Origin of the sequence: Paramesorhizobium leguminum (genome assembly GCF_003217235.1) — a bacterium.
Taxonomy (GTDB): Bacteria; Pseudomonadota; Alphaproteobacteria; order Rhizobiales; family Rhizobiaceae; genus Paramesorhizobium; species Paramesorhizobium leguminum.
This window is the reverse complement of the sequence record NZ_QJTF01000008.1, coordinates 1-115343: the sequence shown is the minus strand read 5'-3', so window position 1 is coordinate 115343 and position 115343 is coordinate 1. Positions and strand designations below refer to the sequence as shown.

The 115343-nt window shown below is 59.0% G+C and carries 111 protein-coding genes and 2 tRNA genes (1 of these 113 running past the window's edge); 64 read left to right on the top strand and 49 right to left on the bottom strand.

The annotated features are described in order from the left end of the window. The 4 genes in view from C7477_RS08920 to C7477_RS08905 are tightly spaced (at most 34 nt apart) and all read left to right on the top strand, a layout consistent with a single transcriptional unit that may run on beyond the window. Nucleotides 1-157, top strand: the final stretch of a protein-coding gene (locus C7477_RS08920) for an ABC transporter ATP-binding protein (protein WP_110751222.1). Its footprint begins 1394 nt before the window's first position; 157 of the gene's 1551 nt are visible here — the last part of the coding sequence; its start codon lies beyond the left edge, outside the window; the stop codon is at nt 155-157. Then, nucleotides 157-1251, top strand: a complete 1095-nt coding sequence (locus C7477_RS08915) for an ABC transporter permease (RefSeq protein WP_110751220.1) — start codon at nt 157-159, stop codon at nt 1249-1251. Before C7477_RS08920 ends, C7477_RS08915 begins: the two co-directional genes overlap by 1 nt. Then, the gene (locus tag C7477_RS08910; protein WP_110751218.1) at nt 1251-2171 is read left to right on the top strand and encodes an ABC transporter permease; all 921 of its coding nucleotides are present in this window, start codon (nt 1251-1253) and stop codon (nt 2169-2171) included. Before C7477_RS08915 ends, C7477_RS08910 begins: the two co-directional genes overlap by 1 nt. Nucleotides 2172-2205: 34 nt before the next feature. Continuing rightward, a complete protein-coding gene (locus C7477_RS08905) occupies nt 2206-3273 on the top strand; it encodes a BMP family ABC transporter substrate-binding protein (RefSeq protein WP_110751216.1) in 1068 nt (355 codons plus the stop codon). Between the two features lie 70 nt (nt 3274-3343). On the opposite strand, the gene C7477_RS08900 is transcribed toward C7477_RS08905, so the two are convergent. Continuing rightward, nucleotides 3344-4234, bottom strand: a complete 891-nt coding sequence (locus tag C7477_RS08900) for a LysR family transcriptional regulator (protein WP_110751214.1) — start codon at nt 4232-4234, stop codon at nt 3344-3346. 108 nt (nt 4235-4342) lie between these two features. On the opposite strand from C7477_RS08900, the gene C7477_RS08895 reads away from it, so the two are divergent. Continuing rightward, nucleotides 4343-5212: an SDR family oxidoreductase gene (locus tag C7477_RS08895; protein WP_110751212.1), complete on the top strand. Its 870-nt coding sequence runs from the start codon at nt 4343-4345 to the stop codon at nt 5210-5212. A 66-nt stretch (nt 5213-5278) separates the two neighbouring features. Here the strand turns inward: C7477_RS08895 and C7477_RS08890 are convergent, their stop codons facing one another. The 8 genes from C7477_RS08890 to C7477_RS08855 all read right to left on the bottom strand — a co-directional run bounded on the left by C7477_RS08890 (nt 5279) and on the right by C7477_RS08855 (nt 11472). Beyond that, nucleotides 5279-5683, bottom strand: coding sequence for a type II toxin-antitoxin system VapC family toxin (locus C7477_RS08890; RefSeq protein ID WP_110751210.1), 405 nt, complete (start codon nt 5681-5683; stop codon nt 5279-5281). Continuing rightward, the gene (locus C7477_RS08885; protein ID WP_110751208.1) at nt 5680-5940 is read right to left on the bottom strand and encodes an antitoxin; all 261 of its coding nucleotides are present in this window, start codon (nt 5938-5940) and stop codon (nt 5680-5682) included. The genes C7477_RS08890 and C7477_RS08885 overlap by 4 nt, the downstream gene beginning before the upstream one ends. A 66-nt stretch (nt 5941-6006) precedes the next feature. After that, entirely contained in the window at nt 6007-6576 is a 570-nt protein-coding gene (gene aat / locus C7477_RS08880) for a leucyl/phenylalanyl-tRNA--protein transferase (protein ID WP_281032531.1), read from the bottom strand. A 50-nt stretch (nt 6577-6626) separates the two neighbouring features. Beyond that, the gene (accC, locus tag C7477_RS08875) at nt 6627-7991 is read right to left on the bottom strand and encodes an acetyl-CoA carboxylase biotin carboxylase subunit (RefSeq protein ID WP_110751204.1); all 1365 of its coding nucleotides are present in this window, start codon (nt 7989-7991) and stop codon (nt 6627-6629) included. 16 nt (nt 7992-8007) lie between these two features. Further along, nucleotides 8008-8472, bottom strand: a complete 465-nt coding sequence (gene accB / locus C7477_RS08870) for an acetyl-CoA carboxylase biotin carboxyl carrier protein (protein ID WP_110751202.1) — start codon at nt 8470-8472, stop codon at nt 8008-8010. Nucleotides 8473-8579: 107 nt separating this feature from the next. Then, complete coding sequence (gene aroQ / locus C7477_RS08865) at nt 8580-9029, bottom strand: type II 3-dehydroquinate dehydratase (protein ID WP_110751200.1); 450 nt, start codon at nt 9027-9029, stop codon at nt 8580-8582. Nucleotides 9030-9208: 179 nt separating this feature from the next. After that, nucleotides 9209-10009: a DsbA family protein gene (locus tag C7477_RS08860; protein WP_110751198.1), complete on the bottom strand. Its 801-nt coding sequence runs from the start codon at nt 10007-10009 to the stop codon at nt 9209-9211. A 74-nt stretch (nt 10010-10083) separates the two neighbouring features. Continuing rightward, on the bottom strand, nt 10084-11472 hold the full coding sequence (locus C7477_RS08855; RefSeq protein ID WP_110751196.1) for a M48 family metalloprotease: 1389 nt from the start codon (nt 11470-11472) through the stop codon (nt 10084-10086). Nucleotides 11473-11596: 124 nt separating this feature from the next. Here C7477_RS08855 and C7477_RS08850 point away from each other — a divergent pair, with 124 nt between their 5' ends. Together C7477_RS08850 and C7477_RS08845 are read left to right on the top strand one after the other, a co-directional pair. Next, nucleotides 11597-12730 (top strand): pyridoxal phosphate-dependent aminotransferase, encoded by a 1134-nt coding sequence (locus tag C7477_RS08850; RefSeq protein WP_110751194.1) that lies wholly within the window; start codon nt 11597-11599, stop codon nt 12728-12730. An 85-nt stretch (nt 12731-12815) separates the two neighbouring features. Then, nucleotides 12816-13052 carry a hypothetical protein gene (locus tag C7477_RS08845; RefSeq protein WP_110751192.1) on the top strand — a complete coding sequence of 79 codons (237 nt, stop codon included), beginning with the start codon at nt 12816-12818 and terminating at the stop codon, nt 13050-13052. Between the two features lie 21 nt (nt 13053-13073). Here the strand turns inward: C7477_RS08845 and C7477_RS08840 are convergent, their stop codons facing one another. Both C7477_RS08840 and C7477_RS08835 read right to left on the bottom strand, forming a co-directional pair. Then, nucleotides 13074-13976 carry a DMT family transporter gene (locus C7477_RS08840; RefSeq protein ID WP_245411785.1) on the bottom strand — a complete coding sequence of 301 codons (903 nt, stop codon included), beginning with the start codon at nt 13974-13976 and terminating at the stop codon, nt 13074-13076. Nucleotides 13977-14017: 41 nt separating this feature from the next. Continuing rightward, nucleotides 14018-14302: a DUF3175 domain-containing protein gene (locus C7477_RS08835; protein ID WP_110751188.1), complete on the bottom strand. Its 285-nt coding sequence runs from the start codon at nt 14300-14302 to the stop codon at nt 14018-14020. 212 nt (nt 14303-14514) lie between these two features. On the opposite strand from C7477_RS08835, the gene C7477_RS08830 reads away from it, so the two are divergent. Continuing rightward, nucleotides 14515-14952 carry a DUF2267 domain-containing protein gene (locus C7477_RS08830; RefSeq protein WP_110751186.1) on the top strand — a complete coding sequence of 146 codons (438 nt, stop codon included), beginning with the start codon at nt 14515-14517 and terminating at the stop codon, nt 14950-14952. A 41-nt stretch (nt 14953-14993) separates the two neighbouring features. Beyond that, nucleotides 14994-15674: a phosphoribosyltransferase gene (locus C7477_RS08825; protein ID WP_110751332.1), complete on the top strand. Its 681-nt coding sequence runs from the start codon at nt 14994-14996 to the stop codon at nt 15672-15674. 58 nt (nt 15675-15732) lie between these two features. Here C7477_RS08825 and C7477_RS08820 read toward each other — a convergent pair whose 3' ends face one another. Continuing rightward, a complete protein-coding gene (locus C7477_RS08820) occupies nt 15733-16170 on the bottom strand; it encodes a CBS domain-containing protein (RefSeq protein WP_110751184.1) in 438 nt (145 codons plus the stop codon). Between the two features lie 272 nt (nt 16171-16442). Continuing rightward, on the bottom strand, nt 16443-19337 hold the full coding sequence (locus tag C7477_RS08815) for an Rne/Rng family ribonuclease (protein WP_110751182.1): 2895 nt from the start codon (nt 19335-19337) through the stop codon (nt 16443-16445). Between the two features lie 647 nt (nt 19338-19984). Here C7477_RS08815 and C7477_RS08810 point away from each other — a divergent pair. From C7477_RS08810 to prfB, 3 genes are all read left to right on the top strand, one after another. Next, complete coding sequence (locus tag C7477_RS08810) at nt 19985-21142, top strand: N-acetylmuramoyl-L-alanine amidase (protein ID WP_245411784.1); 1158 nt, start codon at nt 19985-19987, stop codon at nt 21140-21142. A 163-nt stretch (nt 21143-21305) separates the two neighbouring features. After that, nucleotides 21306-23768 carry a penicillin-binding protein 1A gene (locus C7477_RS08805; protein ID WP_110751180.1) on the top strand — a complete coding sequence of 821 codons (2463 nt, stop codon included), beginning with the start codon at nt 21306-21308 and terminating at the stop codon, nt 23766-23768. Between the two features lie 95 nt (nt 23769-23863). Continuing rightward, nucleotides 23864-24992, top strand: a protein-coding gene (prfB, locus tag C7477_RS08800; RefSeq protein WP_110751178.1) for a peptide chain release factor 2 whose coding sequence is annotated in 2 segments (ribosomal slippage) — nt 23864-23932 and nt 23934-24992 — 1128 coding nt in all. Because the reading frame shifts where the segments join, the coding sequence is not laid out codon by codon here. Between the two features lie 160 nt (nt 24993-25152). Here prfB and C7477_RS08795 read toward each other — a convergent pair. From C7477_RS08795 to C7477_RS08775, 5 genes are read right to left on the bottom strand one after another with little or no spacing between them, the layout of a single operon-like run. Next, complete coding sequence (locus C7477_RS08795; protein ID WP_110751176.1) at nt 25153-25362, bottom strand: AbrB/MazE/SpoVT family DNA-binding domain-containing protein; 210 nt, start codon at nt 25360-25362, stop codon at nt 25153-25155. A 60-nt stretch (nt 25363-25422) separates the two neighbouring features. Next, nucleotides 25423-25707: a type II toxin-antitoxin system RelE/ParE family toxin gene (locus C7477_RS08790; protein WP_110751174.1), complete on the bottom strand. Its 285-nt coding sequence runs from the start codon at nt 25705-25707 to the stop codon at nt 25423-25425. Further along, a complete protein-coding gene (locus C7477_RS08785) occupies nt 25704-25985 on the bottom strand; it encodes a ribbon-helix-helix domain-containing protein (RefSeq protein WP_110751172.1) in 282 nt (93 codons plus the stop codon). The genes C7477_RS08790 and C7477_RS08785 overlap by 4 nt, the downstream gene beginning before the upstream one ends. A 55-nt stretch (nt 25986-26040) precedes the next feature. Beyond that, the gene (locus C7477_RS08780; protein ID WP_110751170.1) at nt 26041-27360 is read right to left on the bottom strand and encodes a M23 family metallopeptidase; all 1320 of its coding nucleotides are present in this window, start codon (nt 27358-27360) and stop codon (nt 26041-26043) included. 54 nt (nt 27361-27414) lie between these two features. Next, nucleotides 27415-27909 carry a peroxiredoxin gene (locus tag C7477_RS08775; RefSeq protein WP_110751168.1) on the bottom strand — a complete coding sequence of 165 codons (495 nt, stop codon included), beginning with the start codon at nt 27907-27909 and terminating at the stop codon, nt 27415-27417. Nucleotides 27910-28212: 303 nt separating this feature from the next. Between C7477_RS08775 and C7477_RS08770 the strand changes: the two genes are divergently transcribed. Beyond that, nucleotides 28213-31512, top strand: coding sequence for a YhdP family protein (locus tag C7477_RS08770; RefSeq protein WP_245411782.1), 3300 nt, complete (start codon nt 28213-28215; stop codon nt 31510-31512). 229 nt (nt 31513-31741) lie between these two features. On the opposite strand, the gene tyrS is transcribed toward C7477_RS08770, so the two are convergent. Further along, a complete protein-coding gene (gene tyrS, locus C7477_RS08765; RefSeq protein ID WP_110751164.1) occupies nt 31742-32995 on the bottom strand; it encodes a tyrosine--tRNA ligase in 1254 nt (417 codons plus the stop codon). An 88-nt stretch (nt 32996-33083) separates the two neighbouring features. On the opposite strand from tyrS, the gene C7477_RS08760 reads away from it, so the two are divergent. Beyond that, complete coding sequence (locus tag C7477_RS08760; RefSeq protein WP_110751162.1) at nt 33084-34208, top strand: anhydro-N-acetylmuramic acid kinase; 1125 nt, start codon at nt 33084-33086, stop codon at nt 34206-34208. Between the two features lie 218 nt (nt 34209-34426). Here the strand turns inward: C7477_RS08760 and C7477_RS08755 are convergent, their stop codons facing one another. Then, nucleotides 34427-35101, bottom strand: coding sequence for an alpha/beta hydrolase (locus tag C7477_RS08755; RefSeq protein ID WP_110751160.1), 675 nt, complete (start codon nt 35099-35101; stop codon nt 34427-34429). 267 nt (nt 35102-35368) lie between these two features. Here C7477_RS08755 and C7477_RS08750 point away from each other — a divergent pair, with 267 nt between their 5' ends. The 9 genes from C7477_RS08750 (at nt 35369) to C7477_RS08710 (ending at nt 45038) form a co-directional block, all read left to right on the top strand. Further along, complete coding sequence (locus C7477_RS08750; RefSeq protein WP_110751158.1) at nt 35369-36529, top strand: cysteine desulfurase family protein; 1161 nt, start codon at nt 35369-35371, stop codon at nt 36527-36529. Nucleotides 36530-36646: 117 nt separating this feature from the next. Beyond that, nucleotides 36647-38167, top strand: a complete 1521-nt coding sequence (gene sufB, locus C7477_RS08745) for a Fe-S cluster assembly protein SufB (RefSeq protein WP_110751156.1) — start codon at nt 36647-36649, stop codon at nt 38165-38167. Beyond that, nucleotides 38167-38388 carry a hypothetical protein gene (locus C7477_RS08740; protein WP_110751154.1) on the top strand — a complete coding sequence of 74 codons (222 nt, stop codon included), beginning with the start codon at nt 38167-38169 and terminating at the stop codon, nt 38386-38388. The genes sufB and C7477_RS08740 overlap by 1 nt, the downstream gene beginning before the upstream one ends. A gap of 24 nt (nt 38389-38412) precedes the next feature. Next, nucleotides 38413-39168 carry a Fe-S cluster assembly ATPase SufC gene (sufC, locus tag C7477_RS08735; protein WP_110751152.1) on the top strand — a complete coding sequence of 252 codons (756 nt, stop codon included), beginning with the start codon at nt 38413-38415 and terminating at the stop codon, nt 39166-39168. An 11-nt stretch (nt 39169-39179) separates the two neighbouring features. Then, a complete protein-coding gene (sufD, locus tag C7477_RS08730) occupies nt 39180-40448 on the top strand; it encodes a Fe-S cluster assembly protein SufD (RefSeq protein WP_110751328.1) in 1269 nt (422 codons plus the stop codon). A 384-nt stretch (nt 40449-40832) separates the two neighbouring features. After that, the gene (locus tag C7477_RS08725) at nt 40833-42077 is read left to right on the top strand and encodes a cysteine desulfurase (protein ID WP_110751150.1); all 1245 of its coding nucleotides are present in this window, start codon (nt 40833-40835) and stop codon (nt 42075-42077) included. A 4-nt stretch (nt 42078-42081) separates the two neighbouring features. Then, complete coding sequence (locus C7477_RS08720; RefSeq protein ID WP_110751148.1) at nt 42082-42468, top strand: SUF system Fe-S cluster assembly protein; 387 nt, start codon at nt 42082-42084, stop codon at nt 42466-42468. A gap of 215 nt (nt 42469-42683) precedes the next feature. After that, a complete protein-coding gene (locus C7477_RS08715; protein WP_110751147.1) occupies nt 42684-43808 on the top strand; it encodes a DUF2336 domain-containing protein in 1125 nt (374 codons plus the stop codon). Nucleotides 43809-43877: 69 nt separating this feature from the next. Then, nucleotides 43878-45038, top strand: coding sequence for an SH3 domain-containing protein (locus tag C7477_RS08710; protein WP_146226082.1), 1161 nt, complete (start codon nt 43878-43880; stop codon nt 45036-45038). A 17-nt stretch (nt 45039-45055) separates the two neighbouring features. On the opposite strand, the gene C7477_RS08705 is transcribed toward C7477_RS08710, so the two are convergent. From C7477_RS08705 to C7477_RS08685, 5 genes are all read right to left on the bottom strand, one after another. Further along, nucleotides 45056-45754, bottom strand: a complete 699-nt coding sequence (locus C7477_RS08705) for a polysaccharide deacetylase family protein (protein WP_110751142.1) — start codon at nt 45752-45754, stop codon at nt 45056-45058. Beyond that, nucleotides 45751-46497 (bottom strand): glycosyltransferase family 25 protein, encoded by a 747-nt coding sequence (locus C7477_RS08700; RefSeq protein WP_110751140.1) that lies wholly within the window; start codon nt 46495-46497, stop codon nt 45751-45753. Before C7477_RS08700 ends, C7477_RS08705 begins: the two co-directional genes overlap by 4 nt. Before the next feature lie 9 nt (nt 46498-46506). Then, nucleotides 46507-46845 carry a VanZ family protein gene (locus tag C7477_RS08695; protein ID WP_110751138.1) on the bottom strand — a complete coding sequence of 113 codons (339 nt, stop codon included), beginning with the start codon at nt 46843-46845 and terminating at the stop codon, nt 46507-46509. 3 nt (nt 46846-46848) lie between these two features. After that, the gene (locus tag C7477_RS08690) at nt 46849-47199 is read right to left on the bottom strand and encodes a hypothetical protein (RefSeq protein ID WP_110751136.1); all 351 of its coding nucleotides are present in this window, start codon (nt 47197-47199) and stop codon (nt 46849-46851) included. Nucleotides 47200-47272: 73 nt separating this feature from the next. Continuing rightward, a complete protein-coding gene (locus C7477_RS08685; RefSeq protein ID WP_245411781.1) occupies nt 47273-47818 on the bottom strand; it encodes a dual specificity protein phosphatase family protein in 546 nt (181 codons plus the stop codon). A 305-nt stretch (nt 47819-48123) separates the two neighbouring features. On the opposite strand from C7477_RS08685, the gene mgtE reads away from it, so the two are divergent. The 4 genes from mgtE (at nt 48124) to C7477_RS08665 (ending at nt 54186) form a co-directional block, all read left to right on the top strand. Further along, nucleotides 48124-49554, top strand: coding sequence for a magnesium transporter (gene mgtE / locus C7477_RS08680; RefSeq protein WP_110751132.1), 1431 nt, complete (start codon nt 48124-48126; stop codon nt 49552-49554). A 78-nt stretch (nt 49555-49632) separates the two neighbouring features. After that, entirely contained in the window at nt 49633-50019 is a 387-nt protein-coding gene (locus C7477_RS08675) for a MerR family transcriptional regulator (protein ID WP_110751130.1), read from the top strand. Between the two features lie 93 nt (nt 50020-50112). Beyond that, the gene (locus C7477_RS08670; protein ID WP_110751128.1) at nt 50113-50745 is read left to right on the top strand and encodes a hypothetical protein; all 633 of its coding nucleotides are present in this window, start codon (nt 50113-50115) and stop codon (nt 50743-50745) included. 348 nt (nt 50746-51093) lie between these two features. Continuing rightward, entirely contained in the window at nt 51094-54186 is a 3093-nt protein-coding gene (locus C7477_RS08665; RefSeq protein ID WP_110751126.1) for an alkaline phosphatase family protein, read from the top strand. Between the two features lies 1 nt (nt 54187). Here the strand turns inward: C7477_RS08665 and C7477_RS08660 are convergent, their stop codons facing one another. Then, nucleotides 54188-55174, bottom strand: a complete 987-nt coding sequence (locus C7477_RS08660) for an acetyltransferase domain-containing protein (RefSeq protein WP_245411780.1) — start codon at nt 55172-55174, stop codon at nt 54188-54190. A gap of 221 nt (nt 55175-55395) precedes the next feature. Between C7477_RS08660 and C7477_RS08655 the strand changes: the two genes are divergently transcribed. Both C7477_RS08655 and C7477_RS08650 read left to right on the top strand, forming a co-directional pair. Continuing rightward, on the top strand, nt 55396-56796 hold the full coding sequence (locus C7477_RS08655) for an L-serine ammonia-lyase (RefSeq protein ID WP_110751326.1): 1401 nt from the start codon (nt 55396-55398) through the stop codon (nt 56794-56796). 123 nt (nt 56797-56919) lie between these two features. After that, nucleotides 56920-57354, top strand: a complete 435-nt coding sequence (locus tag C7477_RS08650) for a DUF1489 family protein (protein WP_110751121.1) — start codon at nt 56920-56922, stop codon at nt 57352-57354. Here C7477_RS08650 and C7477_RS08645 read toward each other — a convergent pair. The 3 genes from C7477_RS08645 to C7477_RS08635 all read right to left on the bottom strand — a co-directional run bounded on the left by C7477_RS08645 (nt 57349) and on the right by C7477_RS08635 (nt 60219). Continuing rightward, nucleotides 57349-58353, bottom strand: coding sequence for a hypothetical protein (locus tag C7477_RS08645; protein WP_146226081.1), 1005 nt, complete (start codon nt 58351-58353; stop codon nt 57349-57351). The genes C7477_RS08650 and C7477_RS08645 overlap by 6 nt on opposite strands. Nucleotides 58354-58471: 118 nt before the next feature. Beyond that, nucleotides 58472-58738 (bottom strand): hypothetical protein, encoded by a 267-nt coding sequence (locus C7477_RS08640; RefSeq protein WP_110751117.1) that lies wholly within the window; start codon nt 58736-58738, stop codon nt 58472-58474. An 80-nt stretch (nt 58739-58818) separates the two neighbouring features. After that, the gene (locus C7477_RS08635) at nt 58819-60219 is read right to left on the bottom strand and encodes a D-alanyl-D-alanine carboxypeptidase family protein (RefSeq protein ID WP_245411779.1); all 1401 of its coding nucleotides are present in this window, start codon (nt 60217-60219) and stop codon (nt 58819-58821) included. Between the two features lie 347 nt (nt 60220-60566). Between C7477_RS08635 and clpS the strand changes: the two genes are divergently transcribed. Beyond that, complete coding sequence (gene clpS, locus C7477_RS08630) at nt 60567-60923, top strand: ATP-dependent Clp protease adapter ClpS (protein WP_425373542.1); 357 nt, start codon at nt 60567-60569, stop codon at nt 60921-60923. Between the two features lie 6 nt (nt 60924-60929). Continuing rightward, nucleotides 60930-63380, top strand: a complete 2451-nt coding sequence (clpA, locus tag C7477_RS08625) for an ATP-dependent Clp protease ATP-binding subunit ClpA (protein WP_110751113.1) — start codon at nt 60930-60932, stop codon at nt 63378-63380. A 280-nt stretch (nt 63381-63660) separates the two neighbouring features. Here clpA and C7477_RS08620 read toward each other — a convergent pair whose 3' ends face one another. Then, on the bottom strand, nt 63661-64257 hold the full coding sequence (locus C7477_RS08620; RefSeq protein ID WP_245411778.1) for a TetR/AcrR family transcriptional regulator: 597 nt from the start codon (nt 64255-64257) through the stop codon (nt 63661-63663). 121 nt (nt 64258-64378) lie between these two features. Here C7477_RS08620 and C7477_RS08615 point away from each other — a divergent pair, with 121 nt between their 5' ends. Next, complete coding sequence (locus tag C7477_RS08615) at nt 64379-64996, top strand: NAD(P)H-dependent oxidoreductase (RefSeq protein WP_110751111.1); 618 nt, start codon at nt 64379-64381, stop codon at nt 64994-64996. Nucleotides 64997-65029: 33 nt separating this feature from the next. On the opposite strand, the gene C7477_RS08610 is transcribed toward C7477_RS08615, so the two are convergent. Then, nucleotides 65030-65527 (bottom strand): LysE family translocator, encoded by a 498-nt coding sequence (locus tag C7477_RS08610; protein WP_245411777.1) that lies wholly within the window; start codon nt 65525-65527, stop codon nt 65030-65032. 466 nt (nt 65528-65993) lie between these two features. Here C7477_RS08610 and C7477_RS08600 point away from each other — a divergent pair, with 466 nt between their 5' ends. Both C7477_RS08600 and C7477_RS08595 read left to right on the top strand, forming a co-directional pair. Continuing rightward, complete coding sequence (locus C7477_RS08600) at nt 65994-66752, top strand: AzlC family ABC transporter permease (protein ID WP_245411776.1); 759 nt, start codon at nt 65994-65996, stop codon at nt 66750-66752. After that, nucleotides 66749-67096, top strand: coding sequence for an AzlD domain-containing protein (locus C7477_RS08595; RefSeq protein WP_110751109.1), 348 nt, complete (start codon nt 66749-66751; stop codon nt 67094-67096). The genes C7477_RS08600 and C7477_RS08595 overlap by 4 nt, the downstream gene beginning before the upstream one ends. A 44-nt stretch (nt 67097-67140) precedes the next feature. Here C7477_RS08595 and C7477_RS08590 read toward each other — a convergent pair whose 3' ends face one another. From C7477_RS08590 to C7477_RS08575, 4 genes are read right to left on the bottom strand one after another with little or no spacing between them, the layout of a single operon-like run. Next, nucleotides 67141-67563 (bottom strand): HIT family protein, encoded by a 423-nt coding sequence (locus C7477_RS08590; RefSeq protein ID WP_110751318.1) that lies wholly within the window; start codon nt 67561-67563, stop codon nt 67141-67143. Further along, complete coding sequence (locus C7477_RS08585; RefSeq protein ID WP_110751107.1) at nt 67556-68764, bottom strand: GNAT family N-acetyltransferase; 1209 nt, start codon at nt 68762-68764, stop codon at nt 67556-67558. The genes C7477_RS08590 and C7477_RS08585 overlap by 8 nt, the downstream gene beginning before the upstream one ends. A gap of 10 nt (nt 68765-68774) precedes the next feature. Next, the gene (locus tag C7477_RS08580) at nt 68775-69500 is read right to left on the bottom strand and encodes a glycerophosphodiester phosphodiesterase (RefSeq protein ID WP_110751105.1); all 726 of its coding nucleotides are present in this window, start codon (nt 69498-69500) and stop codon (nt 68775-68777) included. A 2-nt stretch (nt 69501-69502) separates the two neighbouring features. Continuing rightward, a complete protein-coding gene (locus tag C7477_RS08575) occupies nt 69503-69967 on the bottom strand; it encodes a RidA family protein (RefSeq protein ID WP_110751103.1) in 465 nt (154 codons plus the stop codon). Nucleotides 69968-70090: 123 nt separating this feature from the next. Between C7477_RS08575 and C7477_RS08570 the strand changes: the two genes are divergently transcribed. From C7477_RS08570 to lpxB, 15 genes are all read left to right on the top strand, one after another. Next, nucleotides 70091-70930 (top strand): cell envelope integrity EipB family protein, encoded by an 840-nt coding sequence (locus C7477_RS08570; RefSeq protein ID WP_110751101.1) that lies wholly within the window; start codon nt 70091-70093, stop codon nt 70928-70930. 183 nt (nt 70931-71113) lie between these two features. Continuing rightward, nucleotides 71114-71494 (top strand): antibiotic biosynthesis monooxygenase family protein, encoded by a 381-nt coding sequence (locus C7477_RS08565; protein ID WP_110751099.1) that lies wholly within the window; start codon nt 71114-71116, stop codon nt 71492-71494. A gap of 344 nt (nt 71495-71838) precedes the next feature. Continuing rightward, entirely contained in the window at nt 71839-72621 is a 783-nt protein-coding gene (rpsB, locus tag C7477_RS08560; protein WP_110751097.1) for a 30S ribosomal protein S2, read from the top strand. A gap of 188 nt (nt 72622-72809) precedes the next feature. Then, a complete protein-coding gene (gene tsf, locus C7477_RS08555; protein WP_110751095.1) occupies nt 72810-73733 on the top strand; it encodes a translation elongation factor Ts in 924 nt (307 codons plus the stop codon). A gap of 103 nt (nt 73734-73836) precedes the next feature. Further along, entirely contained in the window at nt 73837-74559 is a 723-nt protein-coding gene (gene pyrH / locus C7477_RS08550; RefSeq protein ID WP_110751093.1) for a UMP kinase, read from the top strand. A gap of 116 nt (nt 74560-74675) precedes the next feature. Further along, on the top strand, nt 74676-75236 hold the full coding sequence (frr, locus tag C7477_RS08545; RefSeq protein ID WP_110751091.1) for a ribosome recycling factor: 561 nt from the start codon (nt 74676-74678) through the stop codon (nt 75234-75236). A gap of 115 nt (nt 75237-75351) precedes the next feature. Next, nucleotides 75352-76089, top strand: coding sequence for an isoprenyl transferase (locus C7477_RS08540; RefSeq protein WP_181418382.1), 738 nt, complete (start codon nt 75352-75354; stop codon nt 76087-76089). A gap of 31 nt (nt 76090-76120) precedes the next feature. Beyond that, nucleotides 76121-76933 (top strand): phosphatidate cytidylyltransferase, encoded by an 813-nt coding sequence (locus C7477_RS08535; protein ID WP_110751089.1) that lies wholly within the window; start codon nt 76121-76123, stop codon nt 76931-76933. A gap of 54 nt (nt 76934-76987) precedes the next feature. Then, nucleotides 76988-78127, top strand: coding sequence for a M50 family metallopeptidase (locus C7477_RS08530; protein ID WP_110751087.1), 1140 nt, complete (start codon nt 76988-76990; stop codon nt 78125-78127). Between the two features lie 235 nt (nt 78128-78362). After that, nucleotides 78363-80744: an outer membrane protein assembly factor BamA gene (gene bamA, locus C7477_RS08525; RefSeq protein ID WP_245411775.1), complete on the top strand. Its 2382-nt coding sequence runs from the start codon at nt 78363-78365 to the stop codon at nt 80742-80744. A 53-nt stretch (nt 80745-80797) separates the two neighbouring features. After that, on the top strand, nt 80798-81853 hold the full coding sequence (lpxD, locus tag C7477_RS08520; RefSeq protein WP_110751083.1) for a UDP-3-O-(3-hydroxymyristoyl)glucosamine N-acyltransferase: 1056 nt from the start codon (nt 80798-80800) through the stop codon (nt 81851-81853). Further along, nucleotides 81846-82322, top strand: coding sequence for a 3-hydroxyacyl-ACP dehydratase FabZ (gene fabZ / locus C7477_RS08515; protein ID WP_110751082.1), 477 nt, complete (start codon nt 81846-81848; stop codon nt 82320-82322). Before lpxD ends, fabZ begins: the two co-directional genes overlap by 8 nt. A gap of 7 nt (nt 82323-82329) precedes the next feature. Next, the gene (gene lpxA / locus C7477_RS08510; protein ID WP_110751080.1) at nt 82330-83160 is read left to right on the top strand and encodes an acyl-ACP--UDP-N-acetylglucosamine O-acyltransferase; all 831 of its coding nucleotides are present in this window, start codon (nt 82330-82332) and stop codon (nt 83158-83160) included. A 3-nt stretch (nt 83161-83163) separates the two neighbouring features. Then, nucleotides 83164-84030, top strand: a complete 867-nt coding sequence (locus C7477_RS08505) for an LpxI family protein (RefSeq protein ID WP_110751078.1) — start codon at nt 83164-83166, stop codon at nt 84028-84030. A 22-nt stretch (nt 84031-84052) separates the two neighbouring features. Next, complete coding sequence (gene lpxB, locus C7477_RS08500) at nt 84053-85222, top strand: lipid-A-disaccharide synthase (protein ID WP_245411774.1); 1170 nt, start codon at nt 84053-84055, stop codon at nt 85220-85222. Between the two features lie 310 nt (nt 85223-85532). On the opposite strand, the gene gltA is transcribed toward lpxB, so the two are convergent. Then, nucleotides 85533-86825, bottom strand: a complete 1293-nt coding sequence (gene gltA / locus C7477_RS08495; RefSeq protein ID WP_110751076.1) for a citrate synthase — start codon at nt 86823-86825, stop codon at nt 85533-85535. Between the two features lie 297 nt (nt 86826-87122). Continuing rightward, on the bottom strand, nt 87123-88544 hold the full coding sequence (gene gltX, locus C7477_RS08490) for a glutamate--tRNA ligase (protein WP_110751074.1): 1422 nt from the start codon (nt 88542-88544) through the stop codon (nt 87123-87125). A 122-nt stretch (nt 88545-88666) separates the two neighbouring features. Between gltX and C7477_RS08485 the strand changes: the two genes are divergently transcribed. Continuing rightward, entirely contained in the window at nt 88667-91069 is a 2403-nt protein-coding gene (locus tag C7477_RS08485; RefSeq protein WP_110751072.1) for a ComEC/Rec2 family competence protein, read from the top strand. Here the strand turns inward: C7477_RS08485 and lexA are convergent. Continuing rightward, nucleotides 91063-91797: a transcriptional repressor LexA gene (gene lexA, locus C7477_RS08480; RefSeq protein ID WP_110751070.1), complete on the bottom strand. Its 735-nt coding sequence runs from the start codon at nt 91795-91797 to the stop codon at nt 91063-91065. The genes C7477_RS08485 and lexA overlap by 7 nt on opposite strands. Nucleotides 91798-92068: 271 nt before the next feature. Next, on the bottom strand, nt 92069-94180 hold the full coding sequence (parE, locus tag C7477_RS08475) for a DNA topoisomerase IV subunit B (protein ID WP_181418381.1): 2112 nt from the start codon (nt 94178-94180) through the stop codon (nt 92069-92071). A gap of 292 nt (nt 94181-94472) precedes the next feature. Between parE and C7477_RS08470 the strand changes: the two genes are divergently transcribed. Then, complete coding sequence (locus tag C7477_RS08470) at nt 94473-95402, top strand: DMT family transporter (protein WP_110751068.1); 930 nt, start codon at nt 94473-94475, stop codon at nt 95400-95402. On the opposite strand, the gene lipB is transcribed toward C7477_RS08470, so the two are convergent. The 6 genes from lipB to folE all read right to left on the bottom strand — a co-directional run bounded on the left by lipB (nt 95399) and on the right by folE (nt 99043). Further along, on the bottom strand, nt 95399-96160 hold the full coding sequence (gene lipB, locus C7477_RS08465) for a lipoyl(octanoyl) transferase LipB (RefSeq protein WP_110751066.1): 762 nt from the start codon (nt 96158-96160) through the stop codon (nt 95399-95401). The two genes, C7477_RS08470 and lipB, sit on opposite strands and share 4 nt — an antisense overlap. Nucleotides 96161-96237: 77 nt before the next feature. Beyond that, nucleotides 96238-96507, bottom strand: coding sequence for a hypothetical protein (locus tag C7477_RS08460; RefSeq protein WP_210206135.1), 270 nt, complete (start codon nt 96505-96507; stop codon nt 96238-96240). Between the two features lie 153 nt (nt 96508-96660). After that, nucleotides 96661-96745: transfer RNA gene (locus tag C7477_RS08455), tRNA-Leu, on the bottom strand. 150 nt (nt 96746-96895) lie between these two features. Continuing rightward, a complete protein-coding gene (locus C7477_RS08450; RefSeq protein ID WP_245411783.1) occupies nt 96896-97798 on the bottom strand; it encodes a patatin family protein in 903 nt (300 codons plus the stop codon). Between the two features lie 206 nt (nt 97799-98004). Beyond that, a complete protein-coding gene (gene hisI / locus C7477_RS08445) occupies nt 98005-98415 on the bottom strand; it encodes a phosphoribosyl-AMP cyclohydrolase (protein WP_110751062.1) in 411 nt (136 codons plus the stop codon). 1 nt (nt 98416) lies between these two features. Continuing rightward, nucleotides 98417-99043, bottom strand: a complete 627-nt coding sequence (folE, locus tag C7477_RS08440) for a GTP cyclohydrolase I FolE (protein ID WP_110751060.1) — start codon at nt 99041-99043, stop codon at nt 98417-98419. A gap of 244 nt (nt 99044-99287) precedes the next feature. On the opposite strand from folE, the gene C7477_RS08435 reads away from it, so the two are divergent. From C7477_RS08435 to thrS, 4 genes are all read left to right on the top strand, one after another. Next, on the top strand, nt 99288-99731 hold the full coding sequence (locus tag C7477_RS08435) for an iron-sulfur cluster assembly scaffold protein (protein WP_110751058.1): 444 nt from the start codon (nt 99288-99290) through the stop codon (nt 99729-99731). Between the two features lie 3 nt (nt 99732-99734). Continuing rightward, a complete protein-coding gene (gene yidD / locus C7477_RS08430) occupies nt 99735-100106 on the top strand; it encodes a membrane protein insertion efficiency factor YidD (protein WP_110751055.1) in 372 nt (123 codons plus the stop codon). A gap of 131 nt (nt 100107-100237) precedes the next feature. Continuing rightward, nucleotides 100238-101446, top strand: coding sequence for a D-alanyl-D-alanine carboxypeptidase (locus tag C7477_RS08425; protein WP_110751054.1), 1209 nt, complete (start codon nt 100238-100240; stop codon nt 101444-101446). 279 nt (nt 101447-101725) lie between these two features. Further along, on the top strand, nt 101726-103708 hold the full coding sequence (gene thrS / locus C7477_RS08420; RefSeq protein WP_110751051.1) for a threonine--tRNA ligase: 1983 nt from the start codon (nt 101726-101728) through the stop codon (nt 103706-103708). Between the two features lie 322 nt (nt 103709-104030). On the opposite strand, the gene C7477_RS08415 is transcribed toward thrS, so the two are convergent. Both C7477_RS08415 and C7477_RS08410 read right to left on the bottom strand, forming a co-directional pair. After that, nucleotides 104031-104321 (bottom strand): type II toxin-antitoxin system prevent-host-death family antitoxin, encoded by a 291-nt coding sequence (locus tag C7477_RS08415; RefSeq protein WP_425373541.1) that lies wholly within the window; start codon nt 104319-104321, stop codon nt 104031-104033. A 37-nt stretch (nt 104322-104358) separates the two neighbouring features. Beyond that, a complete protein-coding gene (locus tag C7477_RS08410; protein ID WP_110751305.1) occupies nt 104359-105219 on the bottom strand; it encodes an ATP-binding protein in 861 nt (286 codons plus the stop codon). 150 nt (nt 105220-105369) lie between these two features. Here C7477_RS08410 and yajC point away from each other — a divergent pair, with 150 nt between their 5' ends. The 5 genes from yajC to C7477_RS08385 all read left to right on the top strand — a co-directional run bounded on the left by yajC (nt 105370) and on the right by C7477_RS08385 (nt 109359). Then, nucleotides 105370-105711: a preprotein translocase subunit YajC gene (gene yajC / locus C7477_RS08405; protein ID WP_110751049.1), complete on the top strand. Its 342-nt coding sequence runs from the start codon at nt 105370-105372 to the stop codon at nt 105709-105711. A gap of 18 nt (nt 105712-105729) precedes the next feature. Next, a complete protein-coding gene (locus C7477_RS08400; RefSeq protein ID WP_110751048.1) occupies nt 105730-106134 on the top strand; it encodes an Mth938-like domain-containing protein in 405 nt (134 codons plus the stop codon). Between the two features lie 5 nt (nt 106135-106139). After that, nucleotides 106140-106982 (top strand): phytoene/squalene synthase family protein, encoded by an 843-nt coding sequence (locus C7477_RS08395; RefSeq protein ID WP_110751046.1) that lies wholly within the window; start codon nt 106140-106142, stop codon nt 106980-106982. A 121-nt stretch (nt 106983-107103) separates the two neighbouring features. Continuing rightward, nucleotides 107104-108093 carry a hypothetical protein gene (locus tag C7477_RS18735; RefSeq protein ID WP_146226080.1) on the top strand — a complete coding sequence of 330 codons (990 nt, stop codon included), beginning with the start codon at nt 107104-107106 and terminating at the stop codon, nt 108091-108093. Nucleotides 108094-108237: 144 nt separating this feature from the next. Then, nucleotides 108238-109359 (top strand): hypothetical protein, encoded by a 1122-nt coding sequence (locus C7477_RS08385; protein ID WP_110751042.1) that lies wholly within the window; start codon nt 108238-108240, stop codon nt 109357-109359. A gap of 108 nt (nt 109360-109467) precedes the next feature. Here the strand turns inward: C7477_RS08385 and trmFO are convergent, their stop codons facing one another. Together trmFO and C7477_RS08375 are read right to left on the bottom strand one after the other, a co-directional pair. Next, complete coding sequence (gene trmFO, locus C7477_RS08380) at nt 109468-110883, bottom strand: methylenetetrahydrofolate--tRNA-(uracil(54)-C(5))-methyltransferase (FADH(2)-oxidizing) TrmFO (protein WP_110751040.1); 1416 nt, start codon at nt 110881-110883, stop codon at nt 109468-109470. A gap of 256 nt (nt 110884-111139) precedes the next feature. Next, nucleotides 111140-111286 (bottom strand): DUF1127 domain-containing protein, encoded by a 147-nt coding sequence (locus C7477_RS08375; protein WP_110751038.1) that lies wholly within the window; start codon nt 111284-111286, stop codon nt 111140-111142. Nucleotides 111287-111534: 248 nt separating this feature from the next. On the opposite strand from C7477_RS08375, the gene C7477_RS08370 reads away from it, so the two are divergent. The 4 genes from C7477_RS08370 to tig all read left to right on the top strand — a co-directional run bounded on the left by C7477_RS08370 (nt 111535) and on the right by tig (nt 115079). After that, a complete protein-coding gene (locus C7477_RS08370; RefSeq protein WP_245411773.1) occupies nt 111535-112650 on the top strand; it encodes a DUF2157 domain-containing protein in 1116 nt (371 codons plus the stop codon). After that, nucleotides 112647-113216 (top strand): GDYXXLXY domain-containing protein, encoded by a 570-nt coding sequence (locus C7477_RS08365; protein WP_110751033.1) that lies wholly within the window; start codon nt 112647-112649, stop codon nt 113214-113216. The genes C7477_RS08370 and C7477_RS08365 overlap by 4 nt, the downstream gene beginning before the upstream one ends. A 205-nt stretch (nt 113217-113421) precedes the next feature. Next, nucleotides 113422-113504, top strand: a tRNA-Leu gene (locus tag C7477_RS08360). Between the two features lie 141 nt (nt 113505-113645). Beyond that, nucleotides 113646-115079: a trigger factor gene (gene tig / locus C7477_RS08355; RefSeq protein WP_110751031.1), complete on the top strand. Its 1434-nt coding sequence runs from the start codon at nt 113646-113648 to the stop codon at nt 115077-115079. Nucleotides 115080-115343 lie beyond the last annotated feature (264 nt).

Sequence of the window (115343 nt, the reverse complement as noted above, 5' to 3'; positions counted from 1 at the left end):
GGTTCTGGTTATCAGCCAGGATCTGGATGAACTCATGGAGATTTGCGACCGAATCGCGGTGATGAATCAGGGCGCGCTCTCAAAAACGCTTCCATCGGCTGAGGTAACTCTGGAGAAGATCGGCCTGATGATGGGCGGCGCGGACAAGGCGGCATGATGCGTATCGAACTGGTCAGGCGGCCACAGCATTCGGTTCTGTTCAGCGCGCTTTCCCCGCTCATCGCGCTGGCGTTGACGTTGGTTGCAGGCGCGATCCTGTTCGCCCTGATGGGCAAGCCCCCGCTGCATGGCCTTTACGTTTATTTCGTCGAGCCGCTGACAGAAGTCTGGTCGCTGCACGAGCTGATGGTCAAGGCCGCGCCGCTGATCCTCATTGCCGCCGGTCTCGCGCTCTGCTTTCGCTCCAACAACTGGAACATCGGCGCGGAGGGACAGTTCATCGCCGGGGCGATTGCCGGCTCGATACTGCCCGTCATGTTCCCGGATTTTCAGTCGTGGGCGGTTCTGCCACTGATGCTGCTGATGGGCATGGCGGGAGGCGCCGCCTATGCCGGTATTCCCGCTTTCCTGAAGGTACGCTTCAACACCAATGAAATCCTGACCAGCCTGATGCTGGTCTATGTCGCGCAATATTTTCTCGACTGGATCGTGCGCGGTCCATGGCGCAACCCGCAAGGCTATAATTTCCCCGAAACACGCCAATTCAACGATTCCGCCATCCTGCCGGAAATATGGTCGGCATCGGGCCGCGCCCATTGGGGTATCGTTTTGGCCTTAGTGGCCGCCGTCGTCCTCTGGTTCGTTCTTTCGCGCACCATGAAGGGTTTCGAGGTCCGCGTTTTGGGCGCAAGTCCAAGGGCAGGGCGCTTCGCCGGGTTCAGCGCCGGGAAAATGACGTTTTTCGTCTTCCTCGTGTCCGGCGCCTGTGCCGGGCTCGCCGGCATCGCGGAAGTCTCCGGCGCCATCGGCCAATTGCGGCCAAGCATCTCACCGGGCTACGGCTTCACAGCCATCATCGTCGCGTTCCTTGGGCGCCTCAACCCGCTCGGCATCGTCGCCGCCGGATTTGTCCTGGCCCTATCCTATCTTGGCGGCGAGGCGGCGCAGGTGGCGATCGGGATTTCGGAAAAATCGGCGCGCATCTTCCAGGGCATGATCCTGTTCTTCGTTCTGGCGAGCGATACGCTGATCCATTATCGCATCCGGCTCATCTTCTCGCCAAAAGCCAAGCCAGCGCAGGAGAAATCGTGATGGAGATGACACAGGCCATCCTTCTGACCGTCGCGACCGCCGCCACGCCGCTGCTCATCGCGGCGATGGGCGAACTGGTGGTGGAGCGCTCCGGCGTGCTCAATCTGGGCGTCGAGGGCATGATGGTCATGGGCGCGGTGACGGCGTTTGTGGTGGCGCAGATGACTGGCTCAGCGTGGCTCGGCATGGTCGCCGCTATTCTGGCCGGCGCGGCGTTTTCGCTCCTGTTCGGCTTTCTGACGTTGACGCTGGTGACCAATCAGGTGGCAAGCGGCCTCGCGCTCACCATTCTGGGCTTGGGCGTTTCCGCCATGATCGGCGAAAGCTATGTCGGGCTGCCTGGCATCCGCATGGAACCGATCCATATCCCCGGTTTGTCGCAGCTTCCGCTGGTTGGACAGTTCCTGTTCGGGCAGGATCCGATCTTCTATCTCTCGATCCTGCTCACCGTGGGCGTCAGCTGGTTCCTGTTCCGCACACGGGCGGGCCTGACGCTGCGCGCCATCGGCGATAATCCCGGTTCTGCCCATGCGCTCGGCGCGCATGTGGTGCGCATCCGTTATCTCGCCGTGCTCTTTGGCGGCGCTTGCGCCGGTCTTGCCGGGGCGCAATTATCGCTCGTTTACGTGCCGCAATGGGTGGAGAACATGACTGCCGGGCGCGGCTGGATCGCGCTCGCGCTCGTTGTCTTCGCTTCATGGCGGCCATGGCGCGTGCTCGCCGGGGCTTATCTCTTCGGCGCGGTAACCATCGGTCAATTGCATGCGCAGGCTCTGGGGCTTGGCCTGCCATCGCAGTTTCTTTCCGCATTGCCCTATCTGGCGACGATATTGGTTCTCGTGCTGATCTCACGGAACCGGCGTTCGACCATGATCAATACCCCGGCTTCGCTTGGAAAACCGTTCGTGCCGGATCGATAAATAGCGATCAATAAACAACAGGAGAGCAGTCAACATGAGGAAAATGTTTCTGGCGCTGGCCGCTGCGGCGAGTGTCGCTTTCGCGGGCGCAGCCCATGCCGAGGAGAAGCTGAAGGTCGGCTTCATCTATATCGGACCCCCCGGCGATTTCGGCTGGACCTACCAGCACGATCAGGGCCGCAAGGCGCTTGAGGCCGCGCTTGGCGATAAGGTCGAGACGACCTATCTGGAAAACGTGCCGGAAGGCGCGGATGCGGAGCGCTCCATCGAGCGTCTGGCGCGCGCGGGCAACAAGCTGATTTTCGCCACGTCCTTCGGCTATATGGACGCGGTCATGAAGGTCGCGAAGAAGTTCCCGGACGTGAAGTTCGAGCATGCGACGGGCTACAAGACCGCCGAAAATGTCTCGGTCTACAATTCGCGCTTCTATGAAGGTCGTTATATACAGGGCCAGATAGCTGCAAAAATGTCGAAGGCGGGCGTCGCCGGCTATATCGCCTCGGTGCCGATTCCCGAAGTCGTGCAGGGCATCAATTCTTTCATGCTCGGCGCGCAGTCGGTCAATCCGGATTTCAAGGTCAAGGTCGTCTGGGTGAATTCCTGGTTCGATCCGGGCAAGGAAGCCGACGCAGCAAAGGCGCTGATCGACCAGGGCGTCGATATCATCACCCAGCACACCGATTCCACCGCAGCCATGCAGGTGGCGGCGGAGCGCGGCATCAAGGCCTTCGGTCAGGCCTCCGATATGATCAAGTTCGGCCCGACGACGCAGTTGACGTCCATCGTCGATAATTGGTCTCCGTATTACATCGAGCGCACCAAGGCCGTCCTCGACGGAACGTGGAAATCACAGAACGTCTTCCACGGGATGAAGGAAGGCTTCGTCGTCATGGCGCCCTACACCAACATGCCTGATGACGTGAAGAAAATGGCCGAGGAAACTCAAGCCAAGATCACCTCGGGCGCCTTCAAGCCCTTCACCGGACCGATCAAGAAGCAGGACGGTTCGGTCTGGCTGAAGCAAGGCGAAACCGCCGACGACGCAGCCATTCTGGGCATGAACTTCTACGTGGCCGGCATCGACGACAAGCTGCCGCAGTAAACGATAGCCATTTGGCAAAAGTCGATGAGCGCCGGGAAATCGGCGCTCATCCAACCTCGCTTTCGAGGCCTCATTTGCCGATATAACCAGCCAGCTCTTCAGGCGTACCCTTCGGAAAGGCTTGCTTCAAATAGTCCAGAAACGCGGATACGCGGGCGCTAAGCAGCCGCCGCGAGGGGTAGAGCGCCCATAACGTGATTGGCGGCCCGTCGATGTCGCCCCAATATGCGAGCGTGCCGTCAGAGAGATCGCGGCTCACGAGTGACAGCGGAAGACGGCCCGCGCCGACGCCTGCCCGTACCGCGTCGCGAACCATGACGAGCGATGAAAGGCTTAAGATTGGCTCGACCGCGATGCTCGATTGACCGGCGGACGTCTTGATCTTCCAGGCCGAGCGGTCACCCGTCCCGCGCAAGACAGCCGGAACGGCCTCACACGCGACCGGTTTGACAAGCCGGGGACTTGCCACGACCACCAGTCGATCATGCAGGAAAGCCCGGCCGACCAGGCTTTCGTCCGGGGCCGGATTGACCCTGATCACCAGATCGAATCCCTCCTCGATCATATCGACGGCACGGTCTTCCGTCGTCACCTCAAGCCGCACGTCCGGATGCTTCAAGGCGAACCCGGCTGCGATTTTCCCCATCGCGGTCTGGGAGAAAAGTAGCGGAGCGCTGATCCGCAATCTGCCCCGCGGTTTTTCTCCGCCGGAGGCAATCGCCGCCGCCGTTTCTTCCAGCTCTGTGAGCAAAAGGCCTGCCCGCTCGAAAAGCGCTCGCCCTTCCTCCGTCAGCTTCAATGCGCGCGCACCACGCTCGAACAGGCGCAGATTGAGGGCGGCCTCCAGTTCAGCGACCCGGCGGGACAGGGTCGCCTTGGGTCTACCCGTGGCCCGCGCAGCCCGACCGAACCCGCCATGCCGGGCGACAAGATTGAAATCGGCAAGAGCAAGAAGATCCATATGTTCCACCCATGAGACGTTGCGTCCAGATATATCGTCTATCTGAAAAAATTTGGATCACTAATTTGACGATGTCTTTTGACCCCAACCACCAACAGGAGTGATCCCATGACTATTCTCGTTACCGGCGCCACCGGACGTGTCGGTCGCCATGTCGTCCAGCAACTCGTCAATCGCGGCGCCAAGGTGCGCGTCCTGACCCGCGATCCCTCGAAGGGAAATTTCCCGGCCGGCATCGAAGTCGCCCAAGGCGACTTGCTCGATATCGATGCACTGCGCGCGGCGTTTGACGGCGTGAGCACGCTGTTCCTGCTGAACGCGGTCACCGGAGACGAATTCACGCAGGCGATCATCACGCTCAACATTGCTCGCGAGGCTGGCGTCGAGCGCGTCGTCTATCTCTCGGTGATCCACGCCGACCGCTTCGTGAACGTACCGCACTTCGCGGTGAAATCCGGCGCCGAGCGGATGCTCGCACAGATGGGTTTCAGCGCCACGATCCTGCGACCGACCTATTTCATCGACAATGAGCTGATGATCAAGGACGTCATCCTTGATCACGGTGTTTATCCGATGCCGATCGGCAACAAGGGCGTCGCCATGGTCGACGCGCGCGACATCGCCGAAGTCGCGGCGATCGAGTTGATCCGCCGCGAGCAGGCGCGGGACAAGCTGCCGCTCGAAACAATCAATCTGGTTGGTCCGGATACACTTACCGGCCCCGAGGTCGCTGCGATCTGGTCGGATGTTCTGGGACGTCCAATTGTCTATGGCGGTGACGATCCCAGTGGATTCGAGCAGAACATGGCCAGCTTCATGCCGAAATGGACGGCCTATGAGATGCGCCTGATGGCCGAGCGTTATGTCAGCGACGGCATGATCCCCGAAGCCGGCGACGTCGAGCGGCTGACCCAGATTCTGGGCCGCCCGCTGCACTCCTATCGCGCCTTCGCCGCCGGGATTGCTCTTGAATCCTGATATCCGGGCATCTTCGCTCAATTGGTTTGAATACGAGGGGCGCTGGATAACCGGCGCTCTTTTGTCTCACACTATCCAGTCTTCCACGCGCAGGCCTTCCACGCGATCAAATTCTCCGATGTTGTTGGTAACGAGTACCAGGTCCCGAGCCTTGGCCTGCCCGGCAATGAGCACATCGTAGGGGCCAATAGGCGTTCCCTTGGCGGCGAGGGCGGCCCGTATTTCTCCGGCGATGAAGGCGTCGTGCGAATCAAAATCGAGGACCGGAAAATCTGCGAGCAGCAGACGCAAGGTCTCGAGATTGTGCTGCACCTTCGCGCTCTTATGTGCTCCGAAATAAAGTTCGTGGATGACGATTGACGACAGGCCGATGCTGCCCGGTGGACTGTCGAGAACGCGCCTAACCAGCGCCTCCGATTTGCGGGCTATCAACCCAATCACTACATTTGTGTCGAGAACGCGGGAAATCACGGAAACACCGCGTCAATCTCCGGCCGGTCCTGCTGCTCCGGCTGCTGGCGGCCATCTGCCAGGAAATCGTCGCTCATCCCGCGCGCCAACGCCGCCTTCAACGATGCCCATGCCTCCTTGGCCTCGACATGCGGACGAAGAATAAGCGCATCGCCTTCCTGCGTGATTTCCACGCGTTCAACATCGAGGCGGAACTCTTTCGGCAGTCGAACGGCCTGCGAATTGCCGGATTGAAAGACGCGGGCGAGATGCGGCATGGCTGCTTGCTCCAATGTATATACTGAAACATATATACATCTTTGCCGAAACAGTTTCAATATCTGTTAAAACTCCGCCACCCCCGACAGCGCGTCCTCCAGCATCCGCTCATAGCGCGGGCGAGCCACTTCTATTGCGCCGAAGCGTTCCAGGTGCTGCGTGGTGAACTGCGTGTCGAGCAGCGTAAAGCCGTGTGTGGTGAGGTGTTCTATGAGGAAGACGAGGCAGACCTTCGAGGCGTCGGGTTCGCGGGAGAACATGCTTTCGCCGAAGAAGGCCCGCCCGAGCGTCACGCCATAAAGCCCGCCGACCAATCGGCCTTCGCGCCAGGCTTCAACTGTGTGGCAATGGCGGCGATGGAAGAGCGCGGTATAGACCTCGCGGATGGGGCGGTTGATCCATGTGCGGGCGCGCTTGCCCGTGCCGCTGGCACAGCCATTGATGACGCCGTCGAAATCCGTATCGAACCTGATCTCAAAACGCCCCTGACGTATCACCTTTTTCAGGCTACGCGGCACATGATAATCATCGAGCGGTATGATGCCGCGTTTTTGCGGCCTGACCCAGAAGACTTCAGGGTCGTCGGCGTCCTCCGCCATGGGAAAGACGCCGGAGGCATAGGCGCGCAGGAGCAGGTCGGGCGAAATTCTGTGATCCTTCGCCGCCCTGCCTGCCGCCACGGCGCTTATTCTCCCTTGGCTTCGGCGGCGGTCTGGCCGGCGAGATATTTCTCCAGCCAGTGGATATCGTAATCGCCATTGGCGATATCAGGATTGCTGATCAGATCCTGGAAGAGCGGCAGCGTGGTCTTGATGCCGTCCACCACGAACTCGTCGAGCGCGCGGCGTAGCCGCATCATGCACTCGACGCGATTGCGCCCATGCACGATCAGCTTGCCGATCAGGCTGTCATAATAGGGCGGGATCTTATAGCCGCTATAAACGCCCGAATCGACACGGATGCCAAGGCCACCCGGCGTGTGGAAATGGGTGATGACACCGGGCGAGGGGGTGAAGGTGCGCGGATCTTCCGCATTGATGCGGCACTCGATGGCGTGGCCCGAGAAGCGGATATCCTTCTGCGTCACGGACAGTCCGGCGCCGGAAGCGACGCGAATCTGCTCATGTACAAGATCGATGCCGGTGATCGCCTCGGTCACGGGATGCTCCACCTGGAGGCGCGTGTTCATTTCGATGAAATAAAACTCGCCGTTCTCGTAGAGGAACTCGATCGTGCCCGCGCCGCGATACTTGAGCTTCTTCATGGCTTCGGCGCAGATATCGCCGATCCTCATGCGCTGCTCGACATTGAGGGCAGGGGAATTGGCCTCTTCCCAGACCTTCTGGTGACGGCGCTGCAGGGAGCAGTCGCGCTCGCCCAGATGCACGGCATTGCCTTCGCCGTCGCCGAACACCTGCACTTCGATGTGGCGCGGCTTGCCGAGATATTTTTCCATGTAAACGGCATCGTTGCCGAAGGCAGCCGCCGCTTCCGTGCGGGCTGTCGTCCAGGCTTCGATGAGATCCGCTTCGGTCTTGGCAACCTTCATGCCGCGCCCGCCGCCGCCGGCCGTCGCCTTGATCAGCACCGGATAACCGATGGAGGCGGCAGCCTTGAGCGCTTCAGCTTCAGTCTTCACTTCGCCGTCCGAGCCGGGAACGACCGGAATGCCGAGTTCCAGCGCCGTGTTCTTGGCGGTGATCTTGTCACCCATCAGGCGGATATGTTCGGCGGTGGGGCCGATGAAGGTAATGCCGTGGGCCTCCAGGATATCGGCGAACTTGGCGTTCTCCGAAAGGAAGCCGTAGCCGGGATGGACCGCGTCCGCGCCGGTGATCTCGCAGGCGGCGACGATCTGGTGAATGTTCAGATAGCTCTCACGCGACTGCGGAGGGCCGATGCACACGCTTTCGTCGGCAAGGCGCACATGCATCGCGTCGGCATCGGCGGTCGAATGTACCGCCACCGTCTTGATGCCAAGCTCCTTGCATGCCCTGAGCACCCGGAGCGCGATTTCGCCGCGATTGGCAATGAGAATTTTCTGAAACATCGTGTCCCGCCCGCCCTTATTCGACAACGATCAGCGGCTCGCCATATTCGACGGGCTGGGCATCATCGATAAGAATGGCCGTCACGGTTCCCGCGCGGGGCGATGGGATCTGGTTCATCGTCTTCATCGCTTCGATGATCATCAGGGTCTGCCCTTCCTTCACCTTCTGGCCAACCTCGATAAAGGGGCGGGCGCCGGGGGCGGGCGAGAGATAGGCGGTGCCGACCATGGGCGAGGCGACGGCATTCTTCGACATGTCGGCGGTCTTGGCTGCCTCCACGGCAGCCGGCGCGACGGCCACGACGGGCGCCGGCGCGGCGGCGGGCGCCTGCGGAACCATTGCCTGGATGGTGACCTGCCGCGAAACACGGATGCGCAGATCGCCCTGCTCGATTTCGATGTCGGTCAGATCCGTCTGGTTCAGTATCTCCGCGAGATCGCGGATGATCTCCTTGTCGATACCAGCGCTTTTGTTTGCCATCGCTCCTGGCCCTTTCCCACTATTCCCAATTTCTTTTAACCGCATGATCCAATCCAAAAAGCGTGTCAGCTTTTTGCTGACGATGGCCTTCGGCTCGGGAACATGCTCTATTTTTTGTCTTGCGCGGCGAATGCCGCCAGCGCACGCAGGCCCATCACATATCCATCCGCGCCGAAGCCGCAGAGAACACCTCTTGCGACGGGGGAGACGTAGGAATGATGCCGGAAGGCCTCCCGCGCATGAATGTTCGAAAGATGAACTTCGACCACGCTTACTTGCGCCGCGCGGATCGCATCCTGCAGCGCTATCGAAGTGTGCGTATAAGCGCCCGGATTGATCAACACCATGGCGCCGCTTGTGCCGGCTTCCTGCACCCAGTCGATCAGGTCGCCCTCATGGTTCGACTGCCGGAACTCGATCTTGACTCCCAGCGCCTTGGCCTCGCGCAAGCAAGCCTCTTCGATATCGGCCAGTGTCGCCGCCCCATAGATCCCAGGCTCACGCTTTCCCAGCATGTTGAGATTGGGGCCGTTGAGGACAAGGATCGTCTGGGTCATGTTCGGTTGTCACCGGCCTTTATGCTTTGATCTGCCAGCATTTCAAGATGTGAGAAATGCGCATCCCATATAGAGGGGATGCGCGCAAGGTAAAAGCATGAAAATGGCGGAAAACGGTACGCTTCTTGCCTTTTCACAACCAAATTTCATATCCCGATCCAGATGGCGACTAAACCAAACTAGCCGTTGCCGTCGCGCTTTTCCGCGATCTTCTGGGCAAGCCCGTCAATGCCGATGGCGCCCGGAACCACCTGATCGCCGATGATATAGGACGGTGTTCCTGTGATGTTGAGCGCATTGGCGAGCTGGTAATTGACCTGGAAGGCCTCGGCGAGGTCTGGAGCCTTCATCTTTTCGCGCAACTGCGCCTCGTTGGCGCCAAGCTTGACCGCCGTATCGATTGCCGTCTGCTCCGTGGCGCGGCCTTGCAGGCTCATGAGCGCGCGGTGAAATTCGAGATACTTCTCCGGCATCAGCGCCTTGAACGCCTGCGCCACGATATGCGCTTTAACCGAATCCGGTCCGAGAATCGGAAATTCCTTCATGACGAAGCGTATGTTCGGATCGCTTTTCAAAAGCGCGTCCATGTCGGGGAGGGCCTGTTTGCAATAGCCGCAATTGTAATCGAAGAACTCGACCACCGTGACATTGCCGTCGGGATTGCCGAAAACCGCGTCGCCGGGCGATTTGAAGAGCTTGTCCGCATTGGCGGCGATTATTTCGCGCTGTCCGTCCCTGGCCGCGGCGGTCTGCTTGGCTTCGAGCGCGCTCTGCACTTCCAGCATCACTTCGGGGTTCTTGATGAGATAATCCCGCACGATCGCCTCGATGGCCGCGCGGTCCGGCGCGGCTGACGCAGCGCCCGGTTCAGCGGCGGCGGCTTGTTCGACAAGACGCGTACCTCCCGCCTGGTAGCCCAGGAAAAGGGCGGCAAGCCCGATCGCGCCGCTGGCGATCGTTATGGTGATTGCGTTTTTCATGCGTTTTATCCCGATTCCCGGATCAATTCCGAATTAGCTGTATTGTGCAAACTGGTGACACGCCAGACTGGACATTACTTGCTTGGTTTTTTGCTGTTGATGATATCCTGCGCGCGCACCCAATCCGGCGAGCCGCGCTTCAGCTTCTGCTGCGCCCGCATGGCGAAGATTTTCGCCTCTTGCAAATTGCCGGAATAATAATGCATGTCGGCGGTGGCGAGTTCGGCCCCGCCGATATCGCCCATCTGGCCGTAGGCCTGGGCGAGATATTGGTAGCCTTGCGGGAAATCCGGATCACGGGCGATTCCCGCCTTGAGTTCGCGGACTGCCGTTGGCATGGCGCTCTTCGATCCCGCAAGCATCAACGCGCGGCCATAGCTCATCCGTATCAGGCTCGATTTGCGGGGATCCAGCGCGCTGGCGCGCTGGAACGCCTTGGCCGCGCCTGCGGGATCGTTGGCCTTGAGCAGGATTTCACCGCGTATTTCGTAAAAATACGGGTTATTGGGCTGCTCCTTGATGAGCGCGTCGATCTTCGGCAGCGCGGCTTTGGCGGACCCGTTAAGAAACGTGGAAATCGCATCGCCGTAGCGCGCGGCCATGCCACGGGGATTGTTACGGAAGGTGCGAGCGGTCGAGCCGGCGCTGGACGTATAGGCGGCGATCTTCGCGCGCATCAGGTCGTGCCGCAGTTGTAGCGCTTCGGGATCTTTTTTATCGAAATTGGGGCTTGCATGGGCGAGCGTTTGCAGGTTGGCGATGCGTTCGCGCGGCATGGGGTGGCTGATCCGGTAAGGATCGACTCGCGCGCCCGACAATGACAACGCATTGGCGAATCGCTCGAACGTCACCAGCATGCCTTTGGTCGACTGGCCGGTTTTCTCCAGATAAGTGACGGCGGAGCGGTCGGCGGTTATTTCCTCCGTGCGCTGGTAACTCAAGAGATTGCGCATCGCCATCTCCGTGCCGCCAAGCGCGAGGCCGCCGCCCGCGCCGGCAACGGAGCTGTTTCCCGTCGCAGCGCCCGCCGCCGTGGCGCCCATGCCCAGCAGCATTCCGATGACGGCCATGGTCTGCGCCCGCTCCATCTGTTCGCGCAAGCGCTGCTGATGCGCGCCCGCCAGATGGCCGGATTCGTGCGCGATGACGCCGATGACCTCGTTCGGCGTTTCCGCCTGAAGCAGAGCGCCGGTGTTGATGAATATGCGCCTGCCGTCGACGAAGGCGTTGAAGCTGTTGTTATTGACCAGAATGATGCGGATGCCACGGCTGTTGAGACCCGCGACTTTCAGAATCGGCGCGGCATAATCGGAGACGAGCGCCTCTATCTCCGCATCGCGGACGATCGGGAGAGACCGGGACTGCGCGAATGCCTCGCCCAGGGGCAGGAATCCGACTGTTGCAGTGGTGAGAACGGTAGCCAGTTTTCTGGCGGGGCGGTGAAGAATGGCGGCTAGGCCCATGGGTCGGGTCGCTCTGTTTTGGCGGCATGTCTCGGACATTATGCAGACATTGTGTAGCCTATAGCAATCGGGCAAATGTGCGGCGTGGATTCGCTGGTCGCAGAATCTGTATGTGGAGACGAATTTGACTGTTTTCTCACGCCGGAGCGCCGTCGAGCCGTTCCATGCGATGGATGTTCTGGCGCAGGCGAACCGCAGGCGCGCGGACGGCTATCCGGTGATTTCCATGGCCGTAGGCCAGCCGGCGGACCCCGCGCCGATTGCCGTTCGCGAGGCTGCCGGGCGCGCGTTGCAGGATGGACGGATCGGCTATACCGACGCGCTGGGGCTTCTCCCTTTGCGCGAGGCGATTGCAACGCATTATCACGATCATTACGGCGTTAGCGTTGATCCCGCCCGAATCGCCGTCACGACGGGTTCGTCGGCGGGCTTCAATCTGGCGTTCTTGAGCTTTTTCGATCCCGGCGACCGCGTGGCGATTACCCGTCCCGGCTATCCGGCCTATCGCAACATCTTGCGCGCGCTCGGCCTCGAAGTGGTGGAAATCGCAGGCAATCTGACGGCGGAGGCTTTGCGGGCCGCGCATGAGGAAAGGCCGCTCAAGGGCCTGCTCTTCGCCAGCCCCGCCAATCCGACCGGCGCGGTCATTACGCCCGAGACATTGCGCGGTATCATCGACACGGCGCGGAGCTTAAGCATCCGCGTCATTTCCGACGAGATTTATCACCGGCTGGCCTATGAGGGCGAGGATACGACGGCGCTTGTCTTTGCCGATGATGTCACAGTCATCAATTCCTTCTCCAAATATTACTGCATGACGGGATGGCGCATTGGCTGGATGGTGCTGCCGGAAAATGCGGTGCGGCCGGTCGAACGGCTGGCGCAGAGCCTTTATATCTCGGCGCCCGAGCTTTCGCAGATCGCGGCGATCGAAGCCTTTGGCGCGGCGGCGGAGCTGGAAGCGGTCAAGGCCCGCTATCGGCTCAATCGGGAATTATTGATGCGCCGCCTGCCGCAAATCGGCTTGGAACTCGCCGCGCCGATGGATGGCGCCTTCTATGCCTATTGCGATGTCTCGCGCTTCACCAATGACAGCATGGATTTCGCCCGCCGTATGATCGCGGAAGCCAATGTGGCGGCAACGCCCGGCCATGATTTCGATTTGGCCGAAGGCCACCGCACCATGCGTTTTTCCTACGCCGGCAGCTTCGAGGAAATGGCCGAGGCGATGGAACGGCTTGGGAGCTGGCTGGCGTGAGTCGGTCAAGAAAGGCCGGGAACAAGAGAACAATTTGGCCGCTCAACCGTTGAGGAATAATTCGGTCCTCGCAGGAGACATGACAATGGCCAGATGCGACCAGTGCGGCAACGACTATGACAAGTCCTTCCAGGTATTCCTGGGAGAGGCAAGCTACACCTTCGACAGCTTCGAATGCGCGGTGCAGAAGCTCGCGCCCATCTGCCCCCATTGCCAGGTCCGCATCATCGGGCACGGCGTGGAACAGGATGAAATCATCTATTGTTGCGCGCATTGCGCGGAGCGGGAGGGGGCGGACGCGCTTGTCGATCGCGCGCCGTGAGTGCGTCAGTCCGCGAGTGAACTACGATTTATTATTGCACGAGTGAACTATGATGGCGCCGATCAGGGCGATTGCGCCGCCAGTAATTGAAATAAAGCTAGGCGTCTCGTGCAGCACAAAATACCCAAGAAGAGTCGTTACAATCGGAAGAGCATATAATGTTGAGGAGGTAGTTACAGCCCCGACTCTTCCAATCGAAAAACTCCAAAGAAAATACGCCAAGGCTGAGGGAAAAAGGCCAAGATAGGCCACAACGCTCCATGAAAACCAATCTGGTTGAACGTCAGCCTGTCCTCTCCACGGGAGCGTGGGAAGCATTATTAATGTCGCCGCAACAATAGTGAAATAATTTACTCTAAATGAGCCCATGCGATCTACGGCTGGCCGCTGCAAGACGAAATATGCGCTTTCCGAGATTACACCGAGAAGAATCCAGATAACGCCAAGCCCAAGTCCGATTGAACCACTTTCTCCTAGAAATACGATGGTGGTTCCAAGCACTCCCAGCAATAGTCCGCTGATCAGAACAGTATTTAATTTGGTACGGAATATCACTGCCTGGAGGACCGTTGTAGCAATAGGCACCTGGGCAACGATGAAACTCGCGGTTCCGGCAGATACAGTCTTTTCGCCAATATTGATTCCCGCATTGTAACCCACAATGCCGAGTAATCCGAAAAGAGCAAACATTGCCCAATCCGATTTGAGCATTGGATTTTCCGCTGCGCGAGGCATAAATGCGAAGCAAAGAGATAGGGCAAATGAGGCGATCAAGAACCGTAACGTAGCGATTCCGAACGGAGTGAAGTATTGCAGCAGGTATCTTATGCCGACGAAGGCAGAGGCCCAGAGAAAAACTGCGGTGGCGGCTGCGAGATAGGCGAGTCCGTCAGGAGGGCCCCTTGATGTACTATAATTAATCACATCAGGCACCTTCCCGTCGTTACAAGCGAGCCCTGTCTTCTCTAGCCCTCAACCGGTCTTCCGTAGGTGCGGCGAAGCTCATCCTTCGCTTCCTCCAGCACCTGCCGGCGGCTTGATGAAAGGTTCTTGCCGGCGCGATTGATGTAGAAGTCGAGCATCGACATCGCGGAGCGATAAGGATCGGCGTCCTGCTTTGCTTCCGCCGAGTGTTTCAGCGATGCTGCAATCTCCTTCGCGTTACCTTCGGCGAATACCCCCGGTTCCAGGCCCAGCGCGCTATCGTGTTCCGTAATTTGCCCGGACCACTTGTTTACGTTCCGTGTCATCGCTCTTTCCTTTCCAGGTATGGTCCGCCGGTTGGACAGCGAACCGCGCGATGTCCAACGCGCTAAAGGCCGATTCGATCCATGCGTAACGAACAGTTGATCCGTGCGTATCGTACCGGCCGCCCAGACAATTCGACCGGGCGGGAAACAAACCTCCCGGTCGGGTGTTATCCCTGAAACCGGCCTACAGGGCTTTCATTCAGGAGGCGATGATGAGTGCAACCGGCCTCAACGTGTTCGACAAGACAGTGCAGACAACCAATATCTGGCTGAACGAGATCATGGCGGACCTCGGCCCGGATCGGCAGTTGGCGTGGCATGTGCTTGGCGTGGTTCTACGGGCGTTGCGCGACAAGCTGCCTGCAGAACTGGCGGCTAATCTGGGTGCCGAACTGCCGCTTCTGGTTCGCGGCGCGTATTATGACCAGTACCAGCCATCCAGGGAACCGAACTCCGACCGTTCAGTGGATGCATTCCTTGATTCCATAGCGGAAGAACTGAAATTCGGACGACCGGTCAATACGGCCGGTGCGGCGAAAGCGGTGTTGAGAGCACTCGTTCATCATATCGATCTCGGTCAGTCAGCCAAGGTACGCGAGGCTCTGCCCAAAGAGATCCGTGCGCTGTGGCCGGCAAGTGTCGGAACGTGAGGCGGAGGCTCATGGGCAGGTCGTGGAGGAGGATGCTCGCGATGCTTCGTGACAAGGCACATTTCAGGGATCGCCCGGATGCAGGACGCAGGCTGGCCGAGGCGTTGATGCGGTTTGCAGACATCGAACCGCTCATTCTCGCATTGCCCCGCGGCGGCGTTCCCGTAGCATTCGAGATCGCAAAAGCGCTCGATGCGCCGCTTGATGTGCTGTTCGTGCGCAAGATCGGGGCGCCCGGCCATGCCGAATATGGCATCGGCGCCGTCGTTGACGGGGCTGACCCGCAACTTGTCCTCAATGATGAGGCGATGGAGATTTTCCGTCCTCCACGGGATTACATCGAGACGGAGAAAAAGCGGCAACTCGCGGAGATCGAACGCCGCAGGATGCTTTATGCCGAGGGCAGGCGACCATTGCCGGTCAAGGGCAGGTCGGTCATCTTGGTCGATGACGGCATCGCGACCGGCGGAACAGTGCTTGCGGCGCTCAAGGCCCTTCGCAAGGATCAAGCGGCCCGCATCATCCTGGCGGTCCCGGTAGCGCCTGGTGAAAGTCTGGCTCTTGTGGGAAAAGACGCGGATGAAGTGGTCTGTCTTGCCACGCCCGAACCGTTTCTTTCCGTCGGCCTTCAATACGAGAAATTCGGACAGACCACGGACGAGGAAGTGATCAGCCTGTTGCGGGAGGCGGAGCGGTTCGGGAATAGCTCAATGGGGCGCTAAGGCGTACAGTCCGATCGTCATTCTCGGGACAAGCCCGAGAATGACGGCGAGAGGGACTCTAATGGGTCGCTTGTGAATGCTCGCCGCCGGGCTTCGAGATGCTGCTCAAGGCGTCTCCGGCTTCCATCTTGTCACCATTCCTCGATAGATCGCCAAGAGAGACGATGCCGACGAGCCGTTTCTCCCGGTTAAGAACGGGGAGGCGGCGCACCCGCAAATCCCCCATGTTTTCAAGCACATCCTCGATCTCTTCATCATCGAAGCAGTATTTGACCTCCGGGCTCATGACATCACGCACTTTGGTGTCAGGGCCTTTGCCCAGCGCCACCCCCCGGACGGCGATATCACGATCGGTGATCATTCCAACCAGCCGGTCGTTGTCGCCAACAGGCATTACTCCGGCGTCGAGCTTGTTCATTATCTTTGCCACATCCCGAATTGGCTGGTCGGGACTGGCGATCTTGACATCCCTCGTCATGCAGTTTCCAACTTTCATGGCACTCTCCATTGGTTGCGAGGCACCCGCCGCCGAATTGATATGAAGGGGAACAATTCTTTGGCGGTAATGTTCCATCGCACCCGAATTTTGCGTTCCAATTCCTTTCGGATACAAAAAAACCGGCGTCACTGACGCCGGTTTTTTATTTGGATTTAGCTGCGGTTTCTTAGAGCGGTATGCAATTAAGTTGAATTGGGCATCCCACTCTAAGTCTTTGTTTTAGCCGCATGACCTTATCCGAAAAGTCTGCAACTTTTCGGGATCATGCTCTAGAAGAAACCCTTCTTCTGCCACCAGCCGCCGCGTTTCGGCTTTTCGCCTTCCGCGTCGGTGGTGCTCGATGTGACGACAGGTTCGCTCGCCTCGGGCGGCGTGATTGCCGGGACCGCGGGCGCGGGAGCCTCTTCCGGTGTCTCTTCGGCCTTTTCCTCGATCTTGGGCGTTTCCGCCACCGGTTCAGGCTTTGCGGCTTCGACCACCGGCTCTGATTGCACTACCTCCTCTACGGGAGCGGCCTTTTTTCGGCTTTTGCGGGCTGGCTTTGCCGGCTTCTCTGCGGCAGGCGCCGTGTCGAGATCCTGCACAGCCTCGACGACAGCCTCTTCCACAGGCTTGGCCTTGGCGGAGCGGCGTCGCGCCGGCTTCTTGGGCTCAGGCTCAGCGCCCTCCACGCTCGCGGCGGCTTGCGCGTCTTCCAGGGGAGCCGCCGCGCTCGTTGCCTCCACCGCAACCAACATCCCAACCGGCTCGGCGGCGGGAACAGTCGGCGTCACGGCAACCGGCGCTGACGCGTCTTCGCCGCCGGATACGGCTTCCAAGCCGCCATTGTCGGTTGCCACATCGTCGGAATGCCGGTTCCTGCGTCCGCCACGGCGACCGCGACGGCGCTTCTTGGCGCGCTCTTCGTCCGCTGCTTCCGCATCCGCCGGCGCCGTGGATTGGCCAAGGGCAGGGGACTCCTCGTCCTCGTCCCCGGATGCCTCGCCAGCTTCGCCCTCGGCGGACTGGGCATCGGTCGTCGTGCCGCTTTCATGGGCCTCGCGGTCCCGTCCGCCCCGGCGGCGACGGCGACGCCGGCGCTTGCGATCACCCTCATTGGCGCGGTCGTCCTTGGCCGATACAGTCTCTTCCGCTTCGGTTTCTTCGTCCTCGACTGGAATTTCCAGCTCCTCCACCTCATCCTCGACCGGATCCGGGTAAAGGATCACAACGGGGGCGGGCGCGATGGGACCGAGCGCCGGGGTGCCCTTGTCGATGGCGAGATGCTGCGAGCCGATGGTGTCATCCGCCTCGATATCGATCGTCAGGCCAAAGCGGGCTTCGAGATCGGCGAGGTTCTTGCGCTTGTGGTTGAGCACATAGAGCGCGGTCGAAACCGGCGTACGCACGATGATGTTGTTCTGCGAATTGCGGATGAGGTATTCCTCGATCGAGCGCATGACATGCAGCGCCACGGACGAGGCGGACCGGATAAAGCCCGTTCCGCCGCAATGGGCGCAAAGCTGCATCGTGCTTTCGAGAACCGATGCGCGGATGCGCTGGCGCGACATTTCGAGCAGGCCGAAATGCGAAATGCGGCCAACCTGGATGCGCGCGCGGTCGTCCTTCAGGCAATCCTTCATGCGTTTTTCAACGGCACGATTGTTGCGCTTTTCCTCCATGTCGATGAAATCGATGACGACAAGACCGGCGAGGTCGCGAAGGCGCAATTGCCGCGCCACTTCCTCCGCCGCCTCCAGATTGGTCTGGAGTGCCGTGTCCTCGATGGAGTGCTCGCGGGTGGAGCGGCCCGAGTTGACGTCGATCGAAACCAGCGCTTCCGTCTGGTTGATGATGATGTAGCCGCCGGATTTCAGCGTCACCTGCGGTTGCAGCATACGGTCGAGATGCGCCTCGATGCCGTTGCGGGCAAAGATCGGCACCTGGTCTCGGTAAGGCTGAACCACCTTGGCGTGGCTGGGCATCAGCATCCGCATGAAATCCTTGGCCTCGCGGTAACCCTCTTCACCGGCAACGAGAATTTCTGTGATGTCCTTGTTGTAGAGATCGCGGATCGAGCGCTTGATCAGGCTGCCTTCCTCATAGACAAGGGCAGGGGCGGTCGATTGCAAGGTCAGGGCGCGGACGTTCTCCCACATGCGCATGAGATATTCATAGTCGCGCTTGACCTCCGGCTTGGTGCGGTTGGCGCCTGCGGTGCGCAGGATCACGCCCATGCCCTTTGGCACTTCAAGCTCGGTGACGATCTCTTTCAGGCGTTTGCGGTCCACCGGGCTGGTGATCTTGCGGGAAATGCCGCCGCCGCGCGCCGTATTGGGCATCAGCACTGAATAGCGTCCGGCCAGCGAAAGATAGGTCGTCAGCGCGGCGCCCTTGTTGCCGCGCTCTTCCTTGACCACCTGCACCAGCAATATCTGGCGGCGCTTGATGACTTCCTGAATTTTATACTGGTGGCGGCGCTGGAAGCGCTGATGCGTCGGCACTTCCTCCAGCGCATCCTCCGCGCCTACCGATTCAACGATGTCGGCCTCGTCCTGCGGGCCTTCATTGTCGTCGTCGCCATCCTTCCGGCGCCTTCTGGATGAAGGGCGCGTCGCGCCTTCGTCAGACGAGCCTGCCTCATCGACGGCATCAGCGGTTTCTACCGTGTCCTCGTCCGGGGCAGCTTCGGAGATGACGTCGGCTTGCGCTCCGGCAGCGATGGCCGTCACGTCGAGTTCTTCGTTACCATCATCCGTGGCTATCTCGCCGTCTTCGCCGGCGTCCGCTTTCGAACTGCCGTCTTCCGTCCGGCGGCGCTTGTCCCGGCGCCTGCCGCGACGCGCCCTGTCGTCACGCTTGGCGTCGCCCTCGTCATCCTCATCTTCTTCGCTCGCAGCCTGTGCTTCGGCTTCGAGAAGAGCAATACGGTCGGCGACGGGGATCTGGTAGTAATCGGGATGTATTTCGCTGAAGGCGAGAAATCCATGGCGATTGCCGCCATACTCGACGAATGCGGCCTGCAGCGAAGGCTCTACGCGCGTCACCCGCGCCAGATAGATATTTCCCTTGAGCTGCTTCTTGTGCTCGGACTCGAAGTCGAATTCTTCAATCCGGTTGCCGCGAACCACGACAACGCGGGTCTCCTCCTGGTGGGAGGCATCGATAAGCATTTTGTTGGACATTATTGTTTTTCCTTCCGGCGCCAGAGCACGCGGCGAAAGAGCTGGCCAACGTCTGGGAAACGTTTGACCGCATAGTTGCGCGCTTGCCGGATAATTCAAGGTTCGCCGGGAGATAGAGAGCGGCCCGCACGCGCAATTGCCTTGCGGCGATCACGGTATTCAGGCTGGCACTGGTCAATTCCACATGACCCATATCTATTTCCGTACGAAACGACCTCATACATGGTCCGGGGGCCGGACCGACCTTTTATGCTCGCATGGAGCCGGTGAAGGCGTCTGAACGAACGCTCTTCATCCTTTTATTTAAGCGGAAACGAAATACTCGATCGCTTTCCGCAAATTCCGTGCCGGTTACCGGCGTTCACCCGCCTTTGCCGTTCCCTCGCCCAAGACCGTTGCAACGAACTTTTCTTCAAGTGTTGCCGGAATTGATTCCGACGGCAAATTTGTAACCCGACTTGCTTTTATGACCTGATATGGTCGATGACAAGACCGAATGTCGCAACAACGTTTCGTTAACCATCGGAGATTACTCCTTGTTTACGGATGAATAGGGCGCGTTGGAATTCATGAACTGGGAGAAAAAAGACATTTTCAACTGTCTTTGGCGCTCATCTACGGGTATTTTCCTGTTTTTGTTCGCCCTGATGGGGCCCGCCAAGGCAGGGGACGCGCTTTCCGCGCTCACTTTCCGCATGGCGGGCGATGAGCTGCGCACCCGCGTGGTGGTGATATTCGACGCCAAGCCGGAGCTCTCGACATTTCTTCTCGAGCACCCGCACCGATTGGTGATCAATCTGCCCAAGGCGAATTTCGGCTTCGACCGGAGCTCGCTCGAACCGCGCGGGCTTGTCACCAATGTCCGCTACGGGCTGGTCGGCGATGACAGGTCGCGGATGATCCTCACCTTGCGCGGGCCTTTCAAGGTGGAGGGTGTCCGCGTCGTAAAAAACGAGAATGCGCCGGGCTATCGACTGATGGCGGATATCGTTGCGTCGTCCGACCGGGAATTCGCGGAGGCCATCGCGGCGCAGAATGCCGGGACGGGAGCGACGCTCGCTGTATTGAAGGGTGACCGTATTGGCCAATCAGAGGAGCCGGCGCCCCCGCATGTCTTCACCGTGATGATCGATCCCGGCCATGGAGGCATCGACGCAGGCGCGGAAGGCCGGCATGGCGTCAAGGAAAAGGAGGTGACGCTGGCGTTCGGTCGCGAGTTCCGTGACATCCTTGCCAAGAACACGGATATACGGGTGTTGATGACGCGTGAGGACGATACATTCCTGCGCCTTTCCGAGCGGGTGCGCATCGCCCGGCAGCATGAAGCCGATCTCTTCATCTCGATCCATGCCGACACGATCAATCTGGATAGTATCCGCGGCGCGACCGTCTATACCCTCTCCGACAAGGCATCGGACAGCATGGCAAGCGCAATTGCGGAGCGCGAGAACAAATCGGACGCCATTGCCGGCATTACGCATGAGGAGCCGCCTGCGGTCTCCGACATTCTCGCCGATCTCATGCGCCGGGAAACCCATGCCTTTTCGCTCAACTTCGCAGGCAAGGTAGTCCACTCGCTGCAAGATGAGATCAGTCTTATCAACAATCCACACCGTTCCGCCGGTTTCCAGGTCTTGCGGGCGCCGGACGTGCCGTCCGTGCTGGTGGAGATTGGCTATCTATCCAATGCCGAGGACGAGAAGCTGATGACCGATCCGGCGTGGCGCACGCGCGTCGCTAATCGTCTGGCGGAAGCGGTCAAGGTGTTTTCGGCAGTCAGAACAGGCGAGATGGCGAACCGGTGAGGTACCCCTGCAACAGGTTTCCTCATTTCGCATGGCGAATCTTTCGCCTTCGTGTTTAAATTCTGGATTACGGCGAAGCCTCCTTGCCTTTGTCGTATTTGACGGCCAGTAGCCTTGAGCTTGCGTTAAAACGGGTAGTCTGAAGGCAGGAATCCGGACACATATGGTAAGACTCATCGGGTATTTCTTCGGAATCGGCGCTGTGGCCTTCCTGCTGGTGGCGGGCGGCATAGCTCTTTACGTCGGCAATGTGAGCAAGGATTTGCCGAACTACGAGGTGCTCGCGAAATACGAACCTCCGGTGACGACCCGTATTCACGCCGCCGACGGCAGCCTGATGGCGGAGTTCGCCCGGGAGCGCCGTCTCTTCCTGCCCATCCAGGTCATCCCGGATCGCGTCAAGGCAGCCTTCATTTCCGCCGAAGACAAGAATTTCTATGAGCATCCCGGTGTGGACATCAGCGGGCTCGCGCGTGCCGTAGTCACCAACGTCAAAAATATCGGCTCCGGTCGCCGCCCCGTTGGCGCCTCCACCATCACGCAGCAGGTGGCAAAGAACTTCCTGCTTTCCTCGAACCAGACCTACGACCGCAAGATCAAGGAAGCGATCCTGGCGCTGCGCATCGAGCAGGCCTATTCGAAGGATCGTATTCTCGAGCTCTATCTCAACGAGATTTTCTTCGGCATGGGCGCATACGGCGTGGCGGGCGCATCACTCACCTATTTCGACAAATCGGTCAGTGATCTCTCCATCGCGCAGGCAGCTTATCTCGCCGCGTTGCCGAAAGGGCCGGCGAACTACCATCCCTTCCGCCAGGCCGATCGCGCCATCGAGCGCCGTAACTGGGTCATCGACCGCATGGCGGAGAACGGCTATGTCACGCCGGACGAAGCGACCGCTGCAAAGGCGGAACCGCTTGGCGTGACACCCCGCGACAATGCCAACAACCTCTTCGCTTCCGAGTATTTCACCGAGGAAGTTCGCCGTCAGATCATTAATAAGTATGGCGTGAACGCGCTCTATGAGGGCGGTCTTTCGGTTCGCACCACCCTTGATCCCAAGGTGCAGGTCATGGCGCGCAACGCGCTTCACACGGGCCTTCTCAAATATGACGAAAGCAGGGGATATCGCGGCCCGTTCAAGCACATTGAATTCGGATCCGACTGGGGTGTGCCGCTGGGTGAGATCAATGCGTTCACCGACGTGCCTGAATGGCAGCTCGCGACCGTTCTCGATGTGACCCCGCAAGGCGCGGAAATTGGCCTGCAGCCGCCGCGCGAGGTTTCCGGCGCGCGCTCGAAGGAACGCAAGGCCGGCACCATCGCCGCCGCTGATATGAAATGGGCCTACCGGCGTCTCGTCGATGGCAAGCGCGTCGCCGTCAAATCGCCCGAGGGCGTGCTGAAAGTGGGTGATGTCGTTTTCGTCGAGAAGAAGCCCGATAGCGACAACGCCTATCTGTTGCGCCAGCCGCCGAAGGTGCAGGGCGCCGTCGTTGCGATGGACCCGCATACGGGCCGCGTCCTGTCGCTGATCGGCGGCTTCTCCTATTCGGAATCGGAGTTCAACCGCGCCACCCAGGCGCATCGTCAGCCGGGTTCGTCGTTCAAGCCGTTCGTCTATGCCGCCGCCCTCGACAATGGCTATACGCCGGCCTCCGTCGTACTGGACGGCCCGATCGAAGTGGACCAGGGCGGCTCGCTCGGCATCTGGGCGCCCAAGAACTATTCGGGCAAGTTTGCCGGCCCCTCGACGCTGCGCTACGGCATCGAACAATCGCGCAATCTCATGACCGTACGTCTCGCCAAGGACATGGGCATGAATCTCGTCGCTGAATATGCCGAACGGTTCGGGATTTACGACAAGATGCTGCCGGTTCTCGCCATGTCGCTCGGTTCGGGCGAAACAACCGTGCTGCGCATGGTTACGGCCTATTCGACCATCGCCAATGGCGGGCGCAGCATCGTTCCCTCCATGATCGATCGTATTCAGGATCGCTATGGCAAGACCGTATTCAAGCACGATCAGCGCAAGTGTGATGGCTGCACCGCTACCGCCTGGGTTAATCAGCCGGAGCCGGAACTGATCGATGAGCGCGATCAGGTGCTCGACCCCATGACCGCCTACCAGATCACCTCGATGATGGAAGGCGTGGTCCAACGCGGCACGGCACAGATACTCAAAAGCCTTGACCGGCCTCTGGCCGGCAAGACCGGCACCACCAATGACGAAAAGGATGCCTGGTTCATCGGCTACACGCCGGATCTCGTGGTCGGCGTCTTCATGGGTTACGATACGCCGACCCCGCTAGGCAGCGGCTTCACCGGCGGCGGCTTGGCCGCGCCCGTCTTCAAGGATTTTATGGAGCAGGCGCTCGTAGGCAAGCCGAAGGTCGACTTCCGCGTGCCTGATGGCATGAAGCTGATCGCCATCAATCGCCGCAGCGGGATGCAGGCTGAGCCGGGCGGCCCCGATATCATCATGGAGGCGTTCAAGCCCGGAACCGGCCCCGCCGACACCTATTCCGTCATCGGCATGGATAGTTTCCAGGAAGGCGCGCCGATCGCGCCGCAGTCGCCGCAGGCCACCCGCGCGATCACCTCCGGCTCTGGCGGGCTGTATTGATAAATTAGGACTTCGAACCTTTACACGCGGTGGGGCTGTTACTATGTTCCGCCGCACTTTCAACACACAAGATAGCTGCAAGGAACGGATAGCGAATGCGAGCCGAAATCGAGACGCTTGTCGACGAAATCAAGCAGGGCGTAGGCCTGCTGAGGAGGCATCTTTGACTGGGATCAGTCACTGAAAAGGCTGGAATATCTCAACCAGCAAGCCGAAGATCCCAATTTGTGGAACGATGCCCAGGAAGCCCAGAAGCTGATGCGCGAGCGTCAACAGCTTGAGGACAGCATCTCGGAAATCCGCCGTCTCACGCAATCGCTGGATGAAAGCATCGAACTCATCGCCATGGGCGAGGAGGAGGGCGACAAGGCAATCATCGCGGAAGCCGAGGATACAATTCGCGAATTGAAGCGCGACATCGACAAGCGCCAGATCGACACGCTGCTTTCAGGCGAGGCTGACGCCAACGACACCTATCTGGAAGTGCACGCCGGCGCGGGTGGTACCGAGAGCCAGGATTGGGCCTCAATGCTGTTGCGCATGTATACGCGCTGGGCCGAGCAGAGCGGCAAGAAGGTGGAAGTGCTCGAACTGCATGATGGCGAGGAAGCGGGCATCAAATCCGCCACCATCCTCGTCAAGGGCCACAACGCCTATGGCATGTTGAAGACCGAGTCGGGCGTACACCGGCTTGTGCGCATCTCGCCATACGATTCGAACGCCCGGCGGCATACGTCCTTCGCCAGTATCTGGGTCTATCCCGTCATCGACGACAATATCGAGGTGGCGGTGACGGAAGCCGATGTGCGCATCGATACCTACCGTGCTTCCGGCGCGGGCGGCCAGCACGTCAATACCACCGACTCCGCGGTGCGCATCACGCATATCGCCAGCGGCATCGTCGTGCAGTGCCAGGCGGAGCGATCGCAGCACAAGAACCGTGCCACGGCATGGTCCATGCTGCGCGCGCGCCTCTACGAGGAAGAGCTGAAAAAGCGCGAGGAGGCCGCCGACGCCATCGCCGCCTCCAAGACGGATATCGGCTGGGGTCACCAGATCCGCTCTTACGTGCTACAGCCCTACCAGTTGGTGAAGGACCTACGCACCGGCGTGGAAAGCACCAGCCCGCAGGATGTCCTCGACGGCGAACTCGATCCATTCATGGAAGCAGCCCTTGCCCACCGTCTCCACGGCGGCGGGGAGGCGGTCGAGGATATTGCTTAGAGCATGATCCCGAAAAGTTGTAGACTTTTCGGACAAGATCATGCGGCGAAAACAAGAGCATGATCCCGAAAAAGTTGTAGACTTTTCGGACAAGATCATGCGGCGAAAACAAATGAGAGGAAGCCCGGTGAAGATTTGCCGGGCTTTTTAATTCAGAGGCTTACCCACGGTCACGATAATCACGCGCGGATGCACCCTTCGCGATGCCTGCAAGCGCTTCTTTCATCGGGACCGGCACCAAAAGAATACCTGTTCCCTTGGGAATAAAGGCAAAAGTCAGCCCCGGCTCCCACTGCCGGGCGGTCCGAATCTCTTTCGGAATCGATATCTGGAATTTCGAAGACAGGACTGCGGTCTTGCTACTCGCCATGCTGCGACTCCATCGTTATGGACCACCGCTCGAAAGAAGAAAAAGCGGTTCAGGATTTAATTAAAGCAGGTTTTCCCATTGTCGCGCGCCATGCACGACACGGACGATTTCCGCGTATTCATCAACCTGGCGGTATAAAATCAGGTAGTTGCCGACGGGGAAAGTTCTTAAGTCAGGTCGTACATCCGGCCTGGCTATGCCCATGCCGGGCATTTCTCCGATCCGCTGGCAGAAGCGATGAATTTCTTCAAGCCAGCGCCGAGCCGCCGAAGGATTATCGTCAGCGATGTAAAGAGCGATGGTTTCGATATCCGCCTCGGCCTGTGGTAGAAGCCGATAGCTCATTTCGTCCCATGCCGAGAAATCTTATCTTCAAGTTTTTGCCTGATGCGGGAAAAGCCTTCCTCGCCGTCGACAGCAGAACCGCTGCTTGTCCCGATATCCCACAGACGTCCCAGTTCATCGATGGCCTTGGCCCGCTGGGCTCGCCGGTGCTTCCAGTCGCGAAGGGCCTCGCGCATGACCTCGCTCGCCGATGCATATTCACCAGTCTCGACCGCCTCGCGCATCATCGCCGTCATTTCGGGGGTGAGGGCGACACTCACTTTCTCCACATTGGCCATAGGCATCTCCATTTGTCAAAAATGGTAGCCAAGTTTACCACCAAGGGCAAGGAGATTAAAGCAACTGCTCGATCTGCCGCCCCGTCTTCAAAAAACTCGCCGGATTGACTGCCGTTCCGTTGCGATGGATTTCGTAATGGAGGTGGGTGCCGGTCGAGCGCCCGGTATTGCCGGCCTCGCCGATGGGGGCGCCGAACGGCACCCGCTGGCTCTCGCGCACCAGAACCCGGCTCAAATGGGCGTAGCGGCTGGAAAAGCCATTGCCGTGATCGATCTCCACCATATTGCCATAGCCGCCATTGCGCCCCGCCTTGGTGACGATACCGGTGGCGGTCGCCGTCACGCGCTGCCCGCTCTCAGCGCGAAAATCGATGCCGGCGTGGAAGGCGGGCGTTCCAAGCAGGGGGTCGCGGCGCATGCCGAAAAGGCTCGTCACCGGCATTTCGGGCGCGGGATTGGCAAGCGGCAGGGTGCGCACCGTTTTCTTGAGACGGTCGAGCCGGTTCAGCGCGGTATCGAGATCCTGCAATTGCAGGTCGAAGTTCTCGATGCTTTCCGATGGCGACTCCGGCACTATCAGCGGGCCGCCCATCCCTGCATCCATGCCGGTCTTGTCATCCTGCGCCTCAATCTTCAGCCCCGCGGCATTCAGCGTGCCGGCGATGTTATCGGCGGTCTCGAAGGCGCTCTCGGTCAGGTTCCGCACCTTGTGGATTTGCGCCGTCTCGATCTGGCGGAGCGAGCGGTTGATGGTGTGGAAGATTTGTTCGGCCTTCTCGGCCGTAGACTCCCCCGCAAGGCCCTCCGAAGGGCGTAGCGTATCGGCCTCCGTTCTCTGCGGGGCCGCTCGGCCGGGAACCGGCCCTGTTATGATGGGATCGATGCCCATGAATGCGGCGTCAGCGGGATCGTCGTTCAGGAGCAGAAGCTGTGTGTGCTGCTCAGGCGCCGTTTCGGGCTTTTTCGGAAGAGGGACGTCGCTCGCACGTTTCAGGAGGGGTGCGAGCCGCCCGTCGCGGCGGCTCAGCGTCTTCTGCCGCTCGATCAGCTCGGCCACCTTGTCTTCCATCATCCGCTGGTCGAGCAATTGCCGGCTGGTGATCCTGTCCACCTGCACCCGCAGCGCCGATATCCGGTCCTCGTAAAGTTGTTGCACGCGGGCCTCACGCGCGATGTTCGCGCCGATCAGATCATCCCGAATCACGAGGTAGAAGGTTGCCAGAAGATAGCCGATCGCGGCCAGCGCGCAGACAGACGCGCCGACAAGGAGCACCCATGGGCGAATGGCGAAGTGGCTGATGGCATCGCCGCGCGCTATGATGATCGTGTGCGGCTCTTTTCGCTGTCCGAAAATGGGGAGGCGCGGATCGGTCACGGAGCTTTAAGCCTATCGCATTGTGAATGGATAAGCCATTACACCCGATTATGGTTAATGAAGGCTTGCATCATTTTCCGCCGCCAGAGCTTCTGCTGCCTGCAATACATCCGCGGCGTGTCCCGGCACCTTTACCTTATGCCAGACGCGGGCAATTTTGCCGTCGGGGCCGATCAGAAACGTCGTGCGCTCGACGCCCATATATTTGCGGCCGTACATGCTCTTTTCCACCCACACGCCATAGGCCTGGAGCACGGCCTTGTCTTCATCCGCAACGAGATCGATGTTCAATTCGTACTTTATCTTGAACTTGTCGTGCTTTTTCACGCTGTCCGGCGACATGCCGATGACGGTGGCACCGATCCTGTCGAAATCGCCTTTGAGGCGTGAGAATTCGATGGCTTCCTGCGTGCAGCCGCTGGTATCGTCCTTGGGATAAAAATAAAGCACGACCGGCTTGCCCCGGAGCGCGGTGAGGGAGAGCATGTTGCCGCCGTCGCGAGGGAGGGAAAAATCCGGTGCGATGTCGCCAATATCAGGGGAAGCCATATCAATGCCTTTCTTTTTGTGGATGCGCCTATGGGTGGATGGATATTCGACGCGACAGGGCGCCGACAGCCTATCTTCCGAAATAGTAAATTATAAGATGCTTGCGGGAATCGTCCATGGCGTCCCGGCGGGGTAGACTCTAACTCTTAGCGTGGGAATTTGACTGCGAAACCCAAAAAAATCCGCTTTCGAAAGCGCGATATACAAGAGTTGCAGCTCTACCCTTCCGCTTGGAAGCAGCGAACCCCTCCCGTCCGCGGTCCGCGCAGACCGCGCTCGCTCGTCTCCCTTGCTGTCCGCTCCGTGTTATCGGTCCTTATTCTTCTTGGCCTTGTTGGCACGGCGGGTTTTTTTCTGCTGCGCAGCGGCATCAGCGGGGAGCGGCTCACCCAGGAAGCGCGGGCGGCCTTACAGACAGTAGCAGGCGAGGGGGCGGCCACTTCGCTTGCGGGCGCCCGTATTTCTCTCGACCGGGATTATCATATCGCGCTTGAAGCGGACGATGTCTCCGTTACGAACCCCGAGGACGGCATTGCCGTAAAGGGCATTCGCTCGGTTCGTCTGGGGCTGGCGCCGCTGGCGCTTCTTCAGGGAGAGGTGAGCATAGCGCAGGTCGAGATCGACGGCGCGGAGATCGATTTATCGGATACGGGTGAAACGCAAGGGTTGTTTGCAGATCTGCCCCGCAATTCGCAGGGACTCATCGATTTCGACGCAGTTTCCCGATTGCTGTTCGAGGAAATCGCGCGGCGTGTAGCAGCTCTCGACAAACGTTCGACACGCTCGATCCTGGTCCTGAACACCGTCATCCATTTCAAGTTGATGGGGAAGGAAAAGACGCTCGATGTCCGGCAGGCTAGCCTGACGGACAAGGACGGGAAAATCGCCTTGGCAGGGACGTTCGGCTGGGAAGGGCAGACGGTCACGCTGGCAGGCTCGGCGCAGCATGACGAGCAAGGGAGGGTTTCTGCTTTCCGGGCAACGCTTGACGGCATCCCGCTCAATATCGGTTCTCCACCGGAGATAACGGAAGAGGTGGCAGGCGGAAAGCCCAACCCGGCGCATTTTCGCTTATCCGGGCAAGCAAATCTGGAATTAAGCGGCGAGGCCGCCGTTGGGGATAAACCGGCCGAGATAGACGGGCGGCTGAACGTTACGGATGGCAGCATGGATTTAGGCCGCGAGGCTGATATCCCGGCCCGCGCCGCCCTCAATTTCAGGCAGACCGCCGGCAGCGGTATGGTGGAATTGCAGTCTTCGGCCTTGTCGTTGGGCGGCATGGAGATGCAGTTCACCGGCGCCATCAGTCATCAACCATCTGACCAGGCGCCGGGCGCTGCGTCGGAACCTGCCTATCGCTTCAAGATCGCCACCAGTTCCGCGGTTTCGGCGCCACGCGATTCGCCGGAGCAGCCGCTGCCCTTCGCCGCGCAAATTACCGGGCGTTATCTGAATGACCGGAACCAGCTCGATTTCAATGAGATGAGCGTGAAGACGGCTGGCGGCGAGCTCTACGGGCAGGGGCGCATGACCTTCGGAAACGGCTCGCCGGAAATGATCTTTCTTCTGAGGATTCCCGAAATGCCGGTGGCCGCGGCCAAGCAGCTTTGGCCCATCGATGTGGCGGACGGCGCGCGCCGCTGGGTGCTCGATAAGCTCTACGGCGGAAAGCTGACGAATAGCCAGATCGACATCGCTTTTCCCGCAGGGCGGTTCAATGGTCCCGGAGCGCCGGCGCCGCTAACGCCGGAGGAGATCAAGGGCGATTTTTTCGTGTCCGACACGCGTTTCGATGTGGTGGGGGACCTTCCGGCGGTGCGGGATGCCGCAGGCCGCGTCAACATTCGCGGATCGCACACTACGATAACGCTGGAGAAGGGCACGGCCTATACGCCCAGCAATCGCCAGGTGGATGTGTCGAACGGTACGCTCGTTATTCCCTGGGGGCCGCAGCGGCCCGTGCTGGCAGACCTCGATCTCACCGTGAAAGGCGATGCGGCGGCAGTCGCTGAAATCACGAATGATAAGCCGATAGACGCATTGAAACACGCCCCTTTCACGCCGGAGGAAGTATCCGGCAATGTTTCGTCCCGTATTTTCGTGACGTTTCCTGTGAGCAGCAACGCCCCCGAGGGTAGCCTCAAATGGAACGCCGACCTCGATTTCTCAGACCTCGATATCCTCAAGCCAATCGATGGCCAACAGATAACGGACGCGAAGGGCACCTTGAAGATCACTCAAGGCGCGGCGCAAATTCAGGCAAACGCCAAGCTGAACGGCATTCCGGCAACCGTCGAGATGGTGGAGCCTATCGAGGATTCTACCGTCAAGCGGCAACAGACGGTGACGCTTGAAATGGACGACAAGGTTCGGGCAAAGGAAGTACCTGAGCTGAATGGCGTCCTTTCCGGTCCCATGGCTGTGGACCTTGGTATGGCGAAGGGCAATGAGCGCCCTGTGAGTGTCGATCTCACCAGAACTGCAATCGATATTCCCTGGATCGGCTGGAAGAAGGGTGCCGGTGTGCCCGCCAAGGCAACGATGACGCTCATTGGCGACGATTTGACCGACAAGGACGTCGAGATTAAAAATCTCACGGTTTCCGGCGATGCCTTCCGGGTCGAAGGCGATCTATCGCTTGCCAAGGGCGCGCTTCGCCAAGCCACACTCAGGCAGATCCGCTTCAACCGGACCGACAACATGGCCGCCAGGATCAGCAGGATCAATGGCGGTTACCGTGCCGATATCGAGGGGAAGTCCTTCGATGCGCGCGCGCTATTGAAGCAGATGACCTCTGCCGGGAGCGATGCCGAAGATGGCGGCGACAAGACCCGCCTCGTGATCAACGCCGAGCTGGATGAGGTCATCGGTTTCAATTCCGAGACGTTGCGGAATGTATCCGTCTCGTATGAAGGTGCCGGCTCGACTGTTTCCGGCCTGTCCATCAATGCCAAGACCGCCTCGGGAAAGGCGTTTACCGCGACGAACAATGTCCAGAACGCCGCCAAGTCCGTCTCACTCCAGTCGTCTGATGCCGGGGCGGTGCTGCGCTTCTTCGATTATTACGACAAGATGGAGGGCGGGACGATCAGCATCAGCCTGACTTCTCAAGGCGGCGGTCCGATGCAGGGACAGGTCGATGCGCGGAACTTCGCCATTGTCGACGAGCCGCGCCTCTCCAAGATCGTTACCAGCCCGCCTCAGAGCGGGGGCGCCAGTCTGAGCGAGGCGGTCCGCAAGGATATCGACGTATCACGTGTTCACTTCGATCGTGGTTATTCGCAGATCGAAAAAGGCCCGGGCTATGTGGCTTTGAAACGCGGCATCGTTCGTGGCCCGCTGATAGGAACCACCTTTCAAGGAATGCTTTACGATTCAAAGGGCAACATGTCGATCACGGGCACTTTCATGCCGGCCTATGGGCTGAACCGGCTGTTCGGCGAACTACCGATTCTGGGCGCGCTCTTGGGCAACGGGCGCGACCGGGGGCTCATCGGCATCACCTACAAACTCGCCGGCAATGCCAAGCAGCCGCAGATCATCGTCAACCCGATTTCGGTCATGGCGCCTGGGATTTTCAGGTCGATTTTCGAGTTTCAGTGACGGCTTTTTTCCCTCCCCCTTGCGGGGAGGGTCGGACCGCAGGTCCGGGGTGGGGGTGGTGAAGGATAGAGTATAACCGCCTCCACCCCCATCCGCCCGCTCCGCGGGCAGCGCTCCGCTATGGCTCCGCGCGTTCGTCGCTGGAAAAGCCAAATCGTTGGCTTTTCCTCGGCCTGCGGCCGAACGCTCCTCACTCCCCGCAAGGGGGAAGGAGGGCGCGCGCGGATTTTTAAACCGCCCGAACCAGAATATGCTTCTTCCGCCCCAGCGATAGCTTGATCACGCCTTCGCCGGTCAGCTGATCCGCACTCACCACCGCGCGTTCATCCTTCACCGGCTCGTCATTGATCCGCACCGCGCCGCCCTGGATGTGACGGCGGGCCTCGCCGTTCGAGGCTGCAAGCCCCGCCTGGACGAGCAGCGCTTGCACACCCATGCCGGCGTGAAGCGTGTCGCGGGGAATTTCAACGGAGGGAAGATTTTCGGCAAGCGCGCCTTCCTCGAAGGTCTTGCGGGCCGTCTCCGCCGCCTCTTCCGCGGCGTTCCGCCCATGCAACAGCGCCGTCACTTCTGTGGCGAGGATCTTCTTCGTCTCGTTGATCTCCGAGCCGCCTAATGCCGCCAACCGCGTGATCTCGCCGAGCGGCAATGTCGTGTAGAGCTTCAGGAAGCGCTCGACATCGGCATCCTCGGTGTTGCGCCAGTACTGCCAGAACGCATAGGGGCTGACGAGGTCGGCATTGAGCCACACCGCGCCCGTGGCCGATTTGCCCATCTTGGCGCCCGACGAGGTGGTGAGCAGCGGCGAGGTCAGCGCATAGAACTGGGCATCGAGCATCCGGTGGCCGAGATCGATGCCGTTGATGATATTGCCCCACTGGTCCGAACCGCCCATCTGGAATGTCACGCCGTAACGCTTGTGCAGCTCCACGAAATCATAGGCCTGGAGGATCATGTAGTTGAATTCGAGGAACGACAGCGACTGCTCGCGGTCCAGCCGCAGCTTGACCGAGTCGAAAGACAGCATCCGGTTGACCGAGAAATGCTGGCCGACATCGCGCAGAAATTCAAGATAGTTGAGGCCACGCAGCCAATCGGCGTTGTTGACCATGACGGCGTCCCTCAAGCCATCTCCGAAAGTGAGATACTGGCTAAAGCAGCGCTTGATGCTTTCGATATTGCCGGCGATGGTCTCTTCCGTCATCAGCTTGCGCGCCTCGTCCTTGAAGGACGGGTCGCCGACCATGCCGGTGCCCCCACCCATCAGCGCGATGGGGCGATGGCCGGTCTGTTGCAGCCAGTGCAGCATCATGATCTGAATGAGGCTGCCCGCGTGCAGGCTCGATGCGGTGGGATCGAAGCCGATATAGCCGGTGACGATCTCCTTCTGGAACAGCGTGTCGAGGCCGGTTTCATCGGAGACCTGATGAATGAAACCGCGCTCGGAAAGTGTGCGAAGAAAATCGGATTTAAAGCCGGACATCGTCCCTTTTCCTGTCTGTCATGAGAAGTGTACTGAATGGACGAGGGGCTTAACATCATTCCGTGTCGAATCACAAGAAAGCAAGCAAGTGACGGATATAAAACAGGCGATCGGGCTGATGAGCGGCACATCGATGGACGGCATCGACATCGCGCTGGTCCAGACCGACGGGCGTTCCATCGTCGAACGCGGGCCATCGATGAGCATCGCTTATCCGGACGGCTTCCGCGCCCGCCTGAAGCAGGGGCTGACGGATGCCCGCGCCATCCGCGGGCGTGACGAGCGGCCCGGCATTCTCGCGCGGCTCGAACGCGACCTGACGCTGCATCACGCCATCGCCGTCAATGATTTCCTGCATGTCCATGGCATCGACCGGAAGGAAGTCGATCTTATCGGCTTTCACGGCCAGACGGTGCTGCACCGCCCGGATGATGGCCTGACGATGCAGATCGGCGACGGCCAATTGCTCGCCGCTGAAACGGGTATTCCGGTCGTCTACGACATGCGAGCCAACGACATGGCGCATGGCGGGCAGGGCGCGCCGTTGATACCTGCATACCATGCCGCGCTCGCTTCGGGACTTAGGGAAAAATGCGAAGCGCCCATCATCTTCGTCAATATCGGCGGCATTTCCAACCTCACCTATGTCGGCGCGGACGGAACGCTTGCGGCCTTCGACAGCGGGCCGGGCAACATGCTGATCGACCAATGGGTGGAGGCGCATACAGGCGCCGCGTTCGATGCCGATGGCGCGATTGCCGCAAGCGGTACTGTGGATGATGCGCTCGCCCACCGCTATCTCGCGCATTCGTTCTTCACCGGCAATGTCCGCCGCTCGCTCGACCGGGGCGATTTCCTGCCGCCGGAGAAAGGCCAGATATCGCTTGCCGACGGCGCACGGACGCTCGCCTTCGTCAGCGCCGCCGCGATTCTGAAATCAGCCTCGCATTTGCCACAGCGACCCAAAACTTATGTGGTAAGCGGCGGCGGCCGCAAGAACGCCGCCATCATGCAGGCGTTGGAAGGGTTGGCAGCGGGCGAGGGCGCGAAGGTATTGAGCGCCGATGCGCTGGGATTGGATGGCGACGCCATGGAGGCGGAGGCCTGGGCGTACCTTGCGGTACGCTCGTCCGAGGGACTGCCGCTCACCTGGCCCGCGACGACAGGATGTGACGTTCCGGTGAGCGGGGGTGTGGTGGCCTATCCGGCGTAACGCGCTTTGCAGCCCCTCCTTCCGTCATCCTCGGGCTTGACCCGAGGATCCACGGCTAGGAGGCGTGAACGGGACTATCATCCGCCACGGGATCATAAAATCATTACGTGAAAGATTGATCGCTTCCGCTTTCTGGATGCGTCGGGGTTCGGTGGGCAGTCAGCGCCCCCTAGCCGTGGATCCTCGGGTCAAGCCCGAGGATGACGGAAGGAGGGGTATCACCGCAACCGCTTCAGCTTCGTCTCCACCAGCTCGCCATTCAAACGCCGGTCGAGATAATCCTCGCATTCGGCGATAAGCTCATCGCCCATGCCTGAGAAGAAGTGGTTGGCGCCGGGCATGGTCTTTTGTGTGATGGTGATGCCCTTCTGGGTTTTCAGCTTGTCGACCAGTCCTTGCACATCCTTCGGCGGTGCCACCTTGTCCTGATCTCCATGGATGATGAGGCCGGAGGAGGGGCAGGGCGCGAGGAAGGAGAAATCATAGGTGTTGGGCTGCGGCGCGACCGAGATGAAGCCTTCGATTTCCGGGCGGCGCATCAGAAGCTGCATGCCGATCCACGCGCCGAAGGAATAGCCGGCTACCCAGCACGTCTTGGAATCCGGGTGCAGCGACTGAACCCAGTCGAGCGCGCCTGCGGCATCCGACAATTCACCCGAACCATGGTCGAACTCGCCCTGGCTGCGGCCAATGCCACGGAAATTGAAGCGCAGGGTGGTGAAATTGCGCTGCTGGAACATGTAGAACAGATCGTAGACGATCTTGTTGTTCATCGTGCCGCCGAACTGCGGATGCGGATGAAGAATGATCGCGATCGGCGCGTTTTTCTCCTTCGACGGCTGATAGCGGCCTTCGAGACGTCCGGCTGGTCCGTTGAAAATGATTTCGGGCATGTGTACTCCACTCTCGCTCGCTAGAGCATGATCCCGAAAAGTCTACAACTCTTCGGATAAGATCATGCGGCTACTACCAAATCGGCGATTCTTAAAGCTGCGGCCTTGACGGCTCGGCGCATCGCTCATAAAACTTGACTTTAGAACTCTTCAAAACTGGACGCGCGTCCAGTAGGTGCGGTTTAATAGGCTGTTCCGGGTTCGAATTTCAAGGAAATTGCGCCAATATGGCGCATCGACAGGCAAATGAGGAAAGAGTCGCGGGATATGAGCGCCAGCCGCACCTATCTTGACTACAACGCAAGCGCGCCGCTGATCGGCGATGCGCGCGATGCGATTGTATCGGCGCTCTCCCTCACAGGCAATCCTTCCTCCGTCCATACGGAAGGCCGCGCCGCGCGAGCACTCGTCGAAGCCGCGCGCCGGGATGTCGCCGCGCTCGTCAACGCGCGGGCCGATCATGTGGTCTTTACATCAGGCGCAACGGAAGCCGCATCTACGCTTCTGACGCCACACTACACCATGGGCCGCGCTTCCCTGCGGCTTTCGCGGCTCTATGTCGGGGCGACGGAGCACCCCTGCATTCTCGCGGGCGGGCAGTTTCCACCTGAGCATATTCATGTCGTACCCGTCGATACCAATGGTCTTCTGGACCTCGCCGCGCTTGAAGAGCTGCTGGCAACGCATGACAAGTCGGAAGGATTGCCGCTTGTCGCCGTGCAGGCGGCGAATAACGAGACCGGTGTTATCCAGCCGACAGCGGATATCGCTGATATCGTCAAGGCAGCGGGCGGTCTTCTCGTGGTTGATGCGGTGCAGGCGGCGGGGCGCATTCCTCTCGATATTACAAACGCTTGCGGCGATTATGTGATTCTCTCCTCGCACAAGATCGGCGGACCCAAGGGCGTCGGCGCCGTCGTCGCTCATTCCGATCTGGTCATGCCGCGCGCACTGATCCGGGGCGGCGGGCAGGAAAAGGGACATCGCGGCGGCACGGAATCCTTAGCTCTCATCGCCGGCTTCGGCGCTGCGGCGAAGGCCGCGCGGGAACGGCTTGAGAATGGCGGCTGGCCTGCCGATATCAGGGACATGATCGAATCCGGCCTCCGGCGCATTGCTCCCGATGCAATTATTCACGGGGCAGATGCGCCGAGACTGCCCAACACGATTTTTTTCTCGCTTGGGCATATGAAGGCCGAAACCGCGCAAATCGCCTTCGATCTGGCGGGTGTAGCGCTTTCCGCCGGTTCCGCCTGCTCTTCGGGCAAGGTCGGGGCGAGCCATGTGCTGACAGCCATGGGACATGCGGAAAACATGGGTGCCTTGCGCATATCGACCGCGCCGGAAACGGATGCGGAGGCGGTCAACCGCTTCCTCGATGTGCTCACCGCGATCATGGCGCGGAAAAAGCAGCGCGAGGTTGCTTGAAATTCCGGTACATCCGGTTTTAAACGCGTGAAAGCGCTACTACATATAGGGCAGCAAAATTGCTGCTTGACGTTTCGAACTGTCGGGCCTTGACCCCGACCTGGATGGAGAACGCCAATGCCTGCCGTGCAGGAGACGATCGAACAGGTCCGCAATATCGATGTGGACCAGTATAAGTACGGTTTTGAGACCTTTATCGAGACCGACAAGGCCCCCAAGGGCCTCAATGAAGACATCATCCGCTTCATTTCGGCGAAGAAGAACGAGCCGGAATGGATGCTGGAATGGCGTCTGGAGGCCTATCGCCGCTGGCTGACCCTCGAAGAGCCGGTCTGGGCGCGCGTCGAGTATCCGAAAATCGACTTTCAGGATCTCTACTATTACGCCGCGCCGAAGAACCAGACAGGCCCGAAATCCCTCGATGAGGTCGATCCGGAGCTGCTTGCGACCTATGCCAAGCTCGGTATCCCGCTGAAAGAGCAGGAAATTCTGGCGGGCGTGCGCAAAATGGGCGAGCCCTCGGACGAGGAAGAGGCTTCGGACAACGTCTATAATTCGGGCCGCGTCGCCGTCGATGCGGTGTTCGACAGCATATCCGTCGTCACCACCTTCAAGAAGGAGTTGGCGAAGGCCGGCGTGATCTTCTGCTCGATTTCCGAAGCCATCCGCGAGCATCCGGAACTGGTGCAGAAATATCTGGGCTCGGTGGTGCCGACCTCGGACAATTTCTACGCGACGCTCAATTCCGCTGTCTTCACCGACGGCTCCTTCGTCTATGTGCCGAAGGGTGTGCGCTGCCCGATGGAGCTTTCCACCTATTTCCGCATCAACGAGAAGAACACCGGCCAGTTCGAGCGAACGCTGATCATAGCCGACGAGGGAGCATACGTCTCCTATCTCGAAGGCTGCACCGCGCCGCAGCGCGACGAGAACCAGCTGCACGCCGCCGTGGTCGAGCTGGTCGCGCTCGATGATGCGGAGATCAAATATTCCACCGTCCAGAACTGGTATCCGGGCGACAAGAACGGCAAGGGCGGCATCTACAACTTCGTCACCAAGCGCGGCGATTGCCGTGGCAAGAACTCGAAGATTTCGTGGACGCAGGTCGAAACCGGCTCCGCCATTACCTGGAAATACCCGTCCTGCATCCTGCGCGGCGACAACTCGCGCGGCGAGTTCTACTCGATCGCCGTGTCGAATGGACACCAGCAGATCGATTCCGGTACCAAGATGATTCATCTCGGCAAAAACACGTCGAGCCGCATCATCTCCAAGGGTATCTCGGCGGGGAATTCGAACAACACCTATCGCGGCCAGGTTTCCGTCCACCGCAAGGCGGCGAACGCGCGCAACTTCACCAATTGCGACTCGCTGCTGATCGGCAACGACTGCGGCGCGCATACCGTGCCTTACATCGAGGCGAAGAACTCGACCGCCCAGATCGAGCACGAGGCGACGACCTCCAAGATCTCCGACGACGCGAAGTTCTACGTCATGCAGCGCGGCATTCCGGAGGAGGAGGCCATCGCGCTCATCGTCAACGGCTTCGTCAAGGAAGTCATCCAGGAGTTGCCGATGGAATTCGCCGTCGAGGCGCAGAAGCTGATCGGGATCTCGCTTGAGGGGAGCGTGGGGTGATGAATGACAAGGTCGAGAATCTCATTTTGGAACATCTTCGCATTGTTCGCGCCGACATGTCTTCAATGAAGGAAGAGATGAGCGGGATGCGTTCGGAAATGCTCATCATTCGCCAGCATATGGCAGGCCTTCTTGGAGGCCAGACTCTTCACGACGCCGAGGTCGCCGGCCTGAAGGTCCGCCTCGACCGTATCGAAAAGCGGCTCGACCTGGCTGAATAAACACGGATTTTGAAAGAACAGAAAATGCTTGAAATCAAGAACCTGCACGCCCGCATCGCCGAAGACGGCACCGAGATCATCCGTGGCCTGAACCTGACGGTGAAGGACGGCGAAGTCGCTGCGATCATGGGGCCGAACGGCTCGGGCAAGTCCACGCTTTCCTATATCCTCGCCGGTCGCGAGGACTATGAGGTGACGGAAGGCGACATTCTCTACAATGGCGAGTCGATCCTCGGCCTCGACCCGGCGGAGCGCGCGGCGAAGGGCATCTTCCTCGCCTTCCAGTATCCGATGGAGATACCGGGCGTCGCCACAATGGAATTCCTGAAGGTCGCCATGAATTCGCAGCGCAAGGCGCGCGGCGAAGAGGAATTGAAGATTCCGGAATTCATGAAGCGCGTGAAGGAAGCCGCCGCTCTCCTGTCGATGGACCCGGCGATGCTGAAACGCCCGCTCAATGTCGGCTTCTCCGGCGGCGAGAAGAAGCGTGCCGAAATCCTGCAGATGAAGCTGCTGGAGCCTTCGCTCTGCGTCCTCGACGAGACCGATTCCGGCCTCGATATCGACGCGTTGAAGATTGTTTCGGAAGGCGTCAACGCGCTTCGCTCGCCCGACCGCTCCATCATCGTCATCACGCACTACCAGCGTCTGCTCGATTATATCGTGCCTGATAGCGTGCATGTGCTCTACAAGGGCAAGGTCATCAAATCCGGCGACAAGACGCTGGCGCGGCAGCTGGAAGAGAACGGCTATGCCGATGTCATCGGCGAAGCGGCTTAAGGATGGGTGCGATGAACGTTCACACTCAAACCCGAACACCGGCGGAAACCGCGCTGATCGACGCGTTCGCTGAATGCGTCGGCGAGCTGCCCGGCAATGCCGATGTCGCCATCGCGCGTGATACGGCTATCGAGGCGCTGAAGATCCAGGGTCTTCCCTCGCGGCGCATCGAAAGCTGGCACTATACCGATTTGCGCACCTTGCTGCGTTCCGTCGCGCCCTTCGACTCCGCCGCAGGCTCGAAGCCTATCGCGCCGCTGATATCAGGCTCGACGGTTGCGGCGGTTTCCAACGGCGTGGCCGTTTCGGCGGGCCATGCGGAAGGCGTCACGCTTGAGAAGCTCAGCGAGAAGCTTGCCGACGGCACATTCGTCCAGGCATTGGCAACGCGCGGCACCGACGATGCCATCGGCGAAATCAACGCGGCCTATGTCACCGACGGCTGGGCCGTCGATATCGCCGATGGCGTGGAACTCGAAGCGCCGCTCGAACTGCAGAATGTGCAGAATTCGGGGCAGGGCCATGTGCGCTTTCCCGTTCGCGTGGGCAAGCAAGCCAAGGCAACGATCATCGAGCGCCAATATGGCGGCGAAGAGGAAGCGTTTTCCTCTTCCATCAGCCATCTGACCGTTGCCGATGGGGCGGAGATCATCTGGATCATCCTGCGCCAGTATGGCGATACGTCGGTCAATTTCGGTCAGTTCAACGCCACGCTCGGCAAGGACGCCAAGCTCACGCTCTATATCGTCAATGCCGGCGGCAAGCTGGTGCGCCAGGAAGTGCATCTGCTGGCCAAGGGCGAGGGCTCGGATTTCCAGCTGCGCGGCATCAATCTGCTCGGCGGCGAGAGCCACACCGATGTCACCATGACGGTCGGCCATCTCGTGGAAAACACCACCTCGACCGAGATCGTGCGCAATGTCGTCACCGGCAGGGCGCGCGGCGTTTTCCAGGGCATGATCCGCGTGAACAGAATCGCGCAGAAGACCGACGCCCGCATGGCCTGCAACACGCTGCTTCTCTCCGACGATGCCGAGTTCGACGCCAAGCCGGAACTCGAAATCTTCGCCGACGACGTGGCCTGCGGCCATGGCGCGACGGTGGCGGAAATCGACCCGGCCCATCTCTTCTACCTGATGGCGCGCGGCATTCCCGAAAAAACGGCGCGCGGGCTGCTGGTGAAGGCCTTCGTGGCCGAGATCATTGAAGAACTGGAAAACGAGCCGCTGGTCGAGGCGCTGGAAGGCATATTGGAAGAGTGGCTGGCCGCGCACGGGTGAGGGCAAATTCGGTTTAGACTGGAATAGCGCATTCCCCTGGCTTGCCGGCCATCTCCGCTCCTCCAGTCGTCATCCTCGGGCTTGACCCGAGGATCCACGGCTAGGAGGCGGGAACGGTACTATCGGTCGCAACAGGATTGTAAATCACTGAGCGGAATATCGAAGAATAAACTTTGCTTCCGTCCGCTGGAATGCGTTGGCGCGGTGGACAGGTAGTTACTTCCTAGCCGTGAATCCTCGGGTCAAGCCCGAGGATGACGATGGGAGGGGGCGCAAGCGATAATGTTCTAACGCTTTGCCTGCCATTAGTCGGCATCGCCTTTACAGCCGTCATCCTCGGGCTTTACCCGAGGGGGGCGCGGACAGCGGGATCGGTTAGGAAACATGGACCAGAAAACACATACGGCACCGGCCTTCGACATCGACGCAATCCGTCGTGACTTCCCCATCCTCTCCCGGGAAGTCCACGGCAAGCCGCTTGTCTATCTCGATAATGGCGCGTCGGCGCAGAAGCCGCAGGCTGTTATCGATACGATAAGCCACGCCTATTCCAACGAATATGCTAACGTCCATCGCGGCCTGCATTTCCTCTCCAATGCAGCGACCGATGCCTATGAGAAGTCGCGTGAAACCGTCCGCCGCTTCCTCAACGCCGCTTCGGTGGACGAAATCGTCTTCACCAAATCGGCCACCGAGGCGATCAATACCGTCGCCTATGGCTATGGCATGCCCAATATCGGCGAGGGCGACGAGATCGTGCTTTCGATCATGGAGCACCATTCCAACATCGTGCCGTGGCATTTCATCCGCGAGCGGCAGGGCGCGAAGCTGGTCTTCGCACCGGTTGACGACGAGGGCGTGTTCCACATCGAGGAATTCGAGAAATGCTTGACCGAGCGCACCAAACTCGTCGCCATCACGCATATGTCGAATGTGCTTGGCACGGTGACGCCGATCAAGCGGATCGTCGAGATCGCGCATGCGCGGGGTATCCCGGTGCTGGTCGATGGCAGCCAGGGCGCGGTGCATCTGCCCGTCGATGTGCAGGAGCTGGGCTGCGACTGGTATGTCTTCACCGGCCACAAGGTCTACGGCCCCTCGGGCATCGGCGTCCTTTATGGGCGGGCCGAGATGCTGGAAAAGATGCGTCCGTTCCAGGGCGGCGGCGAGATGATCGAGGAGGTGACGGTGGAAAACGTCACCTATAACCACCCGCCGCACCGCTTCGAGGCCGGCACGCCGCCCATCGTTCAGGCCATCGGCCTTGGCGCGGCGCTGGAATATATGGAGCGGGTGGGCCGGCAGGCGATCTTCGCGCATGAGGAATCCTTGCGCGATTACGCCCACGAGCAACTGGGCAAAATCAATAGCTTACGCATTTATGGCAACGCGCCGGACAAGGGCGCGATCGTCTCCTTCAATCTGGAAGGCATCCACGCCCATGACGTATCGACGGTGATCGACCGGGCAGGGGTGGCCGTACGCGCCGGTACGCATTGCGCCCAGCCGCTCTTGAAACGGTTCGGCACCACCTCGACATGCCGCGCCTCCTTCGCCATGTATAATACCAAGGCCGAAGTCGATGCGCTCGTGGAGGCGCTGGAAAAGGCCAGAAAGTTTTTCGGATAGGACCATGGAAAACAAGACCGAGACGGCAGAACCTGAAACGACAGACAAGGCGGTCTTCTCCGCTTCCGCCATTCCGCAGGAAGAGCTGGCGCGGATGACCGACGATATCATCGCGGCGCTGAAGACGGTGTACGACCCGGAAATTCCGGCCGACATCTATGAACTCGGTCTCGTCTACAAGATCGATATCGAGGACGACCGGACCGTCAAGATCGACATGACCCTGACCGCACCGGGCTGCCCGGTCGCCGGCGAAATGCCGGGATGGGTGCAGAACGCGGTCAGCGCCGTCGAGGGCGTCTCGTTTGTCGAGGTCAACATGACCTTCGATCCGCCCTGGACGCCCGACCGCATGTCGGAAGAGGCGCAGGTCGCGGTGGGGTGGTATTGAGCGCAACGCCTTCCCTCCCCCTTGCGGGGAGGGTGGCCCGAAGGGTCGGGTGGGGGTGGCGCAGAACAGAGCGTACCCGTCTCCACCCCCATCCGCCCGCTCCGCGGGCACCTTCCCCGCAAGGGGGAAGGAGGGGCCTACCTTTATGGTGAACCGTCCGTAAACTTTTCCCCGCTACACCGTCCCATGGGGTACTTGAGTAGGGGCGGGGCAGTATGATCATCCGGCATTTTCTGAAGTGGATCGATGGTGCATGCGTTGCGCAGCGCTGCGCGGCTGCAAGCGCTCTGGCGCATGCCTACCTTCAGTCGGACCTTTCTTCCGATGATAGGCGCGCTACGGAGGCGGCTTTGACGCTGCTTCTGGAGGATACCTCTCCAAAAGTGCGCGCCGCGCTGTCTGAATCCCTGTCGCTCAGCCGTGATGCGCCGCTGTCGCTGGTGACGGCGCTTGCCGGCGAGCAGGTGGAAATATCCGGCTTCATGCTGGCGCGCTCGCCGCTCCTGAGTGATATGGACATGATCGACCGCGTCGCGATGGGCGATGAGGCGGCGCAACGGCTGATCGCCATGCGCCCGCAAGTGTCGTTGGTCCTGTCGGCGGCGATTGCCGAGGTGGCGAGCCCTACGGCGTGCGTCGATCTCCTGCGCAACAGCACCGCCCAAATTGCCCCGATGAGCTTGCGCCGCATGGCGGAGCGGCTTGGGGCTGAGCCGAGTGTTCGCGAGGCATTGCTGCGGCATGAGAATTTGCCCGCCGACTCCCGCCATATGCTGGCGGTCAGGATAGGCGAGGCGCTCGCCGGGATGCAGATCGTCACCGCGACGATGGGCAAGGGCAGGGCGGAGCGGGTTGCGCGTGACACCTGCATCAAGGTTTCATTGGATATCGCCGACCGGAGCGCGCCTCAGGACCATGCCGCGCTGGTCGAGCATTTGCGGGAGAGGGGCGACCTGACCACCGCCTTGATTATTCGCACCGTCGCCTATGGCAAGATCGATTTCTTCGGCGCGATCCTGGTGGCGCTGTCCGATCAACCGCGAAGCCGCGTCGGCGCCATCCTGACTGATGGCCGCGACAATGCGCTGGCGGCGCTGTTCCGCAGCGCAGGCCTGGCCGACGCGACGCACCGCCCGCTCATCACCGCCCTTCATGCCTGGCGTCAGGTCGTCAAGGGTAAGCTCGTTGCGGGTCCATGGGAAATCTCGCGAAAGATGCTATCCACCGACAGCCGCTTCAGCCCGGCAAATGGCGATCTTGAAGCCTTGCTGCGCAGCATCCACCTCGACGCCGCGCGCGAAAACGCGCGGGACTATGCTGTTGCCATGCTCGCGGCCTGATTGCCTTGCCCCTTGCTTAGAGGTCGCCCTGACGTATACTCAAACAGGGCTTATCGGGGTGACGCAGAAGTGCTTTTTAGAAATTTTCTGGTGGGGGCGGTAGCAATTCTGTTGGGTGCCGGTAAAGCATCGGCCTTGACGTTCTCAACAACGCCTCTCGACAATTCGGCGACCGTTATACTCGTATCGGGCGTCTTTGAACCTTCCGAAAGTCTGGACGATTTCACATCGCTGGTGCAGCGCGTAGGGACGACATCAGCCGTCGTCATGTTCAATAGTCCAGGAGGCAATCCCTCGACTGCTATCCGGGTAGGCAGGCTCATTAGAGCCCTTGGCCTGCGCACATTCCAAATGAGAGGGATGGAGTGTTCTTCCGCTTGCGCGCTCGCGTTTATGGGGGGCTCCATAAGAGTTGCGGAAACCGGCGCGATTGGTGTTCATAAATCCTCCTTTTCCGAGGGAGCACCGATATCTGTTGATGCTGCTGTGTCTTTCGTCCAACTTCAGACCGCTGAGACCATCTCCTATATGACGGAGATGGGAATTGATCCCAGTCTTCTGCAGCTTTCTCTGAGATATGAGAAAGACGATATGCGCTATCTTTCAAAGAGCGAGATGGCTCAATATCGTGTGACTAATTTCGATTTTGGCGCGGAAGCATCGGTTGCTAAGTCGGTCACGCAGCCTCCCGTTCCTCAGATGGAACCCAGTTCACCTCCAAATTATCGGATAGCCGGTGATGGCGCTCGTTTTCATATACCATTAGCTAAATCCGGGGCGCTCAGAGTGCCTAAGGGACAGGAATATCTACGCAGCGGAGAAGACCAAGCCTCTGGAAAAATTGTGCGCATGAGAAATGGAGACCGTGTAGAAATTGTCTCCGTGGGTGCGCGATGGTATAAAGTGAAAGCGAAAGAGCGAGAGGGCTACCTGCATCATAATTGGGTCAAGGTAGACCAGTTTTTAAATAAGCCTTTCGGGGATCGCTACATCCAGATCAAGAGCTTTGATAACTATGCAGATGCTGAATCTTACGTTCGGAGTTCACCTCTTCCCGTTACCGCCTACCTTGCCACAAATAAATGGTATGCTGTTGTGCTGGATAAGACCATGCCAGCAGACAACGCAGCAGATTTACTGAAACAACTGAAATCTCGCGGGGCGGTTCCCGACGACGCATTTATGACTGTTGGCAACACGTATGTGAGGAGTGTGTGCTGTTCGGAGTGATGGGGGCGCCCAAACAGTCATATCAGGCACTTCTTCAAAAAATGCAGCCATGTATCATTGCGCCGGATCGTCAGGCGCGGCAGGCCGAAGCTGTCGTCGCTGGGCAGGGTTTTGCGGCGCTCCGTCGTCACCGCATGGGTAAAGCCAACCTCGCGCGCCATGTCGCGTAGCCGCGCATTCTCATCGCCGTAAGGGTAGGCGAACGATGTCACCGGGGCGCCGAGAATATCCTGCAATACGTCCCGCGAGCCGCCGATCTGGCGCTTCGCTTCCTTGAGAGGAACATCCGGCAAATGAACATGGTCGAGCGTATGCGCGCCGACCTCATGGCCAAGCGCGGCCCATTCGCGCAATTGCGTCGGCGACATGCAGGGGGTGGGCTGTATGCCTATGGGAATATCCCATTCGTTTTGGCCGCCGATCTGGTTGGCGACGAAGAAATTCGTCGCGGTGAAGCCATGTTCCTGCAGCACTGGCAGCGCATTCTCATAAACATTGCGGAACCCGTCATCGAAGGTGATGACCGCCACCTTTCCATGCGCGCGGCCCTCTATATAGGGCACGGCGTCACGCAGCGACAATCCCTTGTAGCCCAGCCGCTTCAGCCAGCGCATCTGGCTTCGGAACCGATCCGGATGAACGATCATGCTGCGAAAGGGCATTTTGTGCGCCGGAGGGATATGTATCTGATGATACATCAGGATGGGAACTGTCATGCCGGGCGCTTCCCATGTTTCCGGGATAACGATCTTATCCGCATCCGATAGATCGGGCGAAGGATTTCCCGCGAAAGCCGATGCATGACGGACCGTTTCTGCTTGAGCGTGCTGCCGCCCAGATGCGCCGATACCTCCTCCACGCCGCCCGGGTGAACCGATAGTGGATTGACCCCCGTCACCCAGCTCATCTGCATCAGCGTATCCACCGGACGGTCGAATTGTTTAGTGACCGCTAGCAATTGCTTTGCCGCATCGCGACCGACAAGTTGCGCCACCATGCCCAGGCCCACTGGAATGGGCTCAATGATGCGAGTGCCTTCCTTCCGAAACCGTTCCGGACCGGTTTCCTTGCCCGGGCGGAAGGGCAGGCGGATGAATTGGCTTGGCTCAAGATAGGCGCGTGCGGCGTTCCATGCGTCCGCAAAATCGCTATTGAGCGCGACATCATCCTCGATGACGAGGCCGGCGGCGAGATTCTGGTCGACAATTGCCTGCCATGCCTTGCGATGGGAAAGGAAGCAGGCGATCTCGTTTATGCTGAGCCGGAACGGGTAAGGCGGCTTGTGCAGATGGCGGCGATAGACGCGCTCGATTTCGGCTTGGCCAAGCCGCCGCCCATCCACCGCGTCGATGATCTCAGCCGGGATCGGCAGCTCGGCGATCAGCTTTTCCACTTGGCCGCGACGATCCGTGGCGCGATCCAGATGAATGATGAATGCTTTTATGGCGTCTGACTTCATTTTGATGATCTACGAAGGTCGAAAGATGCGCCGCGCAACGGAGCCTACGAAAACGCCGGCAAATCCGCCCGCCGCCTTGATGAAGAAATCGGTGACTTCGCCATGGCGCTCCGGCGCAATGCGCTGCAGCAACTCGAACAGCGCGGCCGACCCCACGACGAGCGCAAGCACTGAAATCCAATGTTTCGGATAGGCGAGGACGAAGAGCGCGCCGACAATGAAGAATGCGAAAAACCGTTCCAGATCGACCGGCTCGCCTGTCACCGGGCGCAAGTTCAGCGGCCCCACCGTGACGGCAAGAATGGCGATCAATACGAGCCATGCAAGGCAGCGCAGATAGAAATTCATCAACTACTCTTCCGTTGCATCGCTGTTGGGGTCGCCGCAGGGAATATACAATATGCTGGTCAAAGCCGCCTTAAGCCCATTGCTTAAGCTGCTCTCCTCACGCGCGATCACATCGACGCCCATGCACCAGCGGACCATTTTCGGCGAATGCCCGAATTCGGCGCCCAGATAATCGGAAGCATAGGCCATGCCTTCCTCGCACCCATCTGTCTTGCAGAAGCCGCCTTCCTTGGCAAGCTCGTGCAGGGCCTTTTGCCCTTTCGCCATTGTCCATTGCTGCAAAGCCACTCCGCCGGCCAGCAGCATGGCGAGACATGCGGATCCCGCAAGGGCAATTTTCTTCGTGCGGTTCATGGAACACCCGGGAGGGAGAGGAATTTTCCGCCCTGCATATCAGGGCCACCCTGCATATCAGGGATTGGCAAAATCAGGAATTGGCTACCTCCAAAGAGGGCTCAAGGGATGCCCATGTCTTATCCATGGCATAGGCCGGAGCAAACGGCAGGGAAATATGGCCGTAGCGCAGCGAAATCTGCTGCCCGGCGGTGCTTTTCTTGGCTCTATCTACGACCGCGAGATAGAGGGCCGATGCCAGCCCGCTCCTGTCGGCCCCTGCCTTGCAATGGATGAGGATCGGCTTTTGCGCTTTTTCCAGGATGGCGATGAGCTGCGCCGCCCGGGCCTGCGTCAACTCCTCGCCGGCGGACATTCTGAAATCGATAAGGGTGATGCCGAGCTTGGCTGCTTCGTGCTCCTCGGCCCTGTACCAGCGGGAATCCGGGCTGGCGCCACGCAAATTGATGATGGTCTTGATCCCATATTCCTTGCTGTAGGCGTCGATCTCGGCCGGTGTCGGTTGCGCTGAGCGATAGGCCTCGCCGGCGGCAATAACGTGAAAATTGTCGGTCAATTGCAGGCCGGCGCAATAGAGCCCGATGGCTGCGATCGGCGCGATCGTCAAACCGGTGGTCATTCCAATCCGGCTTGTAGCCAAGACACGCAGAACGCCAATCATATCAGAACCTCGAACTATTGTTTAATAATTCTAATCTGCAACAGGAAAATGAACGCGCAAATAATGGCATTTTCGAGTTCCAGAGCATGATCCCGAAAAGTTGCAGACTTCCAGGTAAGATCATGCGGCTAAAACTCTAACGTATTCACGCGCCATAATTTTTGCCGATTGCAAAAAGGTTCCGCAAATCGATTTCGGTTTCGGCAATTATGAAGTAGGTCCACGAGTGACAAAGCGGCGACCCATTCTGACCGGAAAATCCGATGGCTGAAACCGAACCAAAAGACAGCCCAAAAGACAGCATTGAAGCGGCGGATAGCCATGAGCCCGACATCTATGGCGAGGATGGCGCGGTGCGGTCTTCCTTTCTCGCCCGCGTCGGGGCGGCCATCGCCGATCGCGACGTTCTGTTCCTGCGCGCGCATGTCGGCCATTTGCACCCATCCGAGCTTGGCCATATTCTGCAAGTGCTCCAGCCGGAGCAACGGCAGGCGCTGGTGCAGCTTCTGGGCGAAGAGTTCAATTTCGAGGCGCTCACCGAGGTAGACGAGGCCATCCGCCTCGAAATCGTCGATGCCCTGCCCAACGAGCAGATCGCCGAAGGCGTCCAGGATCTCGATTCCGACGATGCGGTCTACATTCTCGAGGATATGGACGAGGAAGACCAGGAGGAAATCCTCGCCAAGCTTCCCTTCACCGAGCGGATAAGGCTTCGCCGCGCGCTCGACTATCCCGAGGAAAGCGCCGGCCGGCGTATGCAGACGGAATTCGTCGCCGTTCCGCCTTTCTGGACCATCGGTCAGACCATCGACTACATGCGCGAGGACCACGACCTGCCGGATCGCTTTTCCCAGGTCTTCGTCATCGACCCGACCTTCCGGCTGCTTGGCGCCATCGATCTCGACCGGATCCTGCGCTCAGGCCGCGCGGTCAAGGTCGAGGACGTCATGCAGGAGACGCGCCACGCCATTCCCGCGACGATGGATCAGGAAGAGGCGGCGCAGATCTTCGAGCAATACGATCTTCTCTCCGCCGCCGTGGTCGATGAGAACGAGCGGCTTGTCGGCGTGCTTACCATCGATGACGTGGTCGATGTCATCAAGGCGGAAGCGGAAGAGGATATCCTGCGTCTGGGCGGGGTCGGCGATGAAGAACTGTCGGACTCGGTTTTTTCCATTTCCCGCTCGCGGGTGCCGTGGCTCATGGTCAATCTTCTGACCGCCTTCCTTTCTGCCTCCGTCATCGGCCTGTTCGAGGCGACCATTCAGGAGATGGTGGCGCTCGCCGTCCTGATGCCCATCGTCGCCTCCATGGGCGGCAACGCGGCCACGCAGACCATGACCGTCACCGTGCGCGCCATCGCGACGCGCGATATCGATATCTACAATGCCAGCCGTGTCATCCGGCGCGAGGCGATCATCGGGCTTGTGAATGGCATAATTTTCGCTACCGTCGTCGGCCTTGTTGCGGGCGCGTTGTTTCATAATCCGCAACTCGGCGGCATCATCGCCGCCGCGATGGTGATAAACATGCTTGCGGCGGCGCTGGGCGGAATTCTCATTCCGCTGCTTTTGCATCGCGTCGGCGCCGACCCGGCAATCGCTTCCTCCGTCTTTGTCACCACGGTGACGGACGTTACCGGGTTTATGGCTTTTCTCGGACTGGCGACCTGGTGGTTCGGCGTCCATCATTAACTGATTAAATATTGGCGCAATTGACTTTTACGTAAACCATGGACACAACAAACCATTGGATTTCAGCCGGAGTAGGCAATGCGCGAGTACTACACGATTACTGAACTCACCCGTGAGTTCGGCATTTCGACAAGAACCCTGCGCTTTTACGAGGATGAAGGGCTGATTCATCCCTTGCGGCGCGGCCGCACCCGTCTGTTTCGTCCGGCCGACCGGCATTTGCTCAAGCAGATCCTGCGCGGCAAGCGCCTGGGCTTCTCGATCGCGGAAATCCACGAAATCATCCAGATGTACCGCGAACCGCCGGGCGAGTCCGGCCAATTGCGACTCCTGATGAAGCGCGTCGAGGAAAAACGCGCCGATCTGCGCCAGAAGCGCCGCGATATCGAGGAAACGCTGGGCGAACTCGACCAGATCGAGGAGGCCTGCATCGGGCGGCTGGCGGAACTGGGTGTGAGGACGTGAAGCCCGACTTCGGCATTTTCAAAATTAATCTCATTGTTTCGGTCGATGGGGGCATTTGACCGGGCTTTTCACCTGATGCGGAGAGAGGGAACTATGCGGGGAATTATCATTGCGAGCATGGCGGTCTTGCTGACGGCCTGCGGGTCGCCCTCAATCGAGGAAAAGTCGGAGTTGAGCGCGCGGACCGAACGCGAAGCGGAAAGCTATATCAAGCAGAAGGGGGCGGCGATTGCATTCAGGGCGACTGCCGCCAAAAACTTTTGGACCAACAAGCCGCGTGAGTGCGGCAATGTTTCATTGACACGGGTCGAAGGCGACCGTCAGTTGGAAACTGTGGAGGTCCGGACCGTCAACGAAGGCTTCAGGTTGGAGGGCATGTCGGATGGTCGCGAAGAGGGCTATCGGATAAGGTTCACACCAGTCCAGCCAGGAAAATACATCGTTACCGGCCTGAACTGCAATGCGGGTGAAGTCGGCCGCGGTAATGGATACGGCATCTTTTTCGGCAAGACGGACAAGCGCCCGGTGGCAGGCGCAAACACGATCATCATCGGACCTGGAGAAATCGTTGATGCGGGTGCGCTGGATTTTATGCTGCTTCGAATGAATTACGGCATTCTGGTTTCGCATCCGGCCGCGAGCGGATATCGGGCCATGATACAGAAAAACATGCCGAACCTGTATCACCGGATTACATTCAAGACATTCACGTTCGGCGGAGTATAACGGGCAGGCTTTGCTCGCTCTCCTTCTTATAGCTGTTTAGTCCCGGCATTTGATGGAATCGCTTGGTGTCCTTTTGCGCCGTTGTCGTGAATGGATAGGTTGAGGCATGGATTCCTGTGCTTGTCACAGGAATCCATGCCTCTACGGTGAAGTTGCCGCACCCGGCAAAAAAGTATCGTTCCACCCAAAAGTGAACCGCTCAAGTATCCGGGTTACCCTGCGAGAATCGCCTTCCAAAGGCTAAATTGGCTGGACTTTTTGTTCAGTCTGTGGCAACTTTTACGTGTATTATATATAAATGCCCTTTTACAGAGAAATGATTGTCTTAAATCGATATGGAGGCCGGCGATGGGTGTCGCTTATGAATTTCTCGTCCAGTGGAGGCCATCGACGGGTGACTGGAGTCTTTATCAGTACATAGATTCGAATGACTCGCTTCATCTGGTCAAGAAAGGCCAATGGTGGAGTGTGCGGTCGGGACACCAGCTCATTCCCATCGGCAATTACGTCATCGATAGGGAACTGGCGACGAACAGGTTTCGCTTGTGGCTGGTCGACATCGCGCGGACGGACTTTCTGCCGACCCTGGTGACACAGGGGGATCTGAGCGCCGATCTGGACCCGTCGGCAGACATTATACCATTGGGCAATTATCTGTTGCTGTATTGGCCGGCCACCGGCGCCTATAAATGCCGTCGTTTCGATCCGTTCAGCAGCACATTGATGCTTCCAGCAGGAAGCCCCCAAAACATCACTGGAAATTGGCGAACGGTCATAAATTCAGACCTGGCGCCTGTCGCGGGCTATGTCGTTTGCCGTGACAGGAATAGCGGCGCGTGCCGGACCTGGATGTTCGATGGAGGAAACGCGTCGGATATTCTGCCGAACCCGCCAATTGCCGGAATGCAGTGGACGATCGATCCAGGCATGAATCTCTGCACGCTGGGCGATAAGGTGATTGCCTGGAGCAATGGATCCGCTGATATCACCGTTTATCCTGTGGATCCAACCCAACCATTCCCGCTCCAGCCGGCAAAGACGATCACGGCGTGGGAGAGCTCGTTGCCCGCAGATACGGTGGTATTCGGCCTCACGCCGCTCATCCCCTTGAACCTGCCGAGCGGAGTTCAGGGCGATGCCGACGGTCCGGGAACGATCCCCTGGATGCGGCAGAACATCAAGAAGATCGTGTATCTGATGCTGGAGAACCGGTCTTTCGATCACCTCATGGGCGATCTTTATAGTCAGGGCAGCGTCGGGCGTTTCATCGGGTCAAACGCGCCTTTCGACGGGGCGAGCAGCACGAACTGCAACACGGCTGAAAGCGGGCAGCGCTTCTATCAGTCCAAATATTCAGGGACAAACCTCAATTATCCGACCGACGACCCGGACCACTCCCATTCCGGAGTCATGCATCAACTTACCGATGACATAGCAGGTAAGTGGCCGCGTTTTTATCCTACGATATTCACCTTCGGCGATGGTGGGCAGACCTATTGCTTCGGCCAGAGCGACAGCGATAAGCGCTGGTTTATTTCGCCGGTTTCGGCATCTGTGGGCGTTGGCGACGAAACGGCAAGCGGCAATTGGAATTCCTTCTATCCGGCAATGTTCGCTTTTGTCGATGAAGGACAGACTTATTGCTTTGGGCAGACCCGCGATAATAATCATTGGTTCGTTTCGCCGATTTCGGCCAGCGGCGTGGGAGATGCTGTAGCGCAGGGCAATTGGGCCCGGTGCTACCCGACTACATTTCCTTTCGTCGATAACGGTCAAACATATTGCTTCGGCCAGAGCGATAGCGACAAGCGCTGGTATATTTCACCCATATCGGCAAACGGTGTGGGAGCCGAGACTGCAAACGGTTATTGGGCCGATTTTTATCCGACGATGTTCACCTTCGTGGACGGAGGCCAGACATACTGTTTTGGACAGAATTCCCGAACGAAATACTGGTTCGTTTCTCCGATCTCGGCAAACGGCGTAGGAGATGCCGTAGCGCAGGGTTATTGGGACGATTTTTATCCGACGATGTTCCCGTTTTCGTACGACGGCCAGACATACTGTTTCGGCCAGAGCGACAGCGACAAGCGCTGGTTTATTTGGCCGGTTTCGGCAGTTGGCGCGGGAGATGCGGTCGCCCAAGGTCATTGGTATCATTTCTATCCGGCAATGTTCCCCTTCGTGGACGCAGCGACGACTTATTGCTTCGGGCAGAGCAGCAGCACATCCTGGTTCGTCAACACGATTTCGCCGAAGGGCTGTCCGGCAAGTCCGCAAATGCAAGGGTTCGTCAACGATTATAATCTTTCCAAATCATTCGAGATTATGAACTATTACGATTCGAGCCTGCTCGATCCGCTGACCACGCTGGCAAAGCAGTTTGCGGTTTCCGATGCATGGTTCTGTTCCCTGCCTGGCCCTACCGACCCGAACCGCGCCTTCTCGCTGACGGGATCGTCCTTCGGTCTTGTGGCTAATTTCGAGTCAGGCGCAATTTATAACAATTGGCCGAATGCGCCGCGCCGGCCCTCCGTCTGGGATACGCTATGGGCGCATGGTAACAAGGACTGGAAGCTCTATGATCAATCCCTCTGGGGAAATTTCCACTATACCTATCATCTGTTTCTGGAAGGGCATATTCAGGAAGTAAATCAGTCTCCGGATACCTTCCGGGCAGACATTAGTGATTTTTATTCCGCCGCCCGCGCCGGAACGTTGCCTGCCTTCAGTTTCATTGAGCCGGCGTGGATGGGAAATTCATCCGGCGTAACGGCTAACTCGTGCCATCCGCCCTCGGAAATGGAGCCGGGGCTGCAATTGGTGGCCGACATTTATAACGCCTTGAGCCAGGGCCCCGACTTCGACCATACGCTGTTTATCATTACCTTCGACGAGCATGGCGGGATATATGATCACGTTCCGCCGCCTCCCGCCAACAATGCCTATCGTCACGATAGCAGTGAAAATTTCGATCTGCTTGGCGTACGGGTGCCGACGCTCCTTATTTCGCCCTGGATCGATCAGGCGACCGTGTTCCGTCCGACGCAATCCGGACGCCACTATGATGCAACATCGTTCCTTGCAACCTTATTGCTATGGCAAGGGATACCCGCGTCGAACTGGTGGTTGGGAAATCGCATACGAGCAGCCGCAACGTTTGAATCTGTCTTTCAGAGCACAAATATTCGAACGGACGCACCGCGCATTGTAGCAGCGCCACCCACCGATCCCAATCAGTTGGATATGCCCATGCATGATCTCAACAAGCTCATGATCGTGCGTATTGTGTATACTCTCTGTGCGGGAGTTTTGTCGCTGGAAGAGACGGAGCGGGAAGCGCGGGAAATTTGCGCCCTTGGGAGCACCAGGCTTGCTGCGCAAGCTTTGGATAAGCTCGAGGCTCGTGTGCAACGATTACATGAATCGCGGTCACAGTGAGTTAGTTTCCTCGTGCCTCGCTCTCCTTCGTACATATATCGGCAATGCCGCGAACCTCAGGGCTTTGCGTCGATATCCGGTTTTCGAACAACTCGTCGAATAGCTTCGTCTGATCGAGCTTCGCGGTGACGCAGGAGCAGAAGCGGCGGCAGAATTGCCCGTCATTGGTCGCCTGGCAGCTTTGCTCGCAGGTTTGCACGAACATGGCGTGCTGGTCGGCCATGGATGGCGGAAAAAGCTGCGCGATGAGGAAGACGCAAGAGATCAGCACCGGCTGGTGAATAAGGTAGAAGGCGAGGCCGTGCCTGCCGATGAACCTTAGCGGCCTGTCGAGCGCGGCCAGGCCGGTGCCGTTGCGCAACAATGGCATCAGCTGGAAGCGCTGGAACAGGCGCGCCAGCGCCATGCCGGCCAGCACTGCGCCGAACCAGGGGAAGAGCGGCACATAATCATTGGAGCGCGGGAACGCGGTCGAGAGCCCGACCCACCAGAGGGCAGGGCTGTTGAAGAACGCCGACTGGAAAAAGAACGGCAGGGCGATGACCGCCGCTGCGCAAATCACCAGTACCGGGATCGGTAGCCAGAGAAACAGCAGGCCCAGCACGCTCGCCAGCGCAATCTGGTGCAATATGCCGAAGAAGATGAAGCTATCGGGGATGGCGTACCAGGTGATGAGGGTGATGGCGAGCGCGGCGCCCGCAATCTCCGCAAACCGGATTGCGAATGGCCTCCAGCGGATGCCTTTGCCCTGTGCCAGCACCAGGCTGAATCCGACGAGCACGAGAAAGCTCGACGCGATCATGCGCGCGAACAGTTTCCAGCCGCCATGCCCCGTCGTGCCGGGATCGAGATAGCCGAAGAACTCGAAATCCCAGCCGGTGTGATAAATCGCCATGGCGATGAGGGCGATGCCCCGCGCGATATCGATGCGGACAAGGCGCATTCCCTTTTCGGGTGGAGAACCTGTGGCGGTCTGTTCAAGCGGCATGGGAATTCCGGCTTTTGTCGTAGGCAGCTAAGCGCAGGTCGGTAGCCGGCGCCGCATTTTGTGAAAGTTGGTCCATCGTCAGGATGCTATACTAGAGCACGTCTCCCAAAAGTGGGAACCGGTTTTGGGACAAAGACATGCTTGAAAATAAAACTCTAAAGCGCGTTGACTCTAATCGTATCCAGGCAACGCGCTTTAGAGTGCAGACGAAATGGACCGGCATGTTTCTATCTGTATTCGATATCTATAAGATTGGAATAGGGCCATCGAGTTCTCACACGATGGGGCCTATGACGGCGGCGAGCCTGTTTCTGGCCGAGTTGAAGGACGGCCACTGGCCGCGACCGGCTGGCGTCAAGGTTTTCCGGTTAAAGGCGCGGCTGCACGGATCGCTGGCCTTTACCGGTGTTGGGCACGCGACGGACCGGGCGGTAATTCTGGGTCTTTGCGGCTATTTGCCGGACCGGATTGATCCCGACCACATGGCCACGATCATCGACAAAGTGCGTGCGGAAAAGCGCATCCACCCGGAAGGCCATCCCCCCTATCGTTTCGATCCGGATAGCGATCTGGTCATGGACCGGAAGGTCGCGCTATCAGGCCATGCCAACGGCCTTGCCTTCGAAGCCTATGATGTCGATGAGCGCCTCTTGCTCCGCCGTGTCTATTATTCCATCGGCGGCGGCTTCGTTGTCAGCGAGGAGGACCTGAACAAGCAAAAGAACGGCGGCGTGGGCGCGGAAGTGGTTGATGTGCCTTATCCCTTCGCCGGCGCCACCGAAATGCTGGCTATGGCGCGGACCAGCGGCCTTTCCATCGCGGAAATGAAGCGGGCCAACGAAGAGACGCGAATGAGCCGTGCCGCGCTGAATGAAGGCTTGGACCGTATATGGGACGCGATGCGCGCCTGCATCGAGCGCGGACTTACGCAGGAAGGCATCATGCCCGGCGGTCTCAAGGTGCGCCGCCGTGCGCGTCATCTGCATGACCGGCTGGAAGAGGAATGGCGGCAGAACCGGCGCAATCCGTTGCTCGCCAATGACTGGCTCTCAGTCTACGCCATGGCGGTCAACGAGGAGAACGCAGCGGGTGGGCGCGTCGTCACCGCGCCTACCAATGGCGCGGCGGGCGTCGTGCCTGCGGTCCTGCGCTATTACACCAGGTTTCATGAGGATGCGGATGCGGCAGGCATCCATGATTTCCTGCTGACATCGGCGGCAATCGGCGGCATCATCAAGCACAACGCCTCGATTTCAGGCGCGGAGGTAGGCTGCCAGGGCGAGGTGGGGTCGGCTTCCGCCATGGCTGCGGCTGGGCTTGCCGCCGTAATGGGTGGTACGCCGGAGCAGATCGAGAACGCGGCGGAGATCGCGCTGGAGCATCATCTCGGCATGACCTGCGATCCCGTGGGCGGGCTGGTGCAGGTGCCTTGCATCGAGCGCAATGCGCTGGGCGCCGTCAAGGCTGTCACCGCCGCCTCGCTGGCGCTAAAGGGCGACGGTACCCATTTCGTGCCGCTCGACGCCTGCATCGAAACCATGCGCCAGACTGGCCGCGACATGAGCGAACGCTATAAGGAGACGAGCCAAGGCGGGTTGGCGGTCAATGTGGTCGAGTGTTGAGAAGAATAAGGGAATAGGGCAGTAGGGGAATAGGGCCGTAGCGCAATATGTTGTTTATGATGTTGTTTATGCGAACATACTCACCTATTCCCTTATTCCCGTACTCCCTTTATTGGCAGTTCCATGCCCCTTCATATCGTAAAACTCTGCGTTGGATGCGACAGCATCGAGGATCTTGCCGCCTGGATCGATTTTCGGCTGGACGAGAAGCGCGCCGCCGGAGAACTGCCGGAACAGTTTCATACCACGCGCATGGTGCCGAAGCGTATCGATGAGCTTCTCGATGGCGGCTCGCTCTATTGGGTCATCAAGGGCAACATCCAGTGCCGCCAGCGGCTCCTGGATGTGAGGCCTTTCACCGATTCCGACGGCATTCACCGCTGCCATCTGGTGCTTGAGCCGAAGCTTGTTCCCACGCAGTGGCAGCCGCGCCGGGCTTTTCAGGGCTGGCGATATTTGAAGGCGGAGGAAATCCCCGCTGACGAGGCGAGCGGGGACGGAAGAGCAGCAATGCCGGTGGAACTGCGCCACGAACTTGCGGCATTGGGGCTGTTATAAACTGCCCGTTTGCTGATAGAGCGTGACGCTATTATCGCCTTGATAAAGCGCGCAAATGACATGATCCTGCTCAATAATCGAAAGCGACGAAGCACTAGGTTGAACAGGAGGCATCTGGGGAAAAATCTGCTGATTGGAATTTGTATCGATGACTATAAATTCAGAGCCATCAGGAACACTGATATATTGAAGCCCACTGCTATTATCGATCGCTGTGCCCTCTCCGGCGCTTAGTGGCGCGTCCAGCATAATTGGCGAGCCGAAGGGTGTAGGAGGAAGCGTGGCAATGCTGAAAATAGCCACACCACGGTCATTACCTATGTCGCCCACTGGTAGATAGAGACGTGCGTGATCCTTATCCATGGCCGCGCCTAAAGCTAATCCCCCAGCACCCACTTCCTTTATGCTATTGGAATCATTCTCAATCCAATACAGTATCGGGGGGATGGCCATCGCAAAAAATATTGTGCCGTTATAATAGCAAAATTTAGTGGCCAATTTTTTTGCGTAAATACGGACTGGATAATAATTTGATTGTTTCGTGTCGAGATTATAAACCCATATCAGGCCGGAAATCTCTCCAAACGAAAAGCCGGTCACAAGCAGATTATCGAATACGGCCATTTCCGGCACGGTGAAATTATTTTGTATATCAAGGTTCACCGGACCACCATAACCGATCACATCGACGATATTGAATGCTTCCCCGTCACCGTACACCTTGATGCCGTAGCCCGATATCTCGTGATTGTTCGGCGCTCCGTAAAGACGCTGTCTTTGTGGATCATATGCGATATTCAGATTGGTCTTATAAAGCCCTGATGATGGCTCCGCCGTTGCCTGTCCATTCTTATAGGAAACCGGAACGACCTCGCTTCCAATGACGCCGGGCGGCTGTGTGATAAGTACGTAAAATTTCTGAGCTGCGTCGTTCGCAGCGACAGTGACTGCCGTATTTGTGAATTGGACCGAGCCTAATGAGTTCAAAGAGATAGCCATAAATATCATCCTCAGATCAAAATATTTGTTTAAAATGAATGAGCGTAGCGTATGCATAATCAGCATACACTACGCTAGGTAGAAATCAATAATACAATTTAAGATTGATAGCGCCCTGTCACTGGAACCTCATCCAGATCGCCTTTTTTCCACGCGCATCCGACGTATTGAGATAGACCGGGGCAAATGGCAACGATGCCCGGCGTGAGCGCGCAGCATGGCAGAGCAGGAGCGCCACGAGATCGCGGGTGGTGAGTGTCGATCCCGATCGTTTTAGATCGGCCAGGCGGACGGCGGCCTGATGCAGCGCCTGCATGTTGAGCAAGGACGCTTCCGGCCTGGCGCGTGTGGATTGTACTACCGTTGTCTTTTGCTTTTTCGACATGAGAAACCCTTCTACTAACAACTATTCCGGGTTTTGGTAAATAATGATTGGACAAAGTATCACCCAATCCAGAATTATTCTCAATTTGCTATAGTAAAGCAATTGAAATTCTTCTTTTTCAGAAGTGCACAGGCATTTAATGCTGCGGTGTTGGTTTCGAAGCCGACAAAACGGGCGCGATAGAAGGTCTTCGATTTCTTCTCGAAGGTTTCGGTGCGGGCTGTCACGCTGGCAAGGCTCTGTCCGGCTTCAGCGGCAGCCTTGGCAAGCATTGCCTGAGCCTGCTCGGAGCTTGGCAGCGAGCCGATCTGGATCGCCCAGCCGCTGTTGGCCTGAGCGTCATTGGAACGGGCTGAAGCGGTTGTGACGGGATCGACGTGAGCAGGTATTGCAGCTTTCGGCGCGCGAGCGACCGAGGCGACCGCAACAGCGGCGGCAGGCCGGGGCGCTGGGGCGGCAAGCGCGGTTATCACTTCGTCATCCGCGTCGCCTTGGCCGACCTCTTCCTCCGTTTCGACGCGCGCCATCGGCACAGGCGCATCGTTGGCTTCAGGCAGATCGACAGGCGTGACCTGAACGGGGGCCGCGATTGGCGCCGTATCCTGCGCGGCGATGAGCGGCTCGCCGCCACGGCGCGAGGCGCGCGGCAGATATTTTGCAATCAGCGAAGCCATGTGCGCATCGCGGGCGCCGCCGCTCGCGCCGCCCATGACGACTGCGACAACCTTGCGGCCGTCAAGCTTGACCGAGGAAACCAGGTTATATCCGGAATCGCGGGTATAGCCGGTCTTGATGCCGTCAACGCCCTGCACCTTTCCGAGCAGGCGGTTATGGCCCCGGATCGTGCGGCCTTTGTAATTGAAGCTCTGGGCCGAGAAATAGGCGAACTCACGCGGGAAATGCTCGCGCAGCGCGATGCCGAGGATCGCCATGTCACGGGCGCTGGAGCGCTGCGAGGCGTTGGGCAGGCCGTCGGCATTGCGGAACACGGTGTTTTTCATGCCGAGCCGGCGCGCTTTCGCGGTCATCATCTGCGCGAAGCGCTGTTCCGAGCCGCCGAGATACTCGCCAACCGCGGTCGCGGCATCGTTGGCGGAACGGGTGATAAGGCCGTAGATCGCATCCTCCGCGCGGACCGACTGGCCGGGCTTCAAGCCCAGCTTTGTCGGCGGGCGCGATGCGGCATATCGGGAGACCGGTATCGGCGTATTCTTGTTGACGCGCCCGGCCTGCATTGCCTCGAAAAGCATGTAGAGCGTCATCATCTTGGTAAGCGACGCCGGGTAGCGGCCGGCATCCGCATTGGCGGAAAACAGCGTCTCGCCCGTATTCGCATCGACGACGATGGCTGCATATTTGCCGGAGCTAGCATAGGCGGACGGAACGCTCGTGGTGGAGCAACCGGAAATGACTGTCAACGCCAGGATGGCTTGGGCCGCTTTCGTGAATACGGAGGCGGCTTGACGGAACGCTTTACGCACGATGACTACCCTGCCTGGAATGCATGTGTGGTTTGGACTTGCGTGCATTAGAAATGCCGCATGATTTCAGTCACCGTATCGGCGATAGCGTTACCAATCCGTTTATGATTACCGGCCGGTTCATTTTTCATGTGGTTTTGAGTTAATTTTGATTAATATTTCTGTCAAAATCAGCGAGAATTCGCTTAAGGCGCCGTGATTTGCGGCAACGGATTCTTTTCCGCCCGGTGTTACATTTAATTCCGTAACTGGTGTTGCAACCGTGAAATGAGGGCTTAAAATCGCTGAGCCGCACCCTACATTATGGAGCAGCGCTTGAGCCACAGGGTACTGGGTGTTTTAAGACGATGATCCGTTTCGAATTGGTCATGCAGGACGACGATACTGGGGGTAGTGGCAGCGGTCTTGGCCGTGGCACCGCCGTCATTACGCGTACGAAGCCGAAAACGAAGAAGCCGAGCCTCTATCGGGTTCTTCTCATCAATGATGACTACACGCCGATGGAATTCGTCATCCATGTGCTGGAGCGCTTTTTCCAGAAGAACAGGGAAGATGCCACCCGCATCATGCTCCATGTTCACAATCATGGCGTCGGCGAATGCGGAGTCTTTACCTATGAGGTCGCGGAGACCAAGGTAACGCAGGTTATGGATTTCGCCCGCCAACACGAGCATCCGCTGCAATGCGTGATGGAGAAAAAGTGAGGTCTCATGCCATCATTCTCCCCAAGCCTTGAAAGGGCGCTCCATCAAGCCCTGACAATCGCCAACGAGCGGCATCATGAATATGCGACGCTCGAGCATCTTCTCCTCTCCTTGATCGATGATCAGGATGCCGGCGCGGTAATGCGCGCCTGCAATGTCGATGTGGAGCATCTGCGGCGCACGGTCACCGAATATGTCGATCGCGAACTCGACAATCTTGTCACGGGCTATGACGAGGATTCGAAGCCGACGGCGGCGTTCCAGCGCGTTATCCAGCGCGCGGTGATTCACGTCCAGTCATCGAACCGCGAGGAAGTGACGGGCGCCAACGTGCTGGTGGCGATTTTCGCCGAGCGCGAGAGCCACGCGGCGTACTTCCTGCAGGAACAGCAGATGACCCGCTATGACGCGGTCAATTATATCTCGCACGGCATCTCCAAGCGGCCGGGCGCGTCGGAGACGCACAACCCGCGCGGCGCGGAAGCCAATGGCGAGGAGCACCAGGCCCCGGAGCAGGATGAAGGCGCTAAAAAGAAGCAGGACGCGCTCACCGCCTATTGCGTCAACCTCAATGACAAGGCGAGGGCAGGGCGCATCGACCCGCTGATCGGGCGCGATACGGAGATCAGCCGCACCATCCAGGTGCTCTGCCGTCGCTCCAAGAACAACCCGCTCTATGTGGGCGATCCCGGTGTCGGCAAGACCGCCATCGCGGAAGGCCTCGCCAAGCGCATTGTCGAAGGCGACGTTCCGAACGTCCTTCTGAACGCGACTATCTTCGCGCTCGACATGGGCACGCTGCTCGCCGGCACGCGCTATCGCGGCGATTTCGAGGAGCGGTTGAAGCAGATCGTCAAGGAGCTGGAAGACTATCCCGGCGCCGTCCTGTTCATCGACGAGATTCACACCGTTATCGGCGCGGGCGCGACTTCGGGCGGGGCGATGGATGCTTCCAACCTGTTGAAGCCTGCCTTGTCATCCGGCGCGATTCGCTGCATCGGCTCGACCACCTACAAGGAGTTCCGCCAGTTCTTCGAGAAGGACAGGGCGCTGGTTCGCCGCTTCCAGAAAATCGACGTCCAGGAGCCGTCGATCCCCGACGCGATCGAAATCATGAAGGGGCTGAAGCCCTATTTCGAGGATTTCCACAAGGTGAAATACACCGTGGAGGCGATCAAATCGGCGGTGGAGCTTTCGGCCCGCTATATCAACGATCGCAAGCTGCCGGACAAGGCCATCGACGTCATCGACGAGACGGGCGCGAGCCAGATGCTTCTGCCCGAGGCGAAGCGCAAGAAGACCATCGGCGTCAAGGAGATCGAGGCGACGATAGCGACCATGGCGCGCATCCCGCCGAAAACCGTCTCCAAGGATGACGAGGAGGTGCTGTCGAACCTCGATGCAGAGCTGAAACGCGTCGTCTACGGTCAGGATCTGGCCATAGAGGCGCTTTCGGCCGCGATCAAGCTCGCCCGCGCGGGCCTGCGCGAACCGGACAAGCCCATCGGTAGCTACCTGTTCTCCGGCCCGACCGGTGTCGGCAAGACGGAGGTGGCCAAGCAGCTTGCTAGCTCGCTGGGCGTGGAACTGCTGCGCTTCGACATGTCGGAATATATGGAGCGTCACACCGTTTCGCGGCTGATCGGCGCGCCTCCCGGCTATGTCGGCTTCGACCAGGGCGGTCTTCTGACCGATGGCGTCGACCAGCATCCGCATTGCGTGTTGCTGCTCGACGAGATCGAAAAGGCGCATCCGGATCTGTTCAACATCCTGTTGCAGGTTATGGACCATGGCAAACTGACGGATCACAACGGCAAGCAGATCGATTTCCGCAACGTCATCCTGATCATGACCACCAATGCGGGTGCGACGGATATGGCGAAGGCGGCCATCGGCTTCGGCTCCTCGCGGCGCGAGGGCGACGACATGGAGGCGATCAACCGGCTGTTCACGCCGGAATTCCGCAACCGTCTCGATGCGATCATTCCATTCGGGCCGCTGCCGGTTCCGGTCATTCATCAGGTGGTGCAGAAATTCGTGCTGCAGCTCGAGGCGCAACTCGCCGACCGTGGCGTGACTTTCCAGCTTACCGACGATGCCATCGCCTGGCTCGCCGACAAGGGCTATGACGAGCGCATGGGCGCGCGTCCGCTTGCCCGCGTCATTCAGGAGCACATCAAGAAGCCGCTCGCCGATGAGGTGCTGTTCGGCAAGCTCAAGAAAGGCGGCACGGTGCGCGTGACCGTTGGCGAAAAGTCGGACGGCGCCAGCACGCTGCTTCTTGAATCCATTGCGGATGAAGTGCCGGTGAAGCCACAGAAGGACATCCCGGCGGAAAAGAAGGCGGCGGCGAAGAAGCGACCGCCCGCCAAAAAGGCGGAACCGGAAAAGGTGGCCGCCGACAAGCCAGCCCCCCGCGCCAAATCATCGGTACCCAAGGTGCCGAGGAAGGGATAAGGCTCCCCGCTTTGAGACATCGAAAGCCGCCCTTTCGGGGCGGCTTTCTTTCTTTCCGTCATTCTCGGGCTTGTCCCGAGAATCTGCCATAAGAAAAAGATAAGCAATTACCGTCCTGAGAGATTAGGCCACGGTAGATTCTCGGGACAAGCCCGAGAATGACGGCCTTTGCCTCTTACCCCTGCTTCACACTCGCCAGACCAACCGCGGCGGCGAAATAGAACGAGCCGGTGAGTCGGTTTTGCATCAAGATACGGACATTGCGGCGTTCAGGATCCGGCTATGATCCGCTTCGGTTATTTTGCCGCGCCAGCATGTCAAGGATCGTGTCGCGGAGTTCGCGCTTGGCCTCCTTGGCGCTCATCTCCTCTGCGGCGGCGGCCGATGCAAGCGCCTCGGCTGCGCCCAGCATCGCCCTCAGCCCGGCGAAACTGACGTTTCCGGAAGGCGAGGCCCGTTCCAGGGCATTGCGGCACTTTGCCAGGAACGCGCTCTCGCCTTCGCGTTTGACACGCTCCAGTTCCGGCGAGCCGGACAGCGCGGCGATCACGCCCGGTATCTCGCGGCCTTGCGCCAGCACGCAATCCACATAGGCCTCGGCGAGGACTTTCGCTCGCACCGGAGCGGCTTCGGCGCTGCCGGCAATTGCCGCATCGATCAGCGCGTTCTGCCTGGCATCGAACTCCTTGTAGAGAGCGGCCAACAGGCCGTTGCGGTCCTGAAAATGATCATACACCACCGGTTTTGTCACCCCCGCCTTGATGGCGAGATGCCCGAGTGTAAGCGCCTCCGTGCCTTCCTGCTGCACGATGGACCAGGCCATCGAAATCAATTGGCGATATCGTTCATCGCGCGTGAGCCGCTGTCGCGGAGCCATCGTGCGGTCCGCCTCATTTTGTTTCATGCCGGTGCTTGACATCGCTATATACCATAAGTAACTTACCATCAGTATATAGCCATCCCGCCGGACGGGCAACAAAAAAGCAGGAGCCAGGACCATGCATGCGCTTATCGTCGTCTCGCATCCCCAGAAGCAATCCTTGACACATGCGGTAGCGGCGGAGGTCATGGCCGGCGTGACGTCCGAAGGCCTGCATACCGCAGAAATTGCCGATCTCGCGGGCGAGGGGTTCGATCCACGATTTTTCGAGATGGACGTTGCGGCATTCCTGCGCCGGACGCCGGTTCCGCCCGATGTCGCCGCCGAGCAGGCGCGGTTGGATCGGGCGGATGCCTTGGTCCTGGTCTATCCGGTCTACTGGTGGTCGTTTCCCGGCCTGCTGAAGGGCTGGATCGACAGGGTGTTCTCGAACGGATGGGCCTATGACGACTTGCCCGAAATGGGCATCGTCAAGAAGCTGGAGAGGCTGAAGGTGCATCTCGTCGCTATCGGCGGCGCTGATTTACGAACCTATGCGCGCCGTGGTTACTTTGGCGCCATGAGGACGCAGATCGAGCAGGGCATCTTCGATTATTGCGGCGCCCCGGTGGTCAAATCGGAATTGCTCCTGCCGCCTGAGAATGGCGACTGGGCGCCACGGTTGACCGAAGCGCGCACGATCGGCACCCTTGTTTTCAGGGATACCCGTTTGCGGAAAGCAGCCGACGCAGCATGAGAAACGAAGGGGGACCAAGCGGTATCATTCGTGTCACCCCCGCTTTACACTCGCCAGCCCAACCGCAGCGGCGAAATAGAACGAGCCGGTGAGGCGATTGCGCATTAGGCCGCGCGACGCCAGAAGGCCGCGCAGGCGGTCGGCCGCGAGCGCCCAGCACGAATCGAAGGTGAGGGCGATGGTGAGGAACGAAGCGGACAGAAGGAGAAGCTGCGGCACGACATCGGCGTCTGGAGAGATGAATTGCGGAAAGAATGCGCCGTAGAAAAGCAGGGTTTTTGGGTTCGAGGACGACACCAGAAAGCCGCGCCAAAAAATCGAGCGCGCCGAACGCGGTTCCGGCTTGATCTGCGTGAGATCGATGCCCGGCGCCCGCCACGTCTGAATGCCGAGATAGACAAGATAGGCCACACCGATCCAGCGCACCCATTCGAACAGCTCACCCGCCAATGCGAGCAATCCGGTCATGCCCAGAACCGTCAGCGCTAGTTGTGGAACCATGGCAGCGGTTGTGCCCAATACAGTAATCAATCCGAACCGCCGCCCATAGGCGATGGAATTGGCCGTGATCAGGGCGACCGTTTGGCCCGGGCATGAGGGCGAGCGCCACCGTGGCGGCAAGGAAGCCCAGATAAAGTTCAATAGACATATTTGTCTCCGTCCCTTTGTAAAGACCGTACGCTAGAATATTCCATTTTTAAATTGAAACGTTGGCGAGGCAGTACCCCCCTCTGCCCTGCCGGGCATCTCCCCCTCAAGGGGGGAGATTACGCCATCATGGCGCTCGCCACCAATCGCAAACGCTCCAGAATAAATGCCGCGACTGATGTCAGCCAATCTCCCCCTTGAGGGGGAGATGCCCGGCAGGGCAGAGGGGGGTATCTAGCGATTCCATTAGAACAGGAATCACGCTAGCACCGAAACGAGCAAGCAGAAACCAGCAGGCACAATCCAAGCATACTTGCCGATCATGCCACAGTGGGGTACTTGCGGGTCCATGCACGATCGCCCCCTCGAATTCTCGCCTGACAGCCACGATTTCGCGACGCATCTGCGCTGGTTCCTGCGTGGCACGGCGCGCATTGTCAGCGTGCCGGCTCTTCTGCTCATGAGTTCGTTCGTCGGCTTTGCCGGGCTCGCCATTGAGAGCGGCATGACGATGGTTCAAACCGTCTTTATGGTTTTGACGATATGGGCGCTCCCGGCCAAAGTGATGCTGATCGGCGCGGCGACGTCGGGTGCAACCTTGCCTGCGGTGGCGGCTTCGGTCGCCTTGTCCTCGGTGCGGTTGATGCCGATGGTCGTGGCGCTGTTGCCGGAGTTGAAGGGCCCGCGCACCCGGCGCATCACGCTGCTTTTCCTTTCCCATTTCGTCGCCGTGACAGCCTGGGTGATGGCAATGGAAGAACTGCGTAATATACCGCGCGACTTGCGAACCAGCTATTTCGCCGGCATCGGTTTGGTGCTGGTCGGTGCCAATGCGCTTATCGTGGTCGCGGTCTATCTGCTTTCAGCATCGTTTCCGCCGATTGTCTTTGCCGCGCTGTTCATGCTCACGCCGATGTATTTCCTGACTTCGCTCTGGCGGTCGGCGCGTGAGAAGGCGGGCCAGATCGCCATGATCGCCGGGCTTGTGCTTTTCCCGATTTTTCATGCTCTTGTGCCGGGGTCTGATCTCTTGTTGACGGGTCTGGTCGGCGGCGTCGGCGCATTCATCTTCCACCGTATCCGACGCGACCCCTTGGAGGCGAAATGACTTGGACTAGCCTGCCCGACTGGTGGTGGCCGTTCCTCTTCATATTGATTGGCGGTTGGCTCGCGACCGATGTCTGGCGCTTTCTCGGCGTTTTTGTCGGCGGTCGAATTCGTGAGGATTCGGAAGCGCTGGTGCTGGTGCGCTGCATCGCCACGGCGCTGGTGGCCGCAGTCATCGCCCAGCTGATCCTTTACCCGACCGGAACGCTGGCAAGCTCTCCGGTCTGGCTTCGCGTCGCAGCGGCGGCGATCGGTTTCACCGTTTACCTCGCTACCGGCAAGCGCATTCTTGTCGGTGTCGCAGTGGCGGAGGTGCTGCTGGTCATAGGGCTTATGGTTTTATAAAAGCCATACATATCAAATAGTTGTTCATTTATGCGGAATCACTTTCAAAGCGCCGCCTTGATCTTCTCCGCATTGCGTGCAAGCACATCAGGCTCTTCCATCTTGCCGCTATGCGGCTTCAATGCCACGCCTTCGAAGCGTGGGATTACATGGAAATGCAGGTGAAACACCGACTGGCCCGCAACGGGCTCGTTGAACTGGATCACGGTCACGCCATCGGCGGCGAAGGCCTTTTTCGCCGCGATGGCGATTTTCTGCACGGCGGCGATGAGCGGCCCCAGCGTCTCCGGCGCGGCGTCGAGCAGATTGCGCGACGGGGCTTTGGGCAGGACGAGGGTGTGGCCTTCGCCCTGCGGCATCACATCCATGAAGACGAGGACGTGATCATCCTCGTAGACGCGCGCGGATGGAATTTCTCCACGCAGGATCCGGGCGAAGATGTTGTTGTCGTCATAAGCTTCAGTCATTGCCGGAATCTCCATTTTGATCTTTCCGAAACGGCGTGTGCTCTCGCAACGCCTCGTTCAACTGTTCGATTTCGCGGCGTTCCCGTATCAGATAATCTTCTACCGCCCGGCGGAAACCTTCATGCGCGATGTAATGGGCCGAATGCGTCGTCACGGGAACATAGCCGCGTGCCAGCTTGTGTTCGCCTTGCGCGCCCGCTTCAACCACCTTCAGCCCCTTCGAGATCGCGAAGTCGATTGCCTGATGATAGCAGACCTCGAAATGCAGGAAGGGGTGATCCTCAATGCATCCCCAATGCCGCCCGAAAAGCCGGTCCGCTCCGATGAAGTTAATCGCGCCGGCGATGTAGCGGCCATCCCGCTTCGCCATGACGAGGAGGATGTCATCCGCCATCCGCTCGCCGATCAGCGAATAGAACTCGCGGTTCAAATAGGGCCGCCCCCATTTGCGGCTGCCGGTATCCATATAAAACGCGTAGAACTGATCCCAGATATTCTCGGTCAGGTCGCTGCCCGTCAGCCAGTCAATGCTGATGCTGTTCCCAAGCGCCTCGCGCCGCTCCTTGCGCAACGCCTTGCGCTTGCGTGAGGCCAGCGTTTCGAGGAATTCATCGTAACTGCCGAAGCCATCGTTGATGAAATGGAACTGCTGGTCCATGCGGTGCAGGAAGCCCGCCTCAGCCAAGGTCGGCAGTTCGTCTTCGGGCAGGAAGGTGACGTGGGCGGAGGATATCCCCTGCTGTTCCGTCAACTGGCGAAGCCCGGCGGCCAGCGCCTGCCGCACGGCTTGGGAGCGTAGTGATTTGTCGTGGAGAAGGCGTGGTCCCGTGGCTGGCGTGAAGGGCACCGCAGCCTGATATTTCGGATAATAATCGCCGCCGGCGCGCTCGAAGGCATCCGCCCAGCCGTGGTCGAAGACATATTCGCCCTGGCTGTGGCCCTTCAGATAGCAGGGAACCGCGCCAAGCAATTGCCCCGCCTCATCCTGAAGTCGCAGGTGCCGGGGCAACCAGCCATTGGCGGGCGCAACACATCCCGATTCTTCGAGCGAGGAGAGAAAGTCATATGAAATGAATGGGTTGTAATCATTAGCTTCTCTGGATGTTCCAGAGAGCCCCTCCCATTCATCGCGCGTGAAAGCTTTAAGGCCATCGCAAACGGCCAAGACAAAACCGCGCTCGCTTTGCTCCTGTCCGCTCATGCCTCACCCATCACGCCAGCATCGAATCCGGATTGAATCCTTCGAAGGTAATCTGATCGGCGAAGAGATTGCTCTGGGCTTTATCGGCCTGGTTTCTCACAGTCCAGGTGATGACCGGCATTTTCAGCTTTTCCCGCACGAAGGCGACGAAGGGGTTCGGCAAATGGTGGACATTGTAGGAGATGAAGGCAAGCTCATGCGCCAGCATGGCAAAATGCGCCTCGATATCTCTGGTCTTCACCCCCTCCGCCGTCAGGCCGCCGGGAATGCCGGGCGCATCGGCGGGAAAGCGCCGCACGAGATGGTGGTCGAACGACATGATGGCGGCGTGGCCCTCGTAGGCGTCAAGTTCAGCCGCGACAGCCGCCACCAGCCCGTCGTCGCGCCCGGCAATGCCCTTGAGTTCGATGATGATGGGAACGCGGCCGGCGATGAGCGCAAGCGCCTCGCGCAAGGTCGGCACCCGGTCAGCCGTGCCGCCGATGGCGAGGGCCGTAGCCTCCGCCGCGTTGATGAGATGGATTTGACCATCCCTGCCGCACAGCCGGTTCAGATCCTCGTCATGAAAGACGACCGGGACGCCATCGGCCGACAGGTGCACGTCGCATTCGATGGAAAACCCTGCCCTTGCCGCCGCATCGAATGCGGAGAGCGTGTTTTCCCAGCATTTGCCATTAAGATCATGCAGGCCGCGATGAGCGATGGGACGTCTCGTCAACCAGTCGAGTCCAGCCATGATCAGGCGGCCTCGATGATTGCTTCGATCTCAACCGGCGCATTGAAGGGGAGGGACGCCATACCCACCGCCGAACGGGCATGACGCCCGGCATCGCCCAATACGGCGACGAACAGATCGGATGCGCCATTGGCAACGAGATGGTGCTCAATGAAATCCGGCGTCGAGGCGACGAAGATGGTGATCTTGACGATGCGCTTGATGCGGTTCAAATCGCCCAGCGCCGCCTTGGCCTGCGCCAGCACATTGATCGCCGAAGCACGCGCGGCTTCCTGTCCCTCTACCACATTGAGCCCATCACCCAGCAGCCCGGCGTGAATAAGTTTGCCATTGACCAGCGGCAATTGCCCTGACGTGAAGAGCAGCGCGCCGCTTTGCGCATAAGGCACGTAATTGGCCACCGGCGCCGCTGCTTCGGGAATGGTGATGCCGAGGGCGGCAAGCCGTATCTCTATGGTTTCGCTCATGGTAGTTTACTCTTTTCTAGTATACGCGGGAATCGATGGATGTTCGGTGGAGGTTGCGATTTTTGCCTCGCTTCCGCCACGAGTTTTTTTATGATGAGGCAACAATGAAACGGAGAATCCTTGATGCGTTCGATAAGTGTTCTGGTTGCCGGCGCTAGTCTTGCCAGTGTTGCGTTTGCTCCGTTTCCGGCGTCCGCGGCCAGTCCTGTCGTGCTCGTTCCTCACCGCGCTGTCTATGATCTCCAGCTTGACAAGGCCGATGACAAATCCGGCATCACCGGGCTTGCCGGCCGCATGGTCTATGAGTTCAATGGCTCGGCCTGCGAAGGTTATACCACCAATTTCCGTTTTGTGACCCGCATCGACATGGAGGAGGCGCCGCAGCGCATCACGGACCAGCAGACGACGACTTATGAAGCTGGCGATGGCAACGAGTTCCGTTTCGTCAACAAGACGTTTATCGACAAGGAACTGAACAAGGAAGTGCAGGGCGACGCCCGGCTGACCCCGACTGCCACCGACGTCACGATCACCAAGCCGGAAGCCAAGAAGGTCACGCTCGCCCACTCGCAGTTTCCCACGCACCACATGGAAGAGTTGATTGCCAAGGCGGAGGCCGGCGAAAAATTCTACCAGACCACGCTGTTCGATGGCTCGGAAGACGCCGATAGCGTTTCGCATACCACTGTCGTCATGGGCAAGGAAGGCGCCGCCGCCAGCGATGAGGAAGCGAAGGCAATGGGCAAGCTCGCTTCCGAAAAGGCATGGCCGGTCAACATCGCCTATTTCGACGACAAGGAAAATCAGGAAGGCCTGCCGGTCTACCGCATCGATTTCAAGCTCTACCGCAACGGCATCACCCGCGATTTGAAGATGGATTACGGCGATTTCTCCATCAAGGGCAAACTTGTCGATCTGCAGGTGTTCGACCAGCCGCAGAAGGCGGCGGATTGCAAGCGGTGAGGGTAGATAAGGCGAGAGGGGGAGTAGCAATTAGAGGCTATGTGTCAGAGAACATACCCTCTATTCCTCTATCCTCTCCCATATCACCAGTATTTGTTCGGCTCATTGTTGCAGTCTCATTATAATTTCATAGATATTGTATGCTTCGCTTCCTTCCGGTTATCTATTCGAAGGAGAACGTTCATGGATGTATCCACGAAAAGCGCTGCCAAGGGCATTTTGAGCACGGGCAACGGCCGCATTCATCACTCCATATACATCACGCTTAAAGACAAGAGCGAGGCTGCCGTTCGGAAGCAGCTGGAACTCGGCGAAAAATATCTCAGCGATCACCCTGGCGAGCTGTCCTTCTTCGCAACAGTGGTGGCGCGCAATCTAACCCGCCACAAGCAGGTCGCCTATCTCTTCAATGAGGATAATTTCGACGTCGCTTTTCACATGATATGGGCCGATGCCAAATCGCATGATGCCTATCAGGTCTCCGATGCGCACGTGAACCACTTCATCCCCCAGAGCAATCCGAATTGGGTGAAAATCCGCGTATTCGACTCGGTTGAAGTGTGACGCCCTCCCTTCCGTCATCCTCGGGCTTGACCCGAGGACCCACGGCTAAGGAGCGCTGATCTCTCGATCACGCAACGGCATTTCAGTTGTCCTAACGTTGATTATGATCTTGTAGCGAATATAGAACCATTTTCGCCTCTTTGCCGTGGGTCCTCGGGTCAAGCCCGAGGATGACGGAAGGGAGGGACCTACTGCCTGCCTCTTGCATTCCTTCTCCTTTTCCGCTAACAGCCGCAGCATTCCACACACGGGGTTGGGTCGATATCGGGAGAAATCCGATATGGCCTCCGGTGGCGGGCAACCGCCTCTTCCCGTGGAGGTTCAACCGGAAAAGGACTAAAGCAATGGCATTGCCTGATTTCAGCATGCGCCAGCTTCTTGAGGCTGGCGTTCACTTCGGACACCAGACGCATCGCTGGAACCCGAAAATGGCGCCTTATATCTATGGCGACCGCAACAACATCCACATCATGGATCTGGCCCAGACCGTTCCGCTCCTGCATCAGGCGCTGAAGGTCGTTTCCGACACGGTCGCCCGTGGTGGTCGCGTCCTCTTCGTCGGCACCAAGCGCCAGGCGTCCGACATCATTGCCGATGCTGCAGAGCGTTCAGCCCAGTATCACGTCAATGCCCGTTGGCTCGGCGGCATGCTGACGAACTGGAAGACCATTTCCAATTCGATCCAGCGCCTGCGCAAGCTCGATGAGATCCTTTCCGGCGATGCCCAGGGCTTCACCAAGAAAGAGCGCCTGAACCTCGACCGCGAGCGCGAGAAGCTCAACCGCGCGCTTGGCGGCATTCGCGATATGGGCTCGACGCCCGACCTTATGTTCATCGTCGATACCAACAAGGAAGCGATCGCCATCCAGGAAGCCAAGCGTCTCGGCATCCCGGTTGTTGCGATCATCGATTCCAATTGCGATCCTGACCAGATCGATTATCCGATCCCGGGCAATGACGACGCCTCGCGCGCCATCTCGCTCTATTGCGACCTGATTGCCCGCGCTGCCCTCGATGGCATCGCCCGCCAGCAGGGCTCGTTCGGCATGGATATCGGCGCTCAGGCGGAAGCGCCTGTTGAGCCTGCGCTCGATGTTCCTGCTCCGGAAGGTGAAGCCTCGGCGTGAGCATGATCCCGAACCGAAGGTCAGCGTCAGCAAAAAGTTGCAGACTTTTCGGATAAGATTATGCGGCTGGAGAAGGCTTCATACGCCCGTTACGGCGGGTAAATAGTTTTAAAATAGCGCCGGTGCCAAGCACCGGAAAAGTGGGCATACCGGCAACGGTATGCCTTCGCTTTCATTGAGAGGCGATAATGAGCATTTCAGCATCCCAGGTAAAAGAACTTCGTGAACTCTCCGGCGCAGGCATGATGGACTGCAAGTCCGCGCTGGCCGAAACCAACGGCGATATGGAAGCCGCCATCGATTGGCTGCGCAAGAAGGGCATTTCCAAGGCCGATAAGAAGGCCGGCCGCACCGCCGCGGAAGGCCTGGTCGGCGTTGCCACGAACGGTAAGAAGTCCGTTGTAGTCGAAGTCAATTCGGAAACCGATTTCGTTGCCCGCAACGATGCCTTCCAGGAAATCGTCCGCAACGTCGCCAACGCGGCGCTCGGCACCGACGGAACCACGGAAGCCGTAGCTGCGGCAACCTATCCCGGCTCGACCAAGTCCGTCACCGAGGTGATCAAGGACGCGATCGGCACGATCGGCGAAAACCTCAGCTTCCGCCGCTCGGCTGCCTTGAGCGTCGCGGACGGCGTTGTTGCAACCTATGTGCACAATGGCGTTTCGGATGGCCTTGGCAAGATGGGCGTTCTCGTCGCCATCGAGACGACGGGTGATGCCGATGCCGCTCAGGCGTTCGGACGCCAGGTTGCCATGCACGTCGCGGCAACCAATCCGCTGGCGCTTACCCCGGCGGAAATCGATCCGGCCGTCGTCGAGCGAGAGAAGGTGATCTTCGCGGATCAGGCCCGCCAGTCCGGCAAGCCGGAAGCGATCATCGAGAAGATGGTCGAAGGCCGTCTGCGCAAATTCTATGAGGAAGTCGTCCTTCTCTCGCAGGCTTTCGTCCTCAATCCTGACCTCACCGTCGAGGCGGCGCTGAAGGAAGCGGAAAAGACGATCGGCGCTCCGGCCAAGATCACCGGCTTCGTCCGCTTCGCTCTCGGTGAAGGCATCGAGAAGGAAGAAAGCGATTTTGCAGCTGAAGTGGCCGCAGCCGTCAAGAAGTAAATTCTAAAAGGCTTGAGTTTCGAAGGGCACCGCGTGACATCGCGGTGCCCTTCGTGTATCGGGAACCGATAATATCTATAATTTACCCGGAAGAGGGGATATCATGTCTGACGCGCCCATCTATAAACGTGTCCTGCTGAAAGCCTCGGGCGAGGCGCTGATGGGTGATCAGGGCTTCGGGATCGATGTTTCCGTGGTGGACCGCATCGCCGCCGATATCGCCGAGGCGAAGGCGCTTGGCGTCGAGGTTGGCGTGGTGATCGGCGGCGGTAATATCTTCCGCGGCGTCGCGGTTGCATCCAAGGGTGGAGACCGCGTCACGGGCGATCACATGGGAATGCTCGCGACCGTCATCAATTCGCTGGCGCTGCGCACCTCGCTTTCCAAGATTAGCGTCGATGCCGTCGTCCTGTCGGCCATTGCCATGCCGGAGATTTGCGAGAGCTTTTCGCAGCGTCAGGCGACGGCCTATATGGATCAGGGCAAGGTTGTCATCTTCGCCGGCGGTACGGGAAATCCGTTCTTCACCACCGACTCCGCAGCTGCACTTCGCGCGGCGGAAATCGGCGCAGATGCCCTCTTCAAGGGGACGCAGGTCGATGGCATCTATTCCGCCGATCCGAAAATCCATCCCGATGCCATGCGTTATGAACGGTTGACGCACAAGCAAGTGCTTGATCAGGGGCTGGCCGTGATGGATACCACAGCGGTTGCCCTTGCGCGGGAGAACAACATTCCGATAATTGTCTATTCCATCCACGAAGACGGCGAGTTCGCCAAGATTCTGCTTGGCAAGGGACGCTGCACAACTGTTTCCGGCGAATAATCTGGAGCATGGTCCCGAAAAGTTGCAGACTTTTCGGATAAGATCATGCGGAGAAAACCAAAACTTAGAGCGGATTAATTGCATCCGCTCTAAGAGCGGAAGGAGAAATAAGAAGCATGAGCGACGCTCTAGACCTCAACGATATCAAGCGCCGCATGGAAGGCGCCATTCAGTCATTCAAGCACGACCTGGGCGGCTTGCGGACGGGCAGGGCATCCGCCAGCCTGCTGGAGCCGATCACGATCACGGCCTATGGCTCGGAAATGCCGATCAACCAGGTAGCCAATATTTCGGTTCCTGAATCCCGTATGCTGTCCGTTTCCGTGTGGGATAAGTCCATGGTCGGCGCGGTGGAGCGGGCAATCCGCGATTCGGGCCTGGGCCTCAATCCGATCACCGACGGCACGACGCTGCGCATCCCGCTGCCGGAATTGAACGAGCAGCGCCGCAAGGAACTGGCCAAAATAGCGCATCAATATGCGGAAGCCGCGCGCGTCGCGGCCCGCCATGTGCGCCGCGATGGCATGGACCAGTTGAAAAAGCTGGAGAAGGACGGCGATATCAGTCAGGATGACAGCCGCGTCCTTTCCGAAAAGGTGCAGAAGCTGACCGACGATACCATTTCGGAGCTGGACAAGATGCTGGCGGCCAAGGAAGCGGAAATCATGCAGGTCTAGCGCGCGATCCCGAACCGAAGGTCAGCGATTGCAAAAAGTTGCAGACTTTTCGAATGGGAATCATGCGTTAAACAAGAACTGCATTTTCTGCTTCCGTAGTGAACCGGGGGAGCCAATGCCCATATCCAATCCACGCCATATCGCCATCATCATGGATGGCAATGGCCGCTGGGCGAAGGCCAGGGGGCTGCCGCGCGCCGCCGGACACAAGGCGGGTATGAGCGCTTTACGCGAAATCGTGCATAAGGCCGGCGAGATCGAGCTTGGCTGGCTGACGCTCTTCGCCTTCTCCTCGGAAAACTGGTCGCGTCCGCGCAGTGAGGTCAGCGATCTGATGGGGCTTCTAAAGCTCTTCATCCGTCGCGATCTTGCCGAGCTGCACCGCAAGAATGTGCGCGTGCGGATTATCGGCGAACGCGCCGGATTGGCGCCGGATATTCGCAATCTTCTCGTGGAAGCGGAAGCGCTTACCGCCGGCAATACGGGGCTTAATCTGGTTATCGCGTTCAATTACGGCGCGCGTGACGAGATTGCCCGGGCGATGCGCGTGTTGGGCGCGGAAATCGCCGAAGGCCGGCTGGATCCTTCGGCTATCACGCCGGAAACCATCGCGACAAGGCTCGAAACCGCTGATATCCCCGATCCGGACCTCATCATACGCACCAGCGGCGAGATGCGTCTGTCCAATTTTCTGCTCTGGCAGGCCGCTTATTCGGAATTTCTGTTCGTGCCGTGCTTCTGGCCGGATTTCAAGCCGGCCAATCTCATCGATGCGATCGAGACGTTCCGGATGCGGGAACGCCGCTTTGGCGGAATCGAAGCGCAGGTCCACGAGCAGGATATTGCGCTGTAAGCTGCATCGGCTTGCATCGGAAAGGTGCTCAATGTCCAATCTCCAGACGCGCACCATCACCGCCATCATTCTGGGCGTGGTCACGCTTCTCATAACATTTTTCGGCGGAACATGGTTCACGCTGCTCGCGATTGCGATAGGCGCGGCGGTGTTCCATGAATGGGTGTCACTGACGGCGGCGCGCCAGACGCCGCTTTCCCGCATTTTCGGCTGGTCGTGGTTCGCCCTCATCGCCGCGTCGCTTTTGTGGGGGGGCGGCGCGCTCGCCTCCATCGGCGCGCTTTTCTTCGGCGCTGCCATAATGGCGGTTTTAACATGGAAGAGTGGCAAGGCATGGCCGACGTCCGGCCTTCTTTATGCCGGCCTTCCGTCGATTTCCTTGTCTCTGTTGCGCGGGGATGAGCCATTCGGCTTCACCGCCATCGTTTTTCTCTTCGCTGTCGTATGGGGAACCGATATCGCCGCCTATTTCACCGGCCGCGCGATAGGGGGGCCGAAGCTCGCGCCGCGCTTTTCGCCCAACAAGACGTGGTCGGGCGCGATCGGCGGCGCGGTGGCGGGAGTTGCCGCCGGTACGCTGGTCGTCTCGCTGCTGGCGGAGCCGGTCACGTTTCTCGCGCCGCTGCTGGCATTTGTCCTTTCCGTGATTGCGCAGATGGGTGACCTTGCCGAATCCTGGGTCAAGCGGATATTCGGCGCCAAGGATTCCGGTCGGCTTCTGCCCGGACATGGCGGATTCATGGATCGCGTCGACGGGCTTGTGGCTGCCGCCGTGCTCATGTACCTCATTGGCGCGATCTTCGCTCAACCGGATGTGCCTTCGGCCATCTTTTTTAGCATTTAAGTAGTTACGATAGCGGCCCGCGAATGTGAGGCACGCCTCGCCAGGAGCACAACAGTGGGAGACTTCGTCTCATATCTTTTCGGCAGCAACAGTCTGCTCATAGGGACGATCGTACCGTTCCTCTTCGTGCTGACGGTTGTCGTCTTCGTCCACGAGATGGGGCACTATCTCGTCGGGCGCTGGTGCGGCATCGGCGTCAAGGCGTTTTCGGTGGGGTTCGGTCCTGAACTCATCGGATTTACCGATCGCAAGGGTACGCGCTGGAAATTGTCAGCCATTCCGCTCGGCGGCTACGTCAAGTTCGTTGGTGACGAAGGCGTGGCGAGCGCGCCTTCCGAAGGGGAAGCGGAAAGCTTGAGCGAAGCCGAAAAGGCGGTTGCCTTTCATCATCAGTCGGTGTGGAAGCGCGCGGCCACGGTCTTTGCCGGTCCCGCCTTCAACATCCTTCTGACGATTGCGATTCTGGCTGTGTTTTTCTTGCTCTATGGCCGCGTGATCGCCGACCCCATGGTGGCGGAGGTGCGTCCAGGCAGCCCGGCTGCAGTAGCCGGATTCGAGCCGGGCGACCGGTTCCTGACGGTCGATGGCGAAAAGGTGACGACATTCTCCGATGTGCAGCGCTATGTCTCCGGTCGCGCGGGCGATCCGATTCGCTTCACCGTAGAGCGCGGCGGCCGGGACGTGCCGCTGACGGCGACGCCCGAGCTTATCGAACAGACTGACCCGTTGGGCAACAAGGTCCAGGTCGGCGTCATTGGCGTTGTCAATGACGAGGCGCTCGGCAAGTTCCGGGTGGTCGAATATGGGCCGCTCGAATCGGTGCACCAGGCGGTTCTCGAAACCGGCTTTATCATCGGGCGCACGGGCGAATTCTTCAGCCGCTTCTTCGCCGGTCGCGAGGACAAATGCCAGCTGGGCGGTCCCGTCAAGATCGCCACCATGGCGGGCAAGGCTGCAAGCCAGGGCTTCTCCTGGCTCGTGCAGCTGACAGCCATGCTTTCGATAGGCATCGGGCTATTGAATCTGTTTCCGCTTCCGCCCCTTGATGGTGGTCATCTGGTCTTCTACGCCGCCGAGGCGGCTCTGCGCCGGCCTGTGCCGGTCGCCGTACAGGAAATTTTCTTTCGCGTGGGCTTTATAACTGTCATGGGATTTATGGCATTTGTTCTCTTCAACGATATATTCGTCTGCTGAGAGAAGTGCTAAGAAGAGACACGGAAAGAGAGGGAGATTCCAGGGAAGCGGTGGATAAGTTTACCCAGAACGCGAGAATCGCGTGGCGCGGATGTCACGCATCGAAGCGAAGTAAACAGAATTTGACCGCGGCGCTTGCTTGTATCAAAAAACCAGTTATTACGGTGGTTTGAGATAAGTGCTTTTCTGGGATCTCGCCCCGGGGACAACGAGAAAACAAAGGTTGAGAAGGCCAATGACGGCAAGTTCGAAATTCTTTGGCGCCGCCTCCGCGATCGCCATGCAAGTGGCTCTTGCGGCCTCTGGTTCAGCCACGGTTTCCCTGATTGCGTTCGATGCCGCCGAGGCCGCCGTTGTCAGCCGGATCGAGGTTCGCGGTAACAGGCGCGTCGATGCGGCGACGATTCGCGATAACGTTGGCATTCAGCCTGGAAAGGCTTTTTCGAACACTGATATCGACGCGGCTATAAAGCGTCTGTTCGCAATGGGGCTTTTCTCTGACGTTCAGATCAAGCAATCCGGTAGCGCGCTGGTGGTCACCGTCAGTGAATATTCGGTGGTCAATAATGTGCTGTTCCAGGGCAACAAGAAGATCAAGGATCCTCAGCTTGCTGCCGCGGCGCAGCTGAAGGCGCGTGAGCCTTTCGATCCGGTCAAGATGGAGGCAGACAAGCAGGCGATCCTCGATGCGTATCGCCGCGTCGGTCGTAATGATGCGACCGTCAATGCTCGCACCATCGATCTGGGTGAGGGTCGCGTCAATGTGGTCTATGAGATCAACGAAGGTGGGCGCACCAAGATTGAGGCTATCAATTTTGTTGGCAATGAGGCGTTCGGCGGTCGTCGTCTGCGTGATGTCATTGCCACCAAGCGCACCAATCCTTTGTCATGGCTGACGCGCGGTGACGTTTATGATGAGGACAAGCTGCGCGCCGACGAGGAAGCGCTGCGTCGCTTCTATTACAATCGCGGTTACGCCGATTTCCGGATCGTTTCTTCGAATGCCGTTCTTGATCCGGCGACGAACGAATACACCATCACCATCACCGTCGACGAAGGGCAAAAATATACCTTCGGTGATGTGCAGGTGGAGAGCACCATTCCCGGGCTTGATGCTCAGGCGCTTCAGGCTGACGTCAAGACGCAGCCTGGTGCTACCTATAGCGCCAAGAATATTGAAACGTCCGTCATCGACATCACCGAGCAGGTGGCCGGCAAGGGGTATCCCTTTGCCAAGGTCGAGCCGCGCGGCGATCGCAACTTTGAAAACCATACGATCTCTGTGGTCTACAGCGTCGAAGAGGGTGTGCGCGCCTATGTCGAGCGGATCGAGATTCGTGGCAACGAGAAGACGCGCGATTATGTCATTCGTCGCGAGTTCGATTTGAGCGAAGGTGATGCCTTCAATCAGGTTATGATTCAGCGCGCCAAGCGGCGTCTGGATGCCCTCGATTTCTTCCAGACGGTCAATGTCTCGACTGTGCCTGGCTCTGCGCCGGATCAGGTCGTCCTTGTTGTCGATGTGGTCGAGAAGCCTACGGGCGAATTCTCCGTGGGCGGTGGTTACACCACTGGCGGCGAGACGCCGGGCGCGTCCGTCGAGGCTTCGATCACGGAGCGCAACTTCCTCGGTCGCGGGCAGTATGTCCGCATCGGCGCCGGCGGTGGTCAGGACGATGCGCGCAACTACTCATTCTCCTTCACCGAGCCGTACTTCCTTGGTCAGCGCATTTCTGCGGGCTTCGATGTCTTCCGCAAGTCATACTCGTTGAAGGATAAATATGATGTCGAGCAGACGGGCGGTACGATCCGCTTCGGTCTGCCGATCACCGACAATTTCTCTGCGGGCGTGGCTTATAACTACGTGCAGGAGAAGTATGACATCGACGGAAATATGCTTGATGAATATGGCAACCCGGATCCTGATTTGATCGCTCCGGCAATCATCGAGGCGGCGGAGGAAAGCCCATGGATCAAGTCATCCATCAGCTATTCGCTGACTTATAATTCGATCGACGACGTCAAGAACCCGCATGACGGCATCTTCGCTCGCTTCACGCAGGAATATGCCGGTGTCGGCGGCGATGCGAATTATCTGAAATCGACTGTCAAGGGCAGCTATTACAAGACGATTTCCGAAGAAGCCGATATCGTTGGTCTCTTGAGTGCCGGCGGTGGTTATATTCACGCCTTCGATAAGGATGGTGCGCGTATATTCGATATGTTCAAGAACAGTTCGGATATCATTCGCGGCTTCAAGTATAACGGTATCGGTGCCTACCAGCGGTCGGGTGACCAGGAGCGCTACTACCTTGGTGGCACGACCTATGTGAATGCCACTGCGGAAGTGCAGTTCCCGATGCCGGTGGTTCCGGAAAGCTTGGGAATCCGTGGCGCGGTCTTTGCCGATGCGGCGACGCTCTATGGTACCGAAGTTGAGGGAACGGCGGCTTATCCGGTTGAAGGTGACGAAAGCAAGTTGCGCGCTTCTGCGGGCGTCAGCTTGATGTGGGCTTCGCCCTTCGGTCCGCTGCGCTTCGACTACGCCTGGCCGATCATGAAGGAAGAGACGGACAAGGTGCAGAACTTCAATTTCGGCATTTCGAGCAAGTTCTGATAGATTTGCCTCCTCCCGGGGCTTATCAAGGCCCCGGGAGAGAAAGTGTTTTGATGGCAGATCCTGTTTTTTTCACGCCGTCGCGTCAGTTGACCATCGGCGACATTGCTGAATTCACCAGTGCAAAGCTGCGTGATGCGGCGCTGGCTTCGCGCGTCGTAACGCGTCTTGCGCCGCTTTCGGATTCCGATTCCTCGGCTCTCGTCTTCCTTGAGGGCAAGAAGCATTCAGGAAACCTTGCCAATCTTCAGGCAGCGGGCGCTCTCTGCACAGAGGAGTTGCAGGGCCATATCCCGCCCGGAATCGCAGTTCTCCTGACGCGCAACCCTCACCGGGCTTTCTCCGCCATAGGCAGAATGCTGTTTCCCGCCTCCGCACGTCCTGAGCCCTGGCTCGGCGAAACAGGCATCTCCAGGAATGCAAGCATCCATCCGAGCGCGGTGATCGAGGCTGGCGCCACGATTGAAGCGGGCGCCGTCATTGGGAAGGGCGTCGCTATCGGAGCTGGAACCGTCGTTTCGGCGACGGCCGTGATCGGGGCGAATTGCCAGATCGGGCGCAATAGTTTCATTGCGCCCGGTGTCTCCGTCCAGTATGCCTTCATCGGCAATGGCGTCCATCTGCATCCGGGCGTTCGCATTGGGCAGGATGGCTTCGGCTATGTTCCCGGTAGCGGCGGCATGGAAAAAGTGCCGCAGCTTGGCCGCGTCATTATCCAGGATGATGTCGAGATCGGCGCCAATACGACGATCGATCGTGGCGCGCTTGCCGATACCGTCATTGGCGAGGGTACAAAGATCGATAATCTCGTGCAGATCGCCCACAATGTGCGCATCGGGCGGCATTGTCTCATTGCCGCCCATTGCGGCATTTCGGGCAGCGTCACTATCGGCGATATGACAATGCTCGGCGGTCGCGTCGGTCTTGCTGATCATCTGACAATCGGTTCTCGCGTGCAGATCGCGGCGGCAAGCGGGGTAATGCACGACATTCCGGACGGCGAGAAATGGGGCGGCTTGCCCGCGCGCCCGTTCAAGCAATGGTTCCGGGAGGTCGCCGCGCTTCGCAGTATCGGACAGTCAAAGAAGGAGAAAACTTCGGATGAGTGAAACCGGGCAGGCCAGTTTGAACGCGGCCGACATTCAAAGGCTGCTGGCAACCTTGCCGCATCGCTATCCCTTCCTTCTGATCGATCGCATCGTCGATATCGACGGCGACCGGTCGGCGACGGGCATCAAGAATGTCACGATCAATGAGCCGCATTTCACCGGTCATTTTCCTGACAATCCAATCATGCCGGGTGTTCTAATCATCGAGGCGATGGCGCAGACGGCGGGCGCGATATCGCTCATGCATCGCGGCGCCGACAAGCCGGGGATTGTCTATTTCCTGACCATCGACAATGCGAAGTTCCGCAAGCCGGTCGTGCCCGGCGACCGGCTGATGATCCATGTGAAAAAACTCAGGCAGCGTGCCAACATTTCGAGATTCGAGTGCATCGCGGAGGTCGACGGCGTCCGAGTAGCCGAAGCCGAAGTGGCGGCAATGATTGGCATCGCCGAAGACAAGCAAGCGTGAATCCATTATGAATGAGACTTTCATCCACCCGACCGCCCTGGTCGAAAAAGGCGCGGAGCTTGGGCTTGGCGTTTCCGTCGGGCCGTTCTGCCATGTCGAGGCGGGCGCCGTCATCGGCGACAACGTCAAGCTGATGAGCCACGTCGTGGTTACGGATGCCACCACGCTGGGCGCCGGATCGAAGGTCTATCCGCATGCGATCCTTGGCTGCGATCCGCAAAACGCCAAGCACAAGGGCGGCCCGACGACGCTTAACGTCGGGCGCAATTGCACCATCCGCGAGGGTGTCACCATGCATCGCGGGTCGGATTCGAGCCGTGGCTACACATCGGTCGGCGACAATTGCTCCTTCCTCGCTTATGCGCATGTCGCGCATGATAGCGACGTCGGAAATCATGTGACGTTCTCAAATAACGTGATGATCGGCGGCCATTGCGTCATCGGCGATTACGCGATTCTCGGCGGCGGCGCGGGTATCCATCAGTTCTGCCGTGTCGGCCATCATGCCTTCGTTGGTGGTCTCGCCGCGCTCGTCCATGATCTGATCCCCTATGGAATGGCGATCGGTGTTCATGCGCATCTGGGCGGTCTCAATATCGTAGGGATGAAGCGCTCCGGCATGACGCGGCCGGAAATCCACAATGTCCGCCGTGCGACGCGCATGTTGTTCGACCGCACCAAGCCGGTCAGGGAAAGGGCTGACGATGTCCTGCAAGCCATGCCGGATTCGCCCGCCGTCGCCGATCTGATTTCGTTCATTACCGTGGATACCAAGCGCGCCTACTGCACGCCGCCTATCCACGCCGCCAGTCACGGCGGTAGCGACGACGAGAACTGAGGCGTGCCAGTGGCGCCCGGTATCGATGCCGCAGGCCGCACGGCCATCATCGCCGGCAATGGCATCCTGCCGCTAAGGGTCGCCGAAAACCTGGAAAAGCAGGGCAGGCCGCCCTTTATCGTCATGATACGCGACGAGGCTGATCCCGCGCTTCATCGCTACGATCATGCGGAAATTTCCATGGTGGAGTTCCGTAAGCTGATCGGCTCGATGAAGGCCGCGGGCGCGCGCAACGTGGTATTGGCGGGCGGCGTCCGCAGCCGTCCGCATTTTGCCGATCTCAGGCTCGATGGCCCGACACTTGCCGCTATACCGCGCATGATCCGCGCGCTGGGCAGGGGAGATGATGCGCTGTTGCGCGCCTTCATAGGCCTTCTCGAATCCTATGGTTTCAAGGTCGTCGGCGCGCATGAAATCGTGCCTGATCTGCTGGCGCCTCCCGCAGGTTCACTGACCCTCACGAAACCCGGCAAGGACGATTGGCACAACATCACCCTCGCGCGCGAGGCAGCGCATATGCTGGGCGTTCTCGATGTGGGGCAGGGAGCAGTCGCTATAGGTGGTCGCGTCGTGGCTCTTGAGGGGGCAGAGGGCACCGATGCCATGCTGGAACGCATCGCGCAATTACGGCAGGCCAAGCGTATTCCGCAAAAGGGCGGCGTCCTTGTCAAATGCGCCAAGCCGGCGCAGGATGAGCGGGCCGATCTGCCGAGCATCGGCCGATCGACCGTCGAGAACGCAGCACTGGCTGGCTTGTCCGGCATAGCGGTCGAGGAGGGGAAGACCTTCATCCTGGGTTTCGGCGAAGCGATAGCGGCAGCCAATGCGAAGGGCATTTTTATAGAGACATTTGCTTCGAAGCCGGACTGAGGTGAAGGAAGTGGGACAAAAATTGCCGCTTAAGATCGCGATTATCGCCGGCGAGGAATCAGGGGATATTCTCGGAGCCGATCTGGTCGATTCCCTGCGCGCCCGGACGGATCGCCTCGTCAATCTGGTCGGGGTCGGCGGCAGCCATCTGCAGGAGCGGGGCTTGAAAAGCTTTTTCAACCCCGACGAGATTGCGCTCATGGGGTTGAGCGCCGTTCTGAAAAATCTGCCCAAGCTGGTTTGGCGCATCGGGCAGACCGCGAAGGCGGTGGCAGCGGCGAAGCCCGATTGCCTCATCATCATCGATAGTCCGGATTTCACCCACCGCGTGGCGAAAAAGGTCCGCGCCGCTGATCCCGCGATCCCAATCGTGAAATACATCGCGCCCACCGTGTGGGCATGGCGCCCGCAGCGCGCCAAGGCCATGCGCGCCTATGTCGATCATGTGTTGACGATCCTGCCATTCGAGGTGGATGTATTGCAGCGTCTGGGTGGTCCGGCAGCTACTTACGCCGGCCACCGTCTGGCGAGCTACCAGCCGGTTCTGGATGTGCGGACTGCCCGTATGCGGCGCGAAAAATTGCGGAAGCAGGGGGAGGAGCGGACGCTGCTCGTGCTGCCGGGATCGCGGCGCTCGGAGATCAAGACGCTGATGGAGCCGTTCGGCAAGACGGTGGCCGAACTGGCGGCGCGAGTAGGAACGTTGCAAATCATTCTGCCGACGTTGCCGGCCATCGAGCCAATGGTTCGCGCGCTTGCCGCCGATTGGCCGATAAAGCCACTGATCGTCACGGGGGAGGATGCCAAATGGCAGGCCTTCGCAGAGGCGGATGCAGCGCTAGCCGCCTCTGGCACCGTATCGCTGGAATTGGCGCTGGCGCATGTCCCGACCGTTCTCGCATACAAAATCGACTGGTTCGCCAGACAGTTCCTGGCGCCGCGCATCACGACATGGAGCGCGGCGCTGCCCAACATCATCGCCGACGAAGCGATTATCCCTGAGCATTTCAACGAGTTCGTGCGGCCCGGATTGCTGGCCCGCGAGCTAGACGGGCTGATGCGGCCCGGACCCGTGCGGGAGGCGCAGATGGCTGGCTTCCAGCATATCGCGGACCTGATGGCAACGGAAAAGCCCGCAGGCGAAATCGCGGCGCAGGCGGTGCTGGAATTGGTGGATGGGGTGAAGAAGTAGTAGAACTCCGCCGAACTGCTCAGCGCGCTTTTCGCGCATTATACTCCTCGTTCATGCGTGCCAAAAATTCATCGAAATCGAATTCGGTGGCCAATCCGGATTCTTCACGCGGCGTCGAACGCCTTCAGCTTCGCCTCGTGATCATCGGACGAAGCTACGTTATTCATCGTTGGGAAAAAGCGGAGTACTTCGCAGCATTTCGACACCTCCATGCTTCCCACAATACCACAGTTTTGCTCGAAGTAAAAAAAACAAAAAAGAAGCTTCGTTCAACCCGAAGCCTCTTTCCATCAGAGCAGATCGTATCTGCTTACTTCCGCTTGGCCACCGCTACGAAATCGCGCTCCGGCTCTCCTGTATAAAGCTGGCGCGGGCGGCCGATTTTCTGCTGCGGGTCCTCGATCATTTCCTTCCACTGCGCGATCCAGCCGGCGGTGCGCGCGACGGCGAAGAGGACGGTGAACATCTCGGTCGGGAACCCAAGGGCCTTCAGCGTGATGCCGGAATAGAAATCGATGTTCGGATATAGCTTCTTTTCGATGAAATATTCGTCCGTGAGGGCGATCTTTTCCAGCTCCAGCGCAACATCGAGCAGCGGATCGTCCTTGATGCCAAGCTCGCCCAGCACTTCATGGCAGGTCTTCTGCATGATCTTGGCGCGCGGATCATAGTTCTTGTAGACGCGATGGCCGAAGCCCATGAGGCGAAACGGATCGTTCTTGTCCTTCGCCTTGGCGATATATTCGGGAATGCGGTCAACCGTGCCGATTTCAGCCAGCATATTGAGCGCCGCCTCGTTGGCGCCGCCATGCGCCGGACCCCAGAGGCAGGCTACGCCTGCCGCGATGCAGGCGAACGGATTGGCGCCGGACGAACCGGCCAGGCGCACCGTCGACGTGGATGCATTCTGCTCGTGATCGGCATGGAGGATAAAGATGCGGTCCATGGCGCGGGCAAGCACAGGATTGACCTTGTATTCCTCGCAAGGGACCGCGAAGCACATGTGCAGGAAGTTGGCCGCGAAATCGAGATCGTTCTTCGGATAAACGAAGGGTTGGCCGATATGGTATTTATAGGCCATCGCGGCCAGCGTCGGCATCTTGGCGATCAGCCGGACCGAGGCGACCATGCGCTGATGCGGATCGGTAATATCGGTCGAGTCGTGATAAAAGGCGGACATGGCGCCGACGCAGCCGACCATCACCGCCATCGGATGCGCGTCGCGACGGAAGCCGGTGAAGAAGCGGCTCATCTGCTCGTGCACCATGGTGTGATGCGTGATGCGATAATCGAAATCCGCCTTCTGCGTCTTGGTCGGCAGCTCGCCGTAAAGCAGGAGATAGCAGGTCTCCAGAAAATCGCCATGTTCGGCCAGCTGGTCGATCGGATAGCCGCGATAAAGCAGCACGCCTTCGTCACCGTCGATATAGGTGATTTTCGATTCGCAAGAGGCGGTGGAGGTAAAGCCGGGATCGTATGTGAAGGCGTGGGCGTTCTTGTAAAGCGGACCGATATCGACGACGTCAGGCCCGACGGAGCCCTTGCGGACTGGCAGCTCGAAGGTTTTACCGTCAAGGGTGATGCTTGCTGTGTTCTGTGACATAGTCGTTCCTTTCAAATCCTTCGAACCGTCCCTGGAGCCGCAGCATGATTCCGAAAAGTCAGCAACTTTTCGGGATCATGCTCCAGGCCGCCAAACTAGCCCAAAGCTGCGATGTTGCAACGCGGAAATTCATCCACGAGCCCGGCATGTGTAACGAGACCGTGATATCTTATAAGCGACACCAGCATGGTCCCGAAAAGTTGCAGACGTTCAGACAAGACCATGCGGCTTGGCCACTAGCATGGTTCCGAAAAGTTGCAGACGTTTCGGACAAGACCATGCGGCTTAGCAAAGCATTTAGTCGATCTGATCCGTGATTCTGGCAATAGATTCCTCCCGCCCGAGTATGGCCAGCACATCGAATACGCCGGGAGAAGTGGCGCGTCCTGTCAGTGCGGCCCGCAGGGGTTGTGCAATCTTGCCTAGCTTCAAGCCGGTTGATTCCGCGTGAGCGCGCACGGCCGCATCGAGGCCTTCAGCCGTCCATTCAGCCGCCTGCTCAAGCGCCGGTAGCACCCCTTTCAGGATGGCGCGTCCTTCGTCATTGAGGAGCGAGGCGGCTTTTTCATCGAGCATAAGGGGGCGCAAAGCGAAGATGAATTTCGCGCCATCAGCGAGTTCCACAAGTGTCTTCGCGCGCTCCTTCAGGCCGGGCATAGCGGCAAGCAGTTGGCCGCGCTTTCCGTCATCGAGGGCGGCCAGAAGTTCCTGCCCACCTTCAATTTCCGGCAGCACGGCAACAAGCGCCTCGAAAAGCGCCTTGTCATCGCTCCCACGCATATGGTGACCGTTGATCGCCTCCAGCTTCTGGAAATCGAAGCGTGCCGCACCCTTGTTGATGCCCGTCACATCGAACCATTCGATCATCTGCTCGATCGACATGATCTCGTCGTCGCCATGGCTCCAGCCGAGGCGGACGAGATAATTGCACAATGCCGCCGGCAGATAGCCCATGGCGCGATAGGCCTCGACGCCGAGCGCGCCGTGCCGCTTGGAGAGTTTCGCGCCATCGGCCCCGTGGATGAGGGGAATATGCGACATGGATGGCACCGGCCAGCCCATGGCGTCATAGATGACCGTCTGGCGCGCGGCGTTGGTCAGATGATCATCACCGCGGATGATGTGCGTCACGCCCATGTCGTGATCGTCCACCACGACGGCGTGCATATAGGTGGGGTTGCCATCGGAGCGCAGGATGATGAAATCATCGAGATCCTTGTTTGGAAAGCGAACCTCGCCCTGCACTTGATCATGCACCACCGTCTCGCCGGTTTGCGGCGCCTTGATGCGAATGACAGGTTTGACACCGGCCGGCGCTTCGGACGGATCGCGATCGCGCCAGCGCCCGTCATAGCGGGGCGGGCGGCCTTCGGCGCGGGCCTTTTCGCGCATTTCGTCGAGTTCCTGGGGGCTGGCATAGCAATAATACGCCTTGCCCTTGGCGACCAGCTCTTCCGCCACTTCGCGATGGCGCGGCGCGCGCTCATATTGGGAAATGGCATCGCCGTCCCAGTCGAGGCCGAGCCAGCGCAAACCGTTGAGAATGGCATCGACCGCGGCCTGCGAAGAACGTTCCCGGTCGGTATCCTCGATACGCAGCAACATCTTGCCGCCGGTATGCTTCGCATAGAGCCAGTTGAACAGCGCCGTGCGCGCGCCGCCGATATGCAGATAGCCGGTCGGCGAGGGCGCAAAGCGGGTAATCACGGGTGAGGACATGATAACTCCGGTGAGTGCGGGGCCGGATCACAGCCCCACTCGATTTCGGTTGGCGTTCATGTAGCATAGGTGGCTGGCGGTGCAAGGGTAGTACAGGGTATTGGCCGCCGGGTGGGGACCGAATGAGGGGCGGACACGAGCTGGAAGAGGCTGACGAACGGGCGCTATTGAAGCGGCCGGCCTATTTCCTGCCGCCTGTGGTCACGCCGCGGGAGCCGAAGACAGCCGACACGCCGGTAAAACCGCACGCGCTTGTTCTGCCGACGCGCAAGACTTTCATCGCGTGGCCGCGCGCATTTGGCGCGTCTCTTGCGGCCTTGTTTCTACGAGAAGATGAGCACGGCACACGTTTTCTCTTCCTGCCGGTCTTTGCGGCAATCGGCGCCATTCTATATTTTTCGTTTGCCTTCGAGCCCAGATGGCAACCGCTTGTTTCCGGATCAGCCGTGCTCGCCTGTACGCGCATTCTCGCGCGCAAGCGCCAGATTGTAGCATTGGCGCTGACCTTCGCGCTCGCCGTCGTGGCCGGAATGCTGGCGGCGAAGACGGAAACGATGCGGCGCGCCACGCCCATGCTTGGCGGGGACATCACCACGCGCGTGACCGGGCGCATCGTCGCCATGGAGCAGAATACCGATGGCGGATGGCGCGTGACGCTGGATGTGCTTGCCACCGCGCGGCCAACGCTTCGCTACGCGCCCGAACGCATCCGTATTTCTGCCCGCGACCTGCCGGCATCTGCCGATATCGGTTCCGGCCTTTCCGGCTTCGCGCGGCTGCGCGCCCAGTCCGGCCCGGTGCGACCGGGAAACTATGATTTCGCCTTTCATGCCTATTTTAATGGCATCGGCGCGAACGGTTTTTTCTTCGGGACGCCGAAAAGCGTGGCGGTGCCCGCGCCGGCGGATTTTCACACTCGGTTGTCGTTTCGGATTGCCGCACTGCGGCAGGGCATTACGGAAAGCATCGTCTCAGCTCTTGGCGGGGAGGAGGGCGCAATCGCGGCGGCCCTCATCGCCGGGCAGCGGGAAGGGATCAGCGAAGAAACCAACGAGGCGCTGCGGCTGAGTGGCCTTGCCCACATTCTCTCCATTTCCGGCCTGCACATGGCGCTCGCGGGTGGTCTGGTCATGCTGACCGTACGGGCGCTTGCGGCGATCTTCCCCGGCTTGGCGATGCGGCATCCGGTCAAGAAATATGCGGCCGGGGCGGCTCTCCTGGCCTCGGCCTTTTATCTCATGCTGTCGGGCGCCGATGTTGCCGCGCAGCGCAGCTTCGTCATGCTGGCGGTGATGCTCATCGCCGTGATGATGGACCGCTCCGCTATTACCATGCGCAATCTGGCCCTGGCGGCGCTGGTGACCATCATCTTCATGCCGCATGAATTGCTCGGCCCCAGTTTCCAGATGTCGTTTTCGGCTACCGCGGCGCTGATTGCGGCGTTCGGCTGGTGGACCGGCAGAAAGCGGAACCAGACGGAAGAGGTGGCATCACGATCCTATGCGGCGCGGGGCTTCTTGCACAAAATCGCCGCCTCGGTCGGCGCAACTGCGGCCACCTCGGCAATCGCCGGGACGGCAAGCGGCATTTTCGCGCTCTATCATTTCAACAACGCCGCGCCGCTGGGCCTGCTTGGCAATGTGCTGGCGCTGCCGGTCATATCGGTATCCGTCATGCCCTTCGCCGTCCTGAGCCTGCTGGCAATGCCGTTTGATCTCGAATGGCTGCCATTGCAGGTGATGGGTGCCGGTATCGAGGTGGTCAAATGGATCGCCCATGAGGTGGCGTCGATCTCACCTAATACCAATCCCGGAATCATGCCGGTTTCGACGCTGTTGCTATGGTCGGCGGGTCTGGTGCTTGCGCTGTTCCTGAAAACGTGGCTGCGCGCTATTTCATTGCCCTTCTTAGCCGTAGGTCTCCTTCTCTTCGTCCATGAAAGCGGTCCCGATCTGATCGTATCGGAGGACGGACGGTTGGTCGCGATGAGAACCGGCGATGGCGCGCTGGCAATCAATCGCAAGCAGCCTTCGCAGTTTATTATCGAAAACTGGCAAAAAGCCTATAACGCAACCGGTATCGTGAAGCCGCAAGCCAATCCCGAAGCGCCCGTACTCGGAAGCTTCACCTGCGAGGACGGCGTTTGCTCGGCCGAAATGCGCAATGGGCAGACGCTGGCCTATACCGATGCCGCGGGAGGCCGGAACACCGCCTGCGCCATCGGTGATTTCGTCATCCTCGCCTTTGCCGGAAAAGATCTCTCTTGCGGCACGGACGAAAAGACTGTGGTTACCCTGCGTGATCTCGCGATCAAAGGGACATTGGAAGCGAGACTGCCGCAGCATGATGCCGGAAGCGGGACGATGCTGACCTACGCCATCGGGGCGCCCGAACGCGTTTGGAGCCAGCACCGGCTGTTTACACGGGCGGCACGCGGGCTGCCGGAAAAGCCGCGCTTGAAACCGGGAACCGGGCAGAAGCCGTTCGGCAAACCGAAAGAGCGGGCAACTGATCCTGGTCAGTAGCGACGGATCAGGCCTACCAGCTTACCCTGTACCTGAACCCGATCCGGCCCGAAGATGCGCGTTTCATAAGCCGGGTTTGCCGCTTCCAGCGCGATCGAGGCGCCCTTGCGGCGGAAGCGCTTGAGCGTTGCTTCCTCGTCATCGACCAGCGCCACAACGATCTCGCCGGGGCTGGCTGTATCGCCGCGCCGGATAACGACCGTATCGCCGTCGAATATGCCGGCCTCGATCATCGAATCGCCTTTGACCTCGAGCGCATAATGATCTCCCGGCCCAATCATTTCCGGCGGCAGGCTGATCGTGCGGGTCTGGTTCTGAATGGCGGCAATCGGAACGCCGGCGGCGATGCGTCCCATCACCGGGACTTGAACGGGAGCATCCGTCGCGGCGTCACTGTCTTCCTTGGCCACGGTAGCGCGCGGGCGGGAAGGGGCCGCCGCCGCATTGCGCCCCAGGCTGCCCTCGATGATGCTCGGCGCGAATTTCTTCTGCGCGTTCAGCCCCGGCGCGATCGAATCGGGAAGGCGCAGCACTTCCAGCGCGCGTGCCCGGTTGGGCAGGCGGCGGATGAAGCCGCGCTCCTCCAGCGCCGTTATCAGCCGATGTATCCCCGATTTCGATGCGAGGTCGAGCGCAACTTTCATTTCGTCAAAGGAAGGCGGAATGCCCGATTCCTTCAACCGCTCGTGAATGAAAAGCAGAAGTTCATGTTGCTTGCGCGTCAGCATCGAGTGGTTCCTTCAAAGGAATCAGAAATAAAACAAACCCAGAACAAAACACTATATGTTCCAGTCTTGTTCCGCAAGCGTTTTAATTTGGTTAAAATGCGGAAAAGATATGAAAATCCATTTTAAGGCTGCAGCGCCCGGCCCACAACGACGCGCTTGCGCTGCTGGAAGGCGCGACTTTACTTCTCGCGCTGTCTGATGATCAGCAGGTTATGGAGCGTGCTGTGAAAGCCGCACTGGCGGATGTCGCCAGTGCGCAGAGCGCCTCCGGCTAGATATCCAGCTCTTCCACAAATGCCGCGTTTTCCTGGATGAAGCGGAATCGCGCCTCCGGTCTGGTGCCCATGAGATCGTCGACGGCTGTTTTGGTCTGCGCCGCCATATCCTCGGCGAGCGCTACCCGGAGCATCATGCGCTTGCGCGGGTCCATCGTCGTTTCCTTCAGCTGCTCCGCGCGCATTTCGCCAAGGCCCTTGAAACGTCCGATTTCCACCTTTCCCTTGCCGGTAAACATGGTCTTCAGCAATTCTTCCTTATGCGCGTCGTCGCGGGCATAGGCCGTCTTGCCGCCCTGCGAGAGGCGGTAGAGCGGCGGCACGGCCAGATAGAGATGGCCGCCATGGATCATCTCGGGCATTTCCTGATAGAAGAAGGTGATGAGCAGCGAGGCGATATGCGCGCCGTCCACATCCGCGTCGGTCATGATGATGACGCGGTCATAGCGCAGATCCTCTTCGCGATATTTGGATTTCGTGCCACAGCCGAGCGCCTGGATAAGATCGCTGATCTGCTGGTTGGCGGAAAGCTTGTCACGCCCCGCGCTCGCGACGTTGAGGATCTTGCCCCGCAGTGGCAGCACGGCCTGGGTTGCGCGATTGCGTGCCTGCTTGGCGGAGCCGCCTGCCGAATCGCCCTCGACAATGAAGAGTTCCGCGCCCGCGGCGGCATTCTGCGTACAATCGGCGAGCTTGCCGGGCAGGCGTAGCTTGCGTACCGCGCTTTTGCGGGTGACTTCCTTTTCCTGTCGCCTGCGTACGCGCTCCTCGGCGCGCTCCACCACCCAGTCGAGCAGCTTGGAGGCCTCCTGCGGGGAGGCGGCTAGCCAATGGTCGAACGGATCGCGAATGGCATTTTCGACAATGCGCTGCGCCTCGGTCGTCGCCAGCCTGTCCTTGGTCTGGCCGACGAATTCAGGCTCGCGGATGAAGACGGACATCATGGCGGCAGCCGAAATCATCACGTCGTCGGTGGTGATGATCGAAGCGCGCTTGTTGTTGGTCAGCTCCGCATAGGCTTTCAGTCCGCGTGTCACGGCGATGCGCAAGCCCGCCTCATGTGTCCCGCCTTCCGCCGTCGGAATGGTGTTGCAATAGGAATTCACGAAGCCGTCGCCGCCATACCAGGTGATGGCCCACTCGACCGCGCCATGGCCGCCTTGTTTCTCGGTCTTGCCGGCGAAAATCTCGCGCGTGACCTGATATTCCTTGCCGAGCGATGCGGAGAGATAATCTTTCAGTCCGCCGGGGAAGTGGAAAACCGCCTTTTCCGGCGTGTCCTTCTTGGGATCGAGCAGTGAGGGATCGCAGCTCCAGCGGATTTCCACGCCGCCGAACAGATAAGCCTTGGAGCGCGCCATGCGGCAGAGCCGGGCGGGATCGAACTTGGCGCTTTTTCCGAAAATATCCGGATCCGGGTGGAAGCGCACACGCGTCCCGCGGCGGTTATGCACCTCTCCCAGTTCTTCCAGGCCGCCCAGCGGAATGCCGCGCGAGAACCGCTGCCGATAGAGTTTTCGTCCGCGCGCCACCTCCACCTCAAGCAAATCCGAAAGCGCGTTGACGACAGAAACTCCGACGCCATGCAGACCGCCCGATGTCTCATAGGCCTTGCCGTCGAACTTGCCGCCGGCATGGAGCTTGGTCATGATGACTTCGAGCGTCGATTTACCCGGAACCTGCGGATGGTTCTCGACTGGGATGCCGCGCCCATTGTCGGTGACCGTCAGGAAGCCTTCGGCATCCAGATGCACCTCGATGAAATTGGCATGTCCCGCCACCGCCTCGTCCATGGAATTGTCAATGACTTCGGCAAAGAGATGATGCAGCGCTTTTTCATCCGTGCCGCCGATATACATGCCGGGACGCAGGCGCACCGGCTCGAGGCCTTCGAGAACGCGGATGGCGGAGGCGTTATAGTCCTCGTTGTCGATGCGCAGCGGCGCGCGTTGCGGCGCGGCGAGCGGCGGGACGGGCGACGGCGCCTTGCTAGGCGTCAAAGCTGGCGTCACGGAAACAACGACTGCAGGCTCGGCATTTCTCTGCATCGCCTGCCGGTCGCGCGCGTTGTTCACAACCATCGAGAAGAGATCGTTATTGTCATCCATATGATCGGACCGGCCCCGTTTCAGTCACTCACGAATTATCGAATCAACCGGATAATGCCACGCTTTATCGCAAAATGCGACAAGAGTTCGCTTTCTGTTCCCGTGTGGAATTATGATATCCGGGGATTGCTTTCCAATTGTTGATCTCGTTTGCCGCAAGAAGATGGCAAAAGTCAAACCACTGCTTGCCACGCGCCGCAAACGCGATGGTTCGCTGTGAGGCGATGGCGTATGGATATTTCGCGATAGAGGCTAATCCAGTTCGTTTACAGGTCCATAGATGCAGGAAAAGATGCAACCCCATGCCAAGGGCATGATCGTCATGGCGAGCGCGATGCTGTTCCTGCCGCTTCTCGACGCGATCGGAAAATGGCTCGCGACGGTCGATAGTGTGCCACCGGCGACAATCTCCTTTTCCCGCTTCTTCGTCCAGTCGCTGCTGACGGCCGCCATTCTTCTTAGCCTGGGCGGCTGGAAAGGGCTTCGAACGCACAATCTCAAGGGAAACCTGTTCCGTGGCGCGATAATGGGGGTGGGCAGCGTCTGCTTCTTCGCGGCGGTCAAATATATGCCGCTCGCCGACGCCACCGCCGTCTTTTTCGTCGAGCCGCTTCTCTTGACCCTGCTTTCGGCTTTTGTCCTCAAGGAGCAGGTAGGCTGGCGGCGCTTGACCGCCGTCGCGGTCGGCTTCATCGGCACTTTGATCGTCGTGCAGCCGAGTTTCGAGCTTTTCGGCTGGGTCTCGCTGCTGCCGCTCGGCACAGCGGCCTGCATGGCGATCTATCTTGCCATGAACCGCAAATACAGCATCGCCGACAGCCCGCTGGTGATGCAGTTTTACGCCGGCATTGGCGGGGCGGCGTTCACCGCGCCGGTGATCATCGCGGGTGAAATTGCCGGCCATGCCGATTTGGCCTTCGGCCTCGCCACGATGCCGCTTTCTTGGGCGCTGCTGGCGGCGCTGGGTTTGATCGGCACCCTCGGCCATCTTCTGGTAGTGCAAGCCTTCCGCCTCGCACCCGCCTCGATGCTCGCGCCGTTCCAGTATCTCGAAATCGTCATGGCGGTGCTGATCGGTCTGTTGGCTTTCGGTGAATTTCCGACACCGTCGAAATGGGTGGGCATCTTTATCATCGCCGGGTCGGGCATTTATGTCTTCATACGCGAGCGCAGGGTGAAAGAAGGGGTGGCGGATGAGAAGCGGGCGAAAGCGCTAGCTTAGCGATCAACCGGCCCGAACACGCTTTCGAACGCCCGTGCGAGCGCTAGATCCACATCTTCCATCGTCAAGGGCAACCCCAGATCGACAAGGCTGGTGACGCCGTGCTGCGTTACCCCGCAGGGCACGATGCCGCTGAAATTGGTCAGTTCCGGCTCGACATTGATGGCGATACCGTGGAAGCTCACCCAGCGACGCAGGCGGATGCCGATGGCCGCGATCTTGTCTTCCGCAAGCGATCCGTCCGCAAGACGGGGCTTCTCAGGACGCGCAACCCAGACGCCAACACGATCCTCCCGTCGCTCGCCACGAACGTTGAACTCCGCCAATGTGCGGATGATCCATTCTTCCAGTGCAGTGACGAACGCGCGCACATCCTCGCGGCGACGCTTCAAATCGAGCATGACATAGGCCACGCGCTGGCCGGGGCCATGATAAGTATATTCGCCGCCGCGTCCCGTCTGGAACACGGGAAAGCGATCGGGCGCGAGCAGGTCGCGTGCCTTGGCGCTAGTCCCGGCGGTGTAAAGTGGCGGATGCTCGACGAGCCAGACGAGTTCCGGCGCGGTTCCTTCACGAATTGCCGCCACGCGGGCTTCCATGAAGGCCAGGGCGGTTGGGTAGTTTGTCAGTCCCTCTGCAACGAGCCATTCCACTGGAGGTGAACCGTAGGTGGGAAAAAAGGCGACGGGGAGGGCGGAGCGTTCCTTGCGCCACGAAATTTGCGGGGCGTTTGAATCGGTGAGGGTGGCTGTCGTCATGATCGAAGGTCGCTGATTATTTGATTAGCGCAAAACATGCTGGTTGCAGCGGTAAATAGCTGCCGCGACCATCTCTATTAGAACCACCCAAAGCCCTTTGCCATCATGCCAGCCAAGCCAATTGCAACAGTTATAATACAACCGAAAAGCAACCGGAAATCAGCACGCGCCTCACTTCGCAAACCGCGAATATCCTCACGTGCATCGGCGCGTATCCCACGGATATCAGACTTAATGTCCGATATGTCCACTTGGATATGCTCGAAGGCGGCTTCTAGTTTTGCGACACGTGCTTCCATGCCATTGAATGTGTCACCTCCGCCACTGAAATTCAAGTTTTCGTCCATTCCCTGCTCCCCCGGCCATCACTATCAATTTAGGGACAAAACAAATTGGGCGCAACGAATGAGCGGCGGTGCTTCGTGGTTGGTTTTGGGGTGGGGCACCTTAAAAGGTAAGTAGTTGCTTTAAAACAAAAAACCCAGCCGAAGCCGGGTTGTTGGTGCGGTCGAGAAGACTCGAACTTCCACGGGTTGCCCCACAGCGACCTCAACGCTGCGCGTCTACCAATTCCGCCACGACCGCTCCGTGGTAGGGCCGAACTCATCGGCTCGCGGCATGTAGCAAATGGATTCCTGGGACACAAGCCTAATATCGGTTCCCATGCATCTTTTTTCACAAGCGCTAAAAAACACGAGCCGCAAGCGGCCTGGATCGCGTTGTGTTTCGCGCGTGTTAAAGAAGCACCCTCTGCAACCGTTTGATATCGTTGAGGTGCTTCATCGTTTCCCTGTAACCGACGCTGATGGCTTCATCGGCGCGGTGGAACTCGGTCAGGCCGATATGCCCGACCGACGGCAGAAGCGAAATGTCGGCTGGATCGCCTGCCGCGCGGGCGCGGGAGATACGGTCCTGGATGATGTTGAAGGCCTCCATCATCACGCCGGTTATGCCCATGCGCGTCTCGTCCGATGTCACGCGGCGCCCGCTGACCTCCGCGCTCAGCATCTGCTCCTGTTGCAGATTGACGTGCTTGACCACCGCCGCGCGCCCGAACTGGTCGTAATGCAGATTGACGGCAAGGACGAGCGGTTGCTCATTCGCACGGCAGACGGAAACGGGCACCGGATTAACCAGCGCGCCATCGACCAGAAGCCGGTTGCCGAGCCGCACCGGCTCGAAGATGCCGGGCAGGGCGTAGGAGGCCCGCATTGCGCTGACCAGCGAGCCATGCTCTATCCAGATTTCGTGGCCGGTGCGCAACTCCGTGCAGACGGCGGTGAAAGGCTTGCGCAGATCGCCGAAATTCACGCCGTCCAGGTGCTCGCGCAAGCGCCCGTCGAGCTTCATGCCGCCGAATAGGCCGTTGCCGCGCAATGTTATGTCGAGAAGGTTGAACATGCGCCGGCGCGTCAGGCTGCGGGCGAACTCCTCCAGCTCGTCAAGCTTGCCCGCCAGATAGCAGCCGCCGACCAGCGCGCCGATGGAGGTGCCGGCGATCATCGATATCTCGATGCCCGCCTCATCAAGCGCGCGGAGCACGCCGATATGCGTCCAGCCGCGGGCCGCGCCGCCGCCAAGCGCGAGCGCAATGGGGGTCTTGCGATCCTCAGGCGGGGCGACAGGCTCAACCGGCAGCCCGGAGCCGTTCTTTACGTCACCGTTTTCCGCATTGCCATTTGCCGCCGCCTGGCTTCTTTTACGCGAAACCCATTCGAGCACGCTGCTTACTCCTCATAGAAATCATAATGATTTTACATGGAAAGAGGTATCGAATGACTAAATATTGCGAAAAGATGACAGCCCGCGCCAACAACACGGGCTTTTGATGGCGGAACTGGAAGTTAATCGTCCATGCCCAGCGTTGCTTTGCCATTCTCCATTGAGACAACACGATAGAAGCAGGAGCGGCGCCCCGTATGGCAGGTTGGTCCATCTCCGGCGACCCGAACCTCAAGCCAAAGGGCGTCCTGGTCGCAGTCCGTGCGCATTTCCACTACCGTTTGGAGATTGCCGGATGTTTCGCCCTTCTTCCACAGGACTTCACGCGAGCGGGACCAATAATGCGCGATACCCGTTTCAAGCGTCAGGCGCAGCGCCTCCGCGTTCATGTGGGCGACCATGAGCAGCATTCCATCGTCCGCGTCGGTGACAATAGCGGTGATGAGGCCTGCGGCATCGAAGCGTGGCGCGAAGACCGCGCCTTCTTCATTTTCGGCTTTGTCGGCGATGAACCCGGAAAAAACAGGGTTCATTTCAACCCAGCCGTATCATGGTCATGAAGCGCGCTTGCGCATTCGCGTCATCGCGATAGGTGCCCCGGAAGGTGGTGGTGATAGTGGTCGAGCCCTGCTTCTTCACGCCGCGCATCGACATGCACAGATGCTCGGCCTCGATCATGACGGCAACGCCGCGCGGGTGCAGGATGGTGTCCATGGCGTCGGCAATCTGCGCGGTGATGCTCTCCTGCGTCTGCAGGCGGCGGCCGAAGACATCCACGAGGCGGCCGATCTTGGAAAGCCCGACGACCCGGTCATCCGGCAGATAGGCGATATGCGCCTTGCCGATGATCGGCACCATATGGTGTTCGCAGTGCGAGAAGAAGGGGATATCCTTCACCAGAACCGGGTCGTTGTACCCCGAAACTTCCTCGAAAGTGGTGCCCAGCACCTCTTCAGGGGATTCGTTATAGCCGGAAAACAGCTCGCCATAGGATTTCGCGACACGCTTCGGCGTGTCAAGCAGGCCTTCGCGGTCCGGGTTCTCTCCGGCCCACAAAAGCAGGGTGCGAACGGCGGCTTCGGCTTCCTCGCGTGTCGGGCGTGTCAAGGTCTTTTCCCCCTGGCGCGCGGCGTTTTCACGGAGGTTCAAAATAGCGTCCATCAGTATCTCCCGTAGTCTCCTTCGCGGAGGAGACGAGTTAAACGGACAATACAACGATGCGCTGACCAGAGCGGCGGTGTATTGATGGCGAACGGGCCATATCGGCATCCGTTCTGTCCCGTAGCGCATATGCCGGCGATTCATGCCTTGGCGCTTGCGGAACGTATCTTATATAGATTGAAATTCGCCTAATCAAAGGCCGGCGAACCGACGATATTTAACAAATTACGAAGGACCGGGCGCTGTGATCGACCAAATTTATAACGTGCGCATATTGGAGTTGGCCGGAAACATCCCGCTTCTGGGGCGTCTTGACGCGCCGGATGCGACCGCCACCGCCCATTCCAAGCTATGCGGCTCGACCGTCACGGTCGACCTGCAAATGCGTGACGGCATCGTCACCGGTTTCGCCCATGATGTGAAAGCCTGCGCTCTCGGTCAGGCTTCGTCTTCCATCATGGCGCGCCATGTGATCGGCGCGACGGCGGAAGAGTTGAAGGCAGTGCGCGAAACCATGCTGAAAATGCTGAAAGAGAACGGCGCGCCGCCAGAGGGGCGTTTCGAGGATTGCAAATTTCTCGAACCGATCCGCGATTATGGCGCGCGTCACGCATCCACCATGCTGACTTTCGACGCGGTGGTCGATTGCATTGGCCAGATCGAGAAGAAGGGCGCGGAGGCGGCTTGAGCCATGTGCCGGGACGATGACGATCCCCATGAAACGGCTGCCGCTCCACGCAAGCGCTACAGCCGCAATTTCGACGGCCCGTGGCGCAAGACACCGGACCGCCTCATCGGAACGGCGCTGGTGCGGCTCTATCAGCTGACGCTATCGGGCTTCATCGGCAATTCCTGCCGCCATCTGCCGACCTGCTCGGAATATGGCTATGAGGCCATCGCCCGTCATGGCCTTTGGACCGGCGGATGGATGGCATTGTTCCGCGTGATGCGCTGCGGCCCGGGCGGCACGCATGGGCTGGACCCTGTGCCGGAAAAGCTTGGATCCGACCTTCTCTGGTATCTGCCCTGGCGCTATTGGCGCTGTTCGGCTTCGCGGCGATGAACGCCGCTTTAAAACTACATTAACGGTATCAATGCTTGATGCATCTCTAAATTAGAGGCAGCACTGTGGCCTTTTTCGAGCCGCAATTTGCCTGCATTCGACCTTTCGCATTCACATTTCCGCGAGCCAGTATGTTGAAATTGTCGTCCCGCCTGTCGTGTATCGTCGCATCCTTTGCATTTGGAGCCAGCCTTCTTTGTACGTCTGCCGCAATGGCAAGCACATCGTGGGTGATATTCGACGCCGATAACGGGCAAATTCTCGGTCAGGACGATGCGAATGTGCAGCGGGCGCCTGCTTCGCTGGCGAAGATGATGACGCTCTATCTTGTATTCGAAGCCTTGAAGACCGGCAGACTGCATTGGGACGATGAGATGCCGGTTTCGGAAAATGCGGCTGCCAAGGTTCGTATGAAGCTCTATCTGAAGCCCGGCAGCACGATTACGGTCCGTGACGCCGTCAATGGCATGATCGTCATTTCGGCAAACGATGCCGCCACGGTGCTGGGTGAATATATGGCCGGCTCGGAAGAAGCATTCGGGCGCCTGATGACGGCGCGCGCCCGGCAACTCGGCATGAAGAGCACATTCTTCGTGAATCCTTCCGGGCTGACGGCGAAGATGACGCAGCTCACCACCGCCCGCGATATGGCCGTGCTGGGTATATCGCTCCGCCGCGATTTTCCGCAGCAATATGCGCTGTTCTCGCAGCGCTCGTTCACCTTTCGAGGCAGGATACTGAACGGCCACAACAATCTGATGTACCGTTATCAGGGAGTGGACGGCATCAAGACCGGCTATACCGATGTGTCGGGGTACAACCTCGTTTCATCCGCCGTCATTAACAAAAAGCATCTGGTCGGCGTGGTGCTCGGTGCCGGATCGGCCCGCCAGCGTGACGATCAGATGGCAAAGCTGCTGACGCGTTACGGTGGGGAAGGGACGGGCGCTCCGGAGCAAATCATGGCTGCGGCAAAACCTCGATCCGCTGCCAAACAGAATGCCGTGGCTGAGCCGAAGGTGGATGTCGTGGCCAGCCTGATCGACGATTCCCGCGTGGAGCAGGGAGATGGCGGCGCGTTGGCCGCTGCTTCCGCCGCGGCGTGGGCGATTCAACTTGGCGCACCGCCGACGCTCGCCGGCGCGCAGAAGCTTCAGGCGGACCTGCGTCCCGCGGTTGACAAGGTCGCTCCGGGACTGAAAGCGGTGATTTCGCCTGCTGAAAAACGCCGCAAGGTTTATCAGGTGCGCTTTGCTGGTTTCAAGAATTCGGCTTCCGCCGAGAAGGCGTGCGAGCAGTTGAAGCGGCAGAAAATCGACTGCCTGCCGATTCAAAACTAGAGATTGGAATAGTTTCGGTGTGCTAGCGCGGCATTGCCGCTTGCCCTGCCGTCATTCTCGGGCTTGTCCCGAGAATCTGCCGTGGTCTAATCTGTTAGGGCCGGTAGTTGCTTACCTTTTTCCTTCTGGTAGATTCTCGGGACAAGCCCGAGAATGACGGCCACGGGGATGCTCGCCCGCCTTTACTGGTTCGGCAAAACGAATTAGAAGCCAAGCTTCATTTCATACGCATGAACGGCAACCACCCGCATTCGTTGGCGGGACTGGATAGGAAGAACCATGTCGAACCTCGTTTCCCTCGAATTCCCCGATGGCTCCAGGCGCGAATACGACGCCGCGATGACTGGCGCCCAGCTGGCGGAATCCATTTCCAAATCGCTGGCGAAGAAAGCCGTGGCCTATGCCGTCGACGGCACTGTGCGCGATCTCTCGGAGCCGCTGGTCGCATCCGGCAAGGTAGAAATCCTCACCCGCGAGGACCCGCGCGCGCTGGAACTCATCCGCCACGATGCGGCCCATGTGCTGGCGGAAGCGGTGCAGGAAATCTGGCCGGGAACGCAGGTGACGATTGGCCCCGTCATCGAGAACGGCTTCTATTACGATTTCGCCAAGAACGAGCCCTTCACGCCGGATGATCTGCCTGTCATCGAGAAGAAGATGCGCGAAATCATCCAGCGCAACAAGCCGTTCTCCAAGCAGGTCTGGTCGCGGGACAAGGCAAAGGAAGTCTTCGCCGGGAAGGGCGAGAGCTACAAGGTCGAGTTGATCGACGCGATCCCGGCGGATCAGGACGTCAAGATCTACCATCAGGGCGACTGGTTCGACCTTTGCCGCGGGCCGCATATGGCCTCGACCGGGCAGATCGGCAATTCGTTCAAGCTGATGAAGGTGGCAGGCGCCTATTGGCGCGGCGATAGCAACAATCCGATGCTGTCGCGCATCTATGGCACGGCGTTTGCCAACGATAACGACCTCAACGCCTATCTCCACATGCTGGAGGAGGCCGAGAAACGCGATCACCGGCGGCTTGGACGCGAGATGGACCTGTTCCATTTTCAGGAAGAGGGGCCGGGCGTTGTCTTCTGGCATTCCAAGGGCTGGCGCATGTTCCAGACACTCGTTTCCTACATGCGCCGCCGTCTCGATGGCACCTATGAGGAGGTAAACGCGCCGCAGGTGCTTGATTCCTCTCTCTGGCAGACCTCCGGTCACTGGGGCTGGTACAAGGAGAACATGTTCAAGGTCCAGTGCGCGGATGACGAGGCCGAAGACCAGCGCGTCTTTGCGTTGAAACCCATGAACTGCCCCGGCCATGTGCAAATCTTCAAGCACGGCCTCAAATCCTATCGCGATCTGCCGATCCGGCTTGCGGAATTCGGCGCGGTGCATCGTTACGAACCATCAGGCGCGCTCCACGGGCTGATGCGCGTGCGCGGCTTCACGCAGGACGACGCGCACATCTTCTGCACCGAGGAGCAGCTTGCCGCGGAGTGCATGGAGATCAACGATCTGATCCTCTCGACCTATGCCGATTTCGGCTTCAAGGAAGTGGTGGTGAAGCTCTCGACCAGGCCGGAGAAGCGTGTCGGCTCCGATGAATCCTGGGATCGCGCCGAAAGCATCATGATGGATGTGCTTGATCGCATCGAGGAGCAATCGGAGGGTCGTATCAAGACCGGCATCCTGCCGGGCGAGGGCGCGTTCTACGGGCCGAAGTTCGAATATACGCTGCGTGACGCCATCGGCCGCGAGTGGCAATGCGGCACGACGCAGGTGGATTTCAACCTGCCGGAACGCTTCGGCGCCTTCTATATCGACCAGAATTCGGAGAAGAAGCAGCCGGTGATGGTGCATCGCGCCATCTGCGGCTCGATGGAACGCTTCCTCGGCATCCTCATGGAGAACTATGCCGGCCATTTCCCGCTATGGCTCGCGCCGGTGCAGGTGGTGGTGGCGACGATTACCTCGGATGCCGACGACTACGCGCGGGATGTCGTGCGCCGCCTGAAAGCCGCCGGACTGGTCGCCGAGGCTGATCTTCGCAACGAGAAGATCAATTACAAGGTGCGCGAGCATTCCCTCGCCAAAGTGCCGGTCATCCTCGTCTGCGGCAAGCGCGAGGCGGAGGAGAAGACGGTGAACATGCGCCGCCTCGGTTCGCAGAACCAGGAGTCGCTGACACTCGATGAGGCAATTGCGCGGCTTGGCGATGAAGCGACCCCGCCGGATGTGAAGCGGGCGAGAGGGGTGGCGCTCGCTTAGCATTATTGAGCGTAAACGGAAACGTCTGCGGGACAGTACCTCTGTACTGCCGATAGGTTCGCACCCTCCTTCCCCCTTGCGGGGAAGGTGCCCGCGGAGCGGGCGGATGGGGGTGGCTGCGATTGCGCGCCTAATGACAATCGTAGCACGCTGCCTTTACCACCCCCACCCGACCCTTCGGGCCACCCTCCCCGCAAGGGGGAGGGAGGGGGCGGCGATGCCCGCCCTTCGACAGGCTCAGGAGGGTAGAGGGGGGGCGCTGTCCGGCCGACATATCCACTCGATGCCCAAATACCTCAGCGCTTATGGCGATCAGATATCATCAGGACATATCAATGGGCTTCGCCAACTCCGAGCAATCCGGCAGAGGCAATTCGACATCTTCCGTTCCGGGATACGCAAGCAACTCCCCAAGTGTTTTCTTTTTGCCCGTGAGGCGTTTGTATTCGTCAAACGACATAAGGACATGCGCAGGCTTGCCCCAATTGGTAATGATCACAGGTCCGTCCTTGGCCGCGCGTCTGGCACGGCCAAGATGCCGACTTAATTCGTGGCTTGAAAGCGTGGTAATTGGCATCGCAAACACCTTTTCGCTGTGGTTACGATACCGCATTGCATAGCGCCGTACAACTTTCCCGCTTCTCGTATATCTAAATACTCTTCCCAAGCCGTCCCGCCAGATCCTGAATGAACTGCCACGCCACACGCCCGGAACGATTGCCGCGCGTGGTCGCCCATTCCAGCGCTTCGGCATGGAGTTTCGGCTTGTCATGGTCGAGGCCGTAATACTGAGCATAGCCATCCACCATCGCCAGATAATCGTCCTGGCTGCATTTGTGGAAGCCTAGCCAAAGGCCGAAGCGGTCGGAGAGGGAGACCTTTTCCTCCACCGCTTCCGACGGATTGATGGCCGTCGAGCGCTCGTTCTCGATCATGTCGCGCGGCAGGAGATGGCGGCGGTTCGATGTGGCGTAGAAGATCACATTCTCCGGCCTGCCTTCGACGCCGCCTTCCAGCGCCGCCTTCAAGGATTTGTAGGACGTGTCGTCATGATCGAAGGAGAGATCGTCGCAGAACAGGATGATGCGATAGGGGGTATTCTTGATGCTGTTCATCAGCAAGGGCAGGCTGTTGATATCCTCACGGTGGATTTCGATGAGCTTCAGCGGCGCGCGGTCTGGATTTTCAGCGTTAACCGCCGCCTGCGCCGCCTTCACCAGCGATGATTTGCCCATGCCGCGCGCGCCCCAGAGGAGCACGTTGTTGGCCGGCAGGCCATCGGCAAAGCGGCGGGTATTGTCGAGGAGAATATCGCGCACATTGTCCACTGCCTGGATGAGCGAGATATCGACACGATTGACGTGTGTGACGGGATCGAGCGCAAGGCGCTCAGGGGTCCAGACGAAGCAATCGGCAACGGTCAGATCGGCCGCCTTCATTGCTGGTGGCGCGATGCGCTCCAGCACCGCGATCAATTGGTCGAGCTTTTGCGACAGCGTATCCTCGGTCATTTCGATGCCCTGCATATCTTTCCCGGAAGCGATGACTTATCATGCGCTTACAGAAGCGAAAAGTGCGGGGTAAGGCATTGCCAGTTGCCTTTCCGGCGATAACCATTGTATTGCGCTGGACTAACAAGGTTTTGCACGAGGAGTTTCCCTATGCCCTTTATTACCCCGGCTTTCGCCCAGACCACCGGCGGCTCGCCATTCAGCCCGGATATGCTGATGAGCATCCTGCCCTTCGTCCTGATCTTCGTGGTGATGTATATGCTCATCATCCGGCCGCAGCGCGCGCAGTTGAAGAAGCGCGAGGAGATGTTGAAGGCGATCCGCCGCGGCGACACCGTGGTTGCCGGCGCGCTCATTGCCAAGGTGACCAAGGTTATCGACGACAATGAGGTTGAGGCCGAGATCGCCGAAGGCGTGAAAGTGCGTATGCTGCGTGCGCTTATCAGCGATGTCAGGACAAAGGGCGAGCCTGTCGCCGACAACAAGAAATAAGTTTGGGATTCGCGCGGCATGGCCATTTCAGGTTCCAAGGGGGGCATCGAGATTCGCGCTGCCCATTTCCCCGGCCGCGCGCCCATCGATGCCTATGGCAATGGCGGCTTCCGCTTTGCCGATATGTCGCATAAAGGCTCCATCCTGTGCTTGCCGTCAGGCATTCACGGATGGGAGCCGAAGACGCCGCCGATTATAAGCATCCACGATATCGGCAGGATCGTCGAGGAAGCGGGCGGTATAGAAATTCTGCTCGTGGGCACGGGAACAGAACTGCGCCCATTGCCGCAGGATTTGCGCGCTGTTCTGCGCGAACACCACATTTCCGCTGACCCGATGAGCACCGGCGCCGCCGTGCGCACCTATAATGTGCTGCTTGCGGAAGACAGAGCGGTCGCCGCTGCCCTCATCGCTGTCGAATAAATTCGATGGATGCCAACGAAACCCACTGCATGGATCTCCTGCGCGAGGCGGACCGCGACCGCTATCTCTCGGTGCTTTATGCGCCGGAGGAAAAACGCGGGTCCCTTGCCGCACTCTATGCGTTCAATGTTGAAATAGCGCGCATCCGTGACCTGGTGCACGATCCGCTGCCCGGCGAAGTGCGGCTGCAATGGTGGCGCGATCTGGTAAGCGGCACAGAGCATGGCGCTGCGGCGGGACACCCCATCGCCGCGGCGCTTTTGAAGGCGATTGAGGAATATCGACTCCCGCGCGCGGCCTTCGATAATTATTGCGAGGCGCGGATATTCGATCTCTATGACGATCCAATGCCAACCCGCAATGATCTGGAGGGCTATTGCGGCGAGACCGCATCAGCCCTGATCCAGCTCGCAAGCCTCATCCTCGATAGTGATGCCGCGCCGCGTTTCGCCGAGCTTGCCGGCCATGCAGGCGTCGCTCAGGGCGTGACCGGCCTGTTGCGTCTCCTGCCACTCCATCGCCGCCGAGGGCAGGTTTTCATACCGGCCGATATTTTGCAGGCGGTTGGTGTCAGTCGTGAGACGTTGCTGGCCGGCAATGACAAAGGCGCGCTCGACCGCGTCGTTTCCGCCATGGTCGCTCTGGCATGGGAACACCTTGCCGCGTTCGATAGGGGCAGGGGAACGCTGCCCGCCACGCTCAAACCCGCCTATCTGCCTATTGCGCTAGTACCTGCCTATTTAAAGGCGATCACACGCAAGGGCGGGAATGAGGCAACGCAGCTTATCGAGATTTCACCGCTGCGCCGCCAATGGATCATGTTCCGGGCGGCGGCTGGCGGGCTGTGATGCATTAGTAAATACCACCGCAGATATAATTTGCGGATTGAGTTTCATTCTGGTAATTTTGGTTGCAATCATACATTGCATTTACAAGTTGTATTCAACTTTATATATATGGGGAATTATAATGCGTGTAAAATCGATCATGCTGGCCGGCCTGGTCAGCGTCATGAGCTTTCCAGCAATATCCGCGGAACCGCTTGCATCTTCGGAAGGCGATCCGAAGGATGCCTGGCGCCAAACATTGAGAGCGACTCCGCCGCCTGAGGCAGGCTGCTTTGAAGCAAGCTATCCCAGCACGGCTTGGGAGCAGGTTACTTGCGCGGAGCCATCCCAAAAACCGTTGCCATCCAAGCGCCCGCAAACGAAAGTTGTTGGCGGTAGCAACGATTGGAGCTTGCAAGCCCCGGAGCCAATCAAGATTGCGGTGGGCGAATTTCCTCGTGGAGAAGTGGGGTTAGCGCCCGATAGCGACCCCTATTATTCCCTGCAGCTTAATACAAATATGGCATACTCAACACTTTGCGGCGACAAGAAAGACAATAAAGACTGTGTTGCTTGGCAGCTATTTGTATATGATTCAGGTTTAGGAGCGTTAACTGGAGATGGGGCCTTGTATGTGCAGTCCTGGTTGTTCAATTACAATAAGCCGTGCCCAGCTGGGTGGAATCAATACGGTGGTGATTGCATGAAGAGCACTAGGCCATCTAAAGTTCCAACAATTTCTGTTCGCGAGATTACGAATATAAAAATGTCGGCTTTTCTAGGAATAATGGGAGAGGACGGAGTTACAATAGAATATAATGGAAGAATGTATGTCAACTCGGCTGCTCCGAATATCCCCGATATGGCCTCTATCTGGAACTGGGCGGAATTCAATGTTTTTGGAGAGCTTTATTCCGAGGAGATAAAATTTACCAAGGGATCTTATTTGGATGTCAGGCTGGGCGCGCAATATCCAAGCGACCAAACTGTTGCTCCGACTTGCGTTCGTGGTGGAAATATCGGCCAAACCAATAATATGACATTAAGCCCCTCATGCACTGTCGTGCCCGCGGAAACTCAATCCAATCCTTATGCCAATCCTTACATCGAATTCTCGGAATCGGTCCTATAGCCCATCGATCCAGTCCATAAGATAGATGGACAGCACAGCAGCGATTACTCTGCCGCCGCCACCGGCGGCAGACATCTTGTGCAATCATAAATTGAAATATTTTGTACAATTCCACTTTAAAGTCATTTCATTGGAGAAATTATAATGCGTGTAAAATCGATCATGCTGGCCGGTCTGGTCAGCGTCATGAGTTTTCCAGCGATATCCGCGGACCCGCTTGCATCGTCTCAGAAGCCTGTGAACCATTCTTCACAAGCGAAGGGACAAGCCGCTGGCGCCAATTTGTCGCAGGAGGACTGGAGCGTGCAGATGACGGATATCCACCCTCCCGCGGCTGGCTGCTTCCAGGTGAGCTATCCCAACACAGCGTGGGAAGAGGTGCCTTGTGGCACAGCGCCATCTCGTCACAGAAAGCCGCCGAAGCATGGAAAAGAAGTTTCACGAACTCCCGACGTCAATGCTCGTGCAGGCGATCTCGACGACTGGATCCTGCAGGCCCCGGGGTTGATCTCGCGAGCGACCGGCTCTTTTCCCCTCGTCAAGGGGGTGACCGACGAATATGATGACGTTTTCGGCAAGAACAATTATACCCTGCAGCTCAGTACCAATACAGGGCACACCAACGCCTGTGGTAGCTATTCAAACTGCTATGTTTGGCAACAATTTGCTTACGATCCAGCTTACTATTCAGGTCTCCCCGGTGGATTTCCCCCTGGAGGATTATTTATAGAATATTGGATGTTTGGGTATGATGGTGAGTGCCCATTTCCCTGGGATCAGTATGATGCTACTACCTGTGTGATGGATGGAGACGGGGCCTTTTTACCTGCAATACTACCCACAGAGCTTCAAAATGTGAAGCTATCGGCATACGCAGGCCAGAACGGCCTGGACGGGATCAAGCTGGAATATAAGGGGACAATGTATGGATTCTCGAAAAATGCCGATGTTCTCGATATCTCCACCATCTGGAACTGGTCGGAATTCAACGTTTTTGGTGAAGGGGATGCCTCAAAGGCTATTTTTAATCCGGGATCGTCTTTGACCGTGAGGCAGGAGGCGGCCTACAGCAATTACAAAACTGCTCCGCCTAAATGCGTTCGCTGGGGAATTACCGCTGAGAGCAACAATCTGACATTGGGGCAGTGCACTGTTGTGCCTTATGGCGTCAGTTCATATTCCAGGCCCAACATCAATCGCTACCCTTACATTGAATTCACTGAACGGGCGGGCGTGTCAGCGCCATGCACAAAAGAGAACTGCTAGGTAGACAGCCAAGTGGCAGCCACCTGGCTTCGCATGAAGTGCGACGCGAATAAAACTGGGGAACGGTTCCTGGCAACAGGAACCGTTCCCCAAGCTGCCGGAAATTCTCTACTCCGCCGCAACCGCTTCTTCCGGCAACCCCAGCCACATCCGGCAATCTGCCAGCGCGCGGGCGCTGAGCGCGCGCTTCTTGGCATTGGTCTTTTCCTTGCCGCGCAGGCGCTTGCCTTCCGCCTTCGGCGTCTCGATCGGCGGGAACAGGCCGAAATTGACGTTCATCGGCTGAAATGAGCGCTTGCCCGGCTCGTCGTCCGAAACGATATGACCGCCGGTGATATGACCGAGCAGCGCGCCGAAGGCTGTCGTCACCGGCGGCAGCGACGGCTCTTGGCCGCGATATTCGGCGATGGCGAAGCGTCCGGCGAGCAGGCCGATGGCCGATGATTCCACATAGCCCTCGCAGCCGGTGATCTGCCCTGCGAAGCGCACACCCGGCCGCGATTTCAGCCGCAGCGAACCGTCGAGCAGCACCGGCGAGTTGAGATAGGTGTTGCGATGCAGTCCGCCGAGCCGGGCAAACTCCGCATTCTCCAAGCCGGGGATAAGCCGGAAGATCGCAGTCTGCGCGCCATATTTCAGCTTCGTCTGGAAACCGACCATGTTGTAGAGGGTGCCCAGCGCATTGTCCTGGCGAAGCTGCACCACGGCATAGGCCTTTACATCAGGATTATGGGCATTGGTCAGTCCCATCGGCTTCATCGGTCCATGGCGCAGCGTCTCAGGTCCGCGCTCCGCCATCACCTCGATCGGCAGGCAGCCGTCGAAATAGGGCGTGCCTTCCCATTCCTTGAATTCGGTCTTCTCGCCATCGATGAGCGCCTGGACGAAGGCTTCGTACTGTTCCCTCGTCATCGGGCAATTGATGTAATCCTTGCCTGTGCCGCCCGGTCCTACCTTGTCATAGCGCGACTGGAACCAGCAGACGTCCATGTCGATGCTATCGAAATGGACGATCGGCGCAATGGCGTCAAAGAAGGCGAGCGCATCGGCGCCTGTCTCGGCCCGTATGGATTCGGCCAAGGCCGGGGCGGTGAGGGGACCCGTCGCGATGATGGTATGCCCCCAATCTTCAGGGGGGAGGCCGGTAATTTCCCCGCGCTCGATGGTGATCAGCGGGTGGGCTTCGAGCTTTGCGGTGACGCCTTGGGAGAAACCGTCCCGGTCAACAGCCAGCGCGCCGCCGGCGGGAACCTGATGCGCGTCGGCGCTCGTCATGATCAGCGATCCGGCCAGCCGCATCTCCGCATGGAGTACGCCGACGGCGTTCGTCTCCGCATCGTCCGAGCGGAACGAATTGGAGCAAACAAGTTCGGCCAATCCATCCGTCTTGTGCGCATCCGTGCCACGAACAGGCCGCATCTCATGCAGGACAACCGGGATTCCAGCCTCCGCTATCTGCCATGCGGCTTCCGAACCGGCAAGACCGCCGCCGATGACGTGAATGGGCTGTTTTGAATTGGGCATTTGCTTCAGGCTCTCTTGCGCCGAGGGGAAACCAGTTTCCGCTTGTATAGTTTCGGCTGTCATGACGCATGAAGGCACAAAAAACAACACCCGCCGCGGGAGGAGGTGCGGCGGGTGTCGTTTTGGAAGGGCTGACTGGGAGGAGGTAGCCAGCCTTCGATCGCTCAAGCTTGGGAGGAGGTAAGCCCTTGCGATATTCCGAAGCATGATCCCGAAAAAGATTTTCCGGATAAGATCATGCGCAAAACGAAACTATTTAGCGAGCGCTCGAATGGCGGGCGACGTGCGGAATGTCGGCGCGGGAAATGCCAAGATCGGTCAGTTCGCGGTTCGACAGGCGGTTCAGTTCGCCAATGGTTTCGCGGTAACGGCGCCAGTTGTTGTAAGAACGAAGCAGTTTCATTTTCAGGCCTCTATTTTATTTCTCATCGGGATTTGTTGAGTTTGATATAGCCTGGATGCGCCTCTACTTGGAGGCTCAAGAATGCATAGCTGACCTGCGAATGCTGCAACGCGACATTAATCGATTTTAATCATCGTGACGCACGAATGACACAAGGTAGGGAACCTGTCCGATTCTTGCGGTTCTTACCGGCGCAATACTGCGATAAGCTGCGCCGGCTTTGCGCCGGCACGAATCAGGAGTTCAGCGTGGCATTTCCCTATTCCACCCGGGCGCAAATCGCCCGCTGGCAAGAAAAAGGCTTGATAGACGGCAAAACGGCTCAGGCGCTCGTTTCCGATCTCGACGACACGCGCGGCCGTGGTTTCGGTCTCGGCAACGCGCTCGCCGTTCTCGGTGCTCTTCTGCTTGGTGCAGCAATCATTACGCTTGTTGCCGCCAATTGGGATGTGATGCCGCGCTTGCTGCGTGTCGGGCTGATCTTCGTTGCCATCTGGGCCGGTTATCTCGGCGGCGCATGGCGGCAGGCGCAAGGCGACCGGATATTCGCGCCTGCACTCTATATCTTTGGCGCTCTCGCATTCGGTGCAGGCATAGCGCTTGTCGGGCAGATGTATCACCTCTCCGGCGATACGGCATCGTCCGCATTGATCTGGACGGGCGCGGTAATGGTGTCCGCGGCGCTGTTGCGGTCGCAAGCGCTGGCGGCGACAAGCATGTGCGTGGCCATCTTCTACCTCTTTTCATTCGTCGGAGATGGCTTTTATCCCGACAAGCATTATCTATGGGTTGCACCGCTTCTGGCGACATTCGGGGCGGGGCTTGCCTGGTGCACGAAAAGCCGCGCCACGGCGCATCTCGTGGCGCTGTTCCTCATTGCTTATTTTCTCGTCGCCTATTTCGATCTCGATTCGCCTGCGGTGGCTTGGGTCGCTATCGGTATCGGTCTCTGCTTGTTTCTGATCCAAAACCTCCGTTCCGGTCTTTTCGCCCGCTTTGGGAATTACGGCCCTGCGCTGGGCAGCTATGGCCTCGCCGCCGCCCTCATTGCGCTGGCAATGGAGCAGTTCGAGGATATTGCCCAGGATGCCAACGGGCAGGTGATGTTCGGCATCCTCATCCTGGGGGTCTCGATCGGCGCGCTGATGCTGGCGGGACGCAGGAATGCGTCCGTTCGCTGGATCGCCTATGCCACATTCTCGCTGGAGGTGCTTTACCTCGCCTTCGTCACCGTCGGGACCTTGGTTGGAACATCGGGATTTTTCCTGACCGCCGGCATATTACTGCTGCTGCTGGCGGTGTTCGTGGCGCGCATGGAGCGCCGCCTTCATGAAAATTCGCCGAAGGCGGAGATAAACTCATGAAAAATAACAAGCATTGGCTATTCGGCATGGCGGCGCTCGCCGCTCTTTTCCAGTCCGGCATCCTCTATGCGGCGATTGAAAACCGCGCTTCGATCCTGCGCGATGGCAAGGACATCGTGCTTCTAACCCAGCCGGTGGACCCGCGCGACCTGATGCGGGGCGATTATGTCATCCTCGGCTATGCCATTTCCTCGATCCCTCGCTCGCAGATCACCGGCACGCCGGATAGTGACCATGCGGATATATATGTGGCGATGAAACCGGGAGCGGATGGGAATTGGCAGCTCTCCCGCGCCTCGTTCCAGCCTATCGGCGATATTGCTCCGGATGAGGTTGTGCTCAAGGGGCAGACACGCTTTCCCGTGCCGACGCAACCGGGTGCGCTTGTCAGCGTTAATTACGGAATCGAGCGATATTACATCCCCGAAGGCGAAGGCGCGAGAATCGATGAAGCGCAAAGGCAGCGGAATATTCAGGCGGTTGTCGCCGTTTCCCCCTCTGGTGCGTCTCAGATAAAGGCGCTGCGGGAGAACGGGCAACCTCTTTACCGGGAGCCGCTCTATTGATTGTTGGGTGAATGCCCATTCCCTACCAAAATCAACGGCTTTTTTCCTTTGAACCGTGAAAATTGGGTGATATAGAGACCGCGCTTTCGGAGGCTTGTTTGGCCTGGAATAGAAGCTGGATAAGGCATTCTGTCATTCCAGGGTTTGGTTAGCCGCATGATCTTGTCCGAAAAGTCTGACAGCTTTTCAGGATCATGCTCTAGAAGCGGATGTGGCGAAATTGGTAGACGCACCAGATTTAGGTTCTGGCGGGAGACCGTGGGGGTTCGAGTCCCTCCATCCGCACCAAAGGCCACGAAGAAACAGTTTCTCTCCCGTTCGCCTTGGATAATAGGCCGGTGACGGCGGGACAATGCAACGAAAGCACGATCTCAAAAAGTTTGAGGCTTTTTGGACAAGATTGTGCGGCTAGACAGTGAAGGTTTGGACATGCAGGTTACCGAAACGCTCAATGAAGGGCTGAAGCGCGAGATCAAAGTCGTGGTTCCGGCCAAGGATCTCGAAGCGAAGCTCTCCGAGCGCCTCGAAAGTGCCCGCGGCAAGGCGCGCATCAACGGGTTCCGCCCCGGCAAGGTGCCTGTGTCGCACCTGCGCAAGACCTATGGCAAATCCTTCATGGCCGAAGTGGTCAATGAGATTCTCAGCGACACCCCCCGCTCGATTCTCTCCGGCCGCAACGAGAAATCGGCGACCCAGCCTGAAATCGTCATGACCGAAGATGAAAAAGAGGCCGAAAAGGTTCTCGACGGCAAGGCCGATTTCGTCTTCTCGATGAACTACGAAGTGTTGCCGAAGATCGAAATTCAGGACGCTTCCGGCATTGCCGTGACGCGCGAGATTGTCGATGTCTCCGACGAGGAAGTTGATGAGCAGGTCAAGCGCGTCGCCGCTTCCACCCGCTCGTTCGAGGCGAAGGAAGGCAAGGCCGAGGATGGCGACCGCGTCACCATCGATTATCTGGGCAAGCTCGACGGCGAGCCTTTCGAAGGCGGTACCGACACGGACGCGCCGCTGGTGCTGGGTTCCGGCCAGTTCATTCCGGGCTTCGAAGAGCAGCTTATCGGCACCAAGGCCGGCGACGAGAAGCAGATTACGGTGACGTTCCCCGCCGAATACGGCGCGGCGCATCTGGCCGGCAAGGAAGCGACCTTTGACATCACCGTCAAGGAAGTGGCCAAGCCCGGCGAACTCGAGCTCAATGACGAGACGGCCAAGAAGCTCGGCATCGAGACGATGGATCGCCTGCGCCAGCTTATTCGCGAGCAGATCGAGAGCCAGTACGGTTCCGTCACGCGCCAGAAGGTGAAGCGCCAGATCCTCGACGTGCTGGACGGTCAGTACCAGTTCGAAGCGCCGCAGAAGCTTGTCGATGCGGAGTTCAACAACATCTGGGCGCAGATCAACAATGATCTGCAGGAAGCCGGACGCACCTTCGAGGACGAAGAGACGACCGAGGAAGCGGCGCGCGAGGAATATCGCAAGCTCGCCGAGCGCCGCGTTCGTCTTGGCCTCGTTCTCTCCGAGATCGGCGAGAAGGCTGGCCTCGAAGTGACCGAGGAAGAGTTGCAGCGCGCCCTTTACGATCAGGTCCGCCGCTATCCCGGCCAGGAGCAGCAGATCTACGAATTCTTCCGCCGCACCCCGGACGCCGTCGCCAATCTGCGCGCGCCGATCTTCGAGGAAAAGGTGGTCGATCACCTTCTTACCTCCATCCAGGTGACCGACAAGAAGGTCACCAAGGAAGAGCTGATGGCCGATGACGAGGCCGACGAAGCAGGCACCAAGCCCGCCAAGAAGGCCGCGCCGAAGAAAAAGGCCGCTGCGAAGAAGAAGACCGACGAGGACAAGTCCGAAGAGGCTTAATCATTCTCTGACGATGGATACGAAAAGGCCGGGCGTTGCCCGGCCTTTTTTTTGCAACTCGTCATCCTCGGGCTTGTCCCGAGAATCTGCCGACCCCTCAGTTAGTGCATTTCACTTTTGGATGGAACGATACTTTTTTGTCGGGTGCGGCAACTTCACCGTTGAGGCATGGATTCCTGTGACAAGCACAGGAATTGTCTGTTTGTTTCATGCTTAATTGGCGCTGAGGCTGGATGCGATTCCCGGGATGGCCACCCCGGGAAT

Bases quoted from the DNA above. Each gene is read 5' to 3' on its own strand.
- C7477_RS08915 (WP_110751220.1), top strand. From the start codon at position 157: ATGCGTATCGAACTGGTCAGGCGGCCACAGCATTCGGTTCTGTTCAGC.
- C7477_RS08910 (WP_110751218.1), top strand. From the start codon at position 1,251: ATGGAGATGACACAGGCCATCCTTCTGACCGTCGCGACCGCCGCCACG.
- C7477_RS08905 (WP_110751216.1), top strand. From the start codon at position 2,206: ATGAGGAAAATGTTTCTGGCGCTGGCCGCTGCGGCGAGTGTCGCTTTC.
- C7477_RS08900 (WP_110751214.1), bottom strand. From the start codon at position 4,234: ATGGATCTTCTTGCTCTTGCCGATTTCAATCTTGTCGCCCGGCATGGC.
- C7477_RS08895 (WP_110751212.1), top strand. From the start codon at position 4,343: ATGACTATTCTCGTTACCGGCGCCACCGGACGTGTCGGTCGCCATGTC.
- C7477_RS08885 (WP_110751208.1), bottom strand. From the start codon at position 5,940: ATGCCGCATCTCGCCCGCGTCTTTCAATCCGGCAATTCGCAGGCCGTT.
- accC (WP_110751204.1), bottom strand. From the start codon at position 7,991: ATGTTTCAGAAAATTCTCATTGCCAATCGCGGCGAAATCGCGCTCCGG.
- accB (WP_110751202.1), bottom strand. From the start codon at position 8,472: ATGGCAAACAAAAGCGCTGGTATCGACAAGGAGATCATCCGCGATCTC.
- aroQ (WP_110751200.1), bottom strand. From the start codon at position 9,029: ATGACCCAGACGATCCTTGTCCTCAACGGCCCCAATCTCAACATGCTG.
- C7477_RS08860 (WP_110751198.1), bottom strand. From the start codon at position 10,009: ATGAAAAACGCAATCACCATAACGATCGCCAGCGGCGCGATCGGGCTT.
- C7477_RS08855 (WP_110751196.1), bottom strand. From the start codon at position 11,472: ATGGGCCTAGCCGCCATTCTTCACCGCCCCGCCAGAAAACTGGCTACC.
- C7477_RS08845 (WP_110751192.1), top strand. From the start codon at position 12,816: ATGGCCAGATGCGACCAGTGCGGCAACGACTATGACAAGTCCTTCCAG.
- C7477_RS08835 (WP_110751188.1), bottom strand. From the start codon at position 14,302: ATGACACGGAACGTAAACAAGTGGTCCGGGCAAATTACGGAACACGAT.
- C7477_RS08830 (WP_110751186.1), top strand. From the start codon at position 14,515: ATGAGTGCAACCGGCCTCAACGTGTTCGACAAGACAGTGCAGACAACC.
- C7477_RS08825 (WP_110751332.1), top strand. From the start codon at position 14,994: ATGCTTCGTGACAAGGCACATTTCAGGGATCGCCCGGATGCAGGACGC.
- C7477_RS08820 (WP_110751184.1), bottom strand. From the start codon at position 16,170: ATGAAAGTTGGAAACTGCATGACGAGGGATGTCAAGATCGCCAGTCCC.
- C7477_RS08815 (WP_110751182.1), bottom strand. From the start codon at position 19,337: ATGTCCAACAAAATGCTTATCGATGCCTCCCACCAGGAGGAGACCCGC.
- C7477_RS08810 (WP_245411784.1), top strand. From the start codon at position 19,985: ATGGGGCCCGCCAAGGCAGGGGACGCGCTTTCCGCGCTCACTTTCCGC.
- C7477_RS08805 (WP_110751180.1), top strand. From the start codon at position 21,306: ATGGTAAGACTCATCGGGTATTTCTTCGGAATCGGCGCTGTGGCCTTC.
- C7477_RS08795 (WP_110751176.1), bottom strand. From the start codon at position 25,362: ATGGCGAGTAGCAAGACCGCAGTCCTGTCTTCGAAATTCCAGATATCG.
- C7477_RS08790 (WP_110751174.1), bottom strand. From the start codon at position 25,707: ATGAGCTATCGGCTTCTACCACAGGCCGAGGCGGATATCGAAACCATC.
- C7477_RS08785 (WP_110751172.1), bottom strand. From the start codon at position 25,985: ATGGCCAATGTGGAGAAAGTGAGTGTCGCCCTCACCCCCGAAATGACG.
- C7477_RS08775 (WP_110751168.1), bottom strand. From the start codon at position 27,909: ATGGCTTCCCCTGATATTGGCGACATCGCACCGGATTTTTCCCTCCCT.
- tyrS (WP_110751164.1), bottom strand. From the start codon at position 32,995: ATGTCCGGCTTTAAATCCGATTTTCTTCGCACACTTTCCGAGCGCGGT.
- C7477_RS08755 (WP_110751160.1), bottom strand. From the start codon at position 35,101: ATGCCCGAAATCATTTTCAACGGACCAGCCGGACGTCTCGAAGGCCGC.
- C7477_RS08750 (WP_110751158.1), top strand. From the start codon at position 35,369: ATGAGCGCCAGCCGCACCTATCTTGACTACAACGCAAGCGCGCCGCTG.
- sufB (WP_110751156.1), top strand. From the start codon at position 36,647: ATGCCTGCCGTGCAGGAGACGATCGAACAGGTCCGCAATATCGATGTG.
- C7477_RS08740 (WP_110751154.1), top strand. From the start codon at position 38,167: ATGAATGACAAGGTCGAGAATCTCATTTTGGAACATCTTCGCATTGTT.
- sufC (WP_110751152.1), top strand. From the start codon at position 38,413: ATGCTTGAAATCAAGAACCTGCACGCCCGCATCGCCGAAGACGGCACC.
- sufD (WP_110751328.1), top strand. From the start codon at position 39,180: ATGAACGTTCACACTCAAACCCGAACACCGGCGGAAACCGCGCTGATC.
- C7477_RS08725 (WP_110751150.1), top strand. From the start codon at position 40,833: ATGGACCAGAAAACACATACGGCACCGGCCTTCGACATCGACGCAATC.
- C7477_RS08720 (WP_110751148.1), top strand. From the start codon at position 42,082: ATGGAAAACAAGACCGAGACGGCAGAACCTGAAACGACAGACAAGGCG.
- C7477_RS08715 (WP_110751147.1), top strand. From the start codon at position 42,684: ATGATCATCCGGCATTTTCTGAAGTGGATCGATGGTGCATGCGTTGCG.
- C7477_RS08705 (WP_110751142.1), bottom strand. From the start codon at position 45,754: ATGACAGTTCCCATCCTGATGTATCATCAGATACATATCCCTCCGGCG.
- C7477_RS08700 (WP_110751140.1), bottom strand. From the start codon at position 46,497: ATGAAGTCAGACGCCATAAAAGCATTCATCATTCATCTGGATCGCGCC.
- C7477_RS08695 (WP_110751138.1), bottom strand. From the start codon at position 46,845: ATGAATTTCTATCTGCGCTGCCTTGCATGGCTCGTATTGATCGCCATT.
- C7477_RS08690 (WP_110751136.1), bottom strand. From the start codon at position 47,199: ATGAACCGCACGAAGAAAATTGCCCTTGCGGGATCCGCATGTCTCGCC.
- C7477_RS08685 (WP_245411781.1), bottom strand. From the start codon at position 47,818: ATGACCACCGGTTTGACGATCGCGCCGATCGCAGCCATCGGGCTCTAT.
- mgtE (WP_110751132.1), top strand. From the start codon at position 48,124: ATGGCTGAAACCGAACCAAAAGACAGCCCAAAAGACAGCATTGAAGCG.
- C7477_RS08675 (WP_110751130.1), top strand. From the start codon at position 49,633: ATGCGCGAGTACTACACGATTACTGAACTCACCCGTGAGTTCGGCATT.
- C7477_RS08670 (WP_110751128.1), top strand. From the start codon at position 50,113: ATGCGGGGAATTATCATTGCGAGCATGGCGGTCTTGCTGACGGCCTGC.
- C7477_RS08665 (WP_110751126.1), top strand. From the start codon at position 51,094: ATGGGTGTCGCTTATGAATTTCTCGTCCAGTGGAGGCCATCGACGGGT.
- C7477_RS08660 (WP_245411780.1), bottom strand. From the start codon at position 55,174: ATGCCGCTTGAACAGACCGCCACAGGTTCTCCACCCGAAAAGGGAATG.
- C7477_RS08655 (WP_110751326.1), top strand. From the start codon at position 55,396: ATGTTTCTATCTGTATTCGATATCTATAAGATTGGAATAGGGCCATCG.
- C7477_RS08650 (WP_110751121.1), top strand. From the start codon at position 56,920: ATGCCCCTTCATATCGTAAAACTCTGCGTTGGATGCGACAGCATCGAG.
- C7477_RS08645 (WP_146226081.1), bottom strand. From the start codon at position 58,353: ATGGCTATCTCTTTGAACTCATTAGGCTCGGTCCAATTCACAAATACG.
- C7477_RS08640 (WP_110751117.1), bottom strand. From the start codon at position 58,738: ATGTCGAAAAAGCAAAAGACAACGGTAGTACAATCCACACGCGCCAGG.
- clpS (WP_425373542.1), top strand. From the start codon at position 60,567: ATGATCCGTTTCGAATTGGTCATGCAGGACGACGATACTGGGGGTAGT.
- clpA (WP_110751113.1), top strand. From the start codon at position 60,930: ATGCCATCATTCTCCCCAAGCCTTGAAAGGGCGCTCCATCAAGCCCTG.
- C7477_RS08620 (WP_245411778.1), bottom strand. From the start codon at position 64,257: ATGGCTCCGCGACAGCGGCTCACGCGCGATGAACGATATCGCCAATTG.
- C7477_RS08615 (WP_110751111.1), top strand. From the start codon at position 64,379: ATGCATGCGCTTATCGTCGTCTCGCATCCCCAGAAGCAATCCTTGACA.
- C7477_RS08600 (WP_245411776.1), top strand. From the start codon at position 65,994: ATGCACGATCGCCCCCTCGAATTCTCGCCTGACAGCCACGATTTCGCG.
- C7477_RS08595 (WP_110751109.1), top strand. From the start codon at position 66,749: ATGACTTGGACTAGCCTGCCCGACTGGTGGTGGCCGTTCCTCTTCATA.
- C7477_RS08590 (WP_110751318.1), bottom strand. From the start codon at position 67,563: ATGACTGAAGCTTATGACGACAACAACATCTTCGCCCGGATCCTGCGT.
- C7477_RS08585 (WP_110751107.1), bottom strand. From the start codon at position 68,764: ATGAGCGGACAGGAGCAAAGCGAGCGCGGTTTTGTCTTGGCCGTTTGC.
- C7477_RS08580 (WP_110751105.1), bottom strand. From the start codon at position 69,500: ATGGCTGGACTCGACTGGTTGACGAGACGTCCCATCGCTCATCGCGGC.
- C7477_RS08575 (WP_110751103.1), bottom strand. From the start codon at position 69,967: ATGAGCGAAACCATAGAGATACGGCTTGCCGCCCTCGGCATCACCATT.
- C7477_RS08570 (WP_110751101.1), top strand. From the start codon at position 70,091: ATGCGTTCGATAAGTGTTCTGGTTGCCGGCGCTAGTCTTGCCAGTGTT.
- C7477_RS08565 (WP_110751099.1), top strand. From the start codon at position 71,114: ATGGATGTATCCACGAAAAGCGCTGCCAAGGGCATTTTGAGCACGGGC.
- rpsB (WP_110751097.1), top strand. From the start codon at position 71,839: ATGGCATTGCCTGATTTCAGCATGCGCCAGCTTCTTGAGGCTGGCGTT.
- tsf (WP_110751095.1), top strand. From the start codon at position 72,810: ATGAGCATTTCAGCATCCCAGGTAAAAGAACTTCGTGAACTCTCCGGC.
- pyrH (WP_110751093.1), top strand. From the start codon at position 73,837: ATGTCTGACGCGCCCATCTATAAACGTGTCCTGCTGAAAGCCTCGGGC.
- frr (WP_110751091.1), top strand. From the start codon at position 74,676: ATGAGCGACGCTCTAGACCTCAACGATATCAAGCGCCGCATGGAAGGC.
- C7477_RS08540 (WP_181418382.1), top strand. From the start codon at position 75,352: ATGCCCATATCCAATCCACGCCATATCGCCATCATCATGGATGGCAAT.
- C7477_RS08535 (WP_110751089.1), top strand. From the start codon at position 76,121: ATGTCCAATCTCCAGACGCGCACCATCACCGCCATCATTCTGGGCGTG.
- bamA (WP_245411775.1), top strand. From the start codon at position 78,363: ATGACGGCAAGTTCGAAATTCTTTGGCGCCGCCTCCGCGATCGCCATG.
- lpxD (WP_110751083.1), top strand. From the start codon at position 80,798: ATGGCAGATCCTGTTTTTTTCACGCCGTCGCGTCAGTTGACCATCGGC.
- fabZ (WP_110751082.1), top strand. From the start codon at position 81,846: ATGAGTGAAACCGGGCAGGCCAGTTTGAACGCGGCCGACATTCAAAGG.
- lpxA (WP_110751080.1), top strand. From the start codon at position 82,330: ATGAATGAGACTTTCATCCACCCGACCGCCCTGGTCGAAAAAGGCGCG.
- gltA (WP_110751076.1), bottom strand. From the start codon at position 86,825: ATGTCACAGAACACAGCAAGCATCACCCTTGACGGTAAAACCTTCGAG.
- gltX (WP_110751074.1), bottom strand. From the start codon at position 88,544: ATGTCCTCACCCGTGATTACCCGCTTTGCGCCCTCGCCGACCGGCTAT.
- C7477_RS08485 (WP_110751072.1), top strand. From the start codon at position 88,667: ATGAGGGGCGGACACGAGCTGGAAGAGGCTGACGAACGGGCGCTATTG.
- lexA (WP_110751070.1), bottom strand. From the start codon at position 91,797: ATGCTGACGCGCAAGCAACATGAACTTCTGCTTTTCATTCACGAGCGG.
- parE (WP_181418381.1), bottom strand. From the start codon at position 94,180: ATGGATGACAATAACGATCTCTTCTCGATGGTTGTGAACAACGCGCGC.
- C7477_RS08470 (WP_110751068.1), top strand. From the start codon at position 94,473: ATGCAACCCCATGCCAAGGGCATGATCGTCATGGCGAGCGCGATGCTG.
- lipB (WP_110751066.1), bottom strand. From the start codon at position 96,160: ATGACGACAGCCACCCTCACCGATTCAAACGCCCCGCAAATTTCGTGG.
- C7477_RS08460 (WP_210206135.1), bottom strand. From the start codon at position 96,507: ATGGACGAAAACTTGAATTTCAGTGGCGGAGGTGACACATTCAATGGC.
- hisI (WP_110751062.1), bottom strand. From the start codon at position 98,415: ATGAACCCTGTTTTTTCCGGGTTCATCGCCGACAAAGCCGAAAATGAA.
- folE (WP_110751060.1), bottom strand. From the start codon at position 99,043: ATGGACGCTATTTTGAACCTCCGTGAAAACGCCGCGCGCCAGGGGGAA.
- yidD (WP_110751055.1), top strand. From the start codon at position 99,735: ATGTGCCGGGACGATGACGATCCCCATGAAACGGCTGCCGCTCCACGC.
- C7477_RS08425 (WP_110751054.1), top strand. From the start codon at position 100,238: ATGTTGAAATTGTCGTCCCGCCTGTCGTGTATCGTCGCATCCTTTGCA.
- thrS (WP_110751051.1), top strand. From the start codon at position 101,726: ATGTCGAACCTCGTTTCCCTCGAATTCCCCGATGGCTCCAGGCGCGAA.
- C7477_RS08415 (WP_425373541.1), bottom strand. From the start codon at position 104,321: ATGCGGTATCGTAACCACAGCGAAAAGGTGTTTGCGATGCCAATTACC.
- C7477_RS08410 (WP_110751305.1), bottom strand. From the start codon at position 105,219: ATGACCGAGGATACGCTGTCGCAAAAGCTCGACCAATTGATCGCGGTG.
- yajC (WP_110751049.1), top strand. From the start codon at position 105,370: ATGCCCTTTATTACCCCGGCTTTCGCCCAGACCACCGGCGGCTCGCCA.
- C7477_RS08400 (WP_110751048.1), top strand. From the start codon at position 105,730: ATGGCCATTTCAGGTTCCAAGGGGGGCATCGAGATTCGCGCTGCCCAT.
- C7477_RS08395 (WP_110751046.1), top strand. From the start codon at position 106,140: ATGGATGCCAACGAAACCCACTGCATGGATCTCCTGCGCGAGGCGGAC.
- C7477_RS18735 (WP_146226080.1), top strand. From the start codon at position 107,104: ATGCGTGTAAAATCGATCATGCTGGCCGGCCTGGTCAGCGTCATGAGC.
- C7477_RS08385 (WP_110751042.1), top strand. From the start codon at position 108,238: ATGCGTGTAAAATCGATCATGCTGGCCGGTCTGGTCAGCGTCATGAGT.
- trmFO (WP_110751040.1), bottom strand. From the start codon at position 110,883: ATGCCCAATTCAAAACAGCCCATTCACGTCATCGGCGGCGGTCTTGCC.
- C7477_RS08375 (WP_110751038.1), bottom strand. From the start codon at position 111,286: ATGAAACTGCTTCGTTCTTACAACAACTGGCGCCGTTACCGCGAAACC.
- C7477_RS08365 (WP_110751033.1), top strand. From the start codon at position 112,647: ATGAAAAATAACAAGCATTGGCTATTCGGCATGGCGGCGCTCGCCGCT.
- tig (WP_110751031.1), top strand. From the start codon at position 113,646: ATGCAGGTTACCGAAACGCTCAATGAAGGGCTGAAGCGCGAGATCAAA.